Origin of the sequence: Massilia arenae (assembly GCF_008014745.1) — a bacterium.
In the GTDB taxonomy this organism is placed as follows: Bacteria; Pseudomonadota; Gammaproteobacteria; order Burkholderiales; family Burkholderiaceae_D; genus Telluria; species Telluria arenae.
Genome location: NZ_VPFD01000017.1, coordinates 1 through 115,343 on the forward strand (window position 1 = coordinate 1; position 115,343 = coordinate 115,343).

Consider the following 115,343-nt stretch of genomic DNA (forward strand, 5'->3'; position numbering starts at 1 on the left):
AACGCCCGTCCTCGCGCTCAAGGAATGGCAACAGAAGCGACCTGAGTTATTCGTTAAACGCGTTTATGATCAAACGGGACTCGACAGCTAATGTCGAATTATTATAATAAATGGTAGGGGAAATCTGTATGTGGCTTACAGTCTTTATCAAGGTATTTCGTGAGAAATATGACACATCTAGCCCAATGGGCTTGGGCTTTTCGACGATCTTGTCAATGTGAATTTAATGAGGGATGGTAAAGCCATGCTCGGCAGTGTTAAATGTTTATTGCTCATGCATGGTTTGATATTAATCACGCCCGACCGAGCGCAGAAAAAATAGAATTTGAATGTAAATTCATTTCATGCGGAGGGTGGGAATAAAATGGGCATCGAAAACACCACCGCTCATGCGATTCCAGCCAATTTCTGGAAAGAAGGAAGTCCGTCCTTTGCAGCCCATGCAGACAAGAACATCGTCTTCAACCGCTTTTACGATAGCGCCATTCCAGATTTTGCCGACGCGTCTCTCGAACGCCTCTATGAAAATATCTACTGCACCCTGACCCGGATCGGCCTCTACGAGCGGCTCGACGACATCCACACCTTCGCCGCCGCCGACGAGCATGACATCGTCCTGCTGATCCTGTTCCGGATCGATCGCAACACGGTTCGCATCGTCAACCAGCAGATTGCCCTGAGCGCGGGCGATCTCGCTTATTTCGCCGTCAACGTGTTTTCCCGCTACCCGGCGGCAAGGCGCATCGAAGGCTACGCGCTCGACACGCCCGTTGACTCGTCCACCTTCGCGTCCACCTTCGCATCCACCTTCTCCTTCCCCGTCCAGGTCCTGCCCCAGCTGGAAGAGAACGTGGTCGCGCTTCCGTCGAGCGCGGACGCCTATATGGGTCAGCTGGGCAAGAGCACCCGGGAACTGATGCGGCGCAGTATGCGCAAGTGCGCAGCGCAGTTTCCTTCCTGCCGTTTCGAGGTCCTGTCGACGCACCAGATCACGCCGCGCCACGTGCGCGAACTGGTCGACCTGACCGATCAGCGGATGGATGCGCGCAATGCCACGCCATATGTCGAGAATTCCGACATCGACCGCATCGTACGCCTGGCGCGCAGCCACGGCTACCTCGGCATCATGCTGATCGACGACACCATCGTGGCGGCCTGCCTCTGCTCCAGGGTCGGGAAGCGGCACTTCCTGCACCTGGTTGGCCACGCCCCACGTTTCGATGCCTACCGGCTAGGCCGCCAGGTAACCCTGCATACCATCTACCATGCCATCGCCATCGGCGGCCGGGAGCTGTGGATGATGGGGGGGCATCATGACTGGAAGTCCCATTTCCTGGCACGCCGCAAGACGCTCGGCAGCGTGACGATCTACCGTTCCCGCGTTGCTGCGCTCGTCTGTTGGCGCACCTTGTTGCGCAACGCCGCGCGTACCCGGCTGCACAGTCTCCGACTGCTCGTGACGACGGTGCAGGCCCGGGACGGCGCTGGCAAGCGGCTCCTGGTCCATTCGTTCGCCGCGCTGCGCCATGCCAAAAAAGGCCTGCGGCGCCTGCGCTCCCTTCTGGCGGGTGGAGCGGGCAAGCCGAGCCTCCGGCGCAATGGGGACAGTACCGATGCCTGACGGCCTGCGGACCATGAGGACGGGCGCCGTGCCGCTGGCCTTCGGACCAATATCACATGGTGGAACAATGAATGATCGACTCGACGATCGACTCGACCTGGCAAGCGGTGCGGCGCGGCAAGAAGCGGTGCTCGTAGGGCGGCCCTTTCCGCCGTCGCTGCGCGTCCTGCTCGAGACCTGCCACGAAAACGTGTTCTGCACCGATGCGCGCTGCGCGGCCCTCCCGGCCGACGCCGAGGTGGCCTGCTATCTCGCGCTGCGCGACGGCGACCCGGTCACGGGCGTGCTGTATCGCCGCGAAGGGCGCACGATCACCGTCTTGAGCGAGCTGCTCTCCATTGCAGGCGGCGCGCTCGATCAGATGGCGCGCTGCCTGTTCGCGCGGCATCAGGGTGTCCACCTGATCCACTTCCCGTCGGTGCAGACGCCGCCCTGGCCCCTGCCGTTTCCGTGCCAGCGCTACGAAGCCACCGAAGACCTCGTGATCTCGCTGCCGGGCACGGCCGAAGCCTATCTCGCCAGCCTCGGCCCGAATACCCGTGCGGCGATCCGGCGCGCCCAGCGGGCGGTCGCGCAGCAGGCGCCCGATCTGGCGTTTTCCTTCCACGGCCCCGACACCATCGACCGCGCCGATGTCGCCGCCCTGGTCGAGCTCAACTGCCTGCGCCTGGCCAGCAAGCGACAGGCCCCGAGCCATACGGTGGACTCGGTGGCCACGCTCCAGAGCATGCTCGGCGCGTACGGATGCGTGCTGTTTGCCCGTAGTGGCGGCCGCATCCGCGCCGGCGTGGCGTGTACCCATGTGGGCCGGCATGCCTACATGCACGTGATCGCGCACGATCCCAGCTTTGACCAGTCCCGGCTCGGCCTGCTGTGCTGCTTCATGAGCATCTGCGAGTCGATCCGGTGCGGCATGCGCGAGTACCACCTGCTCTCCGGCCGCTATGACTACAAGCGCAGGCTGCTCGGGCAGCAGCGCGACTTCGACCGCATCGTCGTCTACCGTTCGCTCGCCTCGGTCGTGGCGAGCCTGCCGACCTATGCCCGTACCCTGGTACGCGGGCGGGGGCGACAGGCCAAACAGCGCATTTCGTCCTGGAGACGATCGTGGAAATCCTAGATATCAGTCGACCCCTGTCCGAACGGGAGCGCAGCGGCCCGCCCGAACAGTTGCCATTGCTGTGGGACGAGGCAGAGGCGCCGGCTCCCGGGCATCCGGCGCCACGCGCGGCAAGCGAGCGCGATGCCGTCATCGAACGCGAGACGCGGCGCGCCAAGACAGTGCTCCTGACGCTGCTCGGCGCGATCCTGCTGGCTTCCCACTTCCTTTGAAACGAGGGCGCGCACATGCCTGGAGCAACAGCCATGAACCGTGAAAAGAAGATCGTGATGCTCGGAACCCATGTCGACGGCTGCGGCGGCATCGCATCGGTCATCGCGGTATACCGGGCCGCTGGGCTGCTCGCCCGGCGCGACATCGTCTATCTTCCGACGCATCGCACCGGGCCGGGACGGGCCAAGGTCCACCTGTTCGCGCAGGCCCTGCTGGCCCTGGTCCGCCTCCTGGCCGGGGGCGAAGTCGCGCTGCTGCACATCCATGTGGCCATCAACGCCAGCTTCTGGCGCAAGTATGTCTTCTTCCTGCTGGGATATCTGTGCCGCGTGCCGGTCGCGCTGCACCTGCACGCGGGGCGCTACCCGGACTACTACCGCAGCGGCTGCGGCCCGCTGGCGCGCCTGCTGATGCGCTTCGCCTTCGACCGGGCGCGGGCCGTCGTCGTCGTCTCGGGCGAGCTGCAGGCCTGGGTGCGCACCGTCTCTTCCCAGGGCCGCGTCGTCGTCCTGCACAACCCGGTGGTGCTGCCGCAGCATGCCCATGGGGCTGAACCTGCACCCGCGCGCGCACCGGCGACCTTGCTCTTCCTCGGCCATCTGGAGGCAAGCAAGGGCTGCCACGACCTGCTGCGCGCGATGCGCACGATCGTCGCCGCCGTGCCGCAGGCGCGGCTGCTGCTGTGCGGTGACGGGCAGCGCGACGAGGCGCGCGCGCTTGTCGCGGCGCTCGGGCTGCAGGCCAATGTCGACTTGCCGGGCTGGGTCGACGCAGGCGAACGGGCGGCCCTGCTCGACGCGGCGACCGTCTTCGTGCTGCCGTCGCACGCCGAAGGCTTGCCGATGAGTCTGCTTGAGGCGATGGCGCATGGCGTCCCGGTCGTCGCCACGGCGGTCGGCGGTATCCCGGAGGCGGTGCGCGATGGGGTGGAAGGCGTGCTGATCGCGCCCGGCGACACGGCGGCGCTGGCCGACGCGGTGCTCGGCCTGCTGGCCGACCCCGATGCCCGCACGCGCCTGGGCGCCGCCGGCCGCGAGCGGGTCCGGACCGAGTTCTCCAGCACGCGGATGATCGCCACGCTGGAAGACCTGTACGAGAAACTGGCGGCCAGGGAGGCGCGCCGCCCCGGGGCGCGCGAGCGCTTCGACGAGAAAATCGGCTGACCGTGCCGGGGCCTGACGAGGGGGAATCCATGAAGATCTGGTTCGATCTATCCAATTCGCCGCACATCAATATGTTCCGCACGATGATCCGCGACCTGCAGCGGTCCCACGAGGTGATCGTCACCAGCCGTCCGCTGGCCAATACCGAGGACTTGTTGCGCATGCACCGTATCCCGTACACGACGGTGGGCGTGCACTATGGCCGCTCCCTGATCGGCAAGACCTGCGGCTTCCCGATCCGCGTCGCGCAACTGGTGCGCTTCCTGCGCCGGCGCGGGGTCGATGTGGCGGTGTCGCAGAGCTCCTTCCACTCGCCGGTCGTGGCCCGGCTGCTGGGAATCCGGTCGGTCTACCTGAACGACAACGAGCACGCGGCCGGCAACGTGCCGGCCTTCGCCTGCGCCGACCGGATCATGGTGCCAGAATTTCTTACGGCCCAGAATCTCAGGCGTCAGGGCGCGTCGCTGGCCAAGGTGGAACGCTATCCCGGCGTGAAGGAGGGGATCTACCTGTGGGAGTATGCGCAGCGTTGTTCGGCCTCGGCCCCAGGCTCGGCGTCGGCGGCGGCGCGCGCCCGCGATCCGCAGGCGCGGCCGCGCATCTTCGTCCGCCCCGAACCCTGGACAGCCCAGTATTACCGCGGACCGCGCAATTTCCTGGACGACGTCATCGGCGCGTTGCAGCACCGCGCCAGCGTCACCGTGCTGCCGCGCTCCCGCGAGCAGTACCTGCATTACGCCGGCCCTGCGTTCAAACACTGCCGCACCCTGTCCGGCGTGATCGACATCGATACCATCGCCGGCGAGTGCGACCTGTTCATCGGCGCGGGCGGCACCATGACGCGCGAGATGGCCGTGCTGGGCGTGCCCACGATCTCGGTCTACCAGGACGCGCTGCTCAACGTCGATCGCTACCTGATCGCCGAGGGCGCCTGCGCCCACCTGCCGGCGCTGACCGCGCAGGACGCCCTGGACTACCTGGCCTCGCGCGAGCGGGCCGGCCCCAACGCCGGCCTGCTCGCCAAGGGGCGCGCCGCCTACGACATGATCAAGCACGAGGTGACCCATGCACACGCCTGACACGCCCCGCATCCGCATCGCCATTGCCGGCCTGGGCAAGATGGGCCTGTCGCACCAGGCCATCGTCAACGCCCACCCCGACCTCGAGCTGGTCGCCGTCTGCGATCCCGCCACCTGGTTGCTCGACATCATCGGGCGCTACACAAAGGTGGCCACCTACAGCGACTATGCGCGCATGCTCGAGCGCGAGCGGCTAGACGCGGTGCTGGTCGCCACGCCATCGCGGCTGCACGCGCGGATGGTGCGCGCGGCGCTCGAGCACGGCCTCGACGTGTTCTGCGAAAAGCCGTTCTGCCTGGACGTCGAAGAAGGCGCGCGCCTGGTGGCGCTGGCCGCCGAGCGCGGCGCGGTCACCCAGGTCGGCTACCACAACCGCTTCCTGGGCACCTTCGAAGAGGCCAGGCGCCTGCTCGACGTGGACGCGATCGGACGCGTACACCACGCGCGCGTCGACTGCTATGGCCCGGTGGTATTGCGACCGAAGGGCGTCACCTGGCGCAGCAGCCGCAACGAGGGCGGCGGCTGCCTGTACGACTATGCATGCCACGGAATCGACCTGCTCAATTTCACGGTCGGCGCGCCGAGCGGCGTATCGGGTTCGATCCTCAGCAGCGTATTTTCCGCCTCGGCTGACGACGAGGTGTACGCCAACCTGGCTTACGCGGACGGCAAGACCGCGCAGCTGTCCGCCAACTGGAGCGACGACAGTCACCGCAAGATGTCGACCACGCTCGTGCTGTGGGGCACCAACGGCAAGATCGAGGCCAGCCGCCAGGAGCTGCACATCCACCTGCGCGCGCCGGTGGCGGCGCGCCCCGACCTGGCGCCAGGCTGGAACGTCCGCTATACCACCGAGCTGACCAGGCCGGTGTGGTTCTACCTGCGCGGCGAAGAGTATTCGGCACAGATCGATTATTTCGCCGAATCGATCCGGCAGCGCCGGGTCGACAGCCATTGCAGCCTTGCCGCTGGCATGACCGCCGACATCGTGGCCGACATGATCTGGCGCGACGCCGCCAGCGCGGCCGGCGCCGGTGCGGGTGCCGGTGCCGGGGCGGGCGCCGCCACGGACCTGGTGACCGCGCGCGGCGTTCCAGGGCGCTGGGGAAGACTGCGCGACGCGGTGCTGAGTTCGCCCGAGACGATCATGAAGGCATTGAAAGGGAGCCCTTGATGGACCGTATTCTATTTGGAGATAACCAGTTCTTCGGCATCAACCACATGTCGGACGAGCATGCGCGGGCCCAGAGCATGCAGTTCCAGAGCAACGAGGCCATCATGGCGATGCTCGACGGCGTCCTCGAAGAAGGCATCGAGGTGCTGATGTGCACCACCCACGAGCGGGTCGCCGCGATCTGCGAGTCCATTCGCGCGCAGCCGGCGCGCTACCGCCAGCTGAAGATCTATCCCTGCATGCCTTACGCACACAAGTATGCCAATGCCGTGTCCGATCTGGGGATCGTCGAGGCGGTCCGCAAATTCCTGCCGGACGAATCGCCGCTGACAGCGGCGGTCAAGAGCGGCATCGCAGTGGCGCGGCGCGACGTCGACGCCCTGATCCGGCGTCTGATCGACGCCGAGATGAAGATGTTCGTGGCGATCCCGACACCGGTCATCTTCCTGCAAAACGTGGTCACCGACCTGGCGCTGGGCCTGGGCTTTCACGACGCGCTGCGTACCTTCCACGACCATGTGCGCGAGCGCTATGGGGCCGAACCGGGCTTCATCACCATGAACCTGCCGCGGCTGCTCGAGGCACTCGACGCGATGGGCATCGACAATCCGATCGTGTGCGCCAACGTCAACAAGATCGGCTTTCGGATGTGCGGCGGCTTGCCGGCCTACGAAGAAACCGTCGCTTCGCGCAAGTTCCGCGCGGTGGCGATGTCGGTGTTCGCTTCCGGTGCGATCCCGGCCGAGGAGGCGATCGAGTACGTCTGTGGCCAGCCGCGCATCGAATCGATCGTGTTCGGCGCCTCCAGCCTGGGCAAGGTGCGCCATACCAAATACCTGATCGACCGCTATACGGCGCTGGGAAGGGGCGAGTCATGCAGCGTGCGGGTACAGTGAAGCCCTTGCGCGTCGGCCTGTTGCTAGAGGCGCGCGCGAGCGACGGCTATGCGGCCGCCCTGTGCGACTGGCTGGCGGAGAGCCGTGACCTGGAGCTGGCGCTGGTGCTGGTGTCGGACGGGGAACCGGCGGGCCGGGCCGGGCGCAGGCGCCGCTCCGCGGCCCAGGGGCCGACGGCGCCGCGGACACCGCTGCTGTTCGCCGCCGTGATGGCCATCGAACGTCAATTGCTGCGCCACTACGAGGCGCATCGCGCGCACCTGGCCGTGGTCGACGTGCCCGCCCTGGCCGCCGCGCGCGGGGTGCCGGTGCGCAGCGTAGCGCCGCCCGGCCTGGCGCTCGCTGTGGGGGCCGCTGAGGTGTTCGATGAGACGTCTGCTGACGTTTCCACTGACGCGCTCCCCGCGATCTCGCATGCCGAGCTGGCCGGCCTCGAACTCGACCTGCTGGTGTGCTGCGACGGCGTCGCCTGCGACGAGCGCCTGGGACGCGCGGCGCGCCTCGGCGCCATCGGCATCGACTACCGGCGCGACCAGATCACCGGCAGCGCGCCCATCGGCTTCTGGGAAACCTACCACCGCGCACGCAAGACCGGATTCGCCATCGTCCGGCCGGGACCGGCAGGGGAGGCCGGCCAGGTCCTGGTCGAGGGGGCGTTCCGCACCAAGTATTCCTTCCTGCTCAACCAGGCCCACCTGTTCTGCAAGGCGCATGCCCAGTTGCGCAGGCTGCTGGGCGACGTGGCCACGACACGCCAGCTGCCGGCCGCGCGCGATCCGGTGCCCTACTCGGGTTGCTGCCTGGCGCCGCCGGGCAGCCTGCACGCGCTGCTGTACGCGTTCAAGCTGGCCGGGCGACTCGGCATGCGCGGCGCGCGGCGCGTGCTCGGCATCCGCCACAAATGGACGCTGTCGGTGACCCGTTCAGGGTGGCGCAACGCCGCTTTATGGCGCGGCGTACCGGTGGCAGCGCCGCATGGCCATTTCTGGGCCGATCCCTTCCTGCGGGTCCACGCCGGAAGGGTGTACTGCTTCGTCGAAGACTATGTGTATGCCACCAACCGCGCGCATATCTCGGTGCTCGAGATCACCAAGGCCGACGTCAAGTGCCTCGGGGTGGCGCTGCAGGAGCCCTTCCACCTGTCGTTTCCCTTCCTGTTCGAGTATGGGGGCCATCTCTATATGTGCCCCGAGACCTCCGAGAGCAACCAGATCCGCATCTACAAATGCGACGAGTTCCCGCTGCGCTGGACGCAAGATTCGGTCGCCATCGACGGCATCTCGGCGGCCGACTCGATGTTCTTCGAACACCGCGGACGCTGGTGGCTGCTCACCAGCATCGACCGCTCGGGCCTGAACGACCACTGTTCCGAACTGTGCCTGTTCCATGCGCCCGATCCGCTCGGTGGAGCATGGACCCCGCACCCCATGAACCCGCTCTATATCGATACCGACATGGGACGCAACGCCGGCCTGATCGTGGACGAAGGGCGCATCTACCGCGCTGCCCAGCGCCAGGGATTCGACCAGTACGGCGAGGGCCTGGCCCTGTACGAGATCGTCGAACTCGACGAGACCAGGTATTCGGAGCGCAAGGTGACCGATATCCGGCACGATTACCTGCAGCGCTCGCTCGGCAGCCACCACATCTCGTCCGACGGCAACGTGACCGTGGTCGATTTCAAGACCCATTGCTTCGCTCCCTGAGGGGCCGACCCGACGCACACCCATGAGCGAACCTATCCTGCCACCGCTGTCGCCACCGCTGTCGCCATCGATCCCGGCAGCCGTTGCGCTTTCGCCCGGCGCGGCCCGGTCCGCCGACGTGGCGCTCGTGTACCTGGGCTGCCTGGGTGCGGCGCTGGCGGCCGGCGTGGCTTGCGAGCTCCTGGGTGGCGCGCGCGCCGCCGCCGTCCTCGGCGCCGGCGTGGTGACGCTGCTCGGCATGCGAGATTTCCGCGTCCTGGCCGTGGCGGCGGCCTTCCTGCTGCCCTATTTGCCGACCTGGTTCCTGTCCGAAGGCGTGGCCGGCGTGTCCGGCCAGCGCATCGTCGGCCTGGTGATGCTGCTCGTCCTGGTATCGGTCGCCTGCGGCCATGCGCTCGATCCCTGGCGCATCCGTTATCCCCGCTGGCGGCCGGCTTTCCTGGCCTACGTCGCCGTGTTCGTGTTCGCCGCCCTCAATGGCGCCACGTCGGCGAGCGCCATCCCGGAGTATTTCAGGGTGCTCGAGGTGGTGCGCGAGACGACGCCGCTGGGCTACCTGCGGGTGAGCCTGTTCGCGCCCGCGCTGATCATCGCGGGCTGCGCGATCGTGGGCCTGCTGGCGGCGAATGTGCGCGATCCGCGCTGGCTCCTGTTGCCGGTGCTGTCGTCGGCGGTGCTGCTGGCGGCGCTGGTCGGCCTGTTCGCGCTGCACGGCGCCAGCGCCGGCGCCGACCTGGCGCAGCAGGAATCGCGCCGCTCATTGTCGGTGCTGGGCCTGCATGCCAACGAACTGGGCCTGCTGCTGAACATGGCGCTCGCGCTGGCGATCTGCGCCCTCGGGACGGCCCGGCGGGCCGTGGCCCGGGTCGCGCTGGCGCTGGCCTGCCTGGTGCTGATGGCGGGCGTCCTGATGACGTTCTCGCGCGGCGCCTTCCTCGGGCTGGCGGTGGTCATCCTGTATGCGCTGGCGGCCGCGCGCGGCCGCAGCTGGCCGCTGTGGGGGCTGGTCGCGCTGGCGCTGGTCGCGGCCCTGTCGTCCGATTCGCTGGCGCAGCGGGCCTTGCACGGCATCGGCGGCGGCGACCTCGACTTTCTCAGCTCCGGCCGGATCGACGCCATCTGGCTGCCGCTGATTCCAGAAATACTCGACCACCCGATCCTGGGCGCCGGCCACGGATCGATCCTGTGGTCGCAGGCGGCGCAGGCGCGCACGATCCTGCCGGTGAGCCACCCACACAGCGCCTACCTGGCCTCGCTGCTCGACGTCGGCATCGTCGGCAGTGTGCTGACCGCGCTGTTCTTCGCCCATGCCTGGCGACTGTTGCGGCGCGCGGCGCGCCAGGCCGCCCGGCTCGCCCAGGGCGCGCTGGCCGGATTCTTCATTGGCGGCGCGGCCTGCATCCTGCTGCTGCTGGTCCAGGGCCTGACCGACGACAGCTTCATGCCGGCGTTCACGCATGTGTATTTCTGGCTGTGCTATGGCGCGGCGGTCGGGACCCTGGCCCGTGCGCAGGCCGCACCTGCGGTGCGCGCCCCGGCACGCGGCCGGCGCGCAACGGGGGAGGCGACATGAAAGTCTGTTTCGTCGGCATGGACAATCTGCCGGTGCTGGCCGAGGAATTCAATATGCACGGGATCGGCGGCGAGCAGGTCCAGCAGACGCTGCTGGCCGGCGCACTGGTGCGGCGCGGCTTCGAGGTCAGCATGGTCGTGTTCGACTACGGCCAGGCCGATCGCCGCAGCTGGTCGGGCGTCGTCACCCACCGCGCGTTCCGCCAGGCGGCCGGACTGCCGGTGCTGCGTTTTGTCTATCCACGCTGGATCAAGACCTGGCGCGCGCTGCGGCGCGCCGACGCCGACGTGTACTACCTGAGCTGCGCCGGCATGCAGCTGGGCCTGGTAGCGCTGTTCTGCCGCCTTCACGGCCGCAAGCTGGTGTTCCGGGTTGCGCATGACAGCGACTGCGAGCCGGATGCGCTCCTGATCAAATACCGGCGCGACCGCAAGCTGTACGAATACGGCTTGCAGCGGGCACACCTGGTGCTGGTCCAGACCGAGCGCCAGCGCGACGCCATGCTGCAGAACTACCTGCGCCACAGCACGGTCGCGCGCATGCTGGTGCAGGCGGCGGCGGAGCCGGTGGAGCGCGAGGTCGACGTGCTGTGGGTGAACAACCTGCGCCAGTTCAAGCGCCCGGACCTGCTGCTCGAGCTGGCGCGCCGCCTGCCGCGCCTGCGTTTTTGCATGATCGGAGGAGAACAGCCCGGCGCCGCCGAACTGTATGCTGGCATCGCGGCGCAGGCCGCGCAATTGCCCAACCTGTCGTTCAGTGGCCGCGTGCCGTACCACCGGATGGCCGGACGCTACGCGGCGGCGCGGGTGTTCGTCAATACCTCGGACAGCGAAGGTTTCCCCAACTCCTACCTGCAAGCCTGGATCCACGGCACGCCCACGGTCGCCTTCTTCGACCCCGACGGGGTGATCGCCCGCGAAGGACTCGGTCATGCGGCAACCACGCTGGACGACATGGCGGCGCAGGTCGCCGCGCTGGCCGCGGGCGGCGCCGACTGGCAGGCGCGCAGCGCGCGCTGCCGCGCCTACATGGAGCGGCATTATGCCGAGCAGGACGTGCTTGGCCCCTATCTGGATGGACTCGAGGAGGTCTGCCATGGAACAAGCAACTGAACGGCCGCTGCACGTGATGTTCCTGGTCGTGTCCGCCAGCGTCGGCGGGGCCGAGACCCATGCGGTGACGCTGGCGCAGGCGCTCGACCGGCGCCGCTTCTCGGTGTCGCTGGTCTACCTGAAGGACGAGGCCGAAATCCCCGGCGCCTTCGACGACGAACATTGCCGGGTGTCGGCGTTCTGCCTGAACGCCCGCAACAAGCTCGACCTGGGTGCGGCGCGCCGGCTGGCGGACTATGCGGCAGAGCGCGAGGTCGACATCATCGTCTGCGCCAACCCGTATCCGCTGATCTATGCATGGGCGGTGCGGCTGCTGTCGCGGCGGCGCCTGCGCGTGGTAGAGATCCTGCATTCGACCGAGCCGTTTACGCGGCGCGCGTGGCTGCAGATGTATCTGTACCGGCCCCTGATGTGGATGTCCGACCTGCTGGTCTTCGTCTGCAAGAACCAGCGCTCGTACTGGGAGACCCAGCGGGTGAGGGCGCGCAGTTCGCAGGTGGTGCACAACGGCGTCGACCTGGGCCGCTTCAGGAACGACTTCGGGCCGGCGCAGATCTGCGCTTTCCGGCGACTGAACGGCTTCGCGGATCACGACTACGTGGTCGGCATCTGCGGGATCCTGCGCCAGGAAAAAGGGCACCAGGACCTGCTGCGTGCGCTCCACATGGCGCACGCGGCCGGCACCTGCGCCAAGTGCCTGATGATCGGGGACGGGCCGATGCGGCCGGCGATCGAATCCACCATCGAAAGCCTGCGCCTGACGGAGGACGTCGCGATCACGGGTGTGCTGGCCGACGTGCGGCTCGCCATCGCCTCGTGCGACGTGATCGTGGTGCCCTCGCATAACGAGACCTTCTCGATCGCGGCGCTCGAAGCGATGGCGCTGGGTAAACCCCTGATCATGGCCGACGTGGGCGGCGCCTCGGAGCAGGTCGAACACTCGGGCAATGGCTACCTGTATCCCAAGGCCGACGTGGCCGCGCTGTCCGACCGCATCCTGCGCATGGCCGACCCGGGCTGCCGCAGCGCCTTCGGCGCCGCCAGCCTGCGCAAGGTGATCAGCGAATTCTCGCTGACGCGGATGGTGGACGCCTACGCGCGCGAGTTCAGCGACCTGGTGCGGCACTGATATGGGGCGCGCCGGTCAAGCCATGGGAGTGAGCCGGTCGGCGGCGTTCCTGACCGCCGGCGGCATGGTCGAGTTCGCCTTGCAGTTCCTGCTGCCCGTGATCCTCGTGCGCCAGCTCGACGCCGACACCTTCGGCCAGTACCGCTTCCTGACCCTGGTGCTGGGAACGGCGCTGGCGCTGGCCCCGGCCTTCATGCCGCAGGCGCTGTACTACTTCCTGCCGCGCGCCGGCAGCCGGCAACTGACGGTGATCGGCAACGCCGCCGCCTGGCTGGCCTGCATGGGCCTGGTCGTGGCCTTCCTCGTGAGTCCGGCCAGCCCGCTCGCGGGCGAGCTGTTGCGCGCGCTGCACCGGGCCACGCACGGCCTGTCGGCGCTCTACCTGGGCCTGTCGGTGTTGCTGACGATCGTGACCACGCTGGCGATCGCCGAGGGGCGCATCCTGTGGCATTGCAGTACCGAGCTGGTGTTGGCCCTACTGCGCACCGCCCTGGTGGCGATGGCCGCGGTCCTGTCGCACGACATCGGCTGGGTGGTGGCGGCGCTGGTGCTCGACGCTTCGCTGCGCCTGGCGGTGCTGGCTGCCTATCTCCTGACCCGGCCGGGCGGTGCGCGCCTGCGCTGCGAGCCGGCGAGCCTGCTGGCGCAGTTACGCTATGCGCTGCCGTTCGCCGCGGGCGGCAGCCTGTTCGCCATGCGGGCCCAGGCCGACGGCTGGATCGCCGCGTCGGTGATGCCGCCGCACGTCTTCGCCGCGTTCACCATCGGCGCCGTGGTGCTGCCGGTCGCCACGCTGATTCGCCAGCCGATCAATAGCGCGATGCTCCCGCACCTGAACCGCGCCTTCGCCGGCGGCGCCCGCGGCGAAGTCCACGCGCTGCTGCTCAAGGGGAGCGGGGCGGCGACGCTGCTGCTGGCGCCCCTGGCCTGCGCGCTGTTCCTGCTGGCGCCCGAGATCGTGGCGCTGGTGTACACCGACCGTTATCTGGCGGCGGTCCCGGTGATGCGCTTGTACTTGCTGCTGGTCGTGCTGCAGTCGGTGGCGGTCGGCTTCGCGATGCCGGCGCTCGACATGGGCCGGCTGGCGCTGCGGATCAATCTTGCCGGACTGGCGCTGTCCGTCACCCTGAGCCTGGCCGGCGTGCACTGGTTCGGCCTGGCCGGGGCGGCGCTCGGCAGCGTTGCCGCCTTCCTGCTGTGCGAACTCGCCAATGCGCGCGCCGTCGGGAAGGTGCTGGAGCGGCCATGGCGCGCGATGTTTCCGCTGCGGCTGGCGGGGCTGGTGCTGGGCGCCTGCGTGGCGGGAATCCTGCTGGCCGAATGGTGCGCGCCAGCCTTCGGCGCCGACCCGTGGCGCGCCCTCGGGGGCAAGCTGGGCGTGTACGCCGCCGCAACGCTGGCGCTGTTCGCGGCGTGTGGCGGCCTGGGAGAGCTGCGCCGCCTGTGCGCGCCATTCGCCGTTACCGGCGTGGTGCCGCTCGCGGCGCGGCCGCCATCGGCCTGAAGTCGCCATTCCTGGAGTATGTAGGTAGCTGAAACCCGCTTCAGCGTCGGCTGGGGGCGCTTGAAGCACAGATTCTTCTTGCTGAGTTACCGATCGCCTTGATCTAACTCAGCAAGTGATGTGTTTATCGCGATAGGGTAGTGATAGCAGGCTTGCCTTCACGCGCCACGTCATGGAGAGCTTATGAGGATAGGCTCTTGCATAGCCGCGCAGCAGTGCGCGGTGCCGGTCCAACCGAGGGAGCAGCATGGGGAAGAACGAGATCCTGACACCGGAAGCGACGCCCTTGGACAGGTTCGATCCGGGCCCCGCGCTGGTGCCGTTCAGGCTGACGGAACATGTCGGGGTGATGGTGCGCCACCGGCTGTTCATCGCGCTGGTGACCTTGTCGGTGGCGGCGCTGGGCACCCTCTACGCCCTGGCGCGGCCACCGTCCTATACGGCCAACCTGATGATCCACGTGACCGACATGCGTTCGTCCGAACCGCGCACGCTGCTCGGCCAGACCACGCCCGGCACGGCGTACAAGCGCGCCATGGCCGAAGCCGAACTGCTGCGCTCGCGTGCGGTCATCGGGACGGCCGCGACCCGCTTGCGGCTGGACGTGGTGGCCGAGCCGCGCTACTTCCCTGCGATCGGCACGGCGCTGGCGCGCTGGAATGCGCGCCACGGCCTGGCGCCGGCGCCCTACGGCGGCTATGCCTGGGGCAGCGAGCGCATCCGGGTGAGCGAGCTGGCGGTGCCGCCGGACCTCCTCGACCAGCCGCTCCATGTCACGCGCCTCGACCGGGAACGCTACAGCCTGCGCGCCGGGGACGAAGCCCGCGCCGTCGTCGGCCGGGTCGGCACGCCGTTGGTGACGGAGCAGGGCGGCGGCAGCGTGCGCCTCACGATCGCCGCGCTGGAGGGCGCGCCCGGCACCACCTACCTGGTGGCGCGGCGCTCGGTCCCGGCCGTGATCGACGAGATCGCGACCGCATTGGAGGTTGCCGAGCTCGGCAAGGACACGGGCGTCCTCAGCGTGAGGCTCCAGGGAGTCGAGCCGCGCCGGCTCACGGCCGTCCTCAACGAGATCGGCAATGTCTATATGGAGCATGTGCGTAGCGAGAAAGCGAGCGAGTCGACCGGTTCGATGGACGTACTGCGCGCGCGCCTTCCCGCGCTGCGCCAGCGCGTCGCCGCCGCCGAGGAGCGCTACGAATCCTACCGCCGCCAGCACGGCGCCGCCGACGTCGTCGAGGATACGCGCCTTGCGCTCGGCCGCCTGTCCGCCACCCGCGAGCAACTGGCCCAGTTGCAGCGCAGGCGCGCCGAGCTTGGCGTGCGCTTCGGCGACCGGCATCCTGAGCTGCTGGCGCTGGACCGGCAGCTGGACGGGGCGCGCCAGGAGATTGCCGGCCTCGAGGCCGAGGCCGGGCGCCTGCCCGCCCTGGCGACCGAGCTAGAGCGGCGGGCGCGCGACCTGAAGGCCGAGACCGACCTGTATAACGCGGTGCTGCGCCGCACGGAAGAACTCGACGTCGATGCCGGAGACCGCTCCAGCAACGTCAGGATCGTCGACGAGGCGGTCGTGCCGATGAAGCCGGCCGGCTCGCGCAAGGTGATCGTCGCACTGTCCATCGTGCTCGGCCTGTTCCTCGGCATCGGCGGGGCCTTCATCCTGACCTTGCGTGAACGGCTGCGCCAGCCGATTCGGGGGGATACATGAAGCGGATCGCGCGTATCGGGATCGTCCTGCTGGCCGCTTGCGGGCTATGCCTGCTGCGCATCGCCCTCGTGCTCCTGGGAACCTTGGTGTATCTGTTGCTGTTGCCAGGTGTGATCGCCATGAAGCGCGACTATCCCCATGCCGACCGGGTCTTCCTGTGGTGCGCGCTGCTGGGCTGGACCGGCGCGTTCTGGATCGCGGCCCTGGTCTTCGTGCTGACGCGGCGGGCAAACGCCATGCCCGCGAATGCCGGTCATCGGCCGTCCATGGCCACCGGCGACGGCGCCGTCGTATTTACCAAACGCGGACGGGACTGCTAGCCGCGCACACCCACCAGCTTGTGCACCAGCTCCGACGAGGTCGATGCGGCGAATTTGCGCATCAGGCTGGCCCGGTGCATTTCTACCGTGCGCGGGCTCAGGCCAGTATCGCGTGCAATCATCTTGCTCGTCTTTCCTTCCACCAGCAGCGCCGCGATTTCGCGCTCGCGTGGGGTCAGTTGCGCCGTCACCGGACGTTTTTCGCTGACGTCCTCGAAGGTCCAAACCCCGGCGCCCAGGGGTAGGGCCGGATCCAGCGCGCGCCCGGTCACGTGACACCAGAACAGCTCGCCGTTGGCGCGGCGCATGATGCGCTCATCCGAATAGCGCCCCTTGGCGTTCATGATGGGGATGATGCGGTCGCCGGTGCGCAGGAACTCATCCATGGTCGGATACAGGACGCTGAACGATTGCCCATCGAGCTTGCCTTCGGCATAACCGAACATCTCCACCAGTGCACCGTTGCAGGTCTGGATCACCCGGTCGACCGACACGCACATGCCCACCGGCGCGTGCTGGAAGATCATCTCGTAATCGATGCCCGGCGCATGTAGGTTCTGATGGTTCATCTGATGCAGATCGACAGCCGTCTTCATTCGCGGTGCTATGTGTTGGGATTGGCCGTAGTTCTACGGTATTGTGCTTCTTTGTCACGTATTCTATGCTGAGAGTCTACTCAGTAGTACAGAAGAGCTTCGGCTTAACCAATAAAAGGGACGGGTATGAATAAAGTTTATCCTGACGCGCGTTCGGCCCTGGCCGGCATCGTGCAAGACGGCCAGACCATCGCCGTGGGCGGCTTCGGCCTGTGCGGCATTCCGGAAGCCCTGATCGCGGCGCTGCGCGATTCGGGCGCCAAGAACCTCACCGCCATTTCCAACAACGCCGGCGTGGATGGTTTCGGCCTCGGCCAGCTGCTGGAAACGCGCCAGATCAAGAAGATGATCTCGTCCTACGTGGGCGAAAACAAGGAATTCGCGCGCCAGTTCCTGGCCGGCGAGCTCGAACTCGAATTCACCCCGCAGGGCACCCTGGCCGAGAAGCTGCGCGCCGGCGGCGCTGGCATCCCGGCTTTCTTCACCAAGACCGGCTACGGCACGATCGTCGCCGAGGGCAAGGAAACCCGTGAGTTCGACGGCGAGCACTACGTGATGGAACATGCGCTGTTCCCGGACGTGTCGCTGGTCAAGGCCTATAAGGCCGACCGCGCCGGCAACCTGGTGTTCCGCAAGACCGCACGCAACTTCAATCCGAACGTGGCCATGGCCGGCAAGGTCTGCATCGTGGAAGTCGAACAGCTGGTCGAGATCGGCGAAATCGATCCGGACCAGGTGCACCTGGCCAGCATCTTCGTGCACCGCATCGTCCACAACCCGACGCCCGAGAAACGCATCGAACAGCGCACCGTACGCGCTTGATCACCTATATTCGGAGACAAGAACATGGCATGGACTCGTGATGAAATGGCCGCGCGCGCGGCCCGGGAGCTGCAGGACGGCTTCTATGTGAACCTGGGCATCGGCTTGCCGACCCTGGTCGCCAACTATGTACCCAAGGATATCGAGGTCTTCCTGCAGTCCGAGAATGGCCTGCTGGGCATCGGCCCATTCCCGACGGAAGAAGAAGTCGACGCCGACCTGATCAACGCCGGCAAGCAGACCGTGACGGCGCTGCCCGGCTCGGCGTACTTCAGCTCGGCCGACTCCTTCGGCATGATCCGCGGCGGCAAGATCAACCTGGCGATCCTGGGCGCGATGCAGGTGTCGGAACACGGCGACCTGGCCAACTGGATGATCCCAGGCAAGATGGTCAAGGGCATGGGCGGCGCGATGGACCTGGTCGCCGGCGTCAAGCGCGTAGTGGTCGTGATGGAGCACGTCGCTACCGCCAAGGATGGCAGCACCAGCCACAAGATCCTCAAGAAATGCGACCTGCCGCTGACCGGCGTGGGCGTGGTCGACCGCATCATCACCGACCTGGGCGTGATCGACGTGACCGATACCGGCCTCAAGGTCGTGGAACTGGCGCCCGGCGTGAGCCGTGACGAAATCGTGGCCGCCACCGGCTGCGAACTGGATACCTCGGCGCTGTAAGCAGCGCGGCCGTCAAGGACAAAGGGCGCTGGAGCTTCCAGCGCCCTTTGTCGTTATAGCGTGCCGAATCACGCTCAATCCATCTTCCAGACGTATTGCACCGGAATCCAGGCCTGGGCCGGTTTCCCCTTGTGGCTCGGCGGCCTGAAGGTGCATTGCGAGATCGCGCTGCGGGCGGCCTCGTCGAGCGACGCATTGCCGCTCGAGGTATAGACCTTCGATGCGATCACCTTGCCGTCGGGACCGACGAGGAAGCCGATCGTCGACGTGCCCTCGATCTTGTCGGCGAGAGCTTGTGGCGGATACACCGGCCGTTGGCAAGAAGCGAAGTTCACGACCGGCTGCTGCGTCGCATTCGGATTCGCGGCGGCTTGTTCCGCCATCGGCGCCTGTGTGCAACCCGCCATAACGGCGGCGGCCATGGCAGAGGCCGCGAGCATACCCAGGCTCGGCTTCATTCCGGCACCCAGGCGTATTTCAGCTCAGTCCACTGCTCCTTCGGCGCACCGTTCACCGTACCCGGCTGGAACCGGCACTTGGCGAGCGCCGCGCGCGCCGTCTCGTCCAGCGAGGCATTGCCGCTGGTCTTGCGCACCACCGCTTCGCGCACCGTGCCGTCGGCCCTGACCAGGAAGGCGAGGGTGACCGTGCCTTCGACCTTGGCGGCCAGCGCCTGCGGGGGATACTCCGGCTTGCGGCAAGACTTGAAATTCGCGACCGGCTCGGTGGTGACACTGTCCGGCATCCCGGCGAAGGGATTGACCGGCGCCGTCCCGGTGCAACCGGCCAGGACCGTGGCTGCCAGCCCCAGCCCCATCGCCATCATCGATATGCCGCCTTTTCCACGCTGGCATGGACGGGAAGGGATGCTCTCCTTGATAGGCATTACTTTTCCTTTTCTCTTATTTAGAAACCCAGACGTACTGTACCTCAGTCCACTGCTCGGTCGGCTTGCCGTCGACCGTGCCGGGCGTGAACGTGCACCTGGCCAGCGCCGTGCGGGCCGCCTCATCCAGCGACGTGTCGCCGCTCGACTTGCGCAAGGCGGTCTCGCGTACCGCCCCTTCGGCGCTGACCAGGAAGCCGAGGGTTACCGTACCCTGGATATCGCGCGCCAGCGCCTCGGCCGGATACTTCGGCCGTTCGCAGGAGTCGAACTTCGCAATCGGGATATTGACGATGCTGTCGGTCTTGGCCATTGCCGGGCTGGATGGCGGCGTCTGGGCGCAGCCGGCCAGGCCAGCGAGCAGGAATCCGAGCACCGGGATCGCGGCTTTCCAGTTCAGCGCTTCGGTATCGGGACGAACCAGTTGTTTGATGCGTGACATGAGATCTCCTCCGTTGGCCGCCTGGGCCAGGTGGTGGGTGGAGAACTGGAGTTTCTCCAGTTCCGAGAGGGCCAGGGCCAGGCGCCGCGGTTCGCCCAGTTGCCGTGCCGCGATGGAGTCGGCGATCTGTTCCCGTTCGACGCGGATGCGGCGCGAGATCCACCAGACCGCCGGGTGGTAGAACAACAGCGATTCGATGACGTTCTGGCACAGGTTGACCAGGTAGTCGTGGCGCCGGATGTGCGCCAGTTCGTGCGCCAGCAGCGCTTCCAGCAGGTGCGGGGGCATGGTAGTTACCAGCGAGGCCGGCACCAGCACCACCGGACGCCACCAGCCGGCGGTGACCGGGCTTGATAAACCGTTGACGATGCGCAGGCGGATCGGCCGCGCCAGACCGAATTGCGTGGCGAGGCGGTCGAGGCGCGCCTGCCATGCCGGATCGTGGCCTTCCCGCATGGCCGCGCGCCGCACCCAGATGAGCCCCGCGATCATGCGCAGCGCCAGGAACAGCGCGCAGACCGCCCAGGCGCCCACGATCCAGGCCAGGTTGCGCTGGAACAGGCCGCTCCAGCCACTTTCTTGTGCCACGCCGACTGCGGCGCCGGACAGCACGATCGCGAGGGCGCCATCGGCGCCGCTGTCGCTACCCAAGCGCAGGAATAGTTCGGTTGCCGGCCATGCCAGGCACAGCAGCAGCCCGATGCAGGCGACGAGGTAGCGCGTCTCGGGACGCGCCTTGCGCAGCAGGGTGAGGGCGAGCGCGGTCTGGCCACCGACCAATGCGCCCTGCCAGCTGAAATGGATCAGCGTCCAGCCGATGCTGTCGACGATGCCGAAGGCGTTCATCGCTTGTCCTCGTCCTTCAGGAGCTGCTCGATCTCGTCCCGTTCCTTCTTCGAGATGCCGCTTTTCAGCGCGGCCAGCACCAAAGCCTTGGCCGAGCCCGAGAAGGCGCGCTGCATCAGGTCTTGCAGCAGATTGGTCTGCAGGGCATCGCGTTCATGCACCGGCGCATACACGTGCGAACGTTCGCTCTCGTCGCGGCTGAGCAAGCCCTTGCCGTGCATGACCTGCATCAGGCGCAACACCGTGGCATAGGTGACGTCGGGGCGCTGCGGGAGCATCGCCTCGTGCACCTGCTTGGCGGTGGCTGCGCCGAGCGGCCAGAGCACTTGCAGCAGGTCGAGTTCGGCGGGCGTGGGCTTGGGAGCGTCGGGGGAGCGCGGCATGACATGACCTCGTCTGTTCAGGGTGTACCTAGATTATCCTGTCTAGATTGCGATGTCTACATCAATTCGCGTGTTCACCCGTGCTGGGTAGTGTGAGGCGATGCCGCGGACATGGCCGGTCAGGGCAGGCGCGGAATCGCGCCGAATCGCTCGATCGTTTCCAGCAGCACCTTGGCGCGGAATGGCTTGAGAATGACGCGGCTGATATTGCGGTCGCGTAGCGCACTCAGCAGTTCTGCCGTAGCCTGCTCGGCCATGATGGCGATCGGCATTGTCTTGCCCGGCGCATCGTCGGCGCGCAAGCGGTCGATCAGGCCCAGGTCGTATTGCCGGTCGGCGCCACGACCGACGCAATCGACGGCGACCACGGCGCCATGGAAAGTGCGCGAGCGCAGCAGGCGCAGCGCGGCGTCGTTGCTGGCCGCTTCATGCACCTGGCTCATGCAGAGGCTGCGCGCCGTCATGACCACGGTGCGGCGCAACATCGGCTCCGGTTCGACCAGCAGGATGTGGCTGTCAGGCATCGTGTTTTTCCTCCGTGCGCGCCAGTTCCATCACCGCCAGGTCGCGCAGCGTACCGAGGATGCCCAGGTCGAGCGCGTCGAGCGTGCGCGGCCGGCGGTCGATCAGGCACAGGGTGCCCAGGCGCAGGCCGGATGGCAGCGCCAGCGGCGCGCCGGCATAGAAGCGGATGTGCGGGGCGCCCGTCACCAGCGGGTTGTCGGCGAAGCGCGGGTCTTGCAGCGCATCGTCGACCATCATGATGTCGTCGCTCAGGATGGCGTGCGAGCAGAACGAGATGTCGCGTCCCGTCTCGCACACTTTGGTGCCGACGCGCGCCTTGAACCACTGGCGCTCGACGTCGAGCAGGGTAATCAGGACGATCGGCATGTCGAATTCGCTGGCGGCGAATTGGGCGATCTTGTCGAAGCGTTCCTCGGGCGGGGTGTCGAGGATCAGCAGCTCGTAAAGGGCAGCGAGGCGGCTGGCCTCATTATCGGGTTTGGCGGCGATGTGCATCGTGGGCGCGGGCGTCAATCTTGGTAGGCGCAATATAGCAGACACGTTGCGGGCATAAAAACGCGGGCATAAAAAAACCGTGCCACGAGGGCACGGTTTCCTGGACAGGTAGTGAGGGATTACGCCGCTTCGCGCACTTCCTTCATGCTGTTCTGGTCTTCGATATGGACGCGACCACTCAGGACGTCGTCCATGCGCGCCGTATCCAGTTCCTTCTCCCACTTCGACACCACCACCGTCGCGACACCGTTGCCGATGAAGTTGGTCAGGGCGCGCGCTTCGCTCATGAAGCGGTCGATACCGAGGATCAGGGCCATGCCCGCCACCGGAATGGTCGGCACCACGGCCAGGGTCGCGGCCAGGGTGATGAATCCGGCGCCGGTGATGCCCGATGCGCCTTTCGAGGTCAGCATCGCCACCAGCAGGATGGTCAATTCCTGGGTCAGGGTCAGGTCGGTATTGGTGGCCTGCGCCACGAACAGCGCCGCCATCGTCATGTAGATATTGGTGCCGTCCAGGTTGAACGAGTAGCCGGTCGGAACGACCAGGCCGACCACTGGCTTCGAGCAGCCCAGCTTTTCCAGCTTGCGCATCAGGTTCGGCAGGGCGCTTTCCGACGACGAGGTGCCCAGCACGATCAGCAGTTCTTCCTTGATGTACTTGATGAACTTGAAGATCGAGAAGCCGGTGAACCTGGCGATCAGGCCCAGCACGATGAAGACGAACAGCGCGCAGGTCAGGTAGAACGAACCCATCAGCTTGGCCAGCGGCAGCAGCGAGGCGATGCCGTATTTGCCGATGGTGAAGGCCATCGCGCCGAAGGCGCCGAGCGGGGCGACTTTCATGACGATGTTGACGATGCCGAAGATCACGTGGGCGATGTCGTCGATGAACTTGGTCACCGGACGGCCGCGTTCGCCCATCATCGACAGCGAGAAGCCGAACAGGATCGCGACCAGCAGCACTTGCAGGATATTACCGGTGGCGAAAGCATCCACGAACGTCGTCGGGATGATGTGCATGATGAACTCGGTCGTGGTCTGGGCATGCGCATTGGTGGTGTATTGCGCGATCGAGCTCGAATCGAGGTGGGCCGGATCGACGTTGAAGCCGGCGCCCGGCTTGGCCAGGTTGGCGACCACCAGGCCGATGGCCAGGGCGAAGGTCGACACGACTTCGAAATAGATCAGCGCCTTGCCGCCGACGCGGCCGATCTTCTTCATGTCCTGCATCCCGGCGATGCCGGCAACGACGGTACAGAAGATCACGGGGGCGATGATCATCTTGATCAGTTTGATGAAGCCGTCTCCCAATGGCTTCATCGCGGTGCCCAGTTCGGGGTAGAACACCCCCAGCAACACGCCAAGGACGATGGCGATCAGCACCTGGACATACAGTACTTTATAAAAAGGCTTCTTCATGGCAACTCTTCAACGAGGTTGGTGGTTGTTCCATGTTGGAGCAATCGTTCCCTGCGGGCTATTGTGGAAATCCGCATGCTGCACTGCACCAGGGCATTGTGGAAAACCACGCACCGCAGCGGTGCGAGAGGGAAGGGGCGTCAACAGCGTGTGCGCCATGGCCCTTCTGGCAGAGGGCAGTACCCGGCTTCAGGCGGCCATTGCGGCGCGGCGCCAGGCGCCCGGCCCCACGCCGTAGCGGCGCTTGAAGACACGGCTGAACGCCGCCTCGGACTGGTAGCCGACCGCTTCGCCGATCGCCGCGATCGGCCGGGTGTCGCGCGCCAGCCACTGCGCGGCCTGGGTCATGCGCAACTGTACCAATGCATCGAGCGGCGTTGTCCCCGCCAATTGGCGGAACAGGCGCGCGAAGGTGGCGCGTGACATGAAGCAGGCCGCCGCCAGCTCTTCCACCAGCCAGGAGCGGTCCAGTTGCGCCAGCATCAGGCGCAGCGCGGGACCAAGGCGGCGGTCGGCGAGCACCGCCAGCAGGCCCGGCGTGGTCGGACTGTCGTCGAGCCAGGCGCGCAGCAGCAGCGTGAACAGCGCCCCGGACAGTTGCGCCACCACGGCTGCGGCGCCGGGGCGGGCGCTGTCGGCTTCGCTGCGCAGCATCGTCACCAGCGCCAGCAGGCCCGCGAAGTCGGGGCGTGAAGAGGCGTGCACGACGATCATGGCGGGCAGCGCCGGCTGCAGGACGCGGCGTGCGCCGTCGTCGAACACGAACTGGCCGCACAGGATGCCGGTCGGCGCGCCGTCGCCGCCATTGGCGACCCAGCGCAGCGGCGCCGGGCCCGGCACGTCCGTCAGCGGACGCGCCTGCTCCGGCGGGCCCGCATACAAGCGGTGCGCGCCGCCCTGCGGGAAGACGACGATGTCGCCGGCGCGCAGGGCGATCCGTTCGCCGCTGGGCGTGTCGACCGCGGCTTCGCCCTCGACGATCAGGTGGTAGGGCGCCACGCCGGCGCTGGCCGCCGGCTGCTCCAGCACCCACGGCGCGGCCAGCGCGCAGCGGATGTCGAGCGAGGTGCGCAGGGTGAACAGCGACAGCAGGCGGCTGAGCGCATCGATGCCCTGGGCCGCGCCGCCGTCGGCCGCCTCGGGCCTATTGCGCAGCCCAGCCTCCATCCATATTCCAGGCCACGCCGCGCACCTGGGCGGCGGCCGGGCTGCAGAAGAACACGGCCAGCGCGCCCAGTTCTTCCGGGGTCACGAATTCGCCCGAGGGCTGCTTTTCGGACAGCAGGGCCCTGCGTGCGGCGTCGTTGTCCAGGCCCTCGCGCGCGGCGCGTTCGTCGACCTGTTTCTGCACCAGCGGGGTCAGCACGAAGCCGGGGCAGATCGCATTCGCGGTCACGCCGGTCTGCGCCGTCTCGAGCGCCGTCACCTTGGTGAAGCCGACCAGGCCGTGCTTGGCGGCGACGTAGGCCGATTTCTGGCTCGATCCCACCAGGCCGTGCACCGACGCCAGGTTGATGATGCGGCCCCAGTTTTTCTGCTTCATGCCGGGCAGGGCCAGGCGGGTCGTGTGGAAGGCCGAGCTGAGGTTGATGGCGATGATGGCGTCCCATTTCTCGGTGGGGAAGTCCTCGACCGCGGCCACATGCTGGATGCCGGCGTTGTTGACCAGGACGTCGATCCCGCCGAATTTTTCGTTGGCGAAGGCCATCAAGGCCTCGATTTCCTCTGGCTTGGACATGTCGGCGTTGTGGTAGGCCGTCTGCACCCCGAATTCGGCGCCGATGTCGGTGTACAGCTTCTCGATCTGCTGGGCGTCGCCGAAGCCGTTGAACACGATGTTGGCGCCCTGTTCGGCCAGCGAGCGCGCGATTCCGAGCCCGATGCCGGAGGTCGAACCGGTGACGAGAGCCGTTTTGCCAACTAGCATGGTGGATTTCATTGTGTCCTCTATGTGAAGGTGATCGGGGGAACTTCCTAAGAATTGGTAGAATTCTAATCGCAACGCCATCGCAATGGTGAATTGCACAGCCGCCGCCAACCGGCGGGTCCATATTGTCATCACGGAGTCACGATGTCTGAACCCAGATTAAAAAGCGTCCAGTGCAGCTCGCCCGCCGGGCTGCACCGCGTCGCCTATAAGGAATGGGGCGACGCGGACAATCCGAAGGTGCTGGTCTGCGTGCACGGCGTGACCCGCGTCGGCGACGATTTCGACCATCTGGCGCGCGCCCTGTGCGATGAATACCGTGTGGTGTGCCCGGACATCGTGGGGCGCGGGCGCTCGGAGCGCCTGCGCGACCCGGCCTATTACACGGTGCCGCAATACGTGGCCGATATGGTGACGCTGATCGCGCGCGTCACAGCCGGCGCCAGCGCCGGGGGTGGGCCAGACGACGAAGGAGTAGCCTGGTTCGGCACCTCGATGGGCGGCCTGATCGGCATGGCGCTGGCCGCGCTCGAGGGTAATCCGGTGCGCAGGTTCGTGCTCAACGATATCGGGCCGGTGCTCGATGGCGCCGCGCTGCGGCGCATCGGCGACTACATCGGCCAGGACCTGCGCTTCCCCAGCTTCGCCGCCGGGGCCGATTTCGTGAAAACGGTGTCGGCATCCTTCGGCCCCCATTCCGACGACGAATGGCGCAAGCTGGCGGCCGACGTCCTGCGCGAGGGGCGGGATGGCCAGTGGGAGCGCCACTACGACTTGAACCTGGCGCAGCCGTTTCGCGCCATCACGCTGGAAGGCGCGGCCCAGGACGAGGCCGCGCTGTGGGCGGCCTGGGACGCGATCCGCTGCCCGACCCTGCTGGTGCGCGGCGAGCAGTCCGACCTGCTGTCGCGCGAGACGGCGCAGCAGATGACGCAGCGCGGACCGCGTCCGCGCCTGGTCGAGATCCCCGGGGTGGGCCATGCGCCGACCTTCGTGCATGACGACCAGATCGCGATTGCGCGCGCGTTCTTAGTTGGCTGAATAGTTGGCTGAATATTTACCTTTTCGACATAGAAGAAAGAGATCATGGAAATCAAACGACTGCATGTAGGCAAACGACTGTCCGAAGTAGCGATCCACAACGACACCATCTACCTGGCCGGCCAGATCGCCGAAGACACCAGCCAGGGCATCGAGGAGCAGATGCGCGAAGTGCTGGGTCACGTCGACCGCCTGCTGGGCGAGGCCGGCAGCGACAAGACCTGCATCCTCTCCTGCCAGATCTTCATTTCCAGCATGGACAACTTCCCCGGCATGAACAGCGTCTGGGACGAGTGGGTGGCGCAGGGCCATACCCCGCCGCGCGCGACCGTCGAAGCGAAGCTCGCCAACCCCGCCTGCCTGGTCGAGGTCTGCGTCATCGCCGGCCTGCGCTAAGGCAGCGCCGTCGTATGGTATCGACCGCCCTGCTGGGCGACGTCAACAGCGGCCTGGTCCAGGGACTGGGGCAGGAGGACTGCGTGCGCGTGCACGCGGCGCTCGAGTACGCGGCCGCGGGCTATGGCGAACGGGTTGCGGCCTCGGGCCAGGGCGCCTTCGAGTTCTCGCTCGGCGCGGCCGGCACCCTGGCCTACCTGAACACCGACGCCGAGACCCGCATCGCGGGCCTCTTGTTCGAGCTGGCGCTGATGGATCCTTCCACCTTCGGACGCATCGAGGAGCGCTTTGGCCCCGAGGTGGCGGCGCTGGTGCAGGGCGTGCACCAGCTGATCCGCCTGCGCGACCTGACCGCCGGCCAGGCGCCGGTGGGCAGCGGCAAGAACGCGGCCCAGCAGGCCGCGGCCCAGAACGAAACGCTGCGCAAGATGCTGCTGGCGATGGCCACCGACATGCGCGTGGTCCTGATGCGCCTGGCCTCGTGCGCCGCCACCTTGCGCTACTTCGCCGAACATAAACGCTTCGACGAGGTCACGCGCGCCTATGGCCGCGAAGTGCTGGATTTCTATGCGCCGCTGGCCAACCGGCTCGGCATCTGGCAACTGAAATGGGAGCTGGAAGACCTGGCTTTCCGCTTCATCGAGCCGGACACCTATAAACGCATCGCCAAGATGCTCGAAGAGAAGCGCATGTCGCGCGAGAGCTTCGTGGCCTCGTCGATCGCGCGCCTGCAAAACGAACTGGCCGCGGCCGGCATCAAGGCCGACGTCTCGGGACGGCCGAAGCACATCTACAGCATCTGGAGCAAGATGCGCGGCAAGGAGCTCGATTTCTCGGAGCTCTATGACGTGCGCGCCTTCCGCGTGATCGTGCCCGACATCAAGACCTGCTACACGGTGCTGGGCGTGATCCACAATATCTGGACCCCGGTGCCGAAGGAGTTCGACGACTACATCTCGCGGCCCAAGCCGAACGGCTACCGCTCGCTGCACACGGTGGTGACGGCCGACGACGGCCGTCCGCTCGAAGTGCAGATCCGCACGCAAGAGATGCACAACTTCGCCGAGTACGGCATCGCCGCCCACTGGCGCTACAAGGAAGAGGGCGGCTCCAACTTCAAGAGCCAGGCCTATGACGAGAAGATCGCCTGGCTGCGCCAGCTGCTGGCCTGGAAGACCGACGTCACCGACGCCGTGGCCGGCCAGGAAGACCTGCAGAAGGAATGGGTCGAGAAGCTCAAGGCGACCAGCCTGGACGACCGCATCTTCGTGCTGACGCCGCAGGCGCGGGTGCTGGAGCTGCCGGTCGGCGCAACGCCGATCGACTTCGCCTATCACCTGCACAGCGACGTCGGCCACCGCTGCCGCGGCGCCAAGATCGACGGCACGATGGTGCCGCTGAATACCCAGCTCAAGAACGGCCAGACCTGCGAGATCATCACCGCCAAGGGTGGCGCCGCCGGCCAGGGGCCGTCGCGCGACTGGCTCAGTCCCGGCTATGCGGCCAGCAGCCGCACCCGCTCCAAGATCCGCGCCTGGTTCCACGCCCTGGACCAGGCCGAGACCCTGGCCCAGGGCCGCGCTGCGGTCGAGAAATCTCTCCAGCGCGAGGGCAAGACCGCGGTCAACCTCGAGCTGCTGGCGCAGAAGCTGGGCTTCGCCAAGGTGGACGAACTGTTCATCGAGGTCGGCAAGGACAAATTCAGCCTGCGCCACGTGGAAGCGGCGCTGCATGAAGGCGCCGAGCCGGCTCCCGTCGAAGACGCGGCGGTGGTCAATAAAAGCCGTGCATCGAGCGTGGAGCAGGGCGCCAAGTCGGGCGTGCTGGTGGTGGGCACCGAGGGGCTGATGACGGTGCTGGCCAAGTGCTGCAAACCAGCGCCGCCGGACCCGATCGTCGGTTTCGTCACGCGCGGCAAGGGCGTCTCGATCCATCGCCTCAGTTGCAAGAACTTCGCCGAGATGCAGGCCAAGTCGCCCGAGCGCGTGATCCACGTCGAGTGGGGGATGGCCGGGGTCGAAACCGTGTACCCGGTCGACCTGTTCATCCTGGCGCAAGACCGGCAAGGCCTGCTGCGCGACATCTCCGAGGTGTTCTCGCGCGAGAAGATCAATGTGATCGGGGTGAATACCCAAAGCGCCAAGGGGCAGGCGCGCATGGTGTTCACGGCGGAGATCGGGTCGACGGCGCAGGCGCAGAAGGCGCTGGCGGCGATCATGGAGGTGTCGGGGGTGATGGAGGCGAGGAGGCAGTAGGTGTGCGTGCAGACTTGGGTTCCCGCCTGCGCGGGAACGACGTTGATCTAGTGATGCGCTGTGCATGCTGATCAGCTTTGACCAAGTACGTATGCACGTCGTCCCCGCGCAGGCGGGGACCCAAGTGACATGCTCACCACGAACGTAATCATTTGTCACGAGTCCGCGCAATCCCTTGCAACCGAAGTATCATTCTGCCCATGCCGCGAACGATCCCGCCCATCGCCCAACCTACCCTGTGGCCCGCCTACCTGGCGCGCTACCTGCGCAGCTGGTGGTACATGATCCACCTGGGCGCGATCGCCGTCGTCACGGCGCTCTCGCCCTCCACCTGGCGCCGCGCGAGCTTCCACGCCACCGCGCGCCACATCCACGCCAGCACCTGGCAGGTGCTGCCCTGGTTCACGCTGGCGTCCTGCCTGGTCAGCCTGGTCATCATCCGCATCGTGCTGGTCACGGCCAAGAGCTACGGCCTGTCCGGCCTCGCCCTCGAGATAGTGGTGCGGGTGCTGGTGCTGGAGCTGATTCCACTATCTGCGGCGCTGTTCGTGGCCCTGCGCGCCAGCATGGCCTTCGACGCCTCGGCCCTGGGTCTGGCCCGTTCCGGCCTGTCGATCCGCGCCGCCAGCGACGAAGCGCTGAGGCGCGTGCGGCGCGACCTGGTGCCGCAGCTGATCGCCAATGCGGTGGCGGTGCTGTCCCTGGCGATGGTCACGTCGATCATCGTGCTGCTGCTGGCCTACCTGAACGTGTATGGCCTGTCGCCCTGGGGCATCCCCGACTACACCCGCACCGTGGGCCGCGTGTTCGCGCCGGTGGTGACGGCCGGCTTCGTGCTCAAGACGGTGCTGTTCGGCCTGGCCGTGGCCCTGATCCCCACTGCCGCCGTGCTCGAATTGCAGCGCTATCCGCGCGCCCTGGCCACCAGCGTGCAGCCCGGCGCGTTGCGCCTGCTGTTCGTGCTGATCGTGATCGAGGCCGGCTCGCTGGCCCTGAAATACATCTGAATCCTTGAAGAAGAACACCATGCCGGACCTGACTCCCGATCCATCCATCCCCGACGAACCGAAGAACGTCGAAGCCAAGGCGGTGATCCTGCTGGTGCTGCTCGGTTTCATGATCGCGGGCTTCGTGCTGTACGTGATGTACGCGCGCGGCGTGTTCGAGCCGACCCAGCGCCTGACCCTGGTGGCCGAGGATTCGTCCGGCGTCATCCCCGGCATGGACATGACCTTCGCCGGCTTTCCGATCGGGCGCGTGCGCCAGGTCGACCTGGGCGACGACGGCAAGGTGCAGATCACGGTCGACGTCCAGAGCAAGGATGCCAAGTGGCTGCGTGCCTCGAGCGTGTTCACGCTGGAGTCGAGCATCGTGGGCGAGACCCGCCTGCGCGCCTACACCGGCGTGCTGACCGACGCGCCGCTGCCGCCCAATTCCACCCGTACCGTGCTGCGCGGCGACGCCACCGCCGAGATCCCACGCATCGTCGCCACCGCCAGGGCGCTGCTGGAAAACCTGGAAACCATGACGGCATCGGGCTCCGACGTCAACGCCAGCCTGGCCAACCTGTCGGCGGTGACCGGGCGCATGTCGGGCCGCTACGGCGTGCTCGGTGGGGCGCTGGGCGGCGATGAAGAGGCGAAGAAGCTCATGGAAGCGCTGGACCGGGTCAACCTTATCCTGGCCAAGGCCGACCAGCGCGTGTTCGGCAAGGCCGGCGTGATGGACGACACGCAAGCCGCGATCCGCCAGCTGGACGTGGTCCTGCAGGACGCCAGCACCACGCTGAAGAAGGTCGACGCGGTGCTGGTCGAGGCCCAGGCGGTGGGCGCGAACACGCGCGAGGCCACCGAAGACCTGGGCGCCCTGCGCGGCGAGGTCGACGCCAGCTTGCGCAAGGTGAATCGCCTGGTCGAGGAGATTAACCGGAAATGGCCGTTCGCACGGAGTAGCCAGGAGATCAAGCTGCCATGAAGATCGCATATATAGTCATCGCAGCCGCCCTGGCAGGCTGCGCGAGCAAGCCATTGCCGCCCGACTGGCAGGCCAACGCCAAGGGCGCGCTCGACGCCTCGGTCGACGATTACCTGAAGGGCCATACGGCAGCGGCGGCATCGGAATTCCGTGAGGCGCGCGCCGAGACGGCGGCCACCGGCCGGCCCGATCGCGTGGCCCAGGTCGAGCTGGTGCGTTGCGCGGCGCAGGCGGCCAGCCTGGTGTTCGAGGATTGTCCCGGTTATGCGGCGCTGACCGCCGACGCCACGCCGGCGCAGCGTACCTACGCCGCCTACCTGGCGGGGCAGTGGGAGGGACTGGACGTGGCGCTGCTGCCCGAGCAGCATCGCGCCGTGGTCGGCGGTGGAGCGCTGGACAAGATCGAAGACCCGCTGTCGCGCATGGTTGCGGCCGGGGCGCTGTTCAAGGCCGGGCGCATGACGCCGCAGGGCATCGAGTTGGCGGCCGACACGGCGTCGAACCAGGGCTGGCGCCGGCCCTTGCTGGCCTGGCTCGGGGTGCAGGAGCAGCGTGCCAGGGCCGCCGGCGACACGGCGGCGGTCGAGGGCATCCGGCGCCGCATCGCGCTGGTCTCGGGCGAGAACTAGCGGTCTGCCGGCGGGGTGCCCGGACTATTCGTCGTTATGCGTATGTAAACCTTGGTTAATCGATCGTTTGATCCGGTGGCGATGGTCGTAAGCTGGGTGGTATCCGATCAAGCCGACGGCACCTCACCCATACCATGGAGCAGATCATGACGACCCGCATCGATTCCCCCAGTCCCTACCGCGTGCAAGGCGCGATTACTTCCCTTGGCGAGTTGGCCAGAAAGCAGCCTGACCTGGCCTTCAAGATGCCCGACGAACTGGTCGCCGAGGTCAAGCTGCACGAGGAACAGATGGCCGCGCGCTATGAGGCAGCACGGCGCTACGCCGACGCGCATCCCGACAAGATCTATGCCCAGATTACGGTGGGCGGCAATATCGTGGCGACGATTTACGATTCCGGCGTCACCCATCGGGAGCGTGGCGCCTATGGGGCGCAACTGAGCGATGGCGGCGCCGGCCTGGCCCTTGCCGATGCCAGGATCGCCGATATCCTCAAGGCAGTGCCGGGAGAAGTGAAGTACAGCGATTTCACCGACCCGGGAGGGCGTTCGGCGCGCAGTGCGCCCGAGTCGGCCCTGCCCAAGGTGACGGCGCGTAGCCTGATGCAAATCATGCAGGACATGGACTGGCAACTGGCGCGGGCGCGCATGGGCGACGACGGCACGCCCGCGGCCTGATCGAGTGCTCAAGACGGGCTTGCGCGCAAGGCCCAGGGCAGCGTGTTGTGGATGGTCGTGGCCGCAATCGCCGCCTGGCCCGCCGCCACCGCGATCTGGTTCAGTCCGCGCGTAACGTCGCCGATGGCGAACAGTCCCGGCACCGAGGTGCGGCAGTGGTCGTCCACCAGCAGCTTGTCGCACTCGACCGTTTCGGCGCCCAGCGCATTCGCCAGGCCCGACCTCGCGCTTTCACCCAGCATCGGATAGAACACGTCGCATTCGTAATCCTCGCCATCGCGCGTGTGCAGCACCGGTCGCAAGTCGTCGGTGAGGGTCACGCCGGCCAGCGGCGAGGTGATGTGGCGCACGTTCGCCGCCCCCAGCTGGCGCTTTTCCTCGGCGTTGACGGCCGATTCCTCGGCCCGTTCGAACAACCACACGTCGCTGCTGAAGCTGCGCATGAACAGCGCGTGGCCCACCGGATTGACTTCGGACGTCGCCACCGCGATGCGCCTGTCGATCACGTCGAAGCCGTCGCACACGGGGCATAGCCGCACGGCGCCTGCCGCCACGGCTTCTTCCCAGCGCTCGACCGGCATGCCGGCGTCGGCCACCCCGGTTGCCAGCAGCACCGTATGCGCGCGCAAGGTCGTCAAATCGCCCTCGGGACTGCAGCAGTCGGCCACGAACAAGCCATCCTCGATGCGCAGATCGACGACTTCGCCGGGAATCACGTGCCCGCCATAATTGCCGAGCTGGCAGCGCAGCTGGTCCAGCAGCAGCTTGCCGTTGATTCCATCCGGAAAGCCGGGGTAATTGTGCGAGACGGGAATCCACCCCAGGCGGCTATTGCCCTTGTCGACCAGGGCCACGTTGCGGGTGAAGCGGTGCAGGTAGATGGCGGCGGTCAGGCCGCCGGGGCCGCCGCCGACGATCAGCGTGTCGAATACATTTGGTTTGAGTTCCATGCCGTCGATTATCCCGAACGGCAAACGGCCGGGCTATCGGCGCGCGCCTGCACGCCGGGTCGGCATCGGCTTACACGGAGCGGCCTACAGCGACTTGCCTCCGGCCGCCTCCGGCTGCAGGGTCACGTGATCGATGCCGTGGCGCTCGCGCAGCATGGCGCGCACCGCTTCCAGCACCGGCGGCCATTCTTCCAGGCTGCGGATCTCGATGTGGCCGATCAGGGCCGGGTGGCCCGGCGACATATCCCACACGTGCATATCGTGCACGGCCAGCACGCCGTCGACGGCCGCCATGTCGGCGCCGACCTGCACGTAGTCGATCGCATGCGGCACGCCTTCCATCAGGAAGTGGTACGACTCCCGCAAGATGCCGCTGGTCGAGCGCAGGATCAAGAGGGCAACGAAGATCGACAGGATCGGGTCGGCCTGCAACCATCCGGTGATATAGATGATGGCGCCGGAGGCGATCGCCGCCAGCGAGCCCAGCAGGTCGCCCATGACATTGACCAGGGCGGCGCGGGTATTGATGCTGTCGTTGTTACGGGAAAGAATCCAGGCCACCAGCAGGTTGATCGAGGCGCCCAGGGCCGCGACCACCAGCACGATGCCGCCTTGCACGTGCTCGGGATGAAGCAGGCGCTGCACGGCCTCGTAGCCGATCCAGGCCACCAGGCCCAGCATCGCCAGGCAGTTGACGAAGGCGGCCAGCGCCTCGGCGCGCACGAATCCGAAGGAGTGGCGGGCCGACGGCGGGCGCTTGGCGATCAGTTGGGCCAGCAGGGCCAGGCCGAGGGCGGCGGCGTCGGTCACCATATGGCCGGCGTCCGAGATCAGGGCCAGTGAATTGGAGATGAAGCCGGTGATGACTTCGACCACGGCGAACAGCAGGGTCAGGCCGAGCGCGACCGCCAGCGCCTTCTGGCTGCGCGCCTCGATCGAGTGCGAATGGCTGGCGTCGCCGTCCAGGTGGGCGTGCAGGTGGGAAGGGTCGAGCTGTTTCAAGTTCATCGCAAGAAGTAAATATGGGCCTGGTGTCGAAGTGTAAAGCATCCTGCGCCGCAGGGCGTGGGCGGACTCCGCGGCAACTATTTCCGTGCGAGGGTTGCGGTTCCGCGACGCGGTCCCTATAATGGCGGCATCGGGCGGTTAGTTCAGCTGGTTAGAATACTTGGTCGACATCCAAGGGGTCGCAGATTCGAATTCTGCACCGCCCACCAGTACACATGTAAGAGCGAGAAAGGCATCAACGGTTATGACACCGCGAACTACAACCTGGTTGTGGGGGAATCGCTAGACGCGATGGGGTGTGCTTTTGCTCGACACAACAGAGAAACGCGGCTAGTGCCGCGTTTTTTTTCGTCTTTTACGTTTTCGTTATCTTTTTGTTTATTTTTCACCGGCGCCTACGCCAATTGGAGAGCAGCATGCTGAACGTCCGACTTCCCGATGGCTCGAGCCGTCAATTCGACGGCCCCGTGACGGTGGCCCAGGTAGCGCAGAGTATCGCCCCGAGCCTGGCCAAGGCGGCCCTGGCCGGCAAGGTCAATGGCAAGGTGGTCGACACCTCGCACCTGATCGACGCCGACGCCGACCTGGCGATCGTGACCGACCGCGATCCGGAAGGCCTGGACGTGATCCGTCACTCGACCGCCCACTTGCTGGCCTATGCGGTCAAGGAATTGTTCCCGGAAGCCCAGGTCACCATCGGTCCGGTCATCGAGAACGGCTTTTACTACGACTTCTCGTACAAGCGCCCGTTCACCCCGGACGACCTGGCCGCCATTGAAAAGAAAATGGTCGAGCTGGCCAAGAAGGACGAGCCGGTCACCCGCAAGGTGCTGCCGCGCGACGAAGCCGTGACCTACTTCAAGTCGATCGGCGAACACTACAAGGCCGAGATCATCGCCTCGATTCCGGCCAATGAAGACGTGTCGCTGTACAGCGAAGGCGGCTTCACCGACCTGTGCCGCGGCCCGCACGTGCCGTCGACCGGCAAGATCAAGGTCTTCAAGCTGATGAAGCTGGCCGGCGCCTACTGGCGTGGCGACTCGAAGAACGAGATGCTGCAGCGCGTGTACGGCACCGCCTGGACCAAGAAGGAAGACCAGGAGCAATACCTGCACATGCTGGAAGAAGCGGAAAAGCGCGACCACCGCAAGCTCGGCAAGGCGTTGGATCTGTTCCACTTCCAGGAAGAGGCGCCGGGCCTGGTGTTCTGGCATCCGAAGGGCTGGACTGTCTGGCAACAGGTGGAGCAGTATATGCGCCACAAGTATCAGGTCAGCGGCTATAGCGAAGTCAAGGCCCCGCAGATCCTCGATCGCACCTTGTGGGAAAAGACCGGTCACTGGGAAAACTACCGTGACAATATGTTCACCACTGAGTCGGAAAACCGCTCGTACGCGCTCAAGCCGATGAACTGCCCGGGTCACGTGCAGATCTATAACTCCGGCATGCGCTCCTACCGCGACCTGCCGCTGCGCTTCGGCGAATTCGGCCAGTGCCACCGCAACGAGCCATCCGGCGCGCTGCACGGCCTGATGCGCGTGCGCGGCTTCACCCAGGATGATGGTCACATCTTCTGTACCGAAGACCAGGTTGAGCGCGAAGTCACCGAATTCCACGCCCAGGCGATGGGTGTCTACGACGACTTTGGCTTCACCAATATCGACGTCAAGCTGGCGCTGCGTCCGGATAGCCGCATCGGCTCGGACGAGGTCTGGGACCAGGCCGAAGAATCGCTGCGTTCGGCGCTGCGCGCCTGCGGCGTGGAGTGGACCGAGTTGCCGGGCGAGGGCGCCTTCTATGGTCCGAAGATCGAATATCACCTGAAGGACAGCCTGGGTCGTCCATGGCAGGTTGGCACCGTGCAGGTGGACTTCTCGATGCCGGGTCGCCTCGGTTCCGAGTATGTCGCAGAAGACAATACCCGCAAGGTTCCCGTGATGCTGCACCGCGCGATCGTGGGATCGATGGAGCGCTTCATCGGCATCCTGATCGAAAACTACGCCGGCGCGCTGCCGCTCTGGCTTGCTCCAGTGCAAGTCGCAGTCCTGAATATTTCGGATGCACAGGCCGATTACGTCAAGCAGGTCGAGGCAAAGCTGCGCGCGGCAGGCCTGCGCGTGCACGCTGATTTGCGAAACGAGAAGATCACCTATAAAATACGTGAACATTCCGTCCAAAAACTGCCGTATATCCTCGTTGTTGGGGATAAGGAAAAGGACGCGAACACAGTGGCTGTGCGAGCCCGCGGTAATGTCGATCTGGGTGTGATGCCCATCGACACGCTCGTGGAGCGTCTGGTTGGCGAAGTTGCCGCCAAGACGAAATAATCCCGGCCAATACCAATACATTCAAAGGAAATGACATAGCTACTGACAAGCAGAATCGCATTAATGGCGAAATCACCCATCCGGAAATGCGTTTGAACGGTGTGGACAACGAGCCGCTGGGCATCGTGACCCTGGCCGAAGCGTTCCGTCTGGCCGAAGAAAAGAACGTCGACCTGGTTGAGATCGCGCCAAATGCGGTCCCTCCGGTTTGCCGCCTGATGGACTACGGCAAGTTCAAGTATTCGGAACAGAAGAAGGCCCACGAAGCCAAGCTCAAGCAGAAGATCATCCAGGTCAAGGAAATCAAGTTCCGTCCGGGTACCGATGAAGGCGACTACAGCATCAAGCTGCGCAACCTCATCAAATTCCTGGAAGAAGGCGACAAGACCAAGATCACTTTGCGTTTCCGCGGTCGCGAGATGGCACACCAGGACATCGGCCTGCGCGTGCTTGAGCGCCTGCGCACCGATCTGGAAGCGGTTGGCACGATCGAGCAGTTCCCGAAACTCGAAGGCCGCCAGATGGTCATGGTGGTTGCACCGAAGAAGAAGAAGTAATTCTTCGAGCGAAGCAGATACACGGCCGGGTCCGTGGTTGGGGTGAAAGCCCTTGCCGTGGCCCGGCTTTCACACGTCCGTGCCCCGCGGGCGGTGTGCGGATCGCCGGATGAGTTGCCGGCGACCATCCTATTCCCCAAAACCTGTGCTACAATCTGCGATTCCTGTTTTTAGAAACGGGTTGTAGCAGACTCGCTTCTGCTGCAAGACAAGTGAAAGTAGGCATCCAAGAGCAGCGTTGCTGCCACCTGCAATCCTGTCCCATATGAGGCTGTCCGCGAGGACAGATGACTATGCCAAAAATGAAAACCAAGAGCTCCGCGAAGAAACGTTTTCGCGTGCGTCCGGGCGGTACCGTCAAGTCGGGCATGGCGTTCAAGCGCCACATCCTGACCAAGAAGACCACCAAGAACAAGCGCCAACTGCGCGGCACCCGTAACATCAATGCGTCGGACGTGACTAGCGTTCTGCGTATGATGCCGTCTGCTTAATCTCACACTAAGGAGCTAACATGCCTAGAGTTAAACGTGGGGTTACTGCACGTGCCCGTCATAAGAAAGTCCTTGATCTTGCCAAAGGCTACCGTGGTCGCCGCAGCAAGGTATACCGTGTTGCCAAGCAAGCAGTCATGCGCGCTGGCCAGTATGCCTACCGCGATCGCCGCAACAAGAAGCGCGTCTTCCGCGCACTGTGGATCACCCGTATCAACGCGGCTTCGCGTTCGCACGGCATGACCTACAGCGCCTTCATGAACGGCCTGAAAAAGTCCGCGATTGAACTGGACCGTAAAGTCCTGGCCGACATGGCTGTGCATGACAAGCCGGCATTCGCCGCGATCGTCAGCGCCGTCAAGGCCAAGCTGGCTGCTTAATTCAGTCTGCTAGCAAGAAGCGCCATAGCGATATGGCGCACTAGAAGCGGGGCAAGGTTCACACCTGTGCCCCGTTTTTGATTCTGGCGTCTCCCGCCAACGAAAAACAGGAAAAGAACAAGCATGAACTTGGAAGAACTCGTCGTCGCGGCAAGGAACGACTTCGCTGCCGCCGCGGACGCCGCCGCGCTCGAAAATGCGAAAGCCAAGTACCTGGGCAAGACCGGCCAGGTGACCGACCTCATGAAGGGCCTCGGCAAGCTCGACCCTGAACAGCGCAAGGCGCAGGGCGCCCTGATCAATGCCGCCAAAGAAAAAATCGAACAGGCCTTGACCGCGCGCCGCGAGGCGCTCGCCGACGCGCAGCTGATGCTGCGCCTGTCCGCCGAGAGCATCGACGTGACCCTGCCGGGCCGTGGCCGCTCGAAGGGCGGCATCCACCCGGTGATGCGCACCTGGGAACGCGTGGAGCAGATCTTCCGCTCGATCGGCTTCGACGTCGCCGACGGTCCCGAGATCGAGACCGACTGGACCAACTTCACCGCACTGAATAGCCCCGAAAATCACCCGGCGCGTTCGATGCAGGACACGTTCTATATCGAGGGCAATGACAGCACCGGCAAGCCGCTGCTGCTGCGCACCCACACCAGCCCGATGCAGGTGCGCTATGCGCGCACCCACACGCCGCCGATCAAGGTGATCGCGCCGGGCCGCACCTACCGCGTCGACAGCGACGCCACCCACTCGCCGATGTTCCACCAGGTCGAAGGCCTGTGGATCGGCGAGGACATCAGTTTTGCCGACCTCAAGGGCGTGTACCTGAACTTCGTCAAGGCGTTCTTCGAGACCGACGACCTGCAAGTGCGCTTCCGTCCGTCCTACTTCCCGTTCACCGAACCGTCGGCCGAGATCGACATCGCCTTCGGTTCCGGTCCGCTCAAGGGCCGCTGGCTGGAAGTGTCGGGCGCCGGCCAGGTGCACCCGACCGTAGTGCGCAACTTCGGACTGGATCCGGAAAAGTTCATCGGCTTCGCGTTCGGCTCCGGCCTCGAGCGCCTGACGATGCTGCGTTATGGAATCAATGACCTGCGCCTGTTCTATGAAGGCGATCTGCGTTTCCTGAAGCAGTTCAATTAATTTGCGAAGCTGAGGTAAAAAGAATATGCAATTCTCGGAAAACTGGCTCCGTTCCATCGTCGATCCGAAGATGAGTTCGGATGAGCTGTCCCATCTGCTGACCATGTCCGGCCTCGAAGTGGAAGAGGTCGAAGCCGTCGCGCCGCCGTTCTCGAACGTGGTCGTGGCGCACGTCGTCGAAGTGGCGAAGCACCCGAACGCCGACCGCCTGAACGTGTGCCAGGTCGATGCCGGCACCGGCACCCTGCTGAACATCGTGTGTGGCGCGCCGAACGTGCGCGCCGGCATGAAGGCGATTTGCGCCAAGGCCGGCGCGCTGCTGCCGCCGGGCGCCGACGGCAAGCCGTTCGAGATCAAGGTCGGCAAGCTGCGCGGCGTCGAGTCGCAAGGCATGATGTGTTCAAGCAAAGAGCTGGGCATCTCGGAAGAGAGCAATGGCCTGATGGAACTGCCGGAAGACGCGCCGGTCGGCCAGAACATCCGCGACTATCTGGGCCTGAACGACCTGAAATTCACCATCAAGCTGACCCCGAACAAGGCCGACTGCCTGTCGGTGCTGGGCGTGGCGCGCGAAGTGTCGGCCCTGACCGGTTCGCCCCTGAACCTGGCGCCAACGCGCGCCGTGCCGGTGAGCAGCGACGAAATCCTGCCGGTCAAGGTGTCGGCGCCTGACCTGTGCGGCCGTTTCGCCGGCCGCGTGATCCGCGGCCTGAACGCGCGCGCGGCCACCCCGGAATGGATGAAGCGCCGCCTGGAACGCAGCGGCCAGCGCTCGGTGTCGGCCCTGGTCGACATCTCCAACTATGTGATGCTGGAAGTCGGCCGTCCGTCGCACGTGTTTGACCTAGCCAAGATCCACGGTTCGCTCGACGTTCGCTGGGGCAAGAAGGGCGAATCGCTCAAGCTGCTGAACGGCAATACCGTCGAGCTCGATGACTGGGTCGGCGTGATCGCCGACGATAAGGAGATCGAATCGCTGGCCGGCATCATGGGCGGCGATTCCACCGCCGTCTCGCTGGACACGACCGACATCTACCTGGAGGCGGCCTTCTGGTGGCCGAACGCGATCCAGGGCCGCGCCCGCCGTTATAACTTCTCGACCGACGCGGCGCACCGCTTCGAGCGCGGCGTCGACTACGCGACCATTCCCGACCATATCGAGCGCATCACCGCGCTGATCGTCGAGATCTGCGGCACCGGCGAGACCAAAGTCGGCCCGGTCGACGACCAGGTCGTCAATCTGCCGCAGCGCCAGCCGGTGATACTCCGCACCGCGCGCGCGCAAAAAGTCATCGGCGTGCCGCTGAGCGACGAGCTGATCGCCGACATCTTCACCCGCCTGGGACTGGAATTCACGCGCGGCGAGGGCACCTTCCTGGTGACGGCGCCGTCGTACCGCTTCGACATCGAGATCGAGGAAGACCTGATCGAAGAAGTTGCGCGCGTCTACGGCTTCGAGAACATTCCGGCCAATCCGCCGGTGGCCCCGAGCGCCATGCTGATCGAACCGGAAAACACCCGTTCGCTGTTCGCGATCCGCCACCAGCTGGCCGACCTGGGTTACCAGGAAGTGGTCAATATGAGCTTCGTCGAAAGCGCCTGGGAGGCCGATTTCGCCGGCAACCTCGAGCCGATCCGCCTGCAGAACCCGATCGCCAGCCAGCTCTCCGTGATGCGCTCGAGCCTGATCGGCAGCCTGGTCGCCAATGTGCGCTACAACATCAACCGCAAGGCGGGCCGCGTGCGCGCCTTCGAAGTCGGCGCCGTGTTCATGCGCAATAGCAACGTCCAGGATGGCCCGCTGGCGGTGGCCGGCTACGAGCAGCCCAAGCGCGTGGCCGCGATCGCCTACGGTCCTGCCGCCGACGAGCAATGGGGCCTGGCGACCCGCGCCGTCGATTTCTTCGACGTAAAAGCCGACCTGGAAGCGCTGTTCGCACCGCGCCAGCTGCGTTTCACCAAGGCAGAGCACCCGGCGCTGCACCCGGGCCGCTGCGCCACGGTCGAGCTGGACGGCAAGCAGATCGGCCTGGTCGGCGAGCTGCATCCGCGCTGGCTGCAGAAATACGATCTGCCGCAGGCGCCGGTGCTGTTCGAAGTCGATGCCGCTGCCCTGTGCGAGCGCGTGGTCCCGAGCTACACCGAGATTTCGAAGTTCCCGGGCGCCACGCGCGACCTGGCGCTGGTGGTGAAGCAGGACGTTCCGGCCCAGTTGGTGATCGATGCCTTCAACGCCGAGATCGCCGCCAATCCTGCAGGCAAGATCGTGCAAGCCGTTGTTTTGTTTGATGAATATCGCGGCAAGGGCTTGGGGACGGATGAAAAAAGCCTTGCTTTCCGCTTTAGCTTGCAAGATACTCAATCGACGCTGCAGGACGAAGCGGTCGACGCCATCATGGCGGCCGTCGCCGAATCCGCATCGACGAAACTGAGCGCGCGGCTGCGCGCTTGAGTAGCGAACCAAGTCGCGACATCCGACAGCAAGACCATTCCATGACGGGCAAGCCCAGGCTTGTCCCGTCATCCGAAACATCGTTTGACTCGAAGGCAGGGCTTCAAAATTAACAACAACGACGTTGATTCCGCCGTCTTCCAAGAGGCGCTGGCCGCCGATCTGGACCGTGCCATGCAGGTGGCGCGGGTACGCAAGGAAGCTGAACAGTCATTGCCGACCTTGACCAAGGCCGAGCTGGCCGAGCTGCTGTTCGAGCAGGTCGGCCTGAACAAGCGCGAAGCCAAGGACATGGTTGAAACTTTTTTTGACGAGATCCGCAATGCGCTCGAGCGCGGCGAGGCAGTCAAGCTGTCCGGCTTCGGCAATTTCCAGTTGCGCGACAAACCGCAGCGGCCCGGCCGCAATCCGAAAACGGGGGAAGAAATCCCCATCACGGCGCGCCGCGTCGTGACATTCCACGCCAGCCAGAAACTCAAGGGAATGGTCGAAGAGACCACGCCAGCTAGTCCAACCGGGGGTTCCCTGGCGCGTGCAGCCTGAGGACGCCCGATAAACGATGAATGACCGACCGAACAAGATCGAACCGAACGTGCTGCCGCCGATTCCGGCCAAGCGTTATTTCACGATTGGGGAAGTCAGTGACTTGTGCGGAGTCAAACCCCACGTCTTGCGCTACTGGGAACAGGAATTTACTCAGCTTAAGCCGGTCAAACGTCGTGGAAACCGCCGTTACTATCAGCACCACGAAGTCCTGCTGATCCGGCGCATCCGTGCGCTGCTGTACGAGCAGGGCTTCACCATCAGCGGCGCCCGTAACCGCCTCGACGGTCGCGCCAGTGCGGCTGCCGAGTTCGACGGGCTGGACCTGCCCGATAGCCCGCCAGCGATCGACGCCGACAAACTGCGCGCCGATTTGCTGGACATTCTCGATTTGCTCAAGAACGGGTCGCGGCCGGCGTAAAGCCTGCGCAGGCTCTTGCAATCTGTCGACGCCGGTCGCCAAGCTGGTCGGTCGTGAGCAAATCGTACCTCTCAGAAACTCGCGTTGCCATGCCGGCGGGTCGTCTACGGTTCAGTTGCCGGGATTATGCCGGTCGCGCGCTGCGTCTGAATACTCAAGCATTCGTGCACCTGTTGAACGCGGCCCTCTGAGTGTTAAAATGTCACCCGCGCATATGCTGAATCTAACGCATGTAAACCGGGCGGTTCAGACCCGGCACTTTCCTGCGCAAGGAAAATTTAAGGGAAGACAATGATACGCGTTGCCATTTGTGACGATCACCAGATAGTTAGAGCAGGGTTCAAGCAGATTTTCTCGTCGTCGGGCGACTTTGAAGTCGTCGCCGAAGGCGCCACCGGCCGCGAGGCCCTCGATATCGCACGCCGCGAGATCTGCGACGTGCTGCTGCTGGACATCGCGATGCCCGACCAGAGCGGCATCGACATCCTGCGCACCATCCGCCAGGGCCAGCCCAATCTGCCGGTGCTGATCCTGTCCGGCTACCCGGCGCAGCAGTATGCGCTTAACCTGTTCAAGATGGGCGCCAACGGCTACCTGAACAAGGAGTGCGAGGCCGACGAACTCAAGACCGCCGTGCGCACCGTCTACCAGGGGCGCCGCTATGTGTCCTCGACGGTCGGCGAACTGCTGGCCCAGAGTTTCGACCGCGATCCCAACACGGCGCTGCACACCGAGCTGTCCGATCGTGAGTTCCAGGTCTTCCTGCGCCTGGCGAAGGGCGCGACCGTGTCCGACATCGGCAACGCGCTGTCGCTGTCGATCAAGACCGTGTCTACCTACCGTACCCGCATCATGGAAAAAATGGGCCTGCAGTCGAATTCCGACCTGACCTATTACGCCATGAAGAACAATCTGCTCGATTAATCTTCGGCTGATTTTTTAGCCAGATTCATCTGACAACGCGCCCACCCGGGCGCGTTTTTGCTTTCGGGTTGAGCGTTCGGCATCTTCAATCGCAAATGCAACAAATAGGTACGGCCGAGAATTTCGCAGTGCAACATTCCGTCCATACGCCTATAATGAAGGGCCACATTCCTTGCGCGAAAGGAAGCCTGGATGTACTTCACTACCGCTGCGGACGAGAGATCCATTCGCAGTCTCCCCCTTCACAAGACGCTGCTGTGCCTGATGTGCGTGGTGCTGCTGGTCGTCAATGGCGTATTCCTGGCGCGTAACCTCGACGATTTGCGGGCGGCCAATGCGCTGCAGGCGCAGACCGCCCAGGTGTCGGACGAGCTGCAATACCTGAACCTGATCGTCACCGATGCCGAAAGCAGCCTGCGCGGCTATTTTTTGTCGGACGACGAGGTGTACCTCGGCCCGTTGCGCAGCGCTTCCCAGCAAATCGACAAGCAGATGCACTCGCTGGGTGATCTGCTGCGCGACAATCCCTCCCAGGCAAAGAACCTGCAGCAGTTGCGCATGCTGGTCGACAAGAAATTCGGCCTGCTTCGGCAGTCGCTCGAGGTCTACCGCGAAGGTGGGTTGAACGATATCGTGGCGATCGCCGCTTCTCCCGACGACCGGGCCCAGATGGACGAGATCCGCCTGCAGGTCGTGATCATGACGCGCGAGCAGAACGAATTGCTCACCACCCGCACTGCCGCGTTCTACCAGCAATACCGGCACGCCGTGGTATTTGGTGTCGGCATCAATGCCGCCGCCATCTTCGTGCTGCTGCTGTTCTACAAGATGATCAAGCGCGCCTTCCGCCTGCGCCTGTTGGCCGAGCGCGCCTTGCAACACACGAACGACGGCCTGGAAGAAATCGTTGCCGAGCGCACCGGTCAGTTGTCGGTGCTGTCGCGTCACCTGATCAAGGTGTCTGAAGAAGAAAAATCGCGCCTGGCGCGCGAACTGCACGATGAAATGGGCGCCAACCTGACGGCGATCGGCATGGACCTGTCCACGGTTGCCGAGCATCTGCGCGCCAGCCATCCGGAACTGGCGTCGAAGCTGGGACGCGCCAAGCGCAGCCTGGTCGACACCGTGCAGCTGAAGCGCCGCATCATCGAAAATTTACGGCCGAGCCTGCTCGACAATATGGGGCTGTCGGCTGCGCTGCAAAGCTACTGCGCCGATTACGCGCGCATCACGTCGCTCGACTGCGATGCGCTGATCGACGCCGAGGTCGATACTGCCGGGCCGATGCAGGCGATCGCGCTGTTCCGTATCACGCAAGAGGCCCTGAACAATACCGCCAAGTACGCCCAGGCGCGCAACGTGATCGTCAACCTGACCCAGGAGCCCGATGGCTGGGGCCTCGAGATCACCGACGACGGCATCGGCATTCCGCCTGACGCCATGGCAAGGACGAAATCGCATGGCCTGCTCGGCATGCGCGAACGCGCCTTGCTGCTGGGCGGCACCCTGGTGGTCGAGCCTGGTGTGAATGGGGTGGGAACTTGCGTGCGCGCCATGATTCCGGCGGCTGCCCCGGGGGGCAATGAAGAGGCGGGTACGGCTGGGGTGGTGAATGCCGCTGCGGTTGCCTTATCTTACGTTCAGGCCGAAGCGGTCTTGCTGGATCCGCCGGCCCCGGACGGGGCGCAGGCGAATCCGGTATCACCTCATCTCAACGCGCCACATCCATGAGCAGGCGGTCGTATTCCGATTTGGCGACCTTGTAGCATTCGCCTGCATATTCTTCCAGGCCGGCGCGGTCCAGCACGGTGATATTGCCGCGGCGGTACTGGATCAGGCCTTCGTCCTGCAGCTTGCCGGCGGCGGCGGTGATGCTTTCGCGGCGCACGCCCAGCATGATCGAGATCAGTTCTTGCGTTACTTTCAGCTCGTTGCTGGCCGAGCGGTCCAAGCGGTCGAGCAGCCAGCGGCACAGCTTCTGTTCGATCGAGCTGTGGCGGCCGCCGACAGCGTTCTGGGCCATCTGGGCGAACAGCGCATTGGTGTAGCGCATCAGCAGCTGGGGCAGGGCGCCGCCGCGGTTGAAGGCGTCGCGCAGGTATTGGGTCTTGAGGCGGTAGCCGTAGCCGGCGCTTTGCACGACTGCGCTGCAGGTAGCGCGCTCGCCCATGAACAGCGATACGCCGACTGCGCCTTCATGACCGACCACGGCGATTTCGGTGGTGGCGCCGTCTTCCATCACGTACAGCAGCGACACGATTGCGGTCGTTGGAAAATACACGTATTCCAGTTTGCTGCCATACTCGAAAAACTCTTTACCGAAAGGCATCGGGACCAGTTCGAGGTGGTCGAACATGTCTTCCAGGTCGGTGCGGGGCAGGGCGGCCAGCAATTCGTTTTGCTGGGTGCCGCTATAGCTGACGATCGGTTTGGACGTGGACTTGAGTGCCTCACTCGTGGCAGGAGCCTGGTTCTTCGATTTTTGGGTGAGACCACCAAACTGAGTGTTGTTCATCTTATGTCCTCTTATGTCTATCATGCTTCGGGGGCGATTCAGGAGGCTTGTCTTTCTTACCTCATCGCGATGGGTGTACTTTAAGGCTACCGTCTGTTGCCGCACATAAGACGAGTATCCGCCCCCATGTAGGTTCCAAGCATGATGTCGTGTCAGCCCAGTCCTACTAGGGAAGACTGTGCGTTGGCGCACCTTCCGCCGCAAAGTTTCGTTAAAGAACGTCGAAATGCCGCATAATTCGCTGGCGCCTACCTCACGAGCGCATCACGACACGGGGCGAATTAAAAGATATGGGTCTGCGGGTATTGCTGGTGGAAGACGATGCGGTGCTGGCCGACGGCCTGCTGCGCGCCTTGCAGGCGCAGGACATGACGGTCACGCAGGTGGCTGACGGCCTGGCCGCCGACCGCGCGCTGCAGGAATCCGGGACCGAGGTCGCGGTGCTCGACATCGGTCTGCCCGGCATCGACGGCTTCGAGGTGGTGCGCCGCCTGCGCGCGCGCGGCGCGGCCACGCCGGTGCTGCTGCTGACGGCGCGCGACGCGGTCGAGGACCGGGTGCGCGGCCTCGAAACCGGCGCCGACGACTACCTCGTGAAACCCTTCGCCACCGCCGAACTCGTGGCCCGCATCCGCGCACTGGCGCGGCGCCACGCGCCGCCTTCCACCAGCATTGCCCTGGCCGGCCTGAGCCTGGACCGCGCCACCCGCCGCGCCCGCGTCGCCGGCAATCCCATCGACCTGTCGGTACGCGAATGGGGCGTGCTCGAATACCTGCTGCAGCATGCCGGGCGGGTCGTATCCAAGCAGCAGATCATCGACGCCATCCTGCCCTGGGGCGAGGACGTGACCCAGAACGCGGTCGAGGTCTATGTGTCGCGCCTGCGCCTCAAACTGGACGGCTCGGGCGTGGCGATCCGCACCATCCGCGGCTTCGGCTACCTGCTGGAGGCGGCCGAATGATCCTCGTGGCATGAGCAGCATCCGGCTGCGCCTGCTCAAGTGGCTGCTGGGCCCGATCCTGCTGGTCAACCTGGTGCTGGCCGCGCTGGTCGCCGGCCTGGCCTGGACCCCAGCCCAGGTCGCCTTCGACGGCGGCTTGCAGGACACCGCCAACGGGCTGGCCGCAAGGCTCGCGGCGGGCGCCGCGCCGCAACTGCCGCCCGCCGCGCCGAATGCCGACCGCAGCTGGTTCGTGGTGCGCGACGGGCACGGCCGCCACCTGGCCGGCGCCGCTGCTTTTCCCGCCCTGCGGCCTGGCGCCGCGCCATACGACGCCGAGGTCGACGGCGAGCCGGTGCGGGTGGTCGCATTGGCGGTGCGGACGTCCGACGGCGAACGTCATCTGGGCGTGGCGCGCACCCTGCGCCAGCGGCTCGAGGTGCGCTCGGCCATCGTGCGTTCGCTGGTGGTGCTGGTCTCGCTCGTGACCCTTACTCTGGCCGGCGTGGTCTGGCTGTCGGTCAGCAATGGCCTGCGCCCGCTGGCGCGCATCCGCGCCGAACTGGCCGCGCGCGGCCCAGGCGACCTGGCGCCGATTCCCCAGGCCAGCGTGCCCTACGAGATCGCGCCGGTGGTCGCCGGCTTCAATGAATTGCTGGACAAGGTCGAAGCCGGTGCGCGCGCCCAGCGCGACTTTTTGGCCGACATGGCGCACCAGCTGCGCACGCCGCTGGCCGGCATGCAGCTGCAGCTCGAGTGGCTGCGCGCGCGCCATGCGCGCGACCCCGATACCGTGCGTTCGCTGGGCATGATGGAACTGGCCAACGAGCGCATGATTCGCCAGGTCAACCAGCTGCTGGCGCTGGCGCGTGCCAGGGAAGGGCGGCCCGACGGCCAGCATGCGCCGCTCGACCTGGCGCAGCTGGTGCAGGAGACGATCCAGTTCTTCGTCGGCCAGGCTGGGGCCAAGGACATCGACCTCGGCTTCGAGCTGGCCCCGGCGCCCGTCGAAGGCGACGCCTTCCAGCTGCGCGACCTGGTCGATAACCTGGTCGACAATGCCTTGCGTTACACGCCGGCCGGAGGGCGGGCGACCGTCAGCTGCGCTCGCGACGGCGACGCCGTGCTGTTCAGGGTCGAGGATTCCGGCCCCGGCATTCCGCCCGCCCGCCGCGCTGCCGTGTTCGAACGCTACGTGCGCCTGGACGACAAGACCACCGGCAGCGGACTGGGGCTGGCCATCGTGCGCGATATCGCGCGCGCGCACGGCGCCACCGTCGTACTGGATGAGGCCGAGGGCGGCGGCACCCGCGTCACGGTGCGTTTTGCTGCGAGAGTGGCAACTTAAGAGGCTGCACACCGTCGTATTTGCGTCGCTGTCAGGACTTTGTCAGCATTCCCTCAGGGAAATGACAGGTTCCTGGGCTATCATTCTCCGTGGCAACATTATTGGCGGAGTCCGTCCGTCTTCCAGGAGAATCCCATGCAGCGCCAGTCCGGCTTCACCCACGTCGAAATCATGATCGCCATCGTCATCATCGGCATCCTGACCGCGGTCGCGCTGCCTTCCTACAGCAGTTACGTGATGCGGGCGCGCCTGGCCGAGGCGCACAGCACGCTGGCGTCGACCCAGCCGAAGCTCGAACAGTTCTGGGCCAATACCCGCAGCTATGAGGACTTCGACGGCGAGGAGCAGGATCCCAAGCTCATGCCGGACGACACCGACAACTTTGTCTACACGCTGGAAAACGCCAGCGCCACCGGCTACCAACTGGTCGCCACCGGCCGGGCCGCGGCCGCCGACTTCAAGTACACGCTGAACCAGGCCGGCGCCCGTGCCACCACCGGGGCGCCGGCAGATTGGACCAGGAGCGATAGCTGCTGGGTCGATCGCAAGGACGGCTCGTGCACCCAGTGACGCTGCGTCCCGCCCGGCGCCAGTCGGGCTTCACGGCGCTCGAAGCCGTGATCGCGGTGTCCATCCTGGGCATCCTGATGGCAGTCGGCGTCCCGCGCATGTCCGGCTGGCTGGCCGCGACCAAGGCCGCCGGCGCCGGCCAGTTCTATGTCGAGGGTTTCACGCTGGCGCGCACCCAGGCCCTGGCCCACAACAGCCACAGCCGGCTGGTCTTCATCGACAACCCTGGCGGACAACCGGACTGGCGGGTCGATATCTGCTTTCGCGCCACCGGCAATGCCTGCGACGACACCAGCAACGACTGGTCGACGGCGACCGCCGCGGCCGCCGATGCGCCGGGCGAGTCGGCGGCATTCCGCTCGATCCGCCGCAGCGCGGCCAGCTTGCCGCCATCGAGCCTGCTGGCCGTGACGCTGGGGCCCGACGACGATGCCGACGCGGTCTATTTCACGCCGCTGGGCTGGGTCGACGGCGCGATCACGCCGCGCGTGACCGCAATCGGCCTGGCGCCGGCCGAGGGCAAGGAAAACGAATTCAGGCCATCGGCCGTCATGCTGACGCTGGCCGGGGTCGCGACCACCTGCAATCCGTCGCTCGGCGACGACGACGACGGCGATTCGCGCAGGTGCCCCGAATGAGCGCGCGTCTGCAACGCTTCCACGGTATTGCGCGGCGCGCGCAGCGCGGCATCGCCATGATCGAGTCGTTGATCGCGATCCTCATCCTGGGCATCGCCCTGGTCGGCACGCTCGGCCTGCAGGCGCGCTCGATGGCGGCCCTGTCCGACGCCGGCCTGCGCGCCGAGGCGACCATCGCCGCCAACCAGCTGCTGGGCATCATGAATACCGATATCGCCAATGCCGGCGCCTATGCGGTGGCCAAGACCGCAACCCCGGGCGAGCGCCTTGCGCCCTGGTACGCCGGTGTGCGCGAGCGGATTCCCGGCGCCACCATCGAGATCGCCGTGACGCCGACCGCCGGCACGACGCGCACCGAAGTCGACATCGTCATCGGCTGGCAGCGCACCACCGACAGCCAGGTCAACCAACACCAGGTCATCTCCTACCTGTCGCCGGCGACATGAACCTCCAATTGACCCGCCGCGCGCGCGGCTTCTCGCTCGTCGAACTGATGGTCAGCGTGGTCATCGGCCTGCTGGCGATCCTGTTCGCAACCCGCATCATGACCGACGGCGAGCGCAACAAGGATGCGGCGATGGGCGGCTCGGACTCGATGCAGAACGGGATGCTGGCCATGTTCCAGATCAGCGCCGATGCCGAGCAGGCCGGTTTCGGCCTGAACGATCCCTTGATTACCGGCTGTAATACCGTGTTCAGCGACAGCCAGGGTTATGCGTTGGCGCCGGCCCAGCGCGATGGCGTGACCGTGCGTCCGCTGGCGGCGGCCGTGATCGAGCCGGGCGGCGAGGGCCCGGACAAGCTGACCCTGTATGCCGGCAGCGCGACCGGCGGCGCCACGACCCTGCGCGTGACCCAGAACTACGTCGGTGGCAACACCATCACCGTCGACCGCCGCCCCTGGGGCTATTTCGCCCGGGGCGACGTGATCGTGGTGGCGCCCGAGCAGATCGGCGAGGATTGCGCCATGGCCCAGATCTCGGTCGAGCCGTCGACCCAGCCGCCGAATCCCATGCAGCTGCAGTTCGGCTCGGTCGAGCAGCGCTTCAACCGGGGCCAGCTCGACGTCCTCTACGACGGCAATACCACCCGCGTATTCAATCTGGGGCCGGGCGCACGCCTGGCCTTCCATACCTGGTCGGTCGACAAGGGCTACCTGCGCCTGCGCGCTACCGACATGGCCGGCGCCGCCGGCGAAACCGGCCAGGCGGTGGCCGACAATATCGTCATGCTCAAGGCGCAGTATGGCTTCGATACGCGCGAGGCCACCGACTTCAAGCCGGGCCTGGGCACGACGGTCGGCGAGTGGTCGTCCGAGATGATCGATGCCGACGGCGATGGCGTGGAGGGCGGCGCGGGCGACTATGGCCGCATCGTGGCGCTGCGCATCGCCGTGGTGGCGCGGGCAAAGAATCCCGAGCGGCCGGTCGCCGACGCGGACGGCGAAGCCGTGTGCAGGGCCACCGTCGAAGTGGAGAACCAGGAACCGGTGTACCTGTTCAACCGCGCGCAGCCGGCGGGCGTCGAGGTCGCGCGAGTAAAAGTCGACCTGGCGGTCGAGGGCGACCCGGTCGACTGGCAGTGCTATCGCTACCGCGTGTTCGAGACCATCGTCCCGTTGCGCAATGCCGGGTGGAGGAACTGATGCCGATCCCGCACAGCTCACACAGGCAGCGCGGCATCGCGTTGCCGGTCATGCTGATCATGATGCTGGTGATGCTGGTGACCGGCATCTACCTGCTCAAGTCGACCAATTCGACCACGCTCACGGCCGCCAACCTGGCCTATGACGCTTCGCTCAGCCGCGCCGCCGACCTGGGCCTGCACGAGGGCTTCGAGTGGCTCAAGGAAAAGTCCGTCGCCGACAAGATCGCCCTCGACGGCAATCTGCCGGACGAGGGCTATTCCGCCATCCGGCAGCCCGGGCTGAACAGCCGCGACGACGGATTCTGGGATAGCGCCATGACGGTCGAGGGGCCCGGCGAGACCAGCGTCGAATACGTCATCCACCGCATGTGCCGCAACACAGGCCCTTATGATGGCGACAACGACTGCGTCCAGACCGCTGCCAATACGGCGATCCTCGGCACCCCGGTGGCAATCGGCGAAAGCCTTGCCTCGGACGCGCCGAACTACGCCGGCAGCCCGCAGCTGCATTACGTGATCACCGCCCGCATCCAGGGTGCGCGCGGCGGCACCGTGGTCAACCAGATGGTGGTCCTGATCGGCGTCTGACGACGCCGCAATACTCTGATGGAATGCGCATGAAACGCCTCATTGCCCTGTTTGCCCTGCTGTTCGCGCTCCCGGCCTGGGCCGGGCCGACCGCCATCGCCCAACTGCCGCTGATGAACATCAGCGGCAGCGGCACCGTCCAGCCGAACCTGATGCTGCTGTACGATAACTCGGGCTCGATGAACTTCAATTACACGCCCGACTACGTCAACCTGCGCTCCACCTGCCGGCTCGGCAACACGATGGCCGACAACACGACCGCCTGCGTGGCCGGCCATCCGCCTTACGCCAGCGCCGACTTCAACCGCCAGTACTACGATCCGAAAGTGCGCTACATGCCGCCAATGAAGTCCGACGGCACGTATTACGGCGAACTGAACGCGGGTGCGACCAACGACTGGAAGTCGGTGCCCAACGACGTGTTCGGGGTGAACCGCACCGACCTGCTGGGCAACCGCAACGACACCTCCACCACCAACCTGGTGACAGGCTTCCCCGACCTGAACTGGTGCGTCGGCCGCAACAACAGCTGCGACTACAACCGCACCGGCTACACCTATCCGACCAATTCGCGCGACTACGCCCAGTATTTCACCGCGAATCCGTACTACTACACGATCAACGTGGCCGAGTATTGCCTCGACGCCACCATGACCGATTGCCGCGCGGCGAGCGCCAGCGGCGGACCGCCCACCGACCGCTACACGGTGCCTGCGCGGGTGCGCTTCTGCAACGCGACCGACCTGAAATATTGCCAGGCCAAGTACGTCGGCGACTATATCTATCCTCGCTTCTCGGGCAACAGCCAGGCCTCCGCATGGTACGGCACCATCACCATCGGCAGCTCGGCCGGCACCCAGGCGCGCACGATCGAGAGCGTCAGCGCGGTCGGCGTCGCGGGCACCGACATCATCACCGCGCGCGCGGTCAGTGCCGAAAACGGCACCAATACCGCCGACAAGCAGGTCGATCTGGCGCGGGCGCTGGCCCGCTCGATCGTCGACAAGACCGGCCTGGCCAACCAGTTCACGGCCTGCCTTATGTCGCCCGGCACCAGCGGCGTTCCCTCGTGCGGTTCGCTCGGCATCTCGCTGGCCGGGAACAACGTGGTGGGCGTGCTGCCGATCGTGTGCCCCGAAGGCGTGGTCGGTAAATCGATCGGCGACTGCACCCTGGTCACCGACAACAGCCGCGCCGGCACCAACCTGATGGTGGCCAGCGGCACCGGCGCCACCGCGCTGCTGCGCGTCGGCGGCACCACCAATGGCAGCAGCAACCAGGTGATCAGCAACTTCTCGCTCAACGGGGTGTCGCTGTTCGCGCGTTCGCTGAGCCTGGAGCGCGGCAAGAGCGCGACCTGGGTCGCGGACCGCATCCGCAACTACATCAATGAGTCGGTGGCCGGCAAGGGCACCATCCGCGCCTATGTCGGCGGCGACGCCAATTCAACGCCGATCTGCCGCGCCGAGCCGGCGACGACCTTGTGCGTCGTCGATTCCTCCGGCAACGCCGACGGCAAGAGCGTCAGCTACGACGGCCCGACCAACAACACCGTGCTGTTCTGGTCCTACCTGAGCCTGGCCAGGGTGGCGGCGGCATCGGATTCGATGGCCATCACTACCACCGGCCTGGGCAGCTCGGTATTCGTGCGCACCGACATCGTGCCCACGCGTTCGATCTATCCGCGCTACCCGAACCGCAGCGACTGCACCGGCACCTTCTGCACCTACGCCCAGGAGATGACCAACTTTGCCAACTGGTACGGCTACTACAAGACCCGCAACCAGATGATGAAGACCGCGGTGGGCCAGGCCTTCGGCCCGATCAACGACAAGTACAACGTGGGCCTGGTGGCGCTGTCGGTGGCCGCCGAGGAAGGCACGATGAACCCGCCGAAAGCCTTCGCCGGCCGGGACCGCACCAAGTGGTATGCGGACCTGTACGGCATGAACACGTCCGGCGCCACGCCGGTGCGCCTGGCCCTGCATGCGATCGGCAAGATGTACGCCAACCAGGCGCCCTACGAGGAGGAGGGCGACGACCGGGTCGTGAAGTTCGCCTGCCAGCAGAACTTCACCTTCATCACCACCGACGGCTACTGGAACGGCGGCGCGCCAAGCGGCATCGCCAGCAACGACAACAGGGACGACCCGTCCCGCTTCTGCCTGCAGTCGAAGGGCTGCGTCGACCCGCGTCCCCAGACGGTGCCGTCGCTGGCCGACATCGCCCTGTACTGGTACAACGGCGGCTGGGACGGCACCGGCAAGAAGCCCGACATCGCCTCGCTGCGTCTCGACCTGGAAGGCGCGGTGGGTGCGGTGCCGGCCGCCGGCGGCGAGAACAACCGCCTGCACATGCGGACCTATGCCCTGGGACTGGGCGTGGACGGCATCATGACCTACGAGCCGAACTACGACGTGGCCCCGCTGCCGGGCGGCGACCTGTACAAGATCATCAGCCAGGAGAAGAAGGACTGCCCCTGGAACGGTGGCAATGCCTGGGTCTGGCCCAATCCGGAAACCGGCATCGACAGCGGTTCGGCCGCCTACCAGTCGCGGGTGGACGACCTGTGGCACGCCGCGATCAATGGTCACGGCAAGTATTTCTCGGCCTCCGATCCGCTGCAGGTGGTCGAGGGCCTGCGTTCGGCGCTGGCCAATATCGAGGTCAAGACCGGCGCCGCCGCGGCCGCCGCGACCTCGACCCCGAACATCTCGCAGAACGACAACGACATCTTCTCGGCCACCTTCACCACCGTGCGCTGGTTCGGCCGCCTGGCCAAGCGCAGCGTCGACGTCGCGACCGGCGAGGTAAGCACGACTGAATCGTGGAATACCTCCGACACGCTCGGCGCCAAGGTCGACGCCAGCAGCGACGAGCGCAGGATCTATATGCGCAAACCCAACGGCGCGCGCGCCAACTTCCTGTACGCCGAGATGGACCTTGAGAAGGCCTGGTTCGACAACAAGTGCAACGCGCTGAGCCAATGCGCCAGCATGTCGGCTGCCAACCGCCAGATCGTCAACAACGGCGCCAACATCGTCAACTGGCTGCGCGGCCAGCAGCAGCATGCCGACGACACCGTGCTGCGTTCGTATTCGCGCACCACGGCGAGCGAAAGCAGCGGCAACAGTTCTCTGCCGATCGTGCTGGGCGATATCGCCTCGTCCAAGCCGGCCTACCTGCGCGAGCCGCGCCGCAACTTCGACCGCGACGGCTACAGCGCCTACAAGATCGCCAACGCCCGGCGCGCGGCGACGGTGTTCGCCGCCGCCAACGACGGCATGCTGCACGCCTTCAACGCCAGCAGCGGCGAAGAAACCTGGGCCTATGCCCCGCGCATCACGATGCAGAAGCTCTACCAGCTGGCCAGCACCACGTATGGCACCAACCACATCTTCTCGGTCGACGGCTCGCCCGAGGTGGCCGACGTCAAGATCGGCGACACCTGGAAGACGGTGCTGGTGGCCGGCCTGAATGCGGGCGGTCGCGGCTACTATGCGCTCGACGTCACCAATCCCGACGATCCCCAGCCGCTGTGGGAACTGTGCGCCGACAGCGCCGTGTGCAGCGGCATCCACCATGAGCCGCAGATCGGCTACTCGTTCGGCAATCCGCAGTTCGGCACCATCAAGGACGAAGCGAACGGCGAGGAGAAATGGGTGGTGTTCCTGACCTCCGGCTACAACAACATCCCGGGCACGGACGGCGTGGCCGGCGGCGACGGCAAGGGCTACCTGTTCGTGGTCGACATCGCCACCGGCCGCATCCTGCGCAAGATCAGCACCGACGTCGGCAGCGTCGGCACGCCGTCGGGCCTGGCCAAGATCACCGCGATCACGGAAGATCCGAACAACGATCCGCTGGTGACCTACGTCTATGGCGGCGACAACACCGGCAAGATGTGGCGCTTCGACTTCACAGTGCCCGGCACGACCACACGCCTGCTGATGGGCGACGCCGGCGTCGACAAGCCGTTCACCACCCGTCCCGAAGTGACCGCCTGCCGGGTCGAGCGGCCGCTGCTGGACGAGGATGGCGACGAAGACGAGAGCGGCAAGACCGTGGCCGGGGCCCAGCGCGTGGTGGTGTTCGGCAGCGGACGCCTGCTGGACCTGATTGACGTCGAGAACACCAAGCGCCAGAGCGCCTACGCCCTCAAGGACAGCGGCGCGACGATCGGCGCCAGCGGCTGGCCCGGCACGTCCATGGTCAAGCGGCAGCTGGCCCGGATCGAGGACGAGGATGCTGAAGAAGACCAGGAGGACGAGGACGCGGTCAAGAAGGCAGTGCCATACAGCATTTCGGGCAATGACGTCGATCTTGCGCGCCAGGACGGCTGGTACGTGGACTTCGACCAGAACACGGGCGAGCGGGTCAACCTCGATCCGAAAGTGGTGGCGGGCACCGTCAACGTGGTGACCAACCTGCCGAGTTCCTCGACCGAGTGCTCGGTGGGCGGCACCAGCATCATGTACCAGCTCAACGTCTGCACCGGCCGCGCCGCTTCGCCCGACGGCGTCGCCGGCTATCCGCTGGCGGCGTCGGCGGCGGTCGGCTTCATCGTGGTGCGCCTGCCGTCGGGCGCCCTGAAGACGATCACCACCACCGCCGACGGCAGCATGGTGACCGGCCGCTTCCCGCCGTCCGAGACCACCGAGGCGCACCGCGCCGGCTGGCGCCGCGTGCGCGATTAAAGCACTGGGAGGCGCCGCCGCCGTGGCGGCGCCATTCAATTCACACGGGAGAGGGCGGAGACGGTAAAATCGAGGGTTTTCTTACCAGGGCCACCAGAAGGGCTCGACTATGGCCAACGACACCGACATCTCCGCCGCGAACGATACTCCCGACACCGGCGACGACACCTCCAGCACCACCTCCCGCCAGGGCGGCCTGACCGCGCGCGAAGTCGCGCGCCGCCGCACCTTCGGCATCATTTCCCACCCCGACGCGGGTAAGACCACGTTGACCGAAAAACTGCTGCTGTTCTCGGGCGCGATCCAGCTGGCCGGCACCGTCAAGGGCCGCAAGAGCGGCCGCCACGCGACCTCGGACTGGATGGACATCGAGAAGCAGCGCGGCATTTCGGTCGCGTCCTCGGTGATGCAGTTCGAGTTCCGCGACCACGTGATCAACCTGCTCGACACCCCGGGCCACCAGGACTTCTCGGAAGACACCTACCGCGTGCTGACCGCGGTCGACTCGGCCCTGATGGTGATCGACGCCGCCAAGGGCGTCGAGGCACAGACCATCAAGCTGCTCGACGTCTGCCGCATGCGCGACACCCCGATCGTCACCTTCATGAACAAGATGGACCGCGAGACCCGCGATCCGCTGGAACTGCTGGACGAAGTCGAGTCGGTGCTCAAGATCGAGTGCGCGCCGGTGACCTGGCCGATCGGCATGGGCAAGAACTTCCGCGGTGTGTACCACCTGCTGAAGGACGAGATCATGCTGTTCAAGGCCGGCGAAGAGAAGGCCGACGGCGCCTTCGAGATCGTCAAGGGCATCGACAATCCGAAGCTGGCCGCGATGTTCCCGCTCGAGATCGAACAACTCAAGATGGAAGTGGAGCTGGTGCACGGCGCCTCGCACGTATTCGACCTCGAACGCTTTTTATCGGGCGTGCAGACCCCGGTGTTCTTCGGTTCGGCGATCAACAACTTCGGTGTGCGCGAGATCCTGTCGGCGCTGGTCGACTGGGCTCCGGCGCCGCGCGAGCGCGACGCCACCGTGCGCGCGGTCGAGCCGACCGAACCCAAATTCTCTGGCTTCGTGTTCAAGATCCAGGCCAATATGGACCCGGCCCACCGTGACCGCATCGCCTTCCTGCGCGTGTGCTCGGGACGCTTCGAGAAGGGCATGAAGGTCAAGCACCTGCGCCTGGGACGCGAAGTGAAACTGTCGTCGGTCGTGACCTTCATGGCCTCGAGCCGCGAACAGGTCGAAGAAGCCTACGCCGGCGACATCATCGGCCTGCCGAACCACGGCAATATGCAGATCGGCGACAGCTTCTCGGAAGGCGAGATGCTGACCTTCACCGGCATTCCCTACTTTGCCCCGGACCTGTTCCGCACGGTGCGGATCCGCAATCCATTGAAAGTGAAGCAGCTGCACAAGGGCTTGCAGCAGCTGGGCGAAGAGGGTGCGGTGCAGGTGTTCAAGCCGGTGCTGGGCTCGGACCTGATCCTGGGCGCGGTCGGCGTGCTGCAGTTCGAAGTCGTGGCCAGCCGCCTGCTCAACGAGTATGGCGTGGACGCGGTGTTCGAAAGCAGCAGCATCAGCAGCGCGCGCTGGATCTCGAGCGAGGACAAGAAGTCGCTGGCCGACTTCGAGAACCAGCTCGGCCACCAGGTCGCCTACGATGCCGCCGGCAATATGGCCTTCCTGGCGACGTCCGGCGTGAACCTGCGCCTGACCCAGGAGCGCTGGCCCAAGCTGGTGTTCCACGCGACCCGCGAGCACGCGGCCAAGCTGGCCTGACGGCCGCCACGGCGCGGGAAGCATTCCGCGCCGTGTTATTCCTCCTGCACCGTCTCGATCGCGATCGAGGCCAGCGTCTGGGTGCTGACCGTGCCGTCGGCATCGGTCAGGCGCAGCTGCACCGGCATCCAGGCATGCTGCGGCGCCAGCCACAACTCCAGCAGCGGCGCGCCATGCTCGGCCATACGCGCCAGGCGCACCGTGTCGAGCGGTCCGGCGCCGGTCTCGATCCGCTCGGGGCCCAGCACCTGGTAGCGTTCGACGCCGGCGCCTCCGCTTCCTCCGACCCAGAATTCCAGTTCATCTTTCACCTGGCGCGCATCGCCCAGGCCGATGCCGGCCAGTTGCAGCAATAGCGAGGCCGGATCCTGGCTGCCCGGCACCAGCTGGTCGACGCCGCCTTGCGCGCGCGCGATCGTGCCGGCGGTGCGGTCGAAGGTGGTGGTCGCCTGACCGGTCCCCAGGGCGCGGCGGGCGCGGTCCGGCGCGATCCCCGCGTCATCGACCCGGCCGTCGCTGGCCAGCGTTCCCAGCACTCCGTCGAGTTCCACTGCATAGCGGTTGCCGTCGCTGCGCCACGCCATGCTGGCCTGGCCCGCGTCCTGTGCCGCGCCGCCGGGTGCGCTGCGCGTGAGCCTGTAGTCGATGCGGCCCGAAGGGGGCGGGGTGACGCGGTAGGTGTTGGGTACACGGGCCGGGGCCACGTCGCCCTCCGTTTCCGGCGGGGGCGGCTCGGCCATTGGGGCGGGCGCCGGCACCGACACCTGGTCGGCCGGCGCATCGACGGCCGGCACCGGCGCGGCGTCCGGCGCAGGCACCTCCGGCGCCGGCAGGTCGGGCGTCTGTGGCGCCGGCGCGGCAGGTGGCGCATCGACCAGGCGTAGTGCCAGCGCCGGATTGCCGACCATGACGGTCGGGGGCGCGAGGCGGGCATCGACCCAGGCGATCGCCAGCAGGTGCAGCAGCAGCGAGGCAAGGCCGGCGGGCAGCAGGCGCCGGTGGCGCGCCAGGAAGACGGAAAATCTCATGGGCGCTAGTGTAGCGCGCACCCGCCCGGGAAGGTGAGTCAGAAGCCGATGTTCAGATTGGCCCTGACCCTGCTGCTGGAGTTGGTCGCATTCTCGAAACGCTCGGCCGCATGGCCGTGATTCTCGAAGGAGCCGTCGAACATGACCCGTTCGCTTATCCTGTACTGCGCGCCGACGCCGGTATACAGGCCGGTATCGACGCCCTTGCGGACGCCACGGCGGTTCTGGCTGTGCGCCACACCCAGCTTGCCGTAGGCCGACAGGCGTTCGCCGAGCGGCTGCGTGACCTTGACGCCCGCGTGCAGGTTGAAGCCGCGCAGGCCGATCGCGCCGGTCGTGTCTTCGGGGTCGCGTTCGTTCACCGGGCGAAAACCCTGGTCGAGCAGGTTGACGTAGCCGGCCTCGAAGGCCAGCGCCGGCGTCACCGCAACCCCCATCAGCAACCTGGGATCGGTCTTGAACAGGCCGCCGAACAGGCGGTCGTTGGGATTGGCGTTGAGGTTCCCGCCATAGCCGCGCGGGTAGGCCTGGCCGTCGGGATCGCGCGGGGCCGAGAACACGCTGCGTGGGCGGGTGTCGGCCAGCTCGACTGGCGCGGAAGCCGGTTCGGCCAGTTGCGCCTGGGCCGGCGCGCCAATGGCGACGGCTGCCGCCAGGAGAAAGGCTGGCGGTTTCATATCGCGTCCTGTCAGAAGCCCATTTTGAGGTTGCCCTGCACGCCGTCGCGTACGCGGTCGAACTTCTTGGCCGCGTCGCCGTGGCGCACATAGTCGCCACTCACGGTGGTGCGCTTGTCGACCTTGTAGCTGGCGCCGGCGCCGGTGTACAGGCCGGTATCGGACCCGGCCACGCCGCGTTCCCTCTTTTTTTCAGTATAGGCGATGCCGGCCTTGCCGTAGGCCGAGAGGCGGTCGCCAGCCGAGAGCGAATATTTGGCGGCCAGGTGGTTGCTGGAACCTTTTTCTCCCAGCGGGATCGAGGCGTCGGCGGGCTTGCCCGGCTCGACCTTGTGCAAACCCTTGTCCGGCAGGTTGACGTAGCCGCCCTCGATGGAGACGTTTGGCGCCACCTCGACACCGCTAACCAGGCGTGGATCGCGCCGCATGTCCGTGAACACGTGGTCGTTCGGCTGGGCTGCCACGTTGCCGCCGTACACGCGCGGATAGGGCTGGTGGCTGCCGGCGAATGGATCGGGCGCGGCGGGTTGGCTGCGCTCGAGCTGGGCCGGCTGGGGCGGCGCCGGGTCGGGCAGCAGCTGGGCCTGGGCCTGGGCCTGGGTATGGAAGCCGGCAGCGGCCAGGCATCCAAGCGTCAATACGAAGGCGCGAGCTTTCATCGGTTTTTCCTCGATCGGGGTCTCGTGCAAGCATAGCGCGTTAACTGGCGCTGTGCTCATGCACGGCGCATGCCTTGGTAAGCAGTTGTTACCGGTATGCATATACTGACGACCGTGCCGGCCGGCGTGCTGTCGATCTCGAGCACGCCGCCGGCCAGGCGCGCCGCCTCGCGCATGCCGGGCAAACCCCAGTGGTCCTGGCGCCCGCCGCTGGCCAGGATCTCGGGCGCGATGCCCTGGCCGTCGTCGCTCACCGTCAGGCGCAGCTTGCCGGCGCGGTAGTCGAGCGCCAGCGTGACCTGGCTGGCGCGGGCATGGTGGAAGGCGTTGGACAGGGCTTCGCGACCGATCGTGAACAGCTCGTCCTCGATCTCGGGATCGAGGGGCAGCTCCCGGCCGGCATGCCGTTCCACGAAGGTGACGCCGCTTGCCGCCGCCAGCTCGCTGCCGGCATCGGCCAGCGCCCGCGCGAGACTGCCGTGGCGCATGCCCGGCACCCGCAGCTGGCGCACTTGCTGGCGGCCCTCCTCGATCACGTCTTCGGCGCGCGCCAGCACGCCTTCGACCTCGGCCCGCATCCCGCTGCCGGCCGGCAGCCTGCCCATCAGTACGTGCATGCGCAGCACCAGCGCCTGCACGCTCTGCAGGAAGGTGTCGTGCAGGGTGCGCGCGATGCGCTCGCGTTCGCGGGTACGCACCAGCATCTTCTCGCGCAGCCGCGCCGCCACGCGCGCCAGGCGCCAGCGGTGCAGCAGCCAGGCCGCGGCCAGCAGGGCAAGGGCGCAAGCCAGGCGGAACCACAGGGTCTGGGTCCAGGCGGCCTCGATGCGCAGCGCCGCCCGCGCCGGCTGCGGACTCCAGACGCCGTCCTCGTTGGCGGCGCTGACTTCGAACAGGTAGTCGCCCGGCGCCAGATTGGTGTACACCGCCTGGCGCGGCCCGCTCGCCTCACGCCAATCGACGTCCTGGCCGGTAAGCCGGTAACGGAAGCGCACGCGTTCCGGCATCGACAGCGCGGTGGCGGTGAAGTCGATTTCGAGCCGGGTCGTGCGCGCCGGCAGGACCAGGCCGGCCACGGGTACATGGCTGCCCTGGTCGGTGCGGATCGCGGTCACCATGACCGTCGGCGGGCGTGGATTGCGCGGGATCCTGGCGGGATCGATGTGGCCCACGATGCTGGACGTGGCGAGCCACAGGCGGCCGTCGCCGGCCTGGACCAGCGAGGGCAGGGGCTGCATCTGGGCCGGCATGCCGCGGTGACCGTCCAGGTGGTCGAAGCGCTCGGCCGCCACGCCGGCGCCGGGCGACTCCAGCGCCCGGGCGAGGTCGGCGGCGTTGACGCGGGCCAGGCCGCCGGTGTCGTGCAGCCACAGCTCGCCGTCGGCGCGTTCGACGATACCGGACACGCCGCGGAATCCCCGGCCGCCACGCTCGTCGAGCGGCGTGAAGCGCTCACCGTCGAACCAGGCCAGGCCGCGGTCGCCGCCGATCCAGACCCGGGTGCGGCCGGGCACGATGGCCAGCGCGTTGCCCACCGCCAGGCCCAGTTGCGGCCCATAGTGGCGCAGCGTGTCTCCATCGAGGATGGCGATGTGGTTGTCGGTGTAGCCGAACCAGGTCCGGCCCTGGCGGTCGGTCGCCAGGGTGACCGCGGTCGGACCGGCCAGCGCCGCGCGCCCGCCGCCCTTGCTCCAGGCGCCGTCGCGGAAGGTATGCACGCCGTGGCCGATCACCGACACCCATAGCGCGCCGTCGGCGCCGGTCGTCATCGCCTGCACGTTGCGTCCGGTCAGCCCGGGCGGCAGCGGCCAGCGCCGGACGGCGCCTTCGCGCACCCGCCACAGGCTAGCGTTATTGCCGAACCAGAGGGCGCCGTCGGGCGCACGGTGGCTGGCGCTGACGTCCATGATCGCCGTGCTGCGCCGGCTGCCGTCGGGCGCGAGCACGAAGCTGGCGAAATCGAAGGCGCCGCTGCGGTCGGAATTGCCGATCCAGACCGCGCCGCCGTCGCCGGGCGTGACGCTGAGCGCGGGAACGAAGCCCGGCGGCAGCGCGACGGTCGACAGGCGGGCCTGGCGTACCCGGTCGACGCCGTTCGCCGTGGTGAACCAGAGATTGCCTTCGCGGTCGTGCAGGGTGGTGTTGAAGATGCCGTCGGTGAAGCCGGCGGCCGTCGGGAACTGGCGCACCAGCTTGCCCTCGCCATCGAGCAGCTGCACCGCATCGCCGGTGGAGATCCACAGGCCGCCGCGCGCATCGCCATCGTAGCCGAGCAGCGGCGCGCCGCCATTGTGCAGCGCCAGCGGCTTGGTCGCCCCGCTGGCGGGGGCGAACAGCCGCAGGCCGCGCGCCCGGGTGTTGATCACGACCTTGCCGTCGGGACGCGGGTAGCCGCTTCCCAGCTGCGGCTGGTCGAGTACCTTGACGAAGCGGCGTTCGCCGGCGGCGGAGCCGGGCGCGCCGCGGTAGATCGCGTCGGCGCAGTAGACCAGCAGGCTGCCGTCGGCCAGTACGCTGAAGCCGTGCGGCCGGCCGTGCGGCAGGCCGGCGGCCGGTCCCACTTCGACCCAGCGCTCGCCCTCGAGCCGGTGCATGCCGGTGCCGCTCGATGCCCACATGACGCCGTCGGGCGTGCGCGCGAAACGGAACACGGTGGTGGGCGGCGAATCCTTGCCGACGTAGTGATGGACGGCGCCGCGTTCGAAGCGGCTGATGTCGCCGAACTGGTAGCTGACCCAGATGGCGTCGCCATCGGCGGCCACGGCCATCGTCAGCGGCGAGCGCAGCTTGTGGCCGAAGACCTCGTCGGTGCGCACGAAGCGCGCGCCGTCGAAGCTGTACAGGCCATCGGTGGCAGCGAACCACAGCATGCCGGAGGCATCCTGGGTCAGGGAATACACCGCGGACGGGGCGCCGTCCTGGCGCGTCCATGAGGTGTGCTGCAGGTCGCCGGTCCAGGGCGGCAGCGGGGCGGCGCCGGCCCGGCCGCACAGGGCGATGGTCAGGATGGTAAACAGGAGGCAATGCAGGAGGCGTGCACAGGGCAGGCGCATGGGAGGTTTCCGTGTGGCTCGTTATTATTTGTTGGACGGATTCTTGCCCAAAACTCCCCTTCGCGGCAAGTCGCCGCCTGCGGACATGGGCCTTGCGCCGCAACAAGTGCGGCGCTCGTCGGCAGCGTACATTGCTGTATGCACTGAGGAAATAATGCACTACGACGAGAGGACGCCATGACCACGCCGCCCGCCGACCGCGTTCCCGGGTTCTCCACGCTGTCCCGCCTGCTGTCCCGGCTGAAAGTCGGCCCCAAGCTCCTGCTCGCCCCCGGCGCCGTCCTGATCCTGCTGCTGTTGCTGTCGTGGGTGGCGTATTACGCGATGGTGCGCCAGAACGATTCGCTCGAGTCGATCGTCGGCCAGCGCGCGACCAGCATGCGCGCCGCCAGCAGCCTGGCCGCGCAGTCGCAGAAGGCGCACGCCGACATCTATCGCCTGCTGAGCTGGATGGGAGGCAGCTTCCCGGTGGCGCGCACCGAGCCGCTGCGCCAGGACATCCTGGCCCAGCACCGGCGCATCGCGGCCGGCCTGGAGTCCCTGGGCAAGATGACCCTGACCGAAGCCGAGGACCGCCACGTGGAGCAGGCCGCGGCGGCCCAGTTGCGCTACGCCGGGGCGGTGCGCGAGGTGATCGAGCTGGCGCCACTGGACGGCTCGATCAGCGCCAACGCCATGCAGAAGGCCGAGAGTGCGTTCGCGCTGGTGGCGCAGCGCCTGGCCGACCTGGGGGCGCTCGAAGAAGCGCTGTCGCGCGAAGCGTCCGCCAGCGCCAAGGCCGACTTTCGCATGATCTCGGTCCTGATGCCGGCTGTGGTGCTGCTGGCGATCGGGCTGTCGCTGGCGATCACCTTCGCCGTGCGCCGCATCCTGCTGGACGAGATCCGCGGCATCGGGCGGGCCGCCAGCGGCCTGGCCAGCGGCGACCTGACATTGCGAGCGCATCTCGACCACGATTACGGCGGCGACGAGATCGCCGACACATCGCGCCAGCTCGATGCCAGCATCCGCAACCTGAACGGCACCCTGCGCTCGATCCTGGAATCGGCGCGCCTGATCGGCATCGCCTCGCGCGACATCAAGCTCGGCAGCCTGAGCCTGGGCAGCCGCGCCGTGTTCCGCGCCAGCGCGCTGGCCCATACCGAAGGCGCGCTGCGCGAGCTGGCGGCCGACGTCCAGCTGGGCGCCGACCAGGCGCGCGCCGCCAACCGCCTGGCCGCCGGCGCCGGCGAGGCGGCGCACGAAGGCAGCGACGTGGTCGATCGGCTGGTGGCGACGCTCGAGGGCAGCCGCCGCGGCGCGCAACGGGTGGTCGAGATCGCCGACGGGCTGGATCTTGCGGCGAGCGAGACCGGCACGCTGGCCCTGAACGCGGCGCTGGATGCGGCACGGGCACAAATGGATGTCGGACCGGATGCTGGCGCGCAGTCGCCGGCGATGGCCGCGGTGGCCGGCGAGGTGCGGGCGCTGGCGCGCCGGGTAGCTGCCGCCAGCCGCGAGATCCGCACCGTGGCGGCGCAGTCGCTGGCCGAGATCGACGGCGGCGCGGCCTGGGCCCTGCGCGCCGGCAGCAGCATGGAGCGCATCGCCGGCACGGTGCGGGAGGTGGAAGACCTGGCCGGGCGCATCGGCGCGGCCGGCGAAGGCCAGGCCACGCAGCTGGCCGACGTGGGCCAGGCGATCGTGCAGATGGACCAGGTGACGTGCCAGAACTGCACGCTGGTGGAAGAAGCGGCGAGCGCGGCGCGCACCCTGCAGATGCAGGCGCTGGCGCTGTCACGCACGGTGGCGGGGTTCAGGCTGGAAGAAGAAGGGACGCGGGAGGCGGCCCCGCAAGCGGAAAACGCGGGCCGGAAAGACGACGGCGGCGTCGCCCCGTCGAAGCCCGGAGAGCCGGCGCGCGAACGCCGGGGGGCTGGCAGGGAACGCCGCCGTCAACAGGCGTCGCACTTGCGGCTCGCATCGAGCCGCAAGTGATTACCCGTTGCGATTACTCGTAATCGCTGATCGGCGCGCAGCCGCAGAACAGGTTGCGATCGCCGTACACATTGTCGGCGCGGCCGACCGGCGGCCAGTACTTCTTCTTGCGCAGGCCGGCGACCGGGAAGGCCGCCACTTCACGGGTGTAGCCGTGCTGCCAGTCGTCGGCGGTGACGACTTCGGCGGTGTGCGGCGCGCCCTTGAGCGGGTTGTCCATGCGGTCGTACTCGCCGCGCTCGACCTTGACGATCTCGGCGTGGATGGTGATCATCGCCTCGATGAAGCGGTCGATCTCGGCCTTCGATTCCGACTCGGTCGGCTCGATCATCAAGGTGCCCGGCACCGGGAAGCTCATGGTCGGGGCGTGGAAGCCGAAGTCCATCAGGCGCTTGGCGACGTCTTCGTTGCTGATGCCGGTCTGGTCCTGCAGCGGACGCAGGTCGATGATGCACTCGTGCGCGACCAGACCGTCGTGGCCGGCGTACAGCACCGGATAGTGCGGGGCCAGGCGGCGCGCGATGTAGTTGGCGTTGAGGATCGCCACTTCGGTGGCGCTGGTCAGGCCTTCGGCGCCCATCATCGCGATATACATCCACGAAATCGGCAGGATCGAGGCCGAGCCGAAGGCGGCGGCGCTGACGGCGCCGATGCCGTTCTCGTCACGAACATAGCCGGTCGACAGCTGGTTCGGCAGGAACTTCGCCAGGTGGGCGCCGACGCCGATCGGGCCGACGCCTGGGCCGCCGCCGCCGTGCGGGATGCAGAAGGTCTTGTGCAGGTTCAGGTGGCTGACGTCGCCGCCGAACGCGCCCGGCGCGGCCAGGCCGACCAGCGCGTTCATATTGGCGCCGTCGACGTAGACCTGGCCGCCGTGGGCGTGCACGATCTCGCACAGTTCCTTGATGCCTTCCTCGAACACGCCGTGGGTCGACGGATAGGTGACCATCACGCAGGCCAGGTCGCGGCTGTACTGCTCGGCCTTGGCCTTCAGGTCGGCCAGGTCGACGTTGCCGTTGTCGTCGCAGGCGGTGACGACAACCTTCATGCCGACCATGCTGGCCGAGGCCGGGTTGGTGCCGTGGGCCGACGATGGGATCAGGCACACATTGCGGTGGCCTTCGCCGCGCGCTTCATGGTATTTCTGGATCACCAAGAGGCCCGCGTACTCGCCCTGCGAGCCGGCGTTCGGCTGCAACGAGATGGCGGCGTAGCCGGTGGCGGCGCACAGCATGGCTTCCAGCTGGGCGATCATCTCGCGGTAGCCGATGGTCTGCTCGTTCGGCGCCAGCGGGTGCACGTTCGAGAACTCCGGCCAGGTGACCGGCACCATCTCGGCGGTGGCGTTGAGCTTCATGGTGCACGAGCCGAGCGGGATCATGGTGCGGTCCAGCGCCAGGTCCTTGTCGGCCAGCGCGCGCAGGTAGCGCAGCATCTCGTGCTCGGCGTGGTAGCGGTTGAAGGTCGGGTGGGTCAGGTAGGCGCTGGTGCGGGCCAGGGCGGCCGGGAAGGCGTCGGCGACGCCGGCGTCCAGCTGGTCCAGGTCAACGCTTTTGCCGTTGCCGAACACGGCGAACAGGCTGGCCAGGTCGTCGCGGGTGACGGTCTCGTCGAGCGAGACGCCGACGGTGGTGGCGTCGATCTGGCGCAGGTTCAGGCCGCGCGCATTGGCTTGCTGGTGGATCGCGGCCGCATCCTGCACGCGCACGGTGACGGTGTCGAAGAAGGTCTTGTTGGCCAGCTCGAAGCCCAGCTGCTGCAGGCCGGCGGCCAGGATGGTGGTCTGGCGGTGCACGCGGCGCGCGATGCGGGCCAGGCCTTGCGGGCCGTGGTAGACCGCGTACATGCCGGCCATCACGGCCAGCAGCACTTGCGCGGTGCAGATGTTGGAGGTCGCTTTTTCGCGGCGGATGTGCTGTTCGCGGGTCTGCAGCGCCAGGCGGTAGGCCGGGTTGCCTTGTGCATCGACGGTGACGCCGACCAGGCGGCCCGACATGCTGCGCTTGAATTCGTCGCGGGTGGCCAGGTAGCCGGCGTGCGGGCCGCCGAAACCGAGCGGCACGCCGAAGCGCTGACTGTTGCCGACCACGACGTCGGCGCCCCATTCGCCTGGCGGGCTCAAGACGGTCAGGGCCAGCAGGTCGGCGGCCACGATCACCATCGCACCGGCGGCGTGCAGGTGCTCGACGGCGGCGCGGTAGTCGCGCACTTCGCCATCGACGCCCGGATATTGCAGCAGCACGCCGAAGCAGGTCTCTTCGAGTTTTTCGATGTCGGCCGGGGCGATGGTGCGTACTTCGACGCCGATCGGTTCGGCGCGGGTCTCGATGATCTCGCGGGTCTGCGGCAGCACGTCGTCGGCCACGTAGAACACTTTCGAGGCCGACTTGCCGACGCGCTGGATCAGCGTCATCGCCTCGGCGGCGGCGGTACCTTCGTCGAGCATCGACGAATTGGCGATGCCCATGCCGGTCAGGTCGGTGATCGCCTGCTGGAAGTTCAGGATGGCTTCCAGGCGGCCCTGCGAGATCTCTGGCTGGTAAGGGGTGTAGGCGGTGTACCAGGCCGGGTTTTCGAAGATATTGCGCAGGATGACTTTCGGCGTATGGGTGCCGTAGTAGCCCTGGCCGATCAGCGATTTCAGGACCTTGTTCTTCGAGGCCAGGCCTTTGAGCAGCGCCAGCGCTTCTTCTTCGGTCCGCGGTTCGGCGAACTGGCCCAGGTCCAGCTTGTCCTTGCGGCGGATGTTGGCCGGGACCACGGCGTCGATCAGGGCGGCGCGGGTAGCGTAGCCGAGGGTCGACAGCATGGCTGCCTGTTCGGATTCGGACGGGCCGATGTGGCGCGGGATGAACGAATCGCGTGCTTCAAGTTGGGTGAGGCTGGAGCGGGTCATGGTAAGAAGAGGTCTGGCGCCAATGCTGGCTGGATCAAGGAGGGGTACTCAGGGTGGTGCGCCCGGGGACGGGCGCACCTTGGACCATCAGTGGTCGGTGGTCTTGCCGTAGGCGTCGGCGTCGAGCAGCTTGTCGTAGGCGGCGGCGTCGCTCGGGGCCAGCTTGAACAGCCAGGCGCCGTAGGCATCCTGGTTGATCGAGTCGGGGGCGTCGGCGACCGGCTGGTTGACGGCGGTGACGGTGCCCGAGACCGGTGCATAGATGTCGCTGGCGGCCTTGACCGATTCCACCACGGCGGCGTCGTCGCCCGCGGTGAATGCCTTGCCGACCTGCGGCAGTTCGACGAACACGATGTCGCCCAGCGCGTCCTGCGCGTATTCGGTGATGCCCACGGTCAGGCTGCCGTCTTCTTCGCGGCGCACCCATTCATGGGATTCGGTGTACTTCAGGTCGGTAGGGATGTTCATAAAAACTCCTGATGATGGTGGGGTTATTAGTATACGTGTTTGTTATTGCGCGGCGGCGATTCAAGCGGCCAGCACTTTGCCGTTGCGCACGAACGGGAGCTTGACCACGCTGGCGGCCAGGCGCTTGTCGCGAATGATCACGTGCACGGTGTCGCCGACGGCGACGTCCATCGGCACGCGCGCCAGGGCGATCGCCTGCTGCATGGACGGGCTGAAGGTGCCGCTGGTGATCTCGCCCTCGTTGCCCGATGCCGCCACGACTTTCTGGTGGGCGCGCAGGATGCCGCCTTTTTCGCGCAGGATCAGGCCGACGAACTGGGCGCCCTGGCCCTTGGCCTGCAGCGCGGCCTTGCCGATGAAGTCGCGCTCGGAGACCAGGTCGATGGTCCAGGCCAGGCCGGCGTCGAGCGGGTTGGTCGTTTCGTCCATGTCCTGGCCGTACAGGTTCATGCCGGCTTCCAGGCGCAGGGTATCGCGCGCGCCGAGGCCGGCCGGCTTGACGCCGGCGGCGAGCAGGGCATTCCACAGGGCTTCGGCCTGGGACGCGGGCACGCCGATCTCGAAGCCGTCTTCGCCGGTGTAGCCGGTGCGGGCGACCATGGCTTCGCCGAAAGCGGTATCGCCGACGATGGCGGCGTTGAAGGGCTTGAGGTTCTCGGTCGATGCCTGGGTGGTCGGCAGCACCTGCCACACCTTGGCGCGGGCGTTCGGACCCTGGACGGCGATGAGGGCGATCGGGTCGTTGCCGTCGCGGCGCTGGGTGATGCTCACGCCGCTATTGGTGGCGGCATTCTGCGCGTTCATCCAGGCCACGTCCTTGTCGGCGGTGCCGGCGTTGACAACGATGCGGAACCAGTCCTCGGACAGAAAATAGACGATCAGGTCGTCGATGACGCCGCCTTCGGGATTGAGCATGCACGAGTACAGGGCCTTGCCCGGCGCCTGCAGCTTGTCGACGTTATTGGCCAGCAGGCCGCGCAGGAAGGCGCGGGTGTTGGCGCCCTTGACGTCCACGACGCACATATGGGACACATCGAACATCCCGGCGTCGCTGCGCACCGCATTGTGCTCTTCGATTTGCGAACCGTAATTGACAGGCATATCCCAGCCGCCGAAATCGACCATCTTGGCGCCAAGGGCACGGTGAGCGGAATTGAGCGGGGTCGCTTTGAGCGTCATGGAATCCTCGGGCATGAATAGGGTGTCGGCACGATCGTCGTGCGCTATCGACCCCTCTGTCCTTGGTACCTGAGAGATAGCGGCTGGCGCCGCTTGCCCCTTCGGTGGGCCGCATCGCGGCCGCTCTCCAGAGTTGACCGGCCGCGCCATGCGCCGCCGTCCCTTGACCGGTCCTTTTGCCTGAGAGTTTATGGGTGAGTGCCCCTTCGGCGGCAGCGTCGCTGCGCTCTCCCGATCAAGACTGCGGAGGATATGCCACCCCGCCACCCCTGTCAACCACACAAGCCCCCACATATTGCCCCCACCCCCTTACCCAACAATGAGGGTCAGAGTCGAATTCTTTGACAACTTTCGAAGTTGCTCATTAATTCTACTCTGACCCTAATTATTTTCTGACTGCTGGGGAAACAAAAAGCGTACGTCTGGAAAACTGTTTGACTCTGAGAATCAAACGGCGATTTTGGTAGCGCTAAACCGCCAAAATTTAATTAGGGTCAGAGTCGAATTGTTTGACAACTTTGAGGAATTGCCCAATAAGTCTACTCTGACCCTAATTGCACAATAAGTCTACTCTGACCCTAATTGCACAATAAGTCTACTCTGACCCTAATTGCAGAGTTTTGCTGCGGAATTGTTGGAAAGAATTGCTGCGCACTATTGGGGCAGGGCATTCGGGGTGGTTGTCGTGATTTGCTACACTTGTTCCACTTACTTTGTAGGCGGGAAAAGACTATGAGCGAAGAAAAAACGTTGCAGGAGAAAGAGGGTTGGTTCACGCTGTCGGGCGACGTCAACAGCGATATGGTGCACCGGATGTTCGAGGCGGTGGCGGCGATGACCGAGGATGGGATCGATACCGCCCACGTGCTGCTGCAGTCGAATGGCGGCTACGTCAGCGACGGCTTGTGCCTGTATAACTTCATGGCCAGCTCGCCGATCAAGTTTGTGATGTATAACGCCGGAGCGGTGGCCTCGATCGCCGTGGTGCTCTACCTGGCCGGCTCGCGACGCTACGCCAGCGAGACCGCGCGCTTCATGATTCACAAGTCGCATGCGACCGCGTCCCCCGGTTCGCGGCCGGATGCGCTCAACATCATCGTCGAAGGCCTGCGCGCCGACGATGCCCGCACCGAGGCCATCCTGCGCAAGGAAATCGAACTCGCGCCCGAGCAGTGGAGCGTGCACCAGTACGGCGACCTGCATATGACGGCGCGCGATGCCAAGCAGGCCAAGATGATCCACGAGGTGCTGGACTTCGCGCCGCCCAAGGGCGCCATCCTGCGCAATATCTGAATCGGGATCGTCCGCCGGCGGCCGGCGGCGCCCCCGTCCGGATGTGTTTGGTCATTGCTGAGAGGTAAGAATATGGCAGAATAGGGGCTTGCCTCACTTCGCCGAACCGTCATGGCCACCCCATCCGCCCAGACCTCTGCCGCGCGCAAGGCCGCATCCGCCCAGCAGGCGGCGCTGGCCGAGCTGGTCGACATCGCGTGCAGCCATGCCGAGTCCGGTCTGGCGGACATGGCGCGGCGCATGGTGTCCGCGTTGCTCGACCTGACCGCAGCCGGGCTCGACCCTGCCACCGTCATGCGGCGCGTCAAGTCGGGCAACCTCCTCAAGGACAACGGTTACGCATTCACCCACCTGGCGACGAGCGAGATCGAAGCGGCGCTGCGCCGGGAAGTCGCGCGCCTGCTGCCGCATGCTGCGGATGCGCCAGCGGCTGCCCCAGCCACCGCGGCCGAACTGAGCCTGGTTCCGCTGGAGCAAATCGACCAGCAGATGGCGCTGGGCGCCGTCAGCCGGCCCTTCGACCTGCAGCATTCCGAGTGCCTGGCCACGCTGGGCGTGCGCCTCGGCCTGCTGCTCGGGCGCGACCTGGTGCGCGCCGCGCACAACCCCTTCCGCCCCGACGTCTTCCTGGCCGCCGTGGACGCGGCCTGGCGCCAGTTCGAACCCGATCCCGATGCCCACGGCCTGGTGGCGCCGCTGCTGCGACCGGGGCTGATGTTCGACCTGGGGCCGCTGTACGAGGCCCTGGTCGGGAAGCTCAAGTCGCGCAAGGGCGACAATGCCGACACCCGCTTCAGCAAGACCGACGACCGCGCATCGCGCCAGGCCGAGCGTGCCCGGCGCGACGCCGCGCTGGCCCAGCAGCTGCGCCAGTTGTTCGACCCGGCCCTGGCTGTCGACGAGATCCCGAACCTGCCGCAGGGCAGCGGCGGTTGGCGTCCGAGCACGGCATCTGGCTTCGCAGTGGCGCCGCCGACGTCGCCTGAGCCTGCGGCGGGCGCCACCGCGGGCCCCGCCGCCCATCCAACCACGGTCTACGCGTCGGGTGGCGCCGGCAGCGCCGCATTGCCGGCGTCGTCCGCGCAGCCTCTGATTGAGCTGCTTTCGCGCGTCGGCGTCGCCGCCCCGGACGCCGCCCCCGGCGTCCTGGTCCTGCCAGGCCTGCGCGCCAGCCTGCCGCAGGGCGCCCTGTCGCGCGCCGACGAAACCACGCTCGACCTGCTGTCGCGCGTATTCGGCAGCGTGCTGCAGGACGATGGCGTCGCCCCCGAGACGCGCGAACTGATCGGCCACCTGCAGCTGCCGGTATTGCGCACCGCGCTGCGCGACCGCAGCTTCTTCTTCCAGGAGGCCCATCCGGCGCGGCGCCTGCTCGACCTGCTGTCGCAAGCCGGCTGGGAACGCCCGCTGGACGCGGACGATCCGGTCTACCGCGCCATGCGCCGCAGCGTCGAGCGCGTGCGCAGCCAGGTCGATCCCGAGTTCGATGTGGCCGTGGCCGACCTCGAAGCTGGCCTGGCCGCGCGCGACCACATCGAAGAGGCGGCCATGGCGGCGCCCATCGCCCAGGCCATGCGCACTGAAAAGCGTGCCGCCGCCGAACGCTCGGCCCGGCGCGCGGTGGCGCTGCGCCTCACCGGAGAGCAGTTGATCCCGGCCGTTTCCGGTTTTCTCGAAGGCCGCTGGAGCGCTGCGCTGGCGCTGGCCTACACGATCGAGGACAGCCGTCCCGGCGCCGTCGACAATGCCACGCGCACGATGGAAGACCTGATCTGGAGCGTCAAGCCGAAGGCGACCCAGGAGCAGAGGAAGGCCCTGATCGCGCGCCTGCCGGCGCTGCTGGCAAGCCTGAACAACTGGCTCGACGCCACCCGCTGGCAGGATGCCGAACGCCTGCAGTTCTTCGCCGCGCTGGCCGAATGCCACGCCTCGATCGTGCGCGCGCCGATCGAGCTCCTGCCCGAGCGCCAGCTCGAACTGGCGCTCGAGGCGGCGCAGCAGGACGCGCTGCGCAGGGTCGCTCAGGAACAGGAAGAAGAGCGCGAGCACGCCCGACTCCAGGCCGAGCAAGCGCAGGCCGCGGCAAGCGATCCGGCCGCCGCCGCGCTGGCCGGCCTGGAGCGCGGCATGCGCCTCGAACTGAACGAGGCGCACATCGTGCGCCGGGTGCGCCTGGCCTGGGTCAGCCCGCTGCGCACGCTGTACATCTTCTCGGGCGCCGGGCGCCAGGAAGCTTTTTCGCTGCCGGCCGCGCGCCTGGCCGAGCTGCTGCGCGATGGCGCGATGCGCGTGGTGGCGGCCGAGGGCGTGGTCGGCCGCATCCTGAGCGCGGCGGTCAAGCCCATGCCGGCAATGGTATGATGCGCGCTTTACCTCTACCGTCATAGCCGATCCACGTGCGCCTCTCTTCCATCAAATTGTCGGGATTTAAGTCGTTCGTCGATCCCACCAATTTCCAGGTGCCGGGCCAGCTGGTCGGCGTGGTCGGTCCCAACGGCTGCGGCAAATCCAATATTATCGACGCGGTGCGCTGGGTGCTGGGCGAATCGAAAGCCTCCGAGCTGCGCGGCGAGTCGATGCAGGACGTGATCTTCAACGGCTCCACCCATCGCAAGAGTGCTGGCCGCGCCTCGGTCGAACTGGTGTTCGATAACAGCGCCGGCAAGGCCGCCGGCCAGTGGGGCCAGTACGCCGAGATCGCGGTCAAGCGCACGCTCACGCGCGACGGCACGTCCACCTATTACATCAACGGCCAGCCGGTGCGCCGGCGCGACATCCAGGACATCTTCCTCGGCACCGGACTCGGTCCGCGCGCCTACGCCATCATCGGCCAGGGCATGATCGCGCGCATCATCGAATCGCGCCCGGAAGAGCTGCGGGTCTTTCTCGAAGAAGCGGCCGGCGTCTCGAAGTACAAGGAACGGCGCCGCGAGACCGAGAACCGCCTGTCGGACACGCGCGAGAACCTGCTGCGGGTCGAGGACATCCTGCGCGAGCTGAATGCCAACCTCGAAAAGCTGGAAGCCCAGGCTGCGGTGGCCAACCGCTTCCACCAGCTGCAGGCCGACCAGGAAGAAAAGCAGAAGCTGCTCTGGCTGATGCGCAAGAACGAGGCCAAGGCCGAACAAGTCAAATTCTTCCGCGAGATGGAAGAAGCGCAGACCGCGCTGGAAGCGCAGACCGCCAAGTTGCGCAGCGTCGAAGTCGACCTCGAACACCTGCGCCAGGCCCACTTCGCGGCCGGCGACCGCCTGCACACGGCCCAGGGCGCCCTGTATCAGATCAATTCCGAGATCGGCAGCCTGGAGGCGCAGATCAAGTTCGTGGTCGAGTCGCGCACCCGCCTGCAGAACCAGATCGTCACGCTCACCGCCCAGCGCGACCAATGGCTGGCGCAGGAACAGGAACAGCGCGAGGGCCAAGAGGAAGCCGAGATGCAGCTGGAAGAACTGGCCGCGCGTGCCGAAGGCGCCCAGATCGCGGTCGAGGTCCACCACGAGCGCCTGCCCGAACTGGAAGCGGCCTGGCGCGCCGGCCAGGAAAGTGCGACCGCCTCGCGCGCGCGCATCATGCAGGTCCAGCAGCGCATCGAACTGGCCTCGGCCCACGGCCGCAACGCCGCCGGCATCCTGAACAACCTGGCGGCGCGCCGCGAACGCCTGCAGCAGGAGAGGAATGGCCTCAACCTGCCCGACAGCGCGACCCTCGACAACCTGCGCTTGCAGCTGGAAGAAAAGCAGCTTGCGTTGGAAGAGCAGACCATGCTGCTCGACGACGCGACCGGCCGCCAGGAGGCGGTCGAACTCGAACGCAAGGAGGCGCACGCGCAGGTGCAGTCGGAGACCACGGCCAACGCCCAGCTGGAAGCGCGCCTGAATGCGCTGCGCCAGATGCAGGAGCGTGTGCAGACGCAGGGCAAGGTCCAGCCCTGGCTCGAAAGGCACGAACTGGCCGGCTTGCCCCGCCTGTGGCAAAAGCTGGACGTGGAAGAGGGTTGGGAGACCGCGCTCGAAGCCGTGCTGCGCGAGCGCTCCGGCGCGCTGGAGGTATCGAATATCGACTGGGCCAAGGCCTTCGTGCTTGACGCGCCGCCGGCCCGCCTGGCGCTGTATGCGCCGCAGGCGGGCGGCCACGCGGCGGCGCCTGACGGCTTGAAGCCGTTCGCCAGCCTGCTGCGCGTGAACGACGCCGGCGTGCGCGGCGTCTTGGAGGACTGGCTGCACGGTGTCTACGTGGCCGTCGATGCGCCCCAGGCCTTCGCCGAGCGCGCGCGCCTGCCGCAGGGCGCCGCCTTCGTCACTCGCGATGGCCACATGGTGACCCGTTCCAGCGTGCGCTTCCACGCGCCGGACGCCGAGCAGGACGGCATGCTGGCGCGCCAGCACGAGATCGAGAACACGGCTAAGCAGCTCAAGGCCCAGGCCTTGCTGGCCGACGAGGCGCGCGCGCGCGGGGTCCGCGCCGACGCCGCCGTCACCGACCTGGCGCGCCGGCTGCAGGATGCGCGCGGGCGCGTGGCCACCTTGCAGCGCGAGGGGCATGCGCTGCAGATCGAAGTGCTCAAGCAGAGCGAGATCGAGGCCCGCTTCAATCAGCGCAGCGGCCAGATCGCTGACGACCTGTCCGAGATCGCAGCCCAGGAAGCCGAGCAACGCCAGGCCCAGGCCGAGAGCGAACAGGAATTCGAGCAGCTCGACCTGGAACTGGCCGAGCTGCAGGAAGCGCACGAAGACGGCCAGACCGCCTTCCTGGAACAGGAGCAGGCGCTGGGCCGCGCGCGTGACCACCTGCGCGAGCTGGAACGCAGCGCGCAGGAAGCACAGTTCGCCGAACGTGCCCAGCGCAGCCGGATCGAGGAATTGCGCCGCACGATGGCGACCGCCGCCGCCCAGGCCGAGCAGGTCGGCGCCAGCCTGGCCCAGGCCCGCCTGGAGCTCGAGGCACTGGAAAGCGGCACCGCGCACGAGGGCTTGCAAGAGTTGCTCGACCGCCGCACGACGCAGGAAGTGGCGCTGTCCGACGCCCGCCACGAGCTGGACCAGGTCGCCCAGCAGCTGCGCGCGGCGGAAGAAGCACGCATGGGGTCCGAGCGCAGCCTGCAGCCGCAGCGCGACCGCATCACCGAGATGCAGTTGAAGGAGCAGGCCGCGCGCCTGAACCAGGAGCAGTTCGCCGAGGCGCTGGCCGCCACCGGCGCCGACGAAGCGGCGCTGGCCGAAAAACTCGACCCCGAGCTCAAGCCCCAGTACCTGCAGGCCGAAGTCACGCGGCTGACGAATGCCATCAGCGGCCTGGGCGCGGTCAACCTGGCGGCGGTCGACGAGCTGGCCCAGGCCACCGAACGCAAGCGCTTCCTGGACTCGCAGAACGCCGACCTGAACGAGGCCATCAACACCCTCGAAGACGCGATCGGCCGCATCGACCGCGAGACCCGCGACCTGCTGCAGGACACCTTCGACCGCGTCAACGGCCATTTCTCGGAACTGTTCCCGATCCTGTTTGGCGGCGGCAATGCCAGGCTGGTGATGACGGGCGACGAGATCCTGGACGCGGGCGTGCAGGTCATGGCCCAGCCGCCGGGCAAGAAGAACGCCACCATCCACCTGCTGTCGGGCGGCGAGAAGGCGCTGACCGCGACCGCGCTGGTGTTCTCGATGTTCCGCCTGAATCCGGCGCCATTCTGCCTGCTGGACGAGGTCGACGCGCCGCTGGACGACGCCAATACCGAACGCTTCTGCCGCATGGTCAAGCGCATGTCCGAGCACACCCAGTTCCTGTTCATCTCGCACAACAAGATCGCGATGGAGATGGCCAGCCAGCTGATCGGGGTGACGATGCAGGAGCAGGGCGTCTCGCGCATCGTCGCGGTGGACATGGAGTCGGCCGCCGACCTGGCCGCCGCCTGAGCGGGTCCGTACTCCCCGGGCCGCCGCACGAATGCTTGCAATGACCGACCACTCCATACCACCGCGATCCGCCCCCATCCCATCGGCACTGAAGCAGGGCTTGCGGCTGATCCGCGCGTCGCCAGCGCCGATGTTCATCGTACGCGGCGGCGACGGCATGATTGCCGCCAATCCGGCCTTCGCGGCGCTGCTCGAAGGCGCTCCGACCGCATCTCCCGACAACTGGGCGCCGCTCGCATCGCTGCTTCCCGGCGCCACTGAGCTGGCTGCCCGCATCCTCGACGGCAGCCTGGCCCAGTTCAGCACCGAACTGGAACTGCCCACGCGCATCCAGTTGGCCCTGTCGCCGGTGTGCGAAGCCGATGGCGCCATCGTCGGTGTGCTGGGCGTGGCCGCGCTGCTGCCGCCGGCCGACCAGGCGGCGCGCGAACTGGGGCGGCTGATCGAACTCAGTCCGGTCGGCGTGGTGCGCTATACCCTCGACGGCGATATCCTCGACTGCAATGACGCGTTTCTCTCCATGCTCGGGCTGAACCAGGAGGACCGTCGCCGCGGCCTGTCCTGGCGCGCGCTGACGCCGCCCGAGTGGCGCGAGGCCGACGACGCCGGCATCGCGCGCCTGCGTGCGCACGACGTGATGCCGCTGATCGAGAAGGAATTCCTGCACCGCGACGGCCGCCGCATCCCGGTGCTGGTCGGCGCCGGCAACCTGCTGGCCGACCGCCGCCAGGGCTTCGGGGTGGTGATCGACATCTCGGCCACGCGCGCCGCCGAGCGCGCGCTGGCCGAGAGCGAGGCGCGCTTTCGCGCCATTACGAATGCGATGCCGCAGATGGTGTGGTCGACCCTTCCCGACGGCTTCCACGATTACTACAACGACCAGTGGTACGCCTTCACCGGCGTGCCGCCCGGATCGACCGACGGCGAGGGCTGGAATGGCATGTTCCATCCGGACGACCAGGAGGCCGCGTGGGCTAGGTGGCGTCATTCGCTGGACACCGGCGAACCCTACGAGATCGAATACCGGCTGCGTCACCACAGTGGCACCTACCGCTGGGTGCTGGGCCGCGCCTTGCCGGTGCGCGACGCGCAAGGGGGCATACAGCGCTGGATGGGCACCTGCACCGACATCCATGAGCACAAGCTGACCGAGGACGCGCTGCGCGAGGCCGACCAGCGCAAGGACGAGTTCCTCGCCATGCTGGGCCACGAGCTGCGCAACCCGCTAGCGCCGATCCGCAGCGCGGCGGCGCTGCTGCCCTTGGCCAAGGCCGATCCGGCCCGGGTCGAGCACATCGGCCGCGTGATCGCGCGCCAGTCGACCCACATGACCGGCCTGATCGACGACTTGCTGGACGTGTCGCGCGTGACGCGTGGCCTGATCTCGCTCAGCCAGGAGGACGTGGCGGTGCGCCTGCTGGTCGACGAGGCCATCGAACAGGCGCGCCCGCTGGTCGAGGCGCGATCGCATGCGCTGTCGGTCGTCGATGCCGCCGCCGGGGCCCAGGTCCACGGCGACCGCAAGCGGCTGGTCCAGGTGCTGGCCAACCTGCTGGCGAATGCCGCCAAGTACACGCCGCCCGGCGGGCGCATCGTCGTCACGCTGGCGCGTGCCGGTAATATGGTGGAGATCGCGGTGAGCGACAACGGCATCGGCATGGCGCCCGAGCTGGTCGACAGCGTGTTCGAACTGTTCCGCCAGGGGCAGCGCACGCCCGACCGCGCGCAGGGCGGCCTGGGCATCGGGCTGGCGCTGGTGAAGAAGCTGGTGCACCTGCATGGCGGCCGGGTCCGGGCGTCGAGCCCGGGGGAGGGCCTGGGCAGCGAGGTCGTGGTCTCCTTGCCGGCCTGAGGGCGGCAAGCCTTAAATCGGGCGCGCGCCGCCAATTCATGGCATCCGGGCGGGGGAGTTGGTATGATGGCACGAGTTTTCGTGGGGAGCGCCCGCACGGATGGCATTTCGATCGAATCAACCTTCGCGTACAACAACAGGACCCGGCGTCCGGCGCGAACTTCGCTATTGAGGCACACGCAGCATGACTGATTTCCAAATGAGCCTGATCGCAGCCGGCGGCGTCTTCGTCGTCGGCGTCATCACCTACAACAAGTGGCAGGAATACAAGGCCAGGAAGAGCGTCGAACGCGCCTTCGCCTCCGACCACGACGACGTCCTGATGCGCGACGGCGAGCAGGCCCCGGCCGTGGACCGCCACGAGCCGGTGCTTGAGGCCGACCTCAAGGCGGGCCTCGAAGACAATGCGCCGGTGGCCGCCAAGGAACCCGTGCTCGACGCCGACGCCTTCGTGCCCAGCGACGTCAAGCCCGAGCCGCAGCTGGACACGCCTGCGCCGACGCCAGCCGCCGCGCCGGCTCCGGTCCCGACGGCGCCATCAGCGCCATCAGCGCCAGTCACGCCGACCGCCAGCGCTCCCACGACTACCTACCGCGCTCCCGGCGCCAGCGCCGCCCAGGATGCGGTGGCCGCCTCGCTGCCCGGCACCCGTCCCGGCATGCCCCCGGCCGAACTGGCCGAATGCCTGGTCGATCCGCTGATCGACTGCCTGATTCCGCTGTCGCTGGAAACGCCTGTTCGCGGCGACAAGATCCTGCCGACCCTGCAAACGCTGCGCCGCGTCGGCAACAAGCCGATCCACTACATCGGCTTCGCCGTCAGCGGCGAATGGGAGCCGATCGTGCATGGCGGCGTGTACACCAAGCTGCAGGCGGGCGTGCAGATGGCGACCCGCACCACGGCGCTGAACGAACTCGAATACTCCGAGCTGGTCACGCGCCTGCGCGCGGTGGCCGACGAGATCGGGGCCGAGCCGGAAGTGCCGGACATGATCGAGGTAATGGCCGAGGCGCGCATCCTGCACCGCTTCGTGGCCGGCCACGACGCCCAGCTGGGCGTGAACCTGGCCGCGAATGGCGCGCCATGGGCGATGTCGACCCTGATCGGCGCCCTCGAAAACGCTGGCTTCGACGTGCGTCCTGACGGCCGCTTCGCGATGCCCGACAAGGAAAGCACGGGCGGCGGCGTGCTGTTCACGCTGTCGACCAACGTCACCCTGGGCGCCGATACCACCTCGCGCCTGACCCTGCTGCTGGACGTGCCGTGCGTCGCCCCCGCACGCGACGCTTTCGGCCGCATGGTCGATACGGCGCGCGGCCTGACGCAGCGCCTGGACGCGACCATCGTCGACGATTTCGACCAGCCGCTGGTAGACGAGGCGCTGGACGAGATCAAGAGCCAGGTGGGCGAGTTCTACCAGGAGATGGACGCGGCCGACATTCCGGCCGGCTCGACCCGCGCGCTGCGCCTGTTCAGCTAAGGAAGTCCGGTGACCGAGCAAGAGCAACAGAATGACGGCCAGCGCAGCATTGAACGCATGCGCTGGCTGGTCGCGGAACTGAACCGCGCCAGCTACAACTACCATGTGCTGGACGCGCCGACGATCCCCGACGCCGAGTACGACAAGCTGTACCACGAGCTGCTGGCGCTGGAGACCAGGCACCCGACAAGCGTCGACCCCGACTCGCCGACCCGGCGCGTGGGCGACGCCCCGATCCCGGAATTCGGCCAGGTCACCCATGCGGTGCCCATGCTGTCGCTGAACAACGGCTTCACGGGCGACGACATCGACAATTTCGACCGCAAGGCGCGCGAAGGACTCGAAGTGCGCCAGGTCGTCTACAACGCCGAACTCAAATTCGATGGCCTGGCCATCAGCCTGCGCTACGAGGACGGACGCCTGGTGCAGGCGGCGACCCGCGGCGACGGCTACACCGGCGAGGACGTCACCGCCAATATCCGCACCGTGCGCGTGATCCCGATGCGGCTGCACGGCAGCGAGGTGCCGGCCGTGCTCGAGGTGCGCGGCGAAGTGCTGATGTTCAAGCGCGACTTCGAGGCCCTGAACGAGCGCCAGCGCGCCGCCGGCCAGAAGGAATTCGCCAATCCGCGCAACGCCGCCGCAGGCAGCCTGCGTCAGCTCGACGCGCGCATCACCAATGAACGCCGGCTGCGCTTCTTCGCCTATGGCGTGGGCCAGGTGGACGGCGCCGACTTGCCCGACACCCATTCGGGCCTGCTCGACTGGTTCGAGAAGCTCGGGCTGCCGGTGGCGAAGGAACGCAAGGTGGTCGCGGGCCGTGACGGCCTGCTCGAGTTCTACCGCGACGTCGGCGAACGCCGCAAGTCGCTGCCCTACGAGATCGACGGTGTGGTCTATAAAGTCGACCGCATCGAGGACCAGCGTGCGCTGGGCTTCGTCTCGCGCGCGCCGCGCTTCGCGCTGGCCCATAAATTCCCGGCCGAGGAAGCGCTGACCACGGTCCAGGCGATCGAGGTGCAGGTCGGCCGCACCGGCGCCATCACGCCGGTGGCGCGCCTGGTGCCGGTCTCGGTCGGCGGCGTCACCGTCACCAACGCCACCCTGCACAACGAAGACGAGGTGCGGCGCAAGGACGTGCGCGTGGGCGACACCGTGATCGTGCGCCGCGCCGGCGACGTCATCCCCGAGGTGCTGGCGGTGGTGCTGGAGCGCCGCCCGAGCCCGGAACCGGCGGTCTATGAATTGCCGAAGCAATGCCCGGTATGCGGCTCGCACGTGGTGCGCGAAGCCGATGAGGCGATCGCGCGCTGCTCCGGCGGTCTGACCTGCGCGGCCCAGCGCAAGGAAGCGATCCGCCACTTCGCCGGCCGCCGCATGATGGACATCGAAGGCCTGGGCGACCGTTATATCGACAGCCTGGTCGAGGCCAACCTGGTCACGCGCGTGGCCGACCTGTATAGCCTGAGTCTCGATGACCTGCTCAAGATGAAGCGCCTGGCCGACGAGCGCGACGGCACCACGCCCGAGACGGTCAAGCAGGGCAAGGTCGCGACCAAGTGGGCCGACAACCTGCTGGCTGCGATTGCCGCCAGCAGGCAGCCGCCGCTCGAGCGCCTGCTGTTCGCGCTCGGCATCCGCCACGTGGGCGAATCGACCGCCAAGACGCTGGCCGACTGGCTCGGCAGCCTGGCCCTGGTGCGGCGCGCACCGGCCGCGCTGCTGCGCGTGTTGCCCGATATCGGCGGCACGGTGGCCGAGTCGATCGCCGAATTCTTCGCCGAAGAAAAGAACCAGATCGCCCTGAACGCCTTGCTCGACGCCGGTGTGGCGCCGAAGGGCGAGCATGCGCCGAAAGCGCAGCTGCGCGAAAAGCTCGACGAGATCAAGCTGCTGGCCGCGCTCGACATCCCGAAACTGACCGAGCCGCGCGCGCGCCAGGTGGTGAGCGCCGGCCAGACGCTGGAAGACATCGGCGTGCGCACCGACTTCGGCATCTTCGGCCTGCCGGCAGCGGTTGCGATGGCGCTCGAGGAATGGATGGCGGTGCGCGAGAACCGGGAGCGGGTGCAGTCGCTGGCGGCCCTGCGCCGCTCGCTGCTGGAATCCTTGCCCGAAGCCGCCGCAGCCGCCGCGCCCGAGGGACCGCTGGCCGGCAAGACCTTCGTGCTGACCGGCACCTTGCCGACCATGAGCCGCGACGCGGCCGGCGCCCTGATCGAGCAGGCTGGCGGCAAGATATCGGGCTCGGTATCGAAGAAGACTTCCTATGTGGTGGCCGGCGCAGAAGCGGGCAGCAAGCTGGCCAAGGCCGAAGAGCTGGGCGTCACGATCCTGGACGAGGCGGCGCTGCTGGCGCTGCTGGCGCAGCTGGGATAGTGACAGGCGCAGTCATAAAAATGCAATAACAACCATCCATACTGGACCGCATGAACCTGATTCGCAAAGCCGTATTCCCCGTCGCCGGCCTGGGCAGCCGCTTCCTGCCGGCGACCAAGGCGCAGCCGAAAGAGATGCTGCCGATCGTCGACAAGCCGCTGATCCAGTACGCGGTCGAAGAGGCGGTGGCCGCCGGCGTCACTGAACTGATCTTCATCACGGGCCGCAACAAGCGCGCCATCGAAGACCATTTCGACAAGGCCTACGAGCTCGAATCCGAGCTCGAGGCAGCCGGCAAGCAGGCCCTGCTCGAGACCGTGCGCGGCGTGATCCCGAAGAACGTCAACTGCATCTACATCCGCCAGTCCTCGCCGCTGGGCCTGGGCCATGCGGTGCTGTGCGCACGGCCGGTGGTGGGCAACGAGCCCTTCGCCGTGCTGTTGGCGGACGATTTCATGGACACCGCCGACGGCCAGAAGCCGGTGCTGGCCCAGATGGTCGACGTGTATGGCTATGAACGCAGCAGCATCCTGGCGGTGCAGGACGTGCCGCGCGAGCATACCCGCCAGTACGGCATCGTCAGCGCCTCGGCCTACCGCCAGGACCTGGAGCTGGTATCCGGCATCGTCGAAAAGCCCCAGCCGGCGGACGCCCCGTCGACCCTGGCCGTGGTCGGCCGCTACGTGCTGTCGCCGTCGATCTTCGGCTACCTGGAAAACATCGGCAAGGGCGCCGGCGGCGAGATCCAGCTCACCGACGGCATCGCGGCCCTGATGCGCGACGAGCGCGTGCTGGCCTACCGCTACGCCGGCCAGCGCTACGACTGCGGCTCCAAGCTGGGCTATCTGCAAGCCACCGCCGCCATCGGACTGAAGCACCCGGAAACGGCCGAGGGCTTCCGCGCGTCTCTGGCGGGCCTGCTCGAAGGACGGGGCCTGGCATGACGGTGCGCGAGATCCTGAAAATGGGCGATCCGCGCCTGCTGCGGGTCGCGCAACCGGTCACCGAATTCGATACGCCCGAGCTGCACGCCCTGATTGCCGACATGTTCGAGACGATGCATGCCGCCAACGGCGCCGGCCTGGCCGCGCCGCAGATCGGCGTCGACCTGCAGCTGGTGATCTTCGGCTTCGGCAGCAACCAGCGCTATCCCGACGCGCCGCCGGTGCCCGAGACGGTCTTGATCAACCCCGTGCTCACGCCGCTGTCCGACGAAATGGAAGAGGGCTTCGAAGGCTGCCTGTCGGTGCCGGGCTTGCGCGGCAGCGTGCCGCGGTACACGCGCCTGCATTACGAGGGTTTCGACCAGTTCGGCAAGCGCATCGTGGTTGATGCCGAAGGTTTCCACGCGCGCGTGGTGCAACACGAAGTGGACCACCTGCTGGGCATCCTGTACCCGATGCGGATCCGCGATTTTTCCCGCTTCGGCTTCACCGAAGTCATGTTCCCCCACCTTGATCCCGGAGCCGACGATTGAGCCGCGCTTTCTTCTCCCTGGCCGCTGTCTGCGCCTGCCTGGCCGCGCCGGCGGCATCCGCCGCTGACTTCTTCACCAAGATCGACCCTTCGCCGACGAGCGAGCTGTGGATCGACACCGGCTTCTACACCGCCCACTTCGACGGCGACAAGGACCTGAACGACAACAACAAGGGACTGGCCTTCGAATACCGCTTCAAGGGCACGATGACGGCCACCGCCGGCCGCTTCTACAACAGCGACCGCGCCTGGTCGAATTACGCGGGCGTGATCTGGCAGCCGTATGCGGTTGGCCCGGTGCGCGTGGGCCTGGCGATCGCCGCCTTCGACGGCTATCCGAAGACGCGCGACGGCGGCTGGTTCCCGGGCGCGATCCCGACCCTGACCTATGAATACAAGCGGGTCGGCGTGAACGTCGGGATCATCCCGAACTACAAGGACCGGCTGTATGGGGGCATTTCATTCCAGCTGAAGTTCAAGCTGTTCGACAAATAAAAAGGGGCCGCGCAATGCGGCCCCTTTGCCATCGAACGATCAGCCTTCTTTCGGATACGGACTCGGTCCGCCATCCGCGATGAACTGGTCGATCCGCTGCTGCAGCACCGGCAGCGGCACCGAACCCACGTGCAGCACGGTGTCGTGGAAGTGGCGGATGTCGAACTTCGACCCCAGCGCCTTCTCGGCGCGGGCGCGCGCTTCCTGGATCGCCATCTGGCCCAGGTAGTACGACAGCGCCTGGCCCGGCCACGAAATGTAGCGGTCGACTTCGGTCTCCACCTCGTGTTTCGACAGGGCGGTGTTCTGCAGCAGGTAGTTCTGGGCCTGCTCGCGGGTCCAGCCCTTGGCGTGCACGCCCGTGTCCACCACCAGGCGCGAGGCGCGCCAGGCCTGGTAGCTGAGCATGCCGAAGACCTCGTACGGGGTCTCGTAGATCTCCATCTCGGTGCCCAGGCGCTCGGTGTACAGCGCCCAGCCTTCGCCGTAGGCCGAGATATAGGCGCGGCGGAACGGCGGCACGCCTTTCTGTTCCTGCGCCAGCGGGATCTGGAAGGCGTGGCCCGGCGCCGACTCGTGCAGGGTCAGGGCCGGCAGGCTGTAGAGAGGCCGGGCCGGCAGGTTATACGTGTTCACCCAGTAGGTGCCCGGGCCGCCGCGGCCCGCCGTCCAGAACGGCGCCTGGTCGTCCGGCACCGGCACGATCGCAAAGCGCCGGCGCGGCAGGTGGCCGAAGAACTGGTCGGCCTTGGCGTCGAACTTCTTGGAGGTCCAGGCTGCGCTCTTGAGCAGCTCTTGCGGCGTCTTGGCATAGAACTGCGGATCGATGCGCAGGAAATGCAGGAAGGCCTGCAGGTCGCCCTTGAAGCCGACCTGCTTCATGACGTCGTGCATCTCGGCGCGGATCTTCGCCATCTCGGCCAGGCCGATCGCGTGGATCTGGTCGGCCGTCATGTCGGTCGTGGTGAATTCCACGATCTTCGACTGGTAGTACGCCTTCCCGCCCGGCATGTCCTGGGCCGCCAGCGTGGTGCGCGCCTTCGGCACGTATTCGTCGCGGAAATAGGCCAGCGCCTTGGCGTAGGCCGGCTGAATCTTGCCCTGGATGAGAGCCACCGCCTGCGCGCGCAGCGCTTCCTGTTCGGCGGCCGGCATCGAGGCGGGCATCTGCCTGAACGGGTTGTAGAACACGACGTCCTGCGGCGTCTTCGCCCCGGTCACCGAGGTCAGGGTGCCTTCGCGGCCGGCCAGCGTGACCTTCGGCGGGGTGAAGCCGCGCGCCAGGCCGGCGCGCATATTGTCCAGCTCCTGGTCGAAATAGCCGGGCAGGCCGTCGAGCATTGCCAGGTACCTGCGGTATTCGTCGGCGCTCTTGAGCGGACGGCGCGCGGCATAGGCAACGTCGGACCAGAACGCGGTGTCGGCGTTGACCGGCTGCTCGTATTCGCGGAAGCGCTGGGCGTCATGCAGGGAGGCGATCTGGGCGCGGTAGACGGCGAAGTTGATGCGCTCGGCGGGCGAGAGTGCGGCTGGCTGGATTGCATCGAGTTCCTTGAGGATGCCGGCCCAGTAGACGCGACGCGCTTCCTGGGCCGCGGCGTCGACCCGCGCATACCCCGGGTTCGCGTTGGGCGCGTCTTCGTCGCGCGCCAGGCGCTCGGCGATGCGCCACTTCCACTCCTTGGTGTAGATGTCCTTGAACCGCGCGTCGGCCGCGGCAGCGCTCGCGGTCGTATTCACCTCGGCCGCGGGTGCGCCCGCTGCGGCCATGGTCGGCGGCGCGAATGCCAGACCCATCACGACGGCGGCCGACGAAACGGCGGCGCCCAGCTTGCTTATTTTCATTGATCCCCTGCTTGATAAAGAGCATTATTGCTCGGCGATACACATCTTAGCGGGGAAACAGGCACATGCCTACCGCATGTTTTGTATCGTAAATACTTGCACTGGTACATGGTGCGCTGCAACTTTAATCGCGGTATGCCCGGGGAATGGCGTAAAGCCAAGATATAATGTTCGTCAACCTATCGTCGGGCGAGCGCACGACGATTCCGCGCGAGAGTGTGCATGGACCTTTCATGAAGACAACGGCAGCAATTGCTATTCAACCTAGACATGATGACGAGTAAGGGCGGCCCCGGACGTTCTGAAGAGCATACCCAGCTCATCCAATCCTGGCGCCACCTGGCGGACCAGTTGGGTCCGCTCATCGGCGACAGCGGCTTTTGCGCGCTGTACGGGCGGGCCTGCCGCCTGGTCGGGCCCGAATTCAAATGGCTGGCCGAGACGCCGCCATGCAAGACCCGCGACTCCCAAATCACCGCGCTGGACGAGCTGCTCGCCAGCGTGGCACCCGACCACGCACAAGCCGCGCACGCGGCACTGCTCAAGACGTTTACCGAGCTGCTGGCGTCGCTGATCGGCCAGGCGCTCGCGCGGCGCCTGCTCGATGCCGCGGCGCGTGACGGGGAAGAGAAGAATGCACAGGAGCACAAGTAATGAGCGATAAAGTATCCCTTGGAAAGCTGAGTACGGGCGTGCAAGGGCTCGATGTTCTCCTGGGGGGAGGGCTGAGCGAATTTTCCTTCAACCTGATCGCCGGGCCGCCGGGTTCGGGCAAGACCACGCTCGCCCACCAGATCATGTTTTCGCTGGCCAGCAACGAGCGCCGCGCCCTGTTCTTCACCGTGCTGGGCGAACCGCCCCTCAAGATGCTGCGCTACCAGCAGCAGTACAGCTTCTTCGACATGGACATGGTCGGCAACTGCGTCCGCTACGTCAACCTGGCCGAAGACCTGCGCACCGGCGACTTCAGCGGCGTGCTGGCGCGCCTGATGAAAGAGGTCGAGGATTTCTCGCCGAGCCTGGTGTTCGTCGATTCCTTCCGCTCGGTCGCGCAGACGGCGCGCGCCGGCAACGAAGGCGTGGCCGACCTGCAGCACTTCATCCAGGACCTCGGCACCCGCATGACGAGCTGGCAGGCCACCACCTTCCTGATCGGCGAATACCTGCATGGCGACGCCGAGGCCAGCCCGATCATGACGGTGGCCGACGGCATGATTTCGCTGACCCCGGTCCATGATGACAACTCGGTGGTGCGCAAGATGCGCGTCGTGAAGATGCGCGGCCAGGCCCACCTGGGCGGCTCGCACACCTTCCGCATCACCGACGACGGCATCCGTGTCTACCCGCGCATCCTGCCGCCGCTGGCGGCCGACCACCACCAGGGCGCGCCCGTCGACCGCGACACCGCGCGCATCCCCACCGGCACGCCTGACCTCGACGCGCTGCTGCATGGCGGCCTGCCGCAAGGCCACTCGATGCTGGTGTCCGGCCCCAGCGGCTGCGGCAAGACCATCCTCGGCACCCGCTTCCTGCAGCAGGGCGCGCGCCTGGGCGAGAAGGGCGTCGCGGTCTCGTTCGAGAAAGGCGCCTCGCGCCTGCGCAACGCCGAACTGGCGGCGCTGGTCGCCAACGGCGACGTGCAGATGGTCGAGAGCCGCAAGATCGACCTGACGGTCGACGAGCTGCTCGACGAGATGAACGAGGCGATCGACCGCACCGGCGCGCGCCGGGTGGTGGTCGATTCGCTGTCCGAGCTGGCGCTGTACCTGGCGCCGGAAGGCCGCAACCAGCTGCGCTCGACCGTGTTCCAGATGCTGTCCTCGCTGGCCAAGCGCGGCGTGAGCGTGCTGGTGACGATGGGGCTGGACGACGACTTCACCCAGCTCCGGTTCGGCCAGGCCGACGTCGCCTATCTCACCGATGCCATCGTGCTGATGCGTTTCGGCGAGAGCGGCGGCCAGCTGCGCCGCTTCATCTCGGTGGTCAAGGTGCGCGGCAGCGCCCACAGCACCGACCTGCGCGAATTCCGCATCGGCGACGACGGCATCCATATAGAGCCGATCGCCACCGAATACGAAGGCGTGCTGCACGGCCTGCCCATCTCGCGCGGGACACCCTGAATGAATCTCATGGCGGCGACACCAGGCATCGACGACGGCACCCTGGCGCTCCGCCTGGCGGCGCTGGAACTCGAGAACAGCCAGCTGCGCGGCGATCTCGCGGCAAGCCTCGCGTTGACGGCGAGCCTGCGCGAAGCCAACGAGCACCTGGTGCTGGCCGCGGTCGACGCCCAGACCTCGCGCGACGACGCCGAGGAGACCAATCGCCGCCAGAACGAATTCCTCGCCATGCTGGCGCATGAACTGCGCAACCCCCTGGTGCCGATCAATGTGTCGGCCAGCCTGCTCGAACGCTCGCCGGTGAACACGGCCACCCTGGAGCGCCTGACCGGCGTGATCCAGCGCCAGGTGGGCCATATGGCGCGCCTGCTGGACGACCTGCTCGATGCGGCGCGCCTGAGCAGTGGCAAGATCACGCTGGCGATCGAGCCGCTGCGGCTGGCCGAGCTCATCGAGCATGCAGCGGAAACCGTCATGCCGCGCGTGCGCGAGCGCGGCCAGGAGCTGACGATCGCTTCGGCATCCGATGCGCTGGTGGTCGAGGGCGACCGGGTGCGCCTGACCCAGGTGTTCACCAACCTGCTCAATAACGCCTCGAAATACACGCAGGACGGCGGCCGGATCGCGGTTGCGGCCCAGGTTCGGGCCGAGGGCGGTGTGACGATCACCATCGACGACAACGGTTCCGGCATGTCCATTGAGACCATCGAGCGCGCCTTCGACCTGTTCACCCAGGGGCCACGCACCCTGGCGCGCTCGGAAGGCGGGCTCGGGGTGGGATTGAACGTGGTGCGCAACCTGGTCACGATGCACGGCGGCAGCGTCGGCGCCGCCAGCCCGGGACTGGGACAGGGCAGCACCTTCACGGTGTCGCTGCCGCTGTCGAGCGCCGCGGCGCCCAGCGGCGTCGCCGGCAGCGCCGCGCCGGTTGCCGGCGTCACGCGCCGGATCCTGATCGTGGAAGACAATAACGACGCGTCCGACGTGCTGCGCATGCTGCTCGAAGTCGAAGGCCACCAGGTCGAGATCGCGGGCGACGGCAACACCGGGCTGGCGCTGGCGCTGGAAGGGCGCTTCGACGCGGTCGTGTGCGACATCGGCCTGCCGGGCCTGGACGGCCTGGAGTTGATGGCGCGCCTGCGCGCTGCCGGGGCGGACACGGGCGCGCGTCCGCTGACGATCGCCCTGTCGGGCTACGGCCAGCCGCAAGACCGCGAACGCGCGCTGGCGGCCGGCTTCGACCGTTACCTGGTCAAGCCGGTGGCGCCCGCCGTGCTGATCGAACTGCTGGCAGTGGCGGTGGTGGGGCGCTGAAAAGCCCAAGAAAAAGGCCCTGCCAATGCAGGGCCTTTGATAAATGGGGGCTTGAGCCGATTGGATTAAACAGTAAACTGTCGCTTCTTCCCGGGTCGCGCCCCGCCTAGACGGTTGGTCAACTTGCTGTCGACGAGTAATTCATGGTAGGTCATATGCTTGCTCATGTCAATCCACTCGAAAACGCCGCCGTCGTGCGGCTGCTGGAGTTTTTGTCCGATCAACGCCCCTGGTATCGATCGTTATGGGGAATCGGTGTCGTGCTCGCCATGGACGAGCTGTACGAGGGATGCGCGGCGATGCGACAAGGCCACCTGAGTGAGGCCTCGGTAAAACGGGTTGCGGTTTCACTGCAAAAGCGCGTCGGTGCTCATCCTGCCTTCAACGAGGCGGAGAAGGCATTGCTGCGGCAGCAAGTGCAGCAAATTCCCCGCGCGGAAGGCGCGTCGCATTTCGGGATACGGGAGTTGTCCGCCCAGGTCTCCAGCGATTACTTGTCAAGATGGGGGCGAGCTGTTGCGTCAGGTAAATTTACGGTTGAACATTTCGCGCGAAATGTCGCTGCGCATCTGCTCGATGCGGGTTTCGCTGCCAGATATCTCCACGATTTCGTCAAAGCCCGGCTCGATTCGCCGGCCCGAATATCGCTGCCAGAACTTTGCGAGGCGTTACAAGCAGAGATGCGGGCGAGTCCGCGACGGGAATTCAATGTTCTTCTCGCCTATACAACGAAACCGGATCTATTGAACGGAATTCCAGCGTCCTGGCTGCGAGGCGCGGCTGTCGTCGATTGGCTGCGCGCACGCGGTTTCGATACAGCAGGAGTGCGCTCTCCAGCGGCGTTGGTACTCAGGGTGCTTGCCCGGGATCCGATCGGCGCGGCCCAGGCTGCGCGTAGCGAATCTGATCGATACACGGCGCGAGCCCTGATCGCCACAGGCGAACGGCTCAATCCGGTCCCTTGGCTATGGGTCGAGGGCAGTCAGTCTCCAGCAGCCATGAAGGAAGACTCGCGTGGCGTTTCGGTCAGGGAACTCTATCGCGAGGATCGCGTTTTTTCAGCTAGCGCCAACCAGAGCGTGGACGCAGCACTTGAGTTGTTGGCGCATCTGGAAGCGAGCTCGCCGCCTGCAGCGGTGGCGGGAGGCTGGGGAGCCATCGAAGGATTGCTCGCCGATCCTAGTGATCGCGCGAGTGCTGCAGACAACTTGGCTACCTTGGTAACTTGTTCCTTTCCACGCGCCGAACTCACGCGCTTATCCTATCGACTCGCAAGCACCCATCCTGAGCAACGTACAGAACTCGAACGTGCTCCTACCAACCGCGAACGTTGCAGGATCCTGGCGCAGATGATTGTGGATCGTCGAATGCCCGAAATGCGGAGCGTGTCGGACCAGGCAGCGGTGGCGCGTATCAAGAAGTTGCTGTCGAATCCGGGCCCCGAGTTACAAACGATACGAGACGCCATAGGCGAGTCGTTCCATCGACTGTATCGCCAGCGCAATCTGATCCTGCACGGTGGGCGACTCGACAGCGTGGCGCTGACCGCAAATTTGCGGACAGTCGCAAAACTTGCGGGCGCAGGAATGGATCGGATCACCCACGGCCATTATGTCCAGAACCTCAAACCGCTGGAACTCGTCGCGAAGGCCAATCTTGCGCTGGCCATGGTCAGCCGCGAATTTCCGCTGGGGTGTGTGGATCTGCTCGAAGCTGCTGACTAGCAGTTTGACGCCATACAGGCCTGTTCGCTGTCGAAGCCCTAACCGATTTCGAACAAACGCCGCAGCCGAGCCACCGCTTCCTCGATCCGCTCGTACTTCGTCGCATACGAAAACCGCACATGGCGCTGCGGCGCCGCTACCCCGAAATCGTCGCCCGGCACGATCGCCACGTGGGCGTCGTGCAGCACCGCCATGCTGAACGCCGCGCTGTCGCCATGCAGCGGATGCGCCACGCGGTCGAGGTCGGCGTATACATAGAAGGCGCCGTCCGGCATCACCGGCACCCCGAAACCGAGTTCGCGCAGTGCCGGCACCAGGTAGTCGCGGCGGCGCTGGAATTCGCGCCGGCGCTCGTCGAAGATCGCCAGCGCCTCGGGCTCGAAGCAGGCCAGGGCCGCATGCTGGGCCACGGTCGGCGCGCAGATGAACAGGTTCTGGGCCAGCTTCTCGAAGGTCGGCACCAGGCTGTCGGGCACCACCAGCCAGCCCAGGCGCCAGCCGGTCATATTGAAATACTTGGAGAAGCTGTTCACCGTGATCGCGTCGGGGTCGAGCGCGAGCGCGCTCGCCAAGCGGTGGTCGTAGGACAGGCCCTGGTAGATCTCGTCGACGATGGCGAAGCCGCCGCGCTCCCGCACCGCCGCCAGCATCTCGCGCAGCTGGTCGGGTGTCATCGAGGTGCCGGTCGGATTCGACGGCGAGGCCACCAGCACGCCGCGTGTGCGTTCGCTCCAGCGTTCGGCCACGTGGTGGGCGCCGAGCTGGTAACGGTCTTCGTGCGAGGAAGGCACCAGCACGGGCCGGCCGCCGAAGCTGGCCACGAAATGGCGGTTGCATGGATAGGACGGGTCGGGCATCAGCACTTCATCGCCCTCGGACACCAGCGCGGCGCAGGCCAGCAGCAGGCCGGCCGAGGCGCCGGCGGTGATCACGATGCGGCGCGGATCGATGTCCAGGCCCTGGGTTGCGGCGTAGTGGCCGGAAATCGCCTGGCGCAGCTCGAGCAGGCCGAGCGACTCGGTGTACTGGGTGACGCCGCCGCGGATCGCTTCCATCGCGGCGCTGGCCACGATGTCGGGCGCGGTGAAATCGGGCTCGCCGACGCTCATGCTGATGACGTCGTGGCCGGCGCGTTTCAGTTCGCCGGCGGCCTTGACCATCTCCATGACGCGGAACGGTTCGATCGCGTGCACGCGCTGGGCGAGCTGGAGCTGGCGATTGGGGAGGATGAGAGACATGCTGGATGGCGGGGAGTCGGAATCCCCGCCATCTTACCGGAAGCTGCGCTTATGCGTGGGCGTGGTGCGCGGCGGTCAGGCGCCGCATCAAGGGCAGGGCGGCCAGCGCGATCAAGGTGCAGGCGATGGCCGCGAGCCCCAGCTTGTTGAACAGGCTCGTATAGATCGGCAGCGTCTGCAGCGGATCCGTCATCCCTTCAGGCACGCTGGCCATGGTGGCCACCAGGCCGCCCAGGTATTGCGAGATGCCGACCGCGACGAAATAGGCGCCCATCATGAAGCCGCCCATGCGCGCTGGAACGTAGCGCGCGATCATCGCCAGCCCCAGGCCGCTCACCAGCAGCTCGCCCAGCGAATACAGGCCGTAGCCGGCGATCATGATCCACGACGAGGTCAGGCCATTCACGGCGAAGGCGCCGGCGAAGCCGTAGGTGAAGAAGCCGGCGGCCACCACCGCGAAGCCGAGCGCGAACTTGGCGGCGATCGACAGGTCCAGGCGGCTGCCGCTGGAGCGCGTGTAGATCCAGGCCAGCACCGGGGACAGGAGCATGATCCAGATCGCGTTGAGCGCCTGGAACTGGGCCGGCGACCAGGTGAACAGGTGGTTGCCGAACAGGCTGAAGTCAAGATTGACGTTACGCAGGGCGAACAGCGACAGCGAGGTCGACATCTGCTGGTAGAAGATGAAGAAGAATACCGTCTGCAGGGTCAGCACCAGCGCCGCCACCAGGCCGGCGCGCTCGCTGGCCTGGCTGGTGCGGATCAGGTGGATGAAGATGCCCAGCACCACCAGGCCGGCGACGTAGACGAACAGGCGCGCCAGCCACTGGTATTCGAGGATGAAGGTCGAGGCGATCACGGTGAGCACGCCGCCGGCCAGCACCAGCGCCAGCTTGCCCCAGTCCAGCGGCAGCTCGTCCGGCGGCGAGCCGATATGGTTCACGGTGCGGCGCAGCACGCCAACCGTGAGCAGGCCCACCCACAGGCCGACGCTGCAGAAGGCGAACGCCATATGCCAGCCCAGGTCACCGCCGGAAGTGGCATTGAAATGGTCCTTGATCGCCGGCGTGGCCAGCATCGAGACGGTCGAACCGACGTTGACCGCCATGTAGTAGATCGTGAAGGCGCTGTCGATCTTAGCGTCGTCGCCCTCGTAGATCTTGCGCACCAGGTTGGCGGTGTTCGGCTTGAACAGGCCGTTGCCGACCACGATCACGCCCAGCGCCACGAAGGTCAGCCAGGTGCCGCTGACCGGGATGCCCATCAGGGCGTAGCCCAGCGACAGGATGATGGCGCCGATGATCATGCAGCGGCGGGTGCCGAGCACCTTGTCGCCGATCCAGCCGCCGATGGCGGGGGCGACGTAGATCAGGGCTGCCGCGGCGCCCCACACGAGGGTGGCGCGGGTATCGTCGAAGCCCAGGCGCTGCACCATGAAGTAGACGATCAGCGCCTGCATGCCGTAGTAGCCGAAGCGCTCCCACAACTCGATCAGAGCCACGGTGAGGAAGGAGCGGGTCTGGGTGACAGGTGGGCTGACTGCAAGCCTGAACCCGAGGTCCGGCTGGTGCTGCGGCTGCTGCATATGAATCCTTTGACAACGCGCCGGGCGGGGCCGGCGCAAAAGCGATGATTCTATGCCATTCGAATGGAATCCGCAGCCTTGACAACAGGTGGTGACATTGCGTTAACATGGTCCGGGTTACCAGAGACCGAGGTTCGCATGAGGCGATTCTGCATCACCACCGGCACCATCTTCTGCGCCGCCATGGCCTTGGCGGGGTCCGGCGCGGTGTGCGCCGCCGAAGCCCCGGCGCCTCTCAGGCCTGCCGCCGATCATCACCAGCACCTGTTCAGCCCCGCCGCGGCAGCCTGGATGTCGTCCTCGATCGTGCTGGCGCCGGTCGACGCAGACGAGCTGGTGGCGCAGCTGGACGCGGCCGGCGTCGGGCGCGCGGCGGTGCTGTCGGCGGCCTACGCCTATGGCCTGCCGGCGCGCGCTCTCGACCATGAATACGCCCGCGTGCGCGCCGAGAACGACTGGGTCGCGGCCCAGGCCGCGCGGCATCCCGAACGCCTGGTGGCCTTGTGCAGCTTCAATCCGCTCAAGGACTATGCGCTGCTCGAACTGGGACGCTGCGCCACCACCGCAGGCTTCGGGCGCGGCATCAAGCTCGATTTCGCCGCCTCCGACGTCCAGCTCGACCAGCCCGGCCACGTCGAGCGCCTGCGCCAGGTCTTCCGCGCCGCCAATGCGCGCGGGATGGCGATCGTGATGGACATGCGCGCCTCGCGTGCGCTCGGGCGACCGTATGGCGCCGCGCAGGCGCGCGTGCTGCTGGAGCAGGTGCTGCCGTATGCGCCCGACGTGCCGGTGCAGGTGTCGCACCTGGCCGGCAACGGCCCCGGTTTCGGCGATACGCCGGCGCGCGAGGCGCTGGCCGTGCTGGCCGAGGCGGCCGCGCGCCAGGATCCGCGCATGCGCCAGGTCTGGTTCGACGTGGCGGCGGTGGTGCAGGCCGACCTGCCGGCCGACGAAGCGCGGCGCCTGGTGCGGCGCTTGCGCCAGCTCGGCCTGGACCGGGTGCTGTACGGCTCGGACCCGCGCGGCGCCAGCGAGGCGCCGGATGCCTGGGAGGCGTTCCTGCGCCTGCCGCTGGAAAAAGCCGAGACGGCGCGCGTGGCGCGCAATGTGGTGCCGTATCTGCGTTGAGCCTTACAGTTTCGCGACATTCCACCGACAATAATCCGGAACATGACGTAGCCCGCTTGCCTAGAATTCCCTGTTAGTCAATACATCTTCCAGAACAGGGGACACGCATGCATCACCACATCAAATTCACCGCCATGGCCATGAGCTGCGCGCTGCTGCTGGCAGGCTGCGGCGGTTCGGACGACGACGACGACGCCAAGCCGCCGGTCGTGGTCCAGCCGCCGCCGGCGGCCACCACCGTGACGCTGCTGACCAGCACCGCGCGCGGCATGGAGAGCGTTGCCTACCATGGCGGCAGCGCCTATCTGTCGCTCTCGAACAGCAAGACCGAAGGCTCGGCCGTGCTCAAGGCGACGCTGCCGGTCACCAGCACGTCGAGCTGGACCCCGGTCAGCCAGGGCGCCTGCGCCATGGGCAAGCAGGGCGACTTCATCGTGCGCGCGCCGAAGCTCAAGATGGTCGGTGGCGATATGTGGCTGATGCAGCCGTGGGCCGACCTGCCGGAATCGAAGAACGAGAGTTCGACCTGCACCCTGATGGCGAGCAGTAACAGCTTCGTGCCGCGCGACCAGGACCTGCGTGTCTGCACCGGGGGCTTCTGCGAGACCCTGTCGATGCAGGACGTCAAGCTGCACGGCAATCGCCTGTACAGCAATCCGGGCGCCGGCGTGAACCTGTTCACCTCGAATAACGGCGGCAATACCTGGACCGTGATGCGCGGCCAGAAGGCCTCGATGGTGTGCACCCCGACCAAGTTCCACGTGATCGGCGACCAGGTGCTGGTCGGCGGCGAGTGCCCGCTCGACATGGCCTTCATCGAGGCCTACCAGCTCAACGCCGACGGCAGCGCCCTGGCCAGCGAAGCCAAGCTGGCGCTGAACCTGCCGGCGCTCGAGAACCGCAACGTCCAGTTCATCGAATCGGTCGCGGACACCAAGCGCGTGTTCATCGGCGTCGAGGGCGGCCTGCTGCGCAGCGAAGACAATGGCGTCAGCTTCAAGTTCGTGATCCAGCAGCCGCTCTCGGGCAGCAAGAACTACCCTTACATCACCTCCTTCCTGCCGCTCAAGGGCAAACCCGACACGATGATCATCGGCGGCTTCGACAAGGCCACCCAGATGGCTTACCTGGCCTGGTCGAAGGATGGCGGCGCGACCTGGACCGACATCTCGAACCTGACGCCGAACCACGGCAAGACACCGCCCGCCGGCGCCACTGTCATGATCAAGTCCATCACCGAAGATCCGCAGGGGCGCATCCTGGTGACGATGAACGAGCTCGGAGAAGGCCAGGGCAAGCTGCTGCTCCTGAACCTGGGCGGTTGAGCGGCCGGCCGCATCGTTCAATGCGCAATGCAGCCGCCCCGTGCGGATGCAGTACGCTTACACATTCACGACATTCTGTCGACAATAATCCCCCAAACCGGGCAGGTGCCTTCCCTAGAATTCTCCCATTCGGGCGGGAGCCATGCGGGCCCCCGTCGTCATGACAGATTTGGGGATCCGGATGCAACGACACACTTCACTCGCCGCCATCGGCGCGGCCTGCGCGCTGATGCTGGCCGCCTGCGGCGGCTCGAGCAACGACCGCCAGGCGCCGCCGCCGCCACCGCCGCCACCCGTGGCGGTGGAGCCGGCACCGGTGACCACCAAACTCGAGGCGCTGTCGAGCACGACGCGCGCGATGGACAGCGTGGCGTTCTTCGGCGGCAGCGCCTACCTGTCGCTGGCCAATAGCGCGACCGAGGGCTCGGCGGTGCTGAGCGCGAAGCTGCCGCTGACGGCCAGTTCCACCTGGAGCCCGGTGGGCCTGGGCGCCTGCGCCATGGGCCCGGTCGGCGACTTCATCATGCGCTCACCGAAGCTCAAGATGGTGGGCGGCGACATGTGGCTGATGCAGCCGTGGGCCGACACCCCCGAAGCCAGCAACGGCCATTCGACCTGCACCCTGGTGGCCAACACCGCCAGCTTCGTGCCGCGCGACGGCGACCTGCGCGCCTGCAATCCCTACTTCTGCGAGACCCTGTCGATGCAGGACCTCAAGCAGGCGGGCGATCGCCTGTACAGCAACGCCGGCGCAGGCAACAATCTCCTGACCTCGAAGGACAAGGGCAACACCTGGCAGGTGATCCGCGGCTCGAAGGATTCGCAGATGTGCTATCCGTCCAAGTTCCACGTGCTGGGCGACCGGGTGCTGGTGGGCGGCGAATGCCCGCTCGACTTCGCCTTCGTCGAGGCCTATCGCCTGACGGGCGACGGCGGCGCGCTGGCCAGCGAGGACAAGCTGCCGGTCACCCTGCCCGAGATGGAAAACCGCAACGTCCAGTTCATCGAATCGGTGCCGGATACGCAAACGGTGTTCGTCGGCGTCGAGGGCGGCCTGCTGCGCAGCGTCGATAACGGCAACAGCTTCAAGTTCGTGATCCACGAGCCGCTCTCGGACGGCAAGGGCTATCCCTACATCGGCGCCTTCCTGCCGCTCAAGGGCAAGCCGGATACCCTGGTCGTCGGGGGCTTCGACAAGATGCACGGCCGCCCCTACCTGGCCTGGTCGAAGGACGGCGGCACTACCTGGACCGACATCTCGACGCTGGTGCCGGGCTACGAACGCAAGACCGACGACGAGTACAGCACGCCCTCGGTCTCGGCGCTCATGCAGGATCCGGACGGCCGCATCATCGTGGTGACCAACGAGCGCGCCGACGGCCAGGGCCGCCTGATGCAGCTGACGCTGGGTACAAAGTAAGAGTCAGAAGCAAGCTTCAGATTGTCTTCAGCGCCCCACGCCTGCCCAGTGCAGCGTGGGGCGTTTCGTTTGCGTCAAGACTGTCTGTGCGGGCCGAATTCTGTCATGCTCTCGCCTGCACCTCACCACAACGAGAATGAAGACATGACCAAAGCCCCGATTGCCCGCCTGGCGCTCAGCCTTGCCGCCATCCCGCTCGCGGCCAGCCCGCTCGCCTACGCCCAGAACGCCGAGCGCCAGCTGGCCGGCGTGACGCGCAACCAGAATACCCTCGAGATCGCGACCAACGACGGCCGCTACCTGATCAAGCCATATTCGAGCACGATCGTCGAAACCACCTTCATCCCCAAGGGCGAGCGCTTCGATCCCGCCTCGCACGCGGTAATCCTGGCGCCGGTGCAGGTGCAGGCCACGCTCAAGGACGCAGATGGCCGCATCACCTACGCCGTCGATGGCGGCATCAGCGTGACGGTTGATAAGCAGCCGTTCCGCATCAGCTATGCGTATAAAGGCAAGCCGCTGGTGGCCGAGAAGCGCGGCTTCGGGCGCGCCGAAGGCCATGACACGATCGAGTTCGCGCTGGAAGACGGCGAGGCCCTGTACGGCGCCGGCGCGCGCGCGGTGGGCATGAACCGCCGCGGCCACCGCTTCCAGCTCTACAACAAGGCGAATTACGGCTATGCCGAGCGCTCCGAGCTGCTCAACTACACGATCCCGGTCGCGCTGTCGTCGAAAAAATACGCGATCCACTTCGACAACCCGCAGATCGGCTGGCTCGATTTCGACAGCCGCAAGGACGGCACCCTGCGCTACGAGGTGATCGGCGGGCGCAAGACTTACCAGGTCGTGGCTGGCGACAGCTGGGACCAGCTGATGGCCGGCTACACCGGCCTGACCGGCCGCCAGCCGCTGCCGCCGCGCTGGGCCTTCGGCAACTTCGCCAGCCGCTTCGGCTACAAGACCGAGGCCGAGACGCGCGCCGTGGTCGACCGGTTCGCGCAAGAGAAGATCCCGCTCGACGCCGTCATCCTCGACCTCTACTGGTTCGGAAAGACCGTGCAGGGCACCATGGGCAACCTGGCCTGGGACCGCGACACCTTCCCCAACGCCGAGAAAATGATGGCCGACTTCAAGGAGAAGGGCGTCAAGACGGTGGTGGTCACCGAACCGTTCGTGTTGACCACGTCGAACCGCTGGAATGAAGCGGTGGACAAGAAGGTGCTGGCCACCGACAAGGCGGGCAAGCCCTACACCTACGATTTCTATTTCGGGAACACCGGCCTGATCGACCTTTACAAGAAGGAAGGCCGCGACTGGTGGTGGAGCATCTACCGCGACCTCAAGAAGGGCGGCGTCACCGGCTGGTGGGGCGACCTGGGCGAGCCCGAGGTGCATCCATCCGATCTGCAGCACGCCACCGGCTCGGCCGACCAGGTGCACAATGTGTATGGCCACGACTGGGCGCGCCTGATCGCCGAGGGCTACAAGCAGGAGTTCCCGGCCGAGCGTCCGTTCATCCTGATGCGCGCAGGTTACTCCGGTTCGCAGCGCTTCGGCATGATCCCGTGGTCGGGCGACGTCGCCCGCAGCTGGGGCGGCCTGCAGTCGCAGATGGAGATCTCGCTGCAGATGGGCATGCAGGGCCTGGCCTATATGCACTCCGACCTGGGCGGTTTCGCCGGCGCGGTGCTGGACGACGAGCTGTACGTGCGCTGGCTGCAATATGGCGTGTTCCAGCCGATCTTCCGACCGCATGCGCAAGAGGCGGTGGCGTCCGAGCCGGTGTTCCGTTCCGAACGCACCAAGGTGCTGGCGCGCGAAGCCGTATGGCTGCGCTATGCGATGCTGCCGTATAACTACACGATCGCCTTCGACAACGAGCAGACCGGCATGCCGCTGATGCGTCCCCTGATGTTCGTCGAAACCGATCCTGCCCAGCCGGCCGAGCGTTCGACCACCTATCTGTGGGGCCCGGACTTCCTGGTCACGCCGATCGTGCAGCCGGGCGCCACCCGGGCCGAGGTCTACTTCCCGAACAGCGGCAGCGTATGGTTCGACTTCCATACCGGCCAGGCGCACAAGGGCGGCATCCTCGAGACCGTGAAGCCGGTCGAGGCCAATATCCCGGTCTACGTGCGCGCCGGCGCCTTCGTGCCGATGGCGAAGGTGGTGCAGACCACGCGCGACTACACCGGCCGCGAGATCGACCTGCACTACTATCACGATGCGTCGGTGAGTGCCTCGAACGGCAAGCTGTATGACGACGACGGCGAGACCGCGGGCGCCTATGAACAGGGCAAGTACGAGATCGTGCGCTTCGACAGCAAGTTCGGTGACAAGCGCCTCGAGATCGGCTTCAAAACCGAGACCGGCAAGACGATGCATGCGAAGGAACGGGCCTTCGCGCTCAAGGTCCACAATGTGCAGGCGAAGCCGCGCGGCGTGACGGTCGACGGACGCAAGGCCAGCTTCATCTTCAACGCCCAGCAGCACCTGCTCGAAGTGCAGGTCCCGGCGCGCAAGGGCCAGGCGGCGCAGGTGGCAATCTCGCTGTAAGCCGCGGGGGTGCAATGGCGAACATCGCATTGCCGTGAAGCCCGCTACATTGGATGCTCCACTCCAAGGAGCATCCAATGGCTTTCCCCAGCAACCCGATTCCCTACCGTCCCGACCTCGAGCACGCCGCGCTCGACGAGGAAGAAACCATCCACGCCCTGCAGGTCGTGTTCGCGAACATGGCGAAGAAGGTGGCCGACGCCGAGGGCCACGCGCATCGCGCCGTGCACGCCAAGGGCCATGCCCTGGTGCGCGGCAAGCTGACCATCCTCGACCGCCTGCCGCCGCAGCTGGCCCAAGGGCTGTTCGCGCAGGCCGGCACCCATGACGTGCTGCTGCGCTGGTCGTCGCCGCCGGCCGAGCAGCTTCCGGACGGCGTCTCGACCCCGCGCGCGGTCGCCATGAAGGTGCTGGACGTGCAGGGCGAACGCCTGGATGCCGCAAAGCAGGGCAACTCGCAGGACTTCCTGATGGTGAACGGTCCGGCCTTCAACGCGCCCGATCCGCAGGCCTTCCTCAAGAACGTCAAGCTGCTGGCCGCCACCACCAACCGCACCGAGACCGGCAAGAAGGTCATCTCGGCCGTGCTGCGCGGCGCCGAGGCGGCGCTGGAGGCGGTGGGGGGCGAGAGCGGTTCGCTCAAGGCCATGGGCGGCGAGCCGCAGAATCATCCGCTGGGCGAGACTTATTTCAGCCAGACGCCTTATCTGTACGGCCAGCACATGGCCAAGTTCTCGCTGGCGCCGGTGGCGCCGGCCCTGCAGGCGCTGGATGGTTCAGCGATCGAGGGCGGGGACGACGCCCAGCGCGAAGCGATCCGTGCGCACTTCGCGGCCGGGGGCGGGGAGTGGGAACTGCGGGTCCAGCTGAACGTCGACACCGACAAGATGCCGATCGAGGATGCCTCGGTCGCCTGGCCGCAGGACCTGAGCCCCTATGTGGCGGTGGCGCGCGTGACGCTCGCACCGCAAACCAGCTGGGACGCCGGCTCGCTGCGCCTGGAAGACGAAACCGCCTTCGACCAGTGGAACTGCCTGGCCGCGCACCGGCCCCTCGGCGCCGTCAACCGCGCGCGGCGCCAGGTGATGGCCGTCTCGCGCGACTTCCGTTCGGAGTTCAACCGCTGCCCGATCCACGAACCGGCGGCCTGAATCAGCGCGCCACGATCAGGCGCAGCCCCAGTCCGATGAACACCGCGCCCGCGATCCGGTCCAGCCACATGGCGGCCGTGGGCGTGCGGTTGAGCCACTGGCCGATCGTGCCCGAAAAATAGCCGAGCGCGCCGAAGATGACGGCCGCCTGCAGGGTGAACACGAGGCCCAGCAGGCCGATCTGCAAGTTGGCGTCGCCGCGCGCGGCCACCACGAACTGCGGCAGGAAAGACAGGAAGAACAGCACGACCTTGGGATTGATGGCCGCGGCCACCAGTCCTTTCACGAACAGCCGTCCGGCCGGTTCGTCGGATGCGCCGACCGTCGTCACGCGCGCGCCGCCGCGGCTCCTGATCGCGCCCCATCCCATCCAGATCAGGTACAGGCCGCCCACCACCTTGAGCGCGGTGAAGGCCGCCGGCGAGGCCGCGATCAGCGCGCTGACCCCGATCACGGCCAACACGGTATGGCTGATGCAGCCGAAAGCGCAGCCGAGCCCGAAGGCGATGCCGCGCACGCGGCCCTTGGCGATGCCAGTGCTGAGCACCATCAGGTTGTCGGGACCGGGGGAGAGGGTGATCAGGATGGCGGCGGCGAGAAAGCCGAAGAGCTGTTCGGGCGAGAGCATGGAAGTGTAGAAAATTGAAACGGGCGAACAGCTTAACGCATGTTCGCCCGCAGATGTCAGCTCGGCAGAGCCGGCCTCAGAGCCTTACGACTTCTTGCAGCTCAGTTCCTTGGCCTTGGCGCCCCACTTGATGGTGACCTTGCCCTGATGTTCCTTGAATTCTTCGCTGCGGTTGCCGTAGGCGATGCCGCTGGCGGTTCGTTCGCCGCGCAGCAGCACGTTTTCCTTATTGCGCGCCGCGACCATCGAGGCCGGCGTGGTATCGAGGAAGGTGGCGCTGATCTTGCTGCCGTCGCTGCAGGTGAAGGCGACCGGGCCGGTGGTCTTGACCAGCTTGTAGCTCGACTGCAGCTGCAGCATGCGGGTGCCGTAGGCGTTGTTGATGCAGCCGTTCATGTCCTTGGACTCGGCGCACGCCTTGACGCTGTCCCACCACTTGGTGTGCTGTTCCTGCAGTTCCTTGCTGGGGCCCGCGTCGAGTTTTTCGAGTGCGGCGCGGTACAGCGCAAAGACCAGGCCTTCGGATTCGGCCGAGCCGGGATGCTGGCAGACCTTGGCTTCGGCGCTGCCGATCCCCTTGGCGCAAAAGCCCGGCATCGAGACTGCCTGGGCGCCCAGCGGCAGGGCCAGGACGGCGGCGGCGATGAGTAGTCGTTTCATGGTGTGCTCCTTGTTATGCAATGGTGGTGGGGCGATGCGGCGTCATGCGCAAGCGCCGGCTTATAGATTCAAATTTTTATGGTGTGAGCTTCGCCAGGTCCAGTTCGATCCAGGTCGGCGCATGGTCGCTCGGCTTTTCGCGGCCGCGCACGAACTTGTCGACCCCGGCGTCCTTCAGCGCCGGCTGCAGCCTGGGGCTGAGCAGCAGGTGGTCGATGCGGATGCCGGCGTCGCGCCCGAAGGCGTTGCGGAAGTAATCCCAGAAGGTGTAGATGGTCTCGTCAGGGTGGATGGCGCGCAGCGAATCGAGCCAGCCCTGTTCGATCAGGCGCTCGAAGGCGGCGCGGGTCTCGGGACGGAACAGGGCGTCGTCGACCCAGCGCTCCGGCTTGTAGACGTCGCGCTCGGTGGGGATGACGTTGAAGTCGCCCGCCAGCACGGCCGGTATGCCCTGCGCCAGCAGCTCCTGGCCGCGCAGGCGCAGGCGTTCCATCCAGGCCAGCTTGTAGTCGAACTTGGGGCCGGGGGCCGGATTCCCGTTCGGCAGGTAGAGGCCCGCGATGAGGATGCCTTTATAGACGGCCTCGATGTAGCGGCTTTGTTCGTCGGTGTCGTCGCCCGGCAGGCCGCGCTGGACCTCTTGCGCCGGCTCGCGCGTGAGGATCGCCACGCCGTTCCAGCTTTTCTGGCCGTGCCAGAGCGCGTGGTAGCCGGCGTCCTCGATCGCCTGCAGCGGGAATTTGTCTTGCGGGGCCTTGAGCTCCTGCAGGCAGACGACGTCGGGCGCTCGCTCGCCGAGATACTGGACGAGGGCGTCCAGCCGGCTGTTGATGCTGTTGACATTGTAGGTTACGACGAGCATGGCTTCTCCGATCGGGTTGAGGTAATTATGACAACAATTTGCGGCGCGAGGCGCACGGGTCGCCTGCCTCGAGCGCTGCTATATGAGTTTTTCGACATTTTCTTATGGCAAATGAGTCGTTTTTCGATATAAGCGTTTGTTCTATACTCGAAGGAATCGCAATCGACATCGTAGCCGGAGCATCAATGATCACTCGCCGTCACCTCATCCTGAGCACCTTCGCCCTGGGCACCTCCTTGTCCGCCGGCCTCGCGCAAGCCGACCAGCTGGCCGACATCAAGCAGAAGGGCCAGATCGTGTTCGGCGTGCTCGGCACCGATGAACCGAACAGCTTCATCGACCCGAAATCGCGCCAGCTGGTGGGCTACGAGATCGACATCGCCAATGCGGTGGCCAAGAAGCTGGGCGTCAAGCCGGTGTTCAAGCAGATCTCCGTCGCCGCCCGCATTCCCGAGCTGCAGCAGGGCCACGTCGACATCCTGGCCGCTTCGCTCACCCACAACAAGGAGCGCGAATCGCAGGTGGACTTCGCGCTGACCCACTTCGTGACCGGTTCCAAGGTCATGGTGCGCGCCACCAGCGGCATCACCGGCTTGCCCCAGCTGGCCGGCAAGAAGGTGCTGACCGTGCGCGGCGGCACCCAGGAAACGAATATCCGCAAGGCGGTGCCGAACGTCGAGGTGGTGACCTTCGAGAATACCCAGCAAGCCTTCCAGGCGCTGCGCCAGGGCAAAGGCGTCGCCTACGTCAACGACGAATCGTCGCTGCTGTCCGATTACGGCAAGCTGGGCCCGGCCGCCAAGGGCTTCACGATCCTGGCGCCGTCGATCGGCAACGAGCCGCTCGCCCTCGGCCTGCGCAAGGGCGAGAAGGGCCTGAAGACGGTGGTCGACCAGACCCTGCGCGAGCTGGAAAGCAGCGGCGCCGCCGAGCAGCTGTTCAATAAATGGTACGGCCCCGGCACCCGCACCAACCTGGCCAAGCGCAGCTTCAAGATTCATACCGACCAGATCTGAGTCTGGTCTTGTTCTTCGATCCGACCATCCTGCAGACAGGCGAGTACCACGACTGGCTGGTGCAGGGATTCTTCCTGTCGATCCAGCTGACCGTCATCAGCTTCGCCTTCGCGCTGCCTTTCGGCGCGCTGGTGGCGGTGATGCGCACGTCGACCTTCGCGCCCATGCGCGCGGCCGGGGCGACGGTCGTCGAGGCGATCCGCAACGTGCCGCTGCTGGCGCACCTGCTGTTCTGGTACTTCGCCTTTCCCGAACTGCTGCCGGAAAGCGCGCGCGAAATCCTGTACGCGAACAACCCCGAAGTGATCTGCGCCGTCATCGCCCTGAGCCTGTACGCCGGCGTGCACATGGCCGAGGACATCCGCAGCGGCATCCGCGCCATCCCGGCGACCCAGCTCGAGGCAGCGCGTTCGCTGGGCCTGGGCCGGGTGGCCGCGGTGCGCCTGGTGTTGCTGCCGCAGGCGCTGCGCGCCTCGGTGCCGCCGCTGCTGTCGCAGACCGTCAACCTGTGGAAGGACACCAGCGTGGCCACCGTGATCGGCGCGGCCGAACTGATGTACCAGGCCGCGCGCGTGGAGACGGCCAGCTTTCGCAGCCTGGAGGCGTTCACTTTCGCCACGCTGGCCTACCTGACGGTCTCGCTCGTGATCTCGCTGCTGGCCCACCTGTTCCAGCGCCGTTTTCCGGTGCGGACGACTTGAGAGGCGGCGCATGCTCGAACTGATCGATACCTACTGGCTGTACTTCCTGGTCGGCCAATATCCCGAAGGACCGCTGGGCGGCCTGGTGCTGACCATCCTGCTGTCGGGCGCGGCGCTGGTGCTGGCAATGCCGCTCGGCCTGCTGCTGGGCATCGCCCGCGTCAGCCCGTATCGCGCCATCAGCCTGCCGGTGGCCGGCCTGGTGCAGGTGGTGCGCGCCGTGCCGCTGCTGCTGGTGCTGTTCTGGGTGTACTTCTTCCTGCCCGCCGTCACCGGCGTCAAGACCTCGCAGGCGACCACGATGCTGATCGTGCTGGTGGTGTTCGACAGCGTCTACCTGGCCGAGATCGTGGCCGCCGGCATGCGCGCACTGCCCAAGGGGCAGCTGGAAAGCGCCCGTTCGCTGGGCCTGGGCTATGGGGCCGCGTTGCGCCACGTGGTGCTGCCGCAGACGCTGCGCCATGGCCTGCCGTCGATCGTCAACCAGCTGGTCTCGACCATCAAGGCGACCTCGCTCGGCTACATCATCGGCCTGTCCGAAGTCTCGTTCATCGCCACCCAGATCAATACCCTGGTGTTCACCCAGGCGGTGGAGGTCTACCTGATCCTGGCGCTGACCTATTTCATCCTGTGTTTCGGCCTGTCCCGCCTGGCCTTCCTGCTCGAGCGGCGCCTGCAACGGCGCGCTGTGCAAGCGTCATGAAAGTGCATCAACGATGATCGTTCTCGATAAAGTCAATAAATTCTACGGCGAGTACCACGCGCTGGTGGACATCACCGAGCGCGTCGACAACAACGAGGTGCTGGTGGTGTGCGGGCCTTCCGGTTCCGGCAAGTCGACCCTGATCCGCACCCTCAACCGGCTCGAGGAAATCGACGCCGGCCGCATCGAGATCGACGGCCGTGACATTCACGCCAAAGGCTTCGATGTCAACGCGCTGCGCGCCGGCATCGGTTTCGTGTTCCAGAGTTTTAACCTGTTTCCGCACCTGACGGTGCTGGAAAATTGTGTGCTGGCGCCGGTCAAGCTGGGGCGGGCAAGCAAGGCCGAAGCGCGCGACTACGCCATGCAGCTGCTCGAGCGGGTCGGCCTGGCGCACAAGGCCGACGCCTATCCCAGCGCGCTGTCGGGCGGCCAGCAGCAGCGGGTGGCGATCGCGCGTGCGCTGGCCATGCGGCCGCCGATCATGCTGTTCGACGAGCCGACCAGCGCGCTCGATCCCGAGATGGTGGGCGAGGTGCTGCAAGTGATGCGTTCGCTGGCGGGCGAGGGCATGACCATGGTCTGCGTGACCCACGAGATGGGCTTTGCGCGCGACGTGGCCGACCGGATCTGGTTCATGGCGGAGGGGAAGATCCTGGAAAAGGCCACGCCGCAGGAGTTCTTCGCCCATCCGCAACACCCGCGCGCGCAGCAGTTCCTGGCGGACCGCCGGCGCGACTAGCTGTCGCTGCTAAGAGCCTATCCCAGTAGGTGGGAGTCGCTCCTGGCGCGCCTGGTGGGCGTGAGCTGCGTTGCTCGTCGTTGCATGGCTAGCCATGCGGCCTCCTCGCGCCTTGCTCACGCCCGCCATGCATCACCATGAGCTTCCCCCCACCTACTGGGATAGGCTCTAAGATGAAGGCCCTCGGCTTTCATCACAGGACGACAGCATGGCGCACCAGACCATCCTCGAATTTTCAACCAGCGGGCGCGGCACCCGCGACATCACGCGCGACGTCGCCGCCGTCGTCGCGGCATCAAGGCTGCAATGCGGCCTGGTCCAGGTCTTCGTGCAGCACACCAGCTGCTCGCTGCTGCTCACCGAGAATGCCGATGGCGACGTACGGCGCGACCTGGAAACCATCGTTTCCCGCCTGGCGCCGGACGGCGACCCGGCCTACCGCCACGACGCCGAAGGGCCGGACGATATGTCGGCCCACGGCCGCACCATGCTGACCGACACCGCGCTGACGATTCCGGTCGGGGCAGGGCGCATGCTGCTGGGCACCTGGCAGGGCATCTACCTGTGGGAACACCGCACCGCGCCACACCGGCGGCGGGTGGTTGTCACGGTGCTGGGCGGCTGAAGGCATATGCATATTATGAGGGTGGCATGGATTTCGTTCCCGGCGTAGATCGGGGCCGTGACTTCTGGTACTGTGAGGCGCTAGCGCTCATCCACCTCCAGCCCGGGAATCCCATGCACGTCGCCTCCAACAGCCGTCGCCGCACCCTCTTGACTCTGCTGGCGCTGTGCGCCGAACTGGCCATGCTCGCGCGCGAGCACCTGCATGGTGGCGTGCTGTCGCATCACCTGCTGGCCAATCCCGACCTGCCCGCGGTGTCGAACTGGTGGGGCCTGCTGCTGGTGCCGTTGCTGACCTGGTGGACCGTCGGCAGGGTCGAGCGCCGCGCCCAGCATGCCGCCAGCGGCGGACGCTCGCTCAAGCCGGCGCCCCTCATCGCTTTCGTGTGCGCGCTGGCTTACGGCGCCACGCTGGCGGCGCTGTTCGCGGCCGGTAGCCCCCTGGTCGACTACGTCTTCTTTGGCCTGCTGGCGCTGGCCCTCGTGGTGCGCCTGTGGCATGCCGAGTATCTGCTGGGCTTCGTGCTTGCCATGAGCTGGGTAGCCGGCCCGGTTCTGCCGGCCATGTTCGGGGCGGTCATCGCAGTGTTGTCCTGGCTGGTGCACACGGCGGGGCGGGCCTTGTGGCGCCGGCTGCGTCCGGGCATGGCCTGAGCGGACCGCCTGTCATGGGCCATCCTTTCCTGCTGTTCGCCACGATCTTCCTCATCCTCGCCATCGTGCTGTACGCAGCGCCCGGGCGCAAGCTGCTCAACTTCGTGCACTACCCGGCGGCGCAGGACCAGGTTGCGCGCCTGAACCGCTACGCGGCGCTGCGCCTGTTGCTGCCGGCCCTGGTCAACCTGGGCTGCGCCTGGGCAGTGGCCGGGCGACCGGGCCTGATGGTGCCGATGATCTTCCTGACGCCGTTGTCGGTGCTGGGCGTGGTGGTCTGGATCGCGGCCGGGGCCAGGCGCTTCGGCGCCTGAACGCCGTCCAGGCGCGATTGCAAGACCCAGGGCAAACTTTCCAGGACGTTCCGTGTGGCCGGGTGCGCCGCTTTGTTCCTATAATTGGCGGCCAGCCGGCGTGTTGTCGGCCAGATTTCGCCACCTCCGACCATCCATGACGTCCAGCACCGCCACCCTCGACGAAGAAGCGCGCCTCGCCGTCCTCGATTCCTACGGCATCCTCGACACGCCGCCCGAGCGCTCGTTCGACGACGTCGTGCGCCTGGTCAGCCAGCTGCTGTCGGCGCCGATCGCCGCGGTCAACCTGATCGCGCGCGGGCGCCAGTGGTTCAAGTCCGAGATCGGCCTGGGCACGCGCGAGATGCCGCTGGACGACTCGATCTGCCGCTTCGCGCTGCTTGAAGAGCAGCAGTTGATCGTGCCCGACACGCGCGAGGATCCGCGCTTCAGGTGCAATCCGCTGGTGACGAAGGATGCCGGCTTGCGCTTCTATGCCGGCGCCCTGCTCAAGACGCGCGACGGCGTGGCGCTCGGCACCTTGTGCGTGCTGGACGACAAGCCGCGGCCGCAGGGCTTGAGCGAGCAGGAACAGTTCGTGCTGGCCACCCTGGCGCATCAGATCATGAGCCAGATCGAGCTGCGCAAGGCGATGGCCGAGCAGGACGCCCTGATCGCCGCGTTGCGCGAGGCCGACCAGCGCAAGGACGAATTCCTCGCCATGCTCGCGCACGAGCTGCGCAATCCACTGGCGCCGATCGTCTCTGCCGCCACCATGTTGTCGAACTTCAACCTCGATCCGGCCATGGTGCAGCGGGCCAGCGAGATCGTGGCGCGCCAGGCCGGTCACATGACGTCGTTGATCGACGACCTGCTGGATGTCTCGCGCGTCACCCGTGGCAAGGTGGAACTCGAGCTGCGCGAGCTGGACTTCAAGGACGTCATCGCCGACGCCATCGAGCAGGTGCGCCCGCTGATCGAGAAGCACCGGCACCGCCTGACCCTGGACTTGCCGCCGGCGCGCGCCGTCGTCGTCGGCGACCGCAAGCGCCTGGTGCAGGTGATGACCAACCTGCTCAGCAACGCCGCCAAATACACCCTCGAAGGCGGACGCATCGAGGTGCGCCTGACCACCGATGGCGATGTGCTCGGCCTCGAGATCCGCGACGACGGCATCGGCATGTCGCCCGAGCTGATCGCCAGCGCCTTCGACCTGTTCGCGCAAGGCGCGCGGGGCCTGGATCGCAGCCAGGGTGGCCTGGGCATCGGGCTGGCGCTGGTGCGCAGCCTGCTCAAGCTGCACGGCGGCGCGGTCAGCGCCAGCAGCGACGGCCCCGGACTGGGCAGCACCTTCCACGTCAGCCTGCCGCTGTCGACGCGCGCACAGATCGAGCGGCGCGCGCGCGACCGCAATGCGCCCCAAGGCAAGCTGCCGGCGCTGCGCATCGGCGTGGTCGACGACAACGAGGACGCGGCGGTCACCTTGTCGCTACTGCTGGAAACCCTGGGCCACACGGTGCTGGTCGCCCATTCCGCGCGCGAGGCCTTGACGGCGCTGCCGGCCTTCGGGCCGGACGTCTGCCTGCTCGACATCGGCCTGCCCGAGATGAACGGCTACGAGCTGGCCGCCGCGCTGCGCAAGAAGCCCGGGGCGTCGCAGGCGATCCTGATCGCGGTGACGGGTTATGCGCAAGAGAAGGACCGGGCGCTGGCGCTGGCGGCGGGCTTCCACGACCTGTTCGCCAAGCCGGTCGACCTCGACGTGCTGGGCGCCGCGCTGGTGCAGATCGAGAGCCGGCGCGCGGCCTGAAGGCATTGTTGCGCCGCAGCGCTGGCGTGCGCCGGCGAGGTCGCGCGGCAGGCAGAATCTGTCCCATCATGAGCAGTCGAGAAAGGACAGAACAATGACGCAGCGCTATCAACCCCTTACACGTCTCGGCCTGGGCGGCACCGGCCTGGGCGATATGTACCATCACACGAGCGAAGAGGCGGCGCAAGCCACCGTCGATGCCGCCTGGGACGCCGGCATCCGCTATTTCGACACCGCGCCGCACTACGGCGCCGGCCTGTCCGAGCACCGTTTCGGCCAGGCCTTGCGGCGCCGTCCGCGCGATGAATACACGCTGTCGTCCAAGGTCGGCCGCATCCTGGCGCCGAGCGCTACGCCCGAAATCGCCGCCCCCTTCGTGGGTGGCTTGCCGTTCCGGCGCATCACCGACTACACGGCCGACGGCGCGCGCCGCTCGATCGAGGACAGCCTGCAGCGCATGGCGCTGTCGCACATCGACATCGTCTACGTCCACGACCTGTCGCCGGACCGTTTCAGCCAGGCCGAGTACGAACACTACTACGCCATCGCGGCCGGCCGCGGCGGTGCCTTCGAGGGTTTGGTGAAGCTGCGCGACGAAGGCGTGATCAAGGGCTGGGGCCTGGGCGTGAACACGGTCGACCCCTGCCTGCGCGCGCTGCGCGATTCCGACCCCGACATCTTCCTGCTGGCCGGCCGTTACACGCTGATGGAAACCACGCCTTTGGACGAGCTGTTCCCCTTGTGCGAGGAGCGCGGCGCGAAGGTGGTGCTGGGAGGTCCGTTCAATTCCGGCTTCCTGGCGGGCGGCCCTAATTACGATTATGGCCCGGCCGATGAAGACAAGGTCGCGCAGCGCGAGCGCCTGCGCCAGGTGGCGGCGCGCCACGGCGTCGACCTGCCGGCGGCGGCGCTGCAGTTCGGGCTGGCGCATCCGGTGGTGGCGGCGACGATTCCCGGCGCCAGCAGCGTGGCGCACCTGCAGCGCAATGCGGCGCTGATGGACATCGTCATCCCGCCGGCGTTCTGGGAAGATCTGAAGGCCGAGGGACTGCTGGCGCCGGAAGCGCCGCTACCGAACGGTTAGAACTGCTCGTCGGGGGACAGGTAACGCCATTGTCCCTCGGGCAGGTTGCCCAGCTTGACCTTGCCGATGCGCACGCGCTTGAGGCCCACGACCTTCAGCCCGACCATATCGCACATGCGCCGGATCTGGCGTTTCTTGCCTTCGCGCAGGGTAAAACTGAGCTGGTCCTCGTTCTGCCAGCGCACCTTGGCCGGCAGCAGCGCTTTCCCGTCCATCCACAGGCCGTGGTTCAGCTTTTTCAGGTCGCTGTCGGGCAGCTTGCCCGGCTTGGTGTACTGCACCCGCACCAGGTATTCCTTGTCGACCGAAGTGGTCTCGCCGATCAGGTGCTTGGCGATGCGTCCGTCCTGCGACAGCACCAGCAAGCCGACCGAATCGATGTCCAGCCGTCCGCATGGCACCAGACTGCGCAGCTGGGTCGGATGGAACTGTTCGGGCGCCGGATCGTCCGCCCAGCGGTTCTCGGGCTTGATCAGGGCGATCGCCGGCGTATAGCCATCCTCGGCCTGGCCGCTGACGTAGCCGACCGGCTTGTTGATCAGGATGGTAACGCGTTTCGATTGCTCGGCCGCGGCCTGGCGCTCGACCGTGATGCGCTGGGTCGGCAGCACCTTGCTGCCCAGTTCCGAGACGACCTTGCCGTCCACCCGCACCCAGCCGCGGGCGATCCATTCATCGGCTTCGCGGCGCGAGCACAGGCCGAGTTCGGACATACGTTTGGAGAGGCGGAGCGGTTCGGTCATGGGTAAAGCTTTACTGTAAAAAGGGATGAATCAAACTTTGAGGGCGTCGAGAAGATCGGTCTCGAGCTGCACCAGGGTGCGTGGATTGTTCAGGGCCGGGCCGTCGATCAGGAACACGTCCTCGACGCGCTCGCCCAGGGTCATGATCTTGGCCGTGTGCAGGTTCAGCCGGTAGCGCGCCAGCACGCTGGCGATCGCGTACAACAGGCCCATACGGTCGTTGGCGGCGACCGACAGCACGTGGAACTGGCCGCGTTCGTCGGGCCGCAGTTCGACCGTCGGCGTGATCGGGAAGGTGCGCGCCACGCGCGACAGGCGTCCCCGCACCAGCGCCGGCAGCGGCTCCTGCGACAGCAGCTGCGAGCATAGCTCGTGCTCGATCAGGCTGATGATGTCGCGGTAGCTGCCGGCGAAGTTCTCGTCCGCCACCAGGAAGCTGTCCAGCGCATAGCCGTGGCGCGTGGTGTGGATCTTGGCGTCCAGGATGCTGAAGTTCTTGCGGTCGAAGTAGCTGCAGATGCGCGCGAACAGGTCGGGCTGGTCCTTGACGTAGACCGCCACCTGCAGGCCTTCGCCTATCGGCGCCAGCCGCGCCCGCACCACGGGTTTGTCGGCGTCGACCTTGTCGACCAGCGCGCGCGTCTGCCAGGCGATGTCGGAGGCGTCGTGGCGCAGGAAGTACGCCACGTCGAGCTGCTTCCACAGCGCTTCGTGGGCATTGGCGTCCAGGCCGAACAGGCGCAGGGTGGCCAGCGCTTCCTTCTGGCGCGTGCGCAGCTCGCGGTCGGCCGAATGCGGCTCGCCGCCCAGCACGCGCAGGGTGACCTTGTACAGGTCTTCCAGCAGCTTGGCCTTCCAGGCATTCCACACCTTGGGGCTGGTGCCGCGGATGTCGGCCACGGTCAAGAGGTACAGCGCGGTGAGGTGCCGCTCGTCCTTCACCACGGCGGCGAAGGCCTGGATCACGTCGGGGTCGGACAGGTCCTGCTTCTGCGCCACGGTCGACATGGTCAGGTGCTGCTCGACCAGGAATACCACCAGTTCGGTGTCTTCCTCGCTGATGCCGTGCTCGCGGCAGAAGCCGCGCGCATCATCCATGCCGAGCTTGGAATGGTCGCCGCCGCGGCCCTTGGCGATGTCGTGGAACAGGGCCGCGACGTACAGTAGCCAGCGGTCGTGGAAGTCGGCGATCAGCTGGCTGCAGAACGGGTATTCGTGCGCGTGTTCCGGCATCGTGAAGCGGCGCAGGTTGCGGACCACCATCATGATGTGCTGGTCCACGGTGTACACGTGGAACAGGTCGTGCTGCATCTGGCCGACGATCTTGCGGAAGGCCGGCAGGTAGCGGCCCAGGATGCCGAATTCGTTCATGCGGCGCAGCGCATGCACCAGGCCGCGCGGCGCCTGCAGCACGCGCAGGAACAGCGCCTTGTTGGCCGGGTCGGCGCGGAAGGCCTCGTCGATGAAAGTGCGCGCATGCCACAGGGCGCGGGTGGCGCGCGCCGTCATGCCCTTCAGTTCGCGGCGCTCGGTCATTGCCACGAACAGCTCGAGGATGGCGGATGGGTGCTTCTCGAAGGTGTCGTCGGCCACGACGTCGATCAGGCTACCCACCTGGGTGAAGTGGGCGCTGATCGGGATGGCCACCGACGGCTGCGGGAACAGTTGTGCCTCGATGTTCTGCAGCAAAATCGTATTCAGCTGGGTCACGGTCTTGGCGGCCCAATAGTAGCGCTGCATCAGGAATTCGCTGGCGCGGCGCGCGTCCGGACCTTCGCCGCTGGCGGTCAGGCCCAGGGTGCCGGCGATCGCGGTCTGGACGTCGAATACCAGCCGGTCTTCGCGTCGCTTGGTGTGCAGGTGCAGGCGGATGCGGATGTCCTTGAAGGCGCTTTCCTTTTCCAGCAGCTGGCGCGCCTCCATGCGCGTGATCAGGCCGCGCGTGGCGAGCTGGCCGAAGGTGTCGGCCAGGCCCGCGGCCTTGGCCACCCACAGGATCACCTGCAGGTCGCGCAGCGCGCCGGGGCTTTCCTTCACGTTCGGCTCGAGCGCGAAGGCGGTGTATTCGTGCTTGGCGTGGCGCAGCCGCATCTCGGCGGTCTTGGCCTGGAAGAAGGCTTGCGGATCGAGGGCGTCGCGGTAGCGCCGCTGCAGCTCCTCGAACAGCGGCGCGCTGCCGGTGACGAGGCGCGCCTCCAGCAGGCTGGTTTGCACGGTGATGTCGGCGGCCGATTCGCTCAGGCACTCGTCCACGGTGCGGATGCTGTGGCCGATCTCCAGGCCCAGGTCCCATAGCAGCTGGACCAGGCCTTCCAGGCGCGCCTGGGTGATGGCGTCAGCCGGCTGTCCCAGCAGGATCAGCAGGTCGACG

The 115,343-nt window shown here is 66.5% G+C and carries 98 protein-coding genes, 1 tRNA gene and 2 riboswitches (1 of these 101 running past the window's edge); of the genes, 71 read left to right on the forward strand and 28 right to left on the reverse strand.

Annotation, left to right across the window (positions count from 1 at the left end):
• Positions 1 to 364 precede the first annotated feature (364 nt).
• The 14 genes from FVD38_RS16170 to FVD38_RS16235 all read left to right on the forward strand — a co-directional run bounded on the left by FVD38_RS16170 (position 365) and on the right by FVD38_RS16235 (position 16,318).
• Positions 365 to 1,621 carry a GNAT family N-acetyltransferase gene (locus tag FVD38_RS16170; protein ID WP_147935766.1) on the forward strand — a complete coding sequence of 419 codons (1,257 nt, stop codon included), beginning with the start codon at positions 365 to 367 and terminating at the stop codon, positions 1,619 to 1,621.
• A 13-nt stretch (positions 1,622 to 1,634) separates the two neighbouring features.
• Positions 1,635 to 2,741 (forward strand): GNAT family N-acetyltransferase, encoded by a 1,107-nt coding sequence (locus tag FVD38_RS16175; protein ID WP_187271614.1) that lies wholly within the window; start codon positions 1,635 to 1,637, stop codon positions 2,739 to 2,741.
• Positions 2,729 to 2,953, forward strand: coding sequence for a hypothetical protein (locus FVD38_RS16180; protein ID WP_147935768.1), 225 nt, complete (start codon positions 2,729 to 2,731; stop codon positions 2,951 to 2,953). Before FVD38_RS16175 ends, FVD38_RS16180 begins: the two co-directional genes overlap by 13 nt.
• 33 nt (positions 2,954 to 2,986) lie before the next feature.
• Positions 2,987 to 4,117, forward strand: a complete 1,131-nt coding sequence (locus tag FVD38_RS16185) for a glycosyltransferase family 4 protein (protein ID WP_187271615.1) — start codon at positions 2,987 to 2,989, stop codon at positions 4,115 to 4,117.
• A gap of 29 nt (positions 4,118 to 4,146) precedes the next feature.
• Entirely contained in the window at positions 4,147 to 5,196 is a 1,050-nt protein-coding gene (locus FVD38_RS16190) for a DUF354 domain-containing protein (protein WP_147935770.1), read from the forward strand.
• Entirely contained in the window at positions 5,183 to 6,370 is a 1,188-nt protein-coding gene (locus FVD38_RS16195; protein WP_147935771.1) for a Gfo/Idh/MocA family protein, read from the forward strand. Before FVD38_RS16190 ends, FVD38_RS16195 begins: the two co-directional genes overlap by 14 nt.
• Complete coding sequence (locus FVD38_RS16200) at positions 6,370 to 7,266, forward strand: hypothetical protein (RefSeq protein WP_147935772.1); 897 nt, start codon at positions 6,370 to 6,372, stop codon at positions 7,264 to 7,266. Before FVD38_RS16195 ends, FVD38_RS16200 begins: the two co-directional genes overlap by 1 nt.
• Positions 7,245 to 8,972, forward strand: a complete 1,728-nt coding sequence (locus FVD38_RS16205) for a glucosamine inositolphosphorylceramide transferase family protein (RefSeq protein WP_147935773.1) — start codon at positions 7,245 to 7,247, stop codon at positions 8,970 to 8,972. Before FVD38_RS16200 ends, FVD38_RS16205 begins: the two co-directional genes overlap by 22 nt.
• A 22-nt stretch (positions 8,973 to 8,994) precedes the next feature.
• Positions 8,995 to 10,545 carry an O-antigen ligase family protein gene (locus FVD38_RS16210; protein ID WP_147935774.1) on the forward strand — a complete coding sequence of 517 codons (1,551 nt, stop codon included), beginning with the start codon at positions 8,995 to 8,997 and terminating at the stop codon, positions 10,543 to 10,545.
• Positions 10,542 to 11,657 carry a glycosyltransferase family 4 protein gene (locus tag FVD38_RS16215; protein ID WP_147935775.1) on the forward strand — a complete coding sequence of 372 codons (1,116 nt, stop codon included), beginning with the start codon at positions 10,542 to 10,544 and terminating at the stop codon, positions 11,655 to 11,657. Before FVD38_RS16210 ends, FVD38_RS16215 begins: the two co-directional genes overlap by 4 nt.
• Positions 11,641 to 12,786, forward strand: coding sequence for a glycosyltransferase (locus FVD38_RS16220; protein ID WP_187271616.1), 1,146 nt, complete (start codon positions 11,641 to 11,643; stop codon positions 12,784 to 12,786). The genes FVD38_RS16215 and FVD38_RS16220 overlap by 17 nt, the downstream gene beginning before the upstream one ends.
• Before the next feature lie 22 nt (positions 12,787 to 12,808).
• The gene (locus tag FVD38_RS16225; protein WP_187271617.1) at positions 12,809 to 14,290 is read left to right on the forward strand and encodes a lipopolysaccharide biosynthesis protein; all 1,482 of its coding nucleotides are present in this window, start codon (positions 12,809 to 12,811) and stop codon (positions 14,288 to 14,290) included.
• A gap of 247 nt (positions 14,291 to 14,537) precedes the next feature.
• Complete coding sequence (locus FVD38_RS16230) at positions 14,538 to 15,998, forward strand: GNVR domain-containing protein (protein WP_147935778.1); 1,461 nt, start codon at positions 14,538 to 14,540, stop codon at positions 15,996 to 15,998.
• Entirely contained in the window at positions 15,995 to 16,318 is a 324-nt protein-coding gene (locus FVD38_RS16235; RefSeq protein WP_147935779.1) for a superinfection immunity protein, read from the forward strand. The genes FVD38_RS16230 and FVD38_RS16235 overlap by 4 nt, the downstream gene beginning before the upstream one ends.
• Here FVD38_RS16235 and FVD38_RS16240 read toward each other — a convergent pair.
• The gene (locus FVD38_RS16240; protein ID WP_229493717.1) at positions 16,315 to 16,887 is read right to left on the reverse strand and encodes a LuxR C-terminal-related transcriptional regulator; all 573 of its coding nucleotides are present in this window, start codon (positions 16,885 to 16,887) and stop codon (positions 16,315 to 16,317) included. The two genes, FVD38_RS16235 and FVD38_RS16240, sit on opposite strands and share 4 nt — an antisense overlap.
• 153 nt (positions 16,888 to 17,040) lie before the next feature.
• On the opposite strand from FVD38_RS16240, the gene FVD38_RS16245 reads away from it, so the two are divergent.
• Together FVD38_RS16245 and FVD38_RS16250 are read left to right on the forward strand one after the other, a co-directional pair.
• A complete protein-coding gene (locus tag FVD38_RS16245; RefSeq protein WP_123069871.1) occupies positions 17,041 to 17,736 on the forward strand; it encodes a CoA transferase subunit A in 696 nt (231 codons plus the stop codon).
• A gap of 24 nt (positions 17,737 to 17,760) precedes the next feature.
• Positions 17,761 to 18,411, forward strand: coding sequence for a 3-oxoacid CoA-transferase subunit B (locus tag FVD38_RS16250; protein ID WP_147935781.1), 651 nt, complete (start codon positions 17,761 to 17,763; stop codon positions 18,409 to 18,411).
• A 74-nt stretch (positions 18,412 to 18,485) separates the two neighbouring features.
• Here FVD38_RS16250 and FVD38_RS16255 read toward each other — a convergent pair whose 3' ends face one another.
• The 9 genes from FVD38_RS16255 to FVD38_RS16295 all read right to left on the reverse strand — a co-directional run bounded on the left by FVD38_RS16255 (position 18,486) and on the right by FVD38_RS16295 (position 25,336).
• Positions 18,486 to 18,794 carry an energy transducer TonB gene (locus FVD38_RS16255; protein ID WP_187271618.1) on the reverse strand — a complete coding sequence of 103 codons (309 nt, stop codon included), beginning with the start codon at positions 18,792 to 18,794 and terminating at the stop codon, positions 18,486 to 18,488.
• Between the two features lie 71 nt (positions 18,795 to 18,865).
• A complete protein-coding gene (locus FVD38_RS16260) occupies positions 18,866 to 19,297 on the reverse strand; it encodes an energy transducer TonB (protein ID WP_229493719.1) in 432 nt (143 codons plus the stop codon).
• Between the two features lie 16 nt (positions 19,298 to 19,313).
• Complete coding sequence (locus FVD38_RS16265; RefSeq protein WP_147935784.1) at positions 19,314 to 20,585, reverse strand: M56 family metallopeptidase; 1,272 nt, start codon at positions 20,583 to 20,585, stop codon at positions 19,314 to 19,316.
• A complete protein-coding gene (locus FVD38_RS16270) occupies positions 20,582 to 20,968 on the reverse strand; it encodes a BlaI/MecI/CopY family transcriptional regulator (RefSeq protein WP_005667387.1) in 387 nt (128 codons plus the stop codon). The genes FVD38_RS16265 and FVD38_RS16270 overlap by 4 nt, the downstream gene beginning before the upstream one ends.
• Positions 20,969 to 21,087: 119 nt before the next feature.
• A complete protein-coding gene (locus FVD38_RS16275; protein ID WP_147935785.1) occupies positions 21,088 to 21,492 on the reverse strand; it encodes a DNA-binding transcriptional response regulator in 405 nt (134 codons plus the stop codon).
• The gene (locus tag FVD38_RS16280; protein WP_147935786.1) at positions 21,485 to 21,988 is read right to left on the reverse strand and encodes a GAF domain-containing protein; all 504 of its coding nucleotides are present in this window, start codon (positions 21,986 to 21,988) and stop codon (positions 21,485 to 21,487) included. The genes FVD38_RS16275 and FVD38_RS16280 overlap by 8 nt, the downstream gene beginning before the upstream one ends.
• A gap of 119 nt (positions 21,989 to 22,107) precedes the next feature.
• Positions 22,108 to 23,409, reverse strand: coding sequence for a dicarboxylate/amino acid:cation symporter (locus FVD38_RS16285; protein WP_147935787.1), 1,302 nt, complete (start codon positions 23,407 to 23,409; stop codon positions 22,108 to 22,110).
• Between the two features lie 189 nt (positions 23,410 to 23,598).
• A complete protein-coding gene (locus FVD38_RS16290; protein ID WP_147935788.1) occupies positions 23,599 to 24,576 on the reverse strand; it encodes an AraC family transcriptional regulator in 978 nt (325 codons plus the stop codon).
• On the reverse strand, positions 24,554 to 25,336 hold the full coding sequence (locus FVD38_RS16295) for a 3-hydroxybutyrate dehydrogenase (RefSeq protein ID WP_229493721.1): 783 nt from the start codon (positions 25,334 to 25,336) through the stop codon (positions 24,554 to 24,556). Before FVD38_RS16295 ends, FVD38_RS16290 begins: the two co-directional genes overlap by 23 nt.
• A 144-nt stretch (positions 25,337 to 25,480) precedes the next feature.
• Here FVD38_RS16295 and FVD38_RS16300 point away from each other — a divergent pair, with 144 nt between their 5' ends.
• The 7 genes from FVD38_RS16300 (at position 25,481) to FVD38_RS16330 (ending at position 32,308) form a co-directional block, all read left to right on the forward strand.
• A complete protein-coding gene (locus tag FVD38_RS16300) occupies positions 25,481 to 26,377 on the forward strand; it encodes an alpha/beta fold hydrolase (RefSeq protein ID WP_147935790.1) in 897 nt (298 codons plus the stop codon).
• A 45-nt stretch (positions 26,378 to 26,422) separates the two neighbouring features.
• The gene (locus tag FVD38_RS16305; protein ID WP_147935791.1) at positions 26,423 to 26,773 is read left to right on the forward strand and encodes a RidA family protein; all 351 of its coding nucleotides are present in this window, start codon (positions 26,423 to 26,425) and stop codon (positions 26,771 to 26,773) included.
• A gap of 14 nt (positions 26,774 to 26,787) precedes the next feature.
• Positions 26,788 to 29,028: a RelA/SpoT family protein gene (locus FVD38_RS16310; protein ID WP_147935792.1), complete on the forward strand. Its 2,241-nt coding sequence runs from the start codon at positions 26,788 to 26,790 to the stop codon at positions 29,026 to 29,028.
• A 200-nt stretch (positions 29,029 to 29,228) separates the two neighbouring features.
• On the forward strand, positions 29,229 to 30,035 hold the full coding sequence (locus FVD38_RS16315; protein WP_147935793.1) for an MlaE family ABC transporter permease: 807 nt from the start codon (positions 29,229 to 29,231) through the stop codon (positions 30,033 to 30,035).
• Between the two features lie 19 nt (positions 30,036 to 30,054).
• Positions 30,055 to 31,002: an MlaD family protein gene (locus FVD38_RS16320; protein ID WP_147935794.1), complete on the forward strand. Its 948-nt coding sequence runs from the start codon at positions 30,055 to 30,057 to the stop codon at positions 31,000 to 31,002.
• Entirely contained in the window at positions 30,999 to 31,631 is a 633-nt protein-coding gene (locus FVD38_RS16325) for a hypothetical protein (RefSeq protein ID WP_147935795.1), read from the forward strand. Before FVD38_RS16320 ends, FVD38_RS16325 begins: the two co-directional genes overlap by 4 nt.
• 146 nt (positions 31,632 to 31,777) lie before the next feature.
• Positions 31,778 to 32,308: a hypothetical protein gene (locus FVD38_RS16330; RefSeq protein ID WP_147935796.1), complete on the forward strand. Its 531-nt coding sequence runs from the start codon at positions 31,778 to 31,780 to the stop codon at positions 32,306 to 32,308.
• Positions 32,309 to 32,316: 8 nt separating this feature from the next.
• Here FVD38_RS16330 and FVD38_RS16335 read toward each other — a convergent pair whose 3' ends face one another.
• The gene (locus FVD38_RS16335) at positions 32,317 to 33,258 is read right to left on the reverse strand and encodes an NAD(P)/FAD-dependent oxidoreductase (protein WP_147935797.1); all 942 of its coding nucleotides are present in this window, start codon (positions 33,256 to 33,258) and stop codon (positions 32,317 to 32,319) included.
• 84 nt (positions 33,259 to 33,342) lie between these two features.
• Positions 33,343 to 34,266, reverse strand: a complete 924-nt coding sequence (locus FVD38_RS16340) for a cation diffusion facilitator family transporter (RefSeq protein WP_147935798.1) — start codon at positions 34,264 to 34,266, stop codon at positions 33,343 to 33,345.
• Positions 34,267 to 34,398: 132 nt separating this feature from the next.
• Here FVD38_RS16340 and FVD38_RS16345 point away from each other — a divergent pair.
• From FVD38_RS16345 to FVD38_RS16395, 11 genes are all read left to right on the forward strand, one after another.
• A tRNA-Val gene (locus tag FVD38_RS16345) sits at positions 34,399 to 34,475 on the forward strand.
• Positions 34,476 to 34,682: 207 nt separating this feature from the next.
• The gene (gene thrS / locus FVD38_RS16350; protein WP_147935799.1) at positions 34,683 to 36,593 is read left to right on the forward strand and encodes a threonine--tRNA ligase; all 1,911 of its coding nucleotides are present in this window, start codon (positions 34,683 to 34,685) and stop codon (positions 36,591 to 36,593) included.
• Positions 36,593 to 37,150 carry a translation initiation factor IF-3 gene (infC, locus tag FVD38_RS16355; protein WP_267874131.1) on the forward strand — a complete coding sequence of 186 codons (558 nt, stop codon included), beginning with the start codon at positions 36,593 to 36,595 and terminating at the stop codon, positions 37,148 to 37,150. Before thrS ends, infC begins: the two co-directional genes overlap by 1 nt.
• Positions 37,151 to 37,443: 293 nt before the next feature.
• Positions 37,444 to 37,641, forward strand: coding sequence for a 50S ribosomal protein L35 (gene rpmI / locus FVD38_RS16360; protein WP_057262756.1), 198 nt, complete (start codon positions 37,444 to 37,446; stop codon positions 37,639 to 37,641).
• A 20-nt stretch (positions 37,642 to 37,661) separates the two neighbouring features.
• Entirely contained in the window at positions 37,662 to 38,021 is a 360-nt protein-coding gene (rplT, locus tag FVD38_RS16365; protein ID WP_137174286.1) for a 50S ribosomal protein L20, read from the forward strand.
• A 123-nt stretch (positions 38,022 to 38,144) separates the two neighbouring features.
• Positions 38,145 to 39,158, forward strand: coding sequence for a phenylalanine--tRNA ligase subunit alpha (pheS, locus tag FVD38_RS16370; RefSeq protein WP_147935801.1), 1,014 nt, complete (start codon positions 38,145 to 38,147; stop codon positions 39,156 to 39,158).
• A 25-nt stretch (positions 39,159 to 39,183) separates the two neighbouring features.
• On the forward strand, positions 39,184 to 41,610 hold the full coding sequence (gene pheT, locus FVD38_RS16375; RefSeq protein WP_147935802.1) for a phenylalanine--tRNA ligase subunit beta: 2,427 nt from the start codon (positions 39,184 to 39,186) through the stop codon (positions 41,608 to 41,610).
• Positions 41,611 to 41,784: 174 nt separating this feature from the next.
• Positions 41,785 to 42,153 (forward strand): integration host factor subunit alpha, encoded by a 369-nt coding sequence (locus FVD38_RS16380; RefSeq protein ID WP_123070340.1) that lies wholly within the window; start codon positions 41,785 to 41,787, stop codon positions 42,151 to 42,153.
• Positions 42,154 to 42,169: 16 nt separating this feature from the next.
• Positions 42,170 to 42,574, forward strand: coding sequence for a MerR family transcriptional regulator (locus FVD38_RS16385; protein ID WP_147935803.1), 405 nt, complete (start codon positions 42,170 to 42,172; stop codon positions 42,572 to 42,574).
• Positions 42,575 to 42,865: 291 nt separating this feature from the next.
• Complete coding sequence (locus FVD38_RS16390) at positions 42,866 to 43,498, forward strand: response regulator (protein WP_005667428.1); 633 nt, start codon at positions 42,866 to 42,868, stop codon at positions 43,496 to 43,498.
• A 192-nt stretch (positions 43,499 to 43,690) separates the two neighbouring features.
• Entirely contained in the window at positions 43,691 to 45,229 is a 1,539-nt protein-coding gene (locus FVD38_RS16395; protein ID WP_147935804.1) for a CHASE3 domain-containing protein, read from the forward strand.
• Here the strand turns inward: FVD38_RS16395 and FVD38_RS16400 are convergent.
• On the reverse strand, positions 45,210 to 46,013 hold the full coding sequence (locus FVD38_RS16400; RefSeq protein ID WP_147935805.1) for a Crp/Fnr family transcriptional regulator: 804 nt from the start codon (positions 46,011 to 46,013) through the stop codon (positions 45,210 to 45,212). The two genes, FVD38_RS16395 and FVD38_RS16400, sit on opposite strands and share 20 nt — an antisense overlap.
• Positions 46,014 to 46,303: 290 nt before the next feature.
• Here FVD38_RS16400 and FVD38_RS16405 point away from each other — a divergent pair, with 290 nt between their 5' ends.
• The 9 genes from FVD38_RS16405 to FVD38_RS16445 all read left to right on the forward strand — a co-directional run bounded on the left by FVD38_RS16405 (position 46,304) and on the right by FVD38_RS16445 (position 58,228).
• Positions 46,304 to 46,975, forward strand: coding sequence for a response regulator transcription factor (locus FVD38_RS16405; protein WP_147935806.1), 672 nt, complete (start codon positions 46,304 to 46,306; stop codon positions 46,973 to 46,975).
• 10 nt (positions 46,976 to 46,985) lie between these two features.
• The gene (locus tag FVD38_RS16410; RefSeq protein WP_147935807.1) at positions 46,986 to 48,302 is read left to right on the forward strand and encodes a sensor histidine kinase; all 1,317 of its coding nucleotides are present in this window, start codon (positions 46,986 to 46,988) and stop codon (positions 48,300 to 48,302) included.
• A 135-nt stretch (positions 48,303 to 48,437) separates the two neighbouring features.
• Positions 48,438 to 48,872 (forward strand): type IV pilin protein, encoded by a 435-nt coding sequence (locus tag FVD38_RS16415; RefSeq protein ID WP_147935808.1) that lies wholly within the window; start codon positions 48,438 to 48,440, stop codon positions 48,870 to 48,872.
• Positions 48,860 to 49,510, forward strand: coding sequence for a pilus assembly FimT family protein (locus tag FVD38_RS16420; protein ID WP_187271619.1), 651 nt, complete (start codon positions 48,860 to 48,862; stop codon positions 49,508 to 49,510). Before FVD38_RS16415 ends, FVD38_RS16420 begins: the two co-directional genes overlap by 13 nt.
• Entirely contained in the window at positions 49,507 to 49,956 is a 450-nt protein-coding gene (locus FVD38_RS16425) for a type IV pilus modification PilV family protein (protein WP_147935810.1), read from the forward strand. The genes FVD38_RS16420 and FVD38_RS16425 overlap by 4 nt, the downstream gene beginning before the upstream one ends.
• Entirely contained in the window at positions 49,953 to 51,155 is a 1,203-nt protein-coding gene (locus tag FVD38_RS16430) for a PilW family protein (RefSeq protein ID WP_147935811.1), read from the forward strand. The genes FVD38_RS16425 and FVD38_RS16430 overlap by 4 nt, the downstream gene beginning before the upstream one ends.
• Positions 51,155 to 51,745, forward strand: a complete 591-nt coding sequence (locus FVD38_RS16435; RefSeq protein ID WP_147935812.1) for a pilus assembly PilX family protein — start codon at positions 51,155 to 51,157, stop codon at positions 51,743 to 51,745. The genes FVD38_RS16430 and FVD38_RS16435 overlap by 1 nt, the downstream gene beginning before the upstream one ends.
• Before the next feature lie 29 nt (positions 51,746 to 51,774).
• Positions 51,775 to 56,442 (forward strand): pilus assembly protein, encoded by a 4,668-nt coding sequence (locus tag FVD38_RS16440; protein WP_147935813.1) that lies wholly within the window; start codon positions 51,775 to 51,777, stop codon positions 56,440 to 56,442.
• A gap of 109 nt (positions 56,443 to 56,551) precedes the next feature.
• A complete protein-coding gene (locus tag FVD38_RS16445) occupies positions 56,552 to 58,228 on the forward strand; it encodes a peptide chain release factor 3 (RefSeq protein WP_147935814.1) in 1,677 nt (558 codons plus the stop codon).
• Positions 58,229 to 58,263: 35 nt separating this feature from the next.
• On the opposite strand, the gene FVD38_RS26525 is transcribed toward FVD38_RS16445, so the two are convergent.
• The 4 genes from FVD38_RS26525 to FVD38_RS16460 are packed head-to-tail and all read right to left on the reverse strand — an operon-like array spanning position 58,264 to position 63,645.
• Positions 58,264 to 59,256 (reverse strand): DUF3108 domain-containing protein, encoded by a 993-nt coding sequence (locus FVD38_RS26525; protein ID WP_187271620.1) that lies wholly within the window; start codon positions 59,254 to 59,256, stop codon positions 58,264 to 58,266.
• A 38-nt stretch (positions 59,257 to 59,294) separates the two neighbouring features.
• Positions 59,295 to 59,933: an outer membrane beta-barrel protein gene (locus tag FVD38_RS26530; RefSeq protein WP_187271621.1), complete on the reverse strand. Its 639-nt coding sequence runs from the start codon at positions 59,931 to 59,933 to the stop codon at positions 59,295 to 59,297.
• 11 nt (positions 59,934 to 59,944) lie between these two features.
• Entirely contained in the window at positions 59,945 to 60,592 is a 648-nt protein-coding gene (locus FVD38_RS16455; RefSeq protein ID WP_187271622.1) for an outer membrane beta-barrel protein, read from the reverse strand.
• Between the two features lie 56 nt (positions 60,593 to 60,648).
• Positions 60,649 to 63,645 carry a sensor histidine kinase gene (locus FVD38_RS16460; protein ID WP_147935816.1) on the reverse strand — a complete coding sequence of 999 codons (2,997 nt, stop codon included), beginning with the start codon at positions 63,643 to 63,645 and terminating at the stop codon, positions 60,649 to 60,651.
• A 177-nt stretch (positions 63,646 to 63,822) separates the two neighbouring features.
• Here FVD38_RS16460 and FVD38_RS16465 point away from each other — a divergent pair, with 177 nt between their 5' ends.
• Entirely contained in the window at positions 63,823 to 65,622 is a 1,800-nt protein-coding gene (locus tag FVD38_RS16465; protein WP_229493723.1) for a methyl-accepting chemotaxis protein, read from the forward strand.
• Positions 65,623 to 65,635: 13 nt separating this feature from the next.
• Here the strand turns inward: FVD38_RS16465 and gcvP are convergent, their stop codons facing one another.
• The 3 genes from gcvP to gcvT form a co-directional block, all read right to left on the reverse strand.
• A complete protein-coding gene (gene gcvP / locus FVD38_RS16470) occupies positions 65,636 to 68,518 on the reverse strand; it encodes an aminomethyl-transferring glycine dehydrogenase (protein ID WP_147935817.1) in 2,883 nt (960 codons plus the stop codon).
• Between the two features lie 87 nt (positions 68,519 to 68,605).
• Positions 68,606 to 68,986 (reverse strand): glycine cleavage system protein GcvH, encoded by a 381-nt coding sequence (gcvH, locus tag FVD38_RS16475; RefSeq protein WP_147935818.1) that lies wholly within the window; start codon positions 68,984 to 68,986, stop codon positions 68,606 to 68,608.
• A 60-nt stretch (positions 68,987 to 69,046) separates the two neighbouring features.
• Complete coding sequence (gene gcvT / locus FVD38_RS16480) at positions 69,047 to 70,165, reverse strand: glycine cleavage system aminomethyltransferase GcvT (RefSeq protein ID WP_147935819.1); 1,119 nt, start codon at positions 70,163 to 70,165, stop codon at positions 69,047 to 69,049.
• Between the two features lie 46 nt (positions 70,166 to 70,211).
• Positions 70,212 to 70,306, reverse strand: a riboswitch (glycine riboswitch).
• A gap of 17 nt (positions 70,307 to 70,323) precedes the next feature.
• A riboswitch (glycine riboswitch) is annotated at positions 70,324 to 70,409 on the reverse strand.
• A 488-nt stretch (positions 70,410 to 70,897) separates the two neighbouring features.
• Between gcvT and FVD38_RS16485 the strand changes: the two genes are divergently transcribed.
• The 9 genes from FVD38_RS16485 to FVD38_RS16525 all read left to right on the forward strand — a co-directional run bounded on the left by FVD38_RS16485 (position 70,898) and on the right by FVD38_RS16525 (position 85,046).
• On the forward strand, positions 70,898 to 71,458 hold the full coding sequence (locus FVD38_RS16485) for an ATP-dependent Clp protease proteolytic subunit (protein WP_123072069.1): 561 nt from the start codon (positions 70,898 to 70,900) through the stop codon (positions 71,456 to 71,458).
• 111 nt (positions 71,459 to 71,569) lie between these two features.
• Complete coding sequence (locus FVD38_RS16490; protein ID WP_147935820.1) at positions 71,570 to 73,819, forward strand: DUF1631 family protein; 2,250 nt, start codon at positions 71,570 to 71,572, stop codon at positions 73,817 to 73,819.
• A 35-nt stretch (positions 73,820 to 73,854) separates the two neighbouring features.
• Entirely contained in the window at positions 73,855 to 77,364 is a 3,510-nt protein-coding gene (smc, locus tag FVD38_RS16495) for a chromosome segregation protein SMC (RefSeq protein WP_147935821.1), read from the forward strand.
• 100 nt (positions 77,365 to 77,464) lie between these two features.
• Entirely contained in the window at positions 77,465 to 79,216 is a 1,752-nt protein-coding gene (locus FVD38_RS16500) for a sensor histidine kinase (RefSeq protein ID WP_229493725.1), read from the forward strand.
• Positions 79,217 to 79,400: 184 nt separating this feature from the next.
• Positions 79,401 to 80,696 (forward strand): cell division protein ZipA C-terminal FtsZ-binding domain-containing protein, encoded by a 1,296-nt coding sequence (locus FVD38_RS16505; protein WP_147935823.1) that lies wholly within the window; start codon positions 79,401 to 79,403, stop codon positions 80,694 to 80,696.
• A gap of 9 nt (positions 80,697 to 80,705) precedes the next feature.
• Complete coding sequence (gene ligA, locus FVD38_RS16510; RefSeq protein WP_370660644.1) at positions 80,706 to 83,075, forward strand: NAD-dependent DNA ligase LigA; 2,370 nt, start codon at positions 80,706 to 80,708, stop codon at positions 83,073 to 83,075.
• Between the two features lie 50 nt (positions 83,076 to 83,125).
• On the forward strand, positions 83,126 to 84,019 hold the full coding sequence (gene galU / locus FVD38_RS16515; RefSeq protein ID WP_123071167.1) for a UTP--glucose-1-phosphate uridylyltransferase GalU: 894 nt from the start codon (positions 83,126 to 83,128) through the stop codon (positions 84,017 to 84,019).
• Entirely contained in the window at positions 84,016 to 84,552 is a 537-nt protein-coding gene (gene def, locus FVD38_RS16520; RefSeq protein WP_147935824.1) for a peptide deformylase, read from the forward strand. Before galU ends, def begins: the two co-directional genes overlap by 4 nt.
• Complete coding sequence (locus tag FVD38_RS16525) at positions 84,549 to 85,046, forward strand: hypothetical protein (RefSeq protein ID WP_147935825.1); 498 nt, start codon at positions 84,549 to 84,551, stop codon at positions 85,044 to 85,046. The genes def and FVD38_RS16525 overlap by 4 nt, the downstream gene beginning before the upstream one ends.
• A 39-nt stretch (positions 85,047 to 85,085) precedes the next feature.
• Here FVD38_RS16525 and FVD38_RS16530 read toward each other — a convergent pair whose 3' ends face one another.
• The gene (locus tag FVD38_RS16530) at positions 85,086 to 86,891 is read right to left on the reverse strand and encodes a DUF885 domain-containing protein (RefSeq protein WP_147935826.1); all 1,806 of its coding nucleotides are present in this window, start codon (positions 86,889 to 86,891) and stop codon (positions 85,086 to 85,088) included.
• A 270-nt stretch (positions 86,892 to 87,161) separates the two neighbouring features.
• Here FVD38_RS16530 and FVD38_RS16535 point away from each other — a divergent pair, with 270 nt between their 5' ends.
• The 4 genes from FVD38_RS16535 (at position 87,162) to FVD38_RS16550 (ending at position 92,049) form a co-directional block, all read left to right on the forward strand.
• A complete protein-coding gene (locus tag FVD38_RS16535; RefSeq protein WP_147935827.1) occupies positions 87,162 to 87,545 on the forward strand; it encodes a hypothetical protein in 384 nt (127 codons plus the stop codon).
• Positions 87,545 to 89,011, forward strand: coding sequence for an ATPase domain-containing protein (locus FVD38_RS16540; protein ID WP_147935828.1), 1,467 nt, complete (start codon positions 87,545 to 87,547; stop codon positions 89,009 to 89,011). The genes FVD38_RS16535 and FVD38_RS16540 overlap by 1 nt, the downstream gene beginning before the upstream one ends.
• A 9-nt stretch (positions 89,012 to 89,020) precedes the next feature.
• The gene (locus FVD38_RS16545) at positions 89,021 to 90,325 is read left to right on the forward strand and encodes a hybrid sensor histidine kinase/response regulator (RefSeq protein WP_229493727.1); all 1,305 of its coding nucleotides are present in this window, start codon (positions 89,021 to 89,023) and stop codon (positions 90,323 to 90,325) included.
• Positions 90,326 to 90,468: 143 nt separating this feature from the next.
• Entirely contained in the window at positions 90,469 to 92,049 is a 1,581-nt protein-coding gene (locus FVD38_RS16550; RefSeq protein ID WP_229493729.1) for an integrase, read from the forward strand.
• Positions 92,050 to 92,087: 38 nt separating this feature from the next.
• Here FVD38_RS16550 and FVD38_RS16555 read toward each other — a convergent pair whose 3' ends face one another.
• Together FVD38_RS16555 and FVD38_RS16560 are read right to left on the reverse strand one after the other, a co-directional pair.
• Positions 92,088 to 93,287, reverse strand: a complete 1,200-nt coding sequence (locus FVD38_RS16555) for a pyridoxal phosphate-dependent aminotransferase (protein ID WP_147935830.1) — start codon at positions 93,285 to 93,287, stop codon at positions 92,088 to 92,090.
• A gap of 49 nt (positions 93,288 to 93,336) precedes the next feature.
• Positions 93,337 to 94,872 carry a peptide MFS transporter gene (locus tag FVD38_RS16560; RefSeq protein ID WP_147935831.1) on the reverse strand — a complete coding sequence of 512 codons (1,536 nt, stop codon included), beginning with the start codon at positions 94,870 to 94,872 and terminating at the stop codon, positions 93,337 to 93,339.
• Positions 94,873 to 95,010: 138 nt separating this feature from the next.
• Between FVD38_RS16560 and FVD38_RS16565 the strand changes: the two genes are divergently transcribed.
• The 5 genes from FVD38_RS16565 (at position 95,011) to FVD38_RS16585 (ending at position 102,452) form a co-directional block, all read left to right on the forward strand.
• The gene (locus FVD38_RS16565; protein WP_147935832.1) at positions 95,011 to 96,000 is read left to right on the forward strand and encodes an amidohydrolase family protein; all 990 of its coding nucleotides are present in this window, start codon (positions 95,011 to 95,013) and stop codon (positions 95,998 to 96,000) included.
• Between the two features lie 107 nt (positions 96,001 to 96,107).
• Positions 96,108 to 97,325, forward strand: coding sequence for a beta propeller repeat protein (locus tag FVD38_RS16570; protein WP_229493731.1), 1,218 nt, complete (start codon positions 96,108 to 96,110; stop codon positions 97,323 to 97,325).
• A gap of 181 nt (positions 97,326 to 97,506) precedes the next feature.
• Positions 97,507 to 98,745 (forward strand): WD40/YVTN/BNR-like repeat-containing protein, encoded by a 1,239-nt coding sequence (locus FVD38_RS16575; RefSeq protein WP_229493733.1) that lies wholly within the window; start codon positions 97,507 to 97,509, stop codon positions 98,743 to 98,745.
• A gap of 144 nt (positions 98,746 to 98,889) precedes the next feature.
• A complete protein-coding gene (locus tag FVD38_RS16580; protein ID WP_147935833.1) occupies positions 98,890 to 101,301 on the forward strand; it encodes a glycoside hydrolase family 31 protein in 2,412 nt (803 codons plus the stop codon).
• A gap of 77 nt (positions 101,302 to 101,378) precedes the next feature.
• Positions 101,379 to 102,452 (forward strand): catalase family protein, encoded by a 1,074-nt coding sequence (locus FVD38_RS16585; RefSeq protein ID WP_147935834.1) that lies wholly within the window; start codon positions 101,379 to 101,381, stop codon positions 102,450 to 102,452.
• 1 nt (position 102,453) lies between these two features.
• Here FVD38_RS16585 and FVD38_RS16590 read toward each other — a convergent pair whose 3' ends face one another.
• The 3 genes from FVD38_RS16590 to xth form a co-directional block, all read right to left on the reverse strand.
• A complete protein-coding gene (locus tag FVD38_RS16590) occupies positions 102,454 to 103,080 on the reverse strand; it encodes a LysE family translocator (RefSeq protein ID WP_147935835.1) in 627 nt (208 codons plus the stop codon).
• A gap of 84 nt (positions 103,081 to 103,164) precedes the next feature.
• Positions 103,165 to 103,740: an MliC family protein gene (locus FVD38_RS16595; protein WP_147935836.1), complete on the reverse strand. Its 576-nt coding sequence runs from the start codon at positions 103,738 to 103,740 to the stop codon at positions 103,165 to 103,167.
• Between the two features lie 76 nt (positions 103,741 to 103,816).
• Complete coding sequence (xth, locus tag FVD38_RS16600) at positions 103,817 to 104,602, reverse strand: exodeoxyribonuclease III (protein WP_147935837.1); 786 nt, start codon at positions 104,600 to 104,602, stop codon at positions 103,817 to 103,819.
• A gap of 185 nt (positions 104,603 to 104,787) precedes the next feature.
• On the opposite strand from xth, the gene FVD38_RS16605 reads away from it, so the two are divergent.
• From FVD38_RS16605 to FVD38_RS16645, 9 genes are all read left to right on the forward strand, one after another.
• Positions 104,788 to 105,618, forward strand: a complete 831-nt coding sequence (locus tag FVD38_RS16605) for an ABC transporter substrate-binding protein (protein WP_147935838.1) — start codon at positions 104,788 to 104,790, stop codon at positions 105,616 to 105,618.
• 8 nt (positions 105,619 to 105,626) lie between these two features.
• Positions 105,627 to 106,319, forward strand: coding sequence for an amino acid ABC transporter permease (locus FVD38_RS16610; protein WP_147935839.1), 693 nt, complete (start codon positions 105,627 to 105,629; stop codon positions 106,317 to 106,319).
• 10 nt (positions 106,320 to 106,329) lie between these two features.
• Positions 106,330 to 107,022, forward strand: coding sequence for an amino acid ABC transporter permease (locus FVD38_RS16615; RefSeq protein WP_147935840.1), 693 nt, complete (start codon positions 106,330 to 106,332; stop codon positions 107,020 to 107,022).
• A gap of 13 nt (positions 107,023 to 107,035) precedes the next feature.
• Complete coding sequence (locus FVD38_RS16620) at positions 107,036 to 107,764, forward strand: amino acid ABC transporter ATP-binding protein (protein WP_147935841.1); 729 nt, start codon at positions 107,036 to 107,038, stop codon at positions 107,762 to 107,764.
• 208 nt (positions 107,765 to 107,972) lie between these two features.
• Positions 107,973 to 108,389, forward strand: a complete 417-nt coding sequence (locus FVD38_RS16625) for a secondary thiamine-phosphate synthase enzyme YjbQ (protein ID WP_147935842.1) — start codon at positions 107,973 to 107,975, stop codon at positions 108,387 to 108,389.
• 113 nt (positions 108,390 to 108,502) lie between these two features.
• Complete coding sequence (locus tag FVD38_RS16630) at positions 108,503 to 109,042, forward strand: hypothetical protein (RefSeq protein WP_147935843.1); 540 nt, start codon at positions 108,503 to 108,505, stop codon at positions 109,040 to 109,042.
• 14 nt (positions 109,043 to 109,056) lie between these two features.
• Complete coding sequence (locus tag FVD38_RS16635; protein WP_147935844.1) at positions 109,057 to 109,356, forward strand: hypothetical protein; 300 nt, start codon at positions 109,057 to 109,059, stop codon at positions 109,354 to 109,356.
• A 136-nt stretch (positions 109,357 to 109,492) separates the two neighbouring features.
• A complete protein-coding gene (locus tag FVD38_RS16640; RefSeq protein ID WP_147935845.1) occupies positions 109,493 to 111,145 on the forward strand; it encodes a hybrid sensor histidine kinase/response regulator in 1,653 nt (550 codons plus the stop codon).
• A 94-nt stretch (positions 111,146 to 111,239) separates the two neighbouring features.
• Positions 111,240 to 112,229 carry an aldo/keto reductase gene (locus tag FVD38_RS16645; protein ID WP_147935846.1) on the forward strand — a complete coding sequence of 330 codons (990 nt, stop codon included), beginning with the start codon at positions 111,240 to 111,242 and terminating at the stop codon, positions 112,227 to 112,229.
• Here the strand turns inward: FVD38_RS16645 and FVD38_RS16650 are convergent.
• Together FVD38_RS16650 and FVD38_RS16655 are read right to left on the reverse strand one after the other, a co-directional pair.
• On the reverse strand, positions 112,226 to 112,972 hold the full coding sequence (locus FVD38_RS16650; protein ID WP_147935847.1) for a pseudouridine synthase: 747 nt from the start codon (positions 112,970 to 112,972) through the stop codon (positions 112,226 to 112,228). The genes FVD38_RS16645 and FVD38_RS16650 overlap by 4 nt on opposite strands.
• A gap of 30 nt (positions 112,973 to 113,002) precedes the next feature.
• Positions 113,003 to 115,343 carry the 3' portion of a [protein-PII] uridylyltransferase gene (locus FVD38_RS16655; protein ID WP_147935848.1) on the reverse strand. Its footprint extends 242 nt past the window's final position, so the window shows 2,341 of its 2,583 coding nt (coding positions 243–2,583); its start codon lies off the right edge, out of view; its stop codon occupies positions 113,003 to 113,005.

Bases quoted from the DNA above. Each gene is read 5' to 3' on its own strand.
- FVD38_RS16170 (WP_147935766.1), top strand. From the start codon at position 365: ATGGGCATCGAAAACACCACCGCTCATGCGATTCCAGCCAATTTCTGG.
- FVD38_RS16175 (WP_187271614.1), top strand. From the start codon at position 1,635: ATGAGGACGGGCGCCGTGCCGCTGGCCTTCGGACCAATATCACATGGT.
- FVD38_RS16185 (WP_187271615.1), top strand. From the start codon at position 2,987: ATGAACCGTGAAAAGAAGATCGTGATGCTCGGAACCCATGTCGACGGC.
- FVD38_RS16190 (WP_147935770.1), top strand. From the start codon at position 4,147: ATGAAGATCTGGTTCGATCTATCCAATTCGCCGCACATCAATATGTTC.
- FVD38_RS16195 (WP_147935771.1), top strand. From the start codon at position 5,183: ATGCACACGCCTGACACGCCCCGCATCCGCATCGCCATTGCCGGCCTG.
- FVD38_RS16200 (WP_147935772.1), top strand. From the start codon at position 6,370: ATGGACCGTATTCTATTTGGAGATAACCAGTTCTTCGGCATCAACCAC.
- FVD38_RS16205 (WP_147935773.1), top strand. From the start codon at position 7,245: ATGCAGCGTGCGGGTACAGTGAAGCCCTTGCGCGTCGGCCTGTTGCTA.
- FVD38_RS16210 (WP_147935774.1), top strand. From the start codon at position 8,995: ATGAGCGAACCTATCCTGCCACCGCTGTCGCCACCGCTGTCGCCATCG.
- FVD38_RS16215 (WP_147935775.1), top strand. From the start codon at position 10,542: ATGAAAGTCTGTTTCGTCGGCATGGACAATCTGCCGGTGCTGGCCGAG.
- FVD38_RS16220 (WP_187271616.1), top strand. From the start codon at position 11,641: ATGGAACAAGCAACTGAACGGCCGCTGCACGTGATGTTCCTGGTCGTG.
- FVD38_RS16225 (WP_187271617.1), top strand. From the start codon at position 12,809: ATGGGAGTGAGCCGGTCGGCGGCGTTCCTGACCGCCGGCGGCATGGTC.
- FVD38_RS16230 (WP_147935778.1), top strand. From the start codon at position 14,538: ATGGGGAAGAACGAGATCCTGACACCGGAAGCGACGCCCTTGGACAGG.
- FVD38_RS16235 (WP_147935779.1), top strand. From the start codon at position 15,995: ATGAAGCGGATCGCGCGTATCGGGATCGTCCTGCTGGCCGCTTGCGGG.
- FVD38_RS16240 (WP_229493717.1), bottom strand. From the start codon at position 16,887: ATGAACCATCAGAACCTACATGCGCCGGGCATCGATTACGAGATGATC.
- FVD38_RS16245 (WP_123069871.1), top strand. From the start codon at position 17,041: ATGAATAAAGTTTATCCTGACGCGCGTTCGGCCCTGGCCGGCATCGTG.
- FVD38_RS16250 (WP_147935781.1), top strand. From the start codon at position 17,761: ATGGCATGGACTCGTGATGAAATGGCCGCGCGCGCGGCCCGGGAGCTG.
- FVD38_RS16255 (WP_187271618.1), bottom strand. From the start codon at position 18,794: ATGGCGGAACAAGCCGCCGCGAATCCGAATGCGACGCAGCAGCCGGTC.
- FVD38_RS16260 (WP_229493719.1), bottom strand. From the start codon at position 19,297: ATGCCTATCAAGGAGAGCATCCCTTCCCGTCCATGCCAGCGTGGAAAA.
- FVD38_RS16265 (WP_147935784.1), bottom strand. From the start codon at position 20,585: ATGAACGCCTTCGGCATCGTCGACAGCATCGGCTGGACGCTGATCCAT.
- FVD38_RS16270 (WP_005667387.1), bottom strand. From the start codon at position 20,968: ATGCCGCGCTCCCCCGACGCTCCCAAGCCCACGCCCGCCGAACTCGAC.
- FVD38_RS16275 (WP_147935785.1), bottom strand. From the start codon at position 21,492: ATGCCTGACAGCCACATCCTGCTGGTCGAACCGGAGCCGATGTTGCGC.
- FVD38_RS16280 (WP_147935786.1), bottom strand. From the start codon at position 21,988: ATGCACATCGCCGCCAAACCCGATAATGAGGCCAGCCGCCTCGCTGCC.
- FVD38_RS16285 (WP_147935787.1), bottom strand. From the start codon at position 23,409: ATGAAGAAGCCTTTTTATAAAGTACTGTATGTCCAGGTGCTGATCGCC.
- FVD38_RS16290 (WP_147935788.1), bottom strand. From the start codon at position 24,576: ATGGAGGCTGGGCTGCGCAATAGGCCCGAGGCGGCCGACGGCGGCGCG.
- FVD38_RS16295 (WP_229493721.1), bottom strand. From the start codon at position 25,336: ATGCTAGTTGGCAAAACGGCTCTCGTCACCGGTTCGACCTCCGGCATC.
- FVD38_RS16300 (WP_147935790.1), top strand. From the start codon at position 25,481: ATGTCTGAACCCAGATTAAAAAGCGTCCAGTGCAGCTCGCCCGCCGGG.
- FVD38_RS16305 (WP_147935791.1), top strand. From the start codon at position 26,423: ATGGAAATCAAACGACTGCATGTAGGCAAACGACTGTCCGAAGTAGCG.
- FVD38_RS16310 (WP_147935792.1), top strand. From the start codon at position 26,788: ATGGTATCGACCGCCCTGCTGGGCGACGTCAACAGCGGCCTGGTCCAG.
- FVD38_RS16315 (WP_147935793.1), top strand. From the start codon at position 29,229: ATGCCGCGAACGATCCCGCCCATCGCCCAACCTACCCTGTGGCCCGCC.
- FVD38_RS16320 (WP_147935794.1), top strand. From the start codon at position 30,055: ATGCCGGACCTGACTCCCGATCCATCCATCCCCGACGAACCGAAGAAC.
- FVD38_RS16325 (WP_147935795.1), top strand. From the start codon at position 30,999: ATGAAGATCGCATATATAGTCATCGCAGCCGCCCTGGCAGGCTGCGCG.
- FVD38_RS16330 (WP_147935796.1), top strand. From the start codon at position 31,778: ATGACGACCCGCATCGATTCCCCCAGTCCCTACCGCGTGCAAGGCGCG.
- FVD38_RS16335 (WP_147935797.1), bottom strand. From the start codon at position 33,258: ATGGAACTCAAACCAAATGTATTCGACACGCTGATCGTCGGCGGCGGC.
- FVD38_RS16340 (WP_147935798.1), bottom strand. From the start codon at position 34,266: ATGAACTTGAAACAGCTCGACCCTTCCCACCTGCACGCCCACCTGGAC.
- thrS (WP_147935799.1), top strand. From the start codon at position 34,683: ATGCTGAACGTCCGACTTCCCGATGGCTCGAGCCGTCAATTCGACGGC.
- rpmI (WP_057262756.1), top strand. From the start codon at position 37,444: ATGCCAAAAATGAAAACCAAGAGCTCCGCGAAGAAACGTTTTCGCGTG.
- rplT (WP_137174286.1), top strand. From the start codon at position 37,662: ATGCCTAGAGTTAAACGTGGGGTTACTGCACGTGCCCGTCATAAGAAA.
- pheS (WP_147935801.1), top strand. From the start codon at position 38,145: ATGAACTTGGAAGAACTCGTCGTCGCGGCAAGGAACGACTTCGCTGCC.
- pheT (WP_147935802.1), top strand. From the start codon at position 39,184: ATGCAATTCTCGGAAAACTGGCTCCGTTCCATCGTCGATCCGAAGATG.
- FVD38_RS16380 (WP_123070340.1), top strand. From the start codon at position 41,785: ATGCAGGTGGCGCGGGTACGCAAGGAAGCTGAACAGTCATTGCCGACC.
- FVD38_RS16385 (WP_147935803.1), top strand. From the start codon at position 42,170: ATGAATGACCGACCGAACAAGATCGAACCGAACGTGCTGCCGCCGATT.
- FVD38_RS16390 (WP_005667428.1), top strand. From the start codon at position 42,866: ATGATACGCGTTGCCATTTGTGACGATCACCAGATAGTTAGAGCAGGG.
- FVD38_RS16395 (WP_147935804.1), top strand. From the start codon at position 43,691: ATGTACTTCACTACCGCTGCGGACGAGAGATCCATTCGCAGTCTCCCC.
- FVD38_RS16400 (WP_147935805.1), bottom strand. From the start codon at position 46,013: ATGAACAACACTCAGTTTGGTGGTCTCACCCAAAAATCGAAGAACCAG.
- FVD38_RS16405 (WP_147935806.1), top strand. From the start codon at position 46,304: ATGGGTCTGCGGGTATTGCTGGTGGAAGACGATGCGGTGCTGGCCGAC.
- FVD38_RS16410 (WP_147935807.1), top strand. From the start codon at position 46,986: ATGAGCAGCATCCGGCTGCGCCTGCTCAAGTGGCTGCTGGGCCCGATC.
- FVD38_RS16415 (WP_147935808.1), top strand. From the start codon at position 48,438: ATGCAGCGCCAGTCCGGCTTCACCCACGTCGAAATCATGATCGCCATC.
- FVD38_RS16425 (WP_147935810.1), top strand. From the start codon at position 49,507: ATGAGCGCGCGTCTGCAACGCTTCCACGGTATTGCGCGGCGCGCGCAG.
- FVD38_RS16430 (WP_147935811.1), top strand. From the start codon at position 49,953: ATGAACCTCCAATTGACCCGCCGCGCGCGCGGCTTCTCGCTCGTCGAA.
- FVD38_RS16435 (WP_147935812.1), top strand. From the start codon at position 51,155: ATGCCGATCCCGCACAGCTCACACAGGCAGCGCGGCATCGCGTTGCCG.
- FVD38_RS16440 (WP_147935813.1), top strand. From the start codon at position 51,775: ATGAAACGCCTCATTGCCCTGTTTGCCCTGCTGTTCGCGCTCCCGGCC.
- FVD38_RS16445 (WP_147935814.1), top strand. From the start codon at position 56,552: ATGGCCAACGACACCGACATCTCCGCCGCGAACGATACTCCCGACACC.
- FVD38_RS26525 (WP_187271620.1), bottom strand. From the start codon at position 59,256: ATGAGATTTTCCGTCTTCCTGGCGCGCCACCGGCGCCTGCTGCCCGCC.
- FVD38_RS26530 (WP_187271621.1), bottom strand. From the start codon at position 59,933: ATGAAACCGCCAGCCTTTCTCCTGGCGGCAGCCGTCGCCATTGGCGCG.
- FVD38_RS16455 (WP_187271622.1), bottom strand. From the start codon at position 60,592: ATGAAAGCTCGCGCCTTCGTATTGACGCTTGGATGCCTGGCCGCTGCC.
- FVD38_RS16460 (WP_147935816.1), bottom strand. From the start codon at position 63,645: ATGCGCCTGCCCTGTGCACGCCTCCTGCATTGCCTCCTGTTTACCATC.
- FVD38_RS16465 (WP_229493723.1), top strand. From the start codon at position 63,823: ATGACCACGCCGCCCGCCGACCGCGTTCCCGGGTTCTCCACGCTGTCC.
- gcvP (WP_147935817.1), bottom strand. From the start codon at position 68,518: ATGACCCGCTCCAGCCTCACCCAACTTGAAGCACGCGATTCGTTCATC.
- gcvH (WP_147935818.1), bottom strand. From the start codon at position 68,986: ATGAACATCCCTACCGACCTGAAGTACACCGAATCCCATGAATGGGTG.
- gcvT (WP_147935819.1), bottom strand. From the start codon at position 70,165: ATGACGCTCAAAGCGACCCCGCTCAATTCCGCTCACCGTGCCCTTGGC.
- FVD38_RS16485 (WP_123072069.1), top strand. From the start codon at position 70,898: ATGAGCGAAGAAAAAACGTTGCAGGAGAAAGAGGGTTGGTTCACGCTG.
- FVD38_RS16490 (WP_147935820.1), top strand. From the start codon at position 71,570: ATGGCCACCCCATCCGCCCAGACCTCTGCCGCGCGCAAGGCCGCATCC.
- FVD38_RS16505 (WP_147935823.1), top strand. From the start codon at position 79,401: ATGACTGATTTCCAAATGAGCCTGATCGCAGCCGGCGGCGTCTTCGTC.
- galU (WP_123071167.1), top strand. From the start codon at position 83,126: ATGAACCTGATTCGCAAAGCCGTATTCCCCGTCGCCGGCCTGGGCAGC.
- def (WP_147935824.1), top strand. From the start codon at position 84,016: ATGACGGTGCGCGAGATCCTGAAAATGGGCGATCCGCGCCTGCTGCGG.
- FVD38_RS16530 (WP_147935826.1), bottom strand. From the start codon at position 86,891: ATGAAAATAAGCAAGCTGGGCGCCGCCGTTTCGTCGGCCGCCGTCGTG.
- FVD38_RS16535 (WP_147935827.1), top strand. From the start codon at position 87,162: ATGATGACGAGTAAGGGCGGCCCCGGACGTTCTGAAGAGCATACCCAG.
- FVD38_RS16540 (WP_147935828.1), top strand. From the start codon at position 87,545: ATGAGCGATAAAGTATCCCTTGGAAAGCTGAGTACGGGCGTGCAAGGG.
- FVD38_RS16545 (WP_229493727.1), top strand. From the start codon at position 89,021: ATGGCGGCGACACCAGGCATCGACGACGGCACCCTGGCGCTCCGCCTG.
- FVD38_RS16550 (WP_229493729.1), top strand. From the start codon at position 90,469: ATGGTAGGTCATATGCTTGCTCATGTCAATCCACTCGAAAACGCCGCC.
- FVD38_RS16555 (WP_147935830.1), bottom strand. From the start codon at position 93,287: ATGTCTCTCATCCTCCCCAATCGCCAGCTCCAGCTCGCCCAGCGCGTG.
- FVD38_RS16560 (WP_147935831.1), bottom strand. From the start codon at position 94,872: ATGCAGCAGCCGCAGCACCAGCCGGACCTCGGGTTCAGGCTTGCAGTC.
- FVD38_RS16565 (WP_147935832.1), top strand. From the start codon at position 95,011: ATGAGGCGATTCTGCATCACCACCGGCACCATCTTCTGCGCCGCCATG.
- FVD38_RS16570 (WP_229493731.1), top strand. From the start codon at position 96,108: ATGCATCACCACATCAAATTCACCGCCATGGCCATGAGCTGCGCGCTG.
- FVD38_RS16575 (WP_229493733.1), top strand. From the start codon at position 97,507: ATGCAACGACACACTTCACTCGCCGCCATCGGCGCGGCCTGCGCGCTG.
- FVD38_RS16580 (WP_147935833.1), top strand. From the start codon at position 98,890: ATGACCAAAGCCCCGATTGCCCGCCTGGCGCTCAGCCTTGCCGCCATC.
- FVD38_RS16585 (WP_147935834.1), top strand. From the start codon at position 101,379: ATGGCTTTCCCCAGCAACCCGATTCCCTACCGTCCCGACCTCGAGCAC.
- FVD38_RS16590 (WP_147935835.1), bottom strand. From the start codon at position 103,080: ATGCTCTCGCCCGAACAGCTCTTCGGCTTTCTCGCCGCCGCCATCCTG.
- FVD38_RS16595 (WP_147935836.1), bottom strand. From the start codon at position 103,740: ATGAAACGACTACTCATCGCCGCCGCCGTCCTGGCCCTGCCGCTGGGC.
- xth (WP_147935837.1), bottom strand. From the start codon at position 104,602: ATGCTCGTCGTAACCTACAATGTCAACAGCATCAACAGCCGGCTGGAC.
- FVD38_RS16605 (WP_147935838.1), top strand. From the start codon at position 104,788: ATGATCACTCGCCGTCACCTCATCCTGAGCACCTTCGCCCTGGGCACC.
- FVD38_RS16615 (WP_147935840.1), top strand. From the start codon at position 106,330: ATGCTCGAACTGATCGATACCTACTGGCTGTACTTCCTGGTCGGCCAA.
- FVD38_RS16620 (WP_147935841.1), top strand. From the start codon at position 107,036: ATGATCGTTCTCGATAAAGTCAATAAATTCTACGGCGAGTACCACGCG.
- FVD38_RS16625 (WP_147935842.1), top strand. From the start codon at position 107,973: ATGGCGCACCAGACCATCCTCGAATTTTCAACCAGCGGGCGCGGCACC.
- FVD38_RS16630 (WP_147935843.1), top strand. From the start codon at position 108,503: ATGCACGTCGCCTCCAACAGCCGTCGCCGCACCCTCTTGACTCTGCTG.
- FVD38_RS16635 (WP_147935844.1), top strand. From the start codon at position 109,057: ATGGGCCATCCTTTCCTGCTGTTCGCCACGATCTTCCTCATCCTCGCC.
- FVD38_RS16640 (WP_147935845.1), top strand. From the start codon at position 109,493: ATGACGTCCAGCACCGCCACCCTCGACGAAGAAGCGCGCCTCGCCGTC.
- FVD38_RS16645 (WP_147935846.1), top strand. From the start codon at position 111,240: ATGACGCAGCGCTATCAACCCCTTACACGTCTCGGCCTGGGCGGCACC.
- FVD38_RS16650 (WP_147935847.1), bottom strand. From the start codon at position 112,972: ATGACCGAACCGCTCCGCCTCTCCAAACGTATGTCCGAACTCGGCCTG.